Source organism: Novosphingobium sp. G106, from assembly GCF_019075875.1.
Classification (GTDB): Bacteria; Pseudomonadota; Alphaproteobacteria; order Sphingomonadales; family Sphingomonadaceae; genus Novosphingobium.
Window position 1 is genome coordinate 3132772 of the sequence record NZ_JAHOOZ010000001.1, and the last position, 115343, is coordinate 3248114.

The window sequence follows — 115343 nt, forward strand, 5'->3', positions numbered from 1 at the left end:
TTGTATCGGGCAGCGCTTCGTACGCGAGCACGGTGCTGGTGATCAGCGTTTCGCCGCCTTTGTCTGGCGCCTCCTTGCCATAGAGCATCGTGACGCTCGCGGGCACCTCTTCATACGTACCGTCCGAATGCCAATGACCGGCGCCGTCCCGCACGTTGGCGGGGGTGTCTGCGGCATTATCCTGCTTGATTAGCTCCGGGAAATCGTTGCGCCGACGCGACGCCGCAAAGAATTCGAGGGGCTGTCCCCAATGGTTTCCGAAGCGGACGTATTCGGCGTCGCTCAGGGACTGCCCAGAGATGACTAGGATTTGGTTGTCGTAGAGGGCTTCGACCAGCCGGGAGATGGTTTTGTCGTCGGCCTTGCCTATATCGGCATCGCTCGCCACGGCGCCGAACGGGCCTTGGAGCCTTCGAATTTCCATAAATCTCTCCATCCTGCAGGGCGACGCGCGCTCTCTTTGGCATTTGCTAGCCTGACGAGATGCTCCAGCCAGTCTCCAAATGGTAGGAACGAACTCTGCCGGTCAGTCGTGCTTAGGCTAGCACCTGCGCAGAAGCGCCGCGGCGCGTTAGAGCCGTCGCCGCGAGCGCGGTTAAGCCGACAACGAGCATGACGAGTCCGAAACCGAAAAACACACCGTTCAAACCGGCCATGTCCCGGATCCAGCCTGCTACGAACGGAAACAGCATCTGGCATCCGTACATGGCGCCGTTGGCGAGGCCGATTGCCTGTGTTTCTCGGTGCGGTGTGCTGAAAGCCACGGCGGATGCGTTCAGGTTGAGGGCCAGCAACGCTAGAAGTGCACCGACCGCCACGAGCGCCGCCATGAATGTGATCTCGTTCCCGGTCCATCCTGCGACAATCAATGCAATCCCCATGCCGGAGGTGCTCACTACGGTGACACCTGCGATCCCAAGTCGCTTGTGCACCGCTCCGTAGCAGGCCGAAGCGAACACTGCCGCGATCGAGCCGAGGGTCAGCGGGATGGCGACCTGACGGGTGTCCACCAGCCCCAGGGTTGCCAGGTAGATCGGACCATAGATCGGGGCGATCATCATACTCATGCCCGCAAGGGCGCCGACGGCCAGGAGCCCAGCCAGGCGGGAATTCAAAGGGCCGTCCGACTTAACCGAGCCGACCTGTCCTGCATGTTCGCGGCGCCAAATACGTGCGTATAGCGAAGGCTACAGGGACCACCAGAAATGCTGAAAGATGCCGAGCGCGAACCCAAAACTTATGATGGCCCCTACCATTTCCGTCAGCAGTTCAACATGTGATGAGGCGGCAAAGGCCTTTGCAATCTGCGGAAGCACCAGCCCCGGAGAAAACAGGCCGATTGTAGTGAACAACCCGCACGCAAGAAGGGCAGCCGTCGCGGCCGCACCCAATTTGGCCGGCGGTGCCCCATGCGGATCGGGCGCCGTGACAACTTAAGCGGCGCTGTCGGTACTATGTCCGATCATACGCCAAGCCTTGCAAATGTATCGTGGTCGATCATCGCCATCGCGAAACGCGTGGCGGCGGCGGTGTTGTTGGTTTCCGTCTGGAAATGTGAGCCGTTCAGCATCCAAATGAGCAGACCCCATACGGTGTTTCGGCGATAGGCATCGAATGCCTCGTCGAACGTGGGAGGGATGACCCCGTATGCGGCCAGTCGCGCGAGGTAGTGTTGCAGCAGCGCGGCCTCCCACCGCCTGCGATCGACGAGATCCAGCGCGGCAACGATGAAATATGCGACGTCAAGCACCCAAGGTCCACGGCGGGGCTGCCAATCCAGGAACGCAGGCGAGCCGTCGGACTCGCAGTAAAGATTGCCGAGGTGGGCATCGCCATGCAGCATCGTGTGCGGCAATTGATCGTGTAGCTCGGCGAGTGCCACATGCGCGCTGGCCACCCGTTCGGGGTCGAGCAGCACACGAGGCATCGCTGCGCAGCGCGGTGCCGCCTTGTATTCGGCGAATTGGTCCGGATCGAGCAGGATGTCGAAATAGTGCGATTCCTGCATGGCTCGCGTTTCCGCTGCCCAAGGAAATTTGGCGGGCAAATCGTCAACGCCCCACCAACGGGCATGAAACCGCGCCATACAATCCAGGAATCCCGCAGCATGCTCAAATTCCAGCGGCTCCTGCAAGGAAAGAAAGCTTACGTTCGAGAGCGTGAGATCCTCCAGAACGACGAGGCCCCTGCCGTCCTGCTGATCAGCGAAAAAACAGCGTGGCGCCGTGACGTTCAAGGTGGGGATCAGGTCGCGGTAGGCGTGCATCTCGTTCATATGCATGATTGCCATAGCTGCGCTGTGAGGTTCGTACCCCGCCTTGACCATCACCTGCTTCGGCAGCTCCGTGCGGTTGCTCTCGATCGCAATCCGCAGCTTGGTCGACGCTCCTCTGATACGCTCGACCAGGCGCACGGATGAAACTTTGGCACCTGGAAACTGGTTTTGAAAAGCCGCCTGAAACCACGCCGCGGTCAAGCCCTCGGCCTCGGTCGGCACACCTGGCCCGCGCGCCCCGACCGCAGTAGCCTCTGCTTTCAATGCCATCGCAAATCCCTCTCCGTGCATTTTTGTAAGCAGTTGCTAACCTTGAGGCGAGAGCACCTCAAGTAAAAAGCGCGATCGCCGTGCGCGATCGCCCAAAGGATTTGCAAACGGTGGCTGATCGGTATTAAGCACATGCTTGCAACGGCCGCGACTGACAGCGGGGAGAGGTGATGCGCGTACTGATTACAGGCGCCAACACAGAAGGCTTGGGCGGCGCAGTGGCTCGCGAACTCGCGGGAAGCGCACAGGCTGCGGGCCGCAATTGCACGCTTGTGCTCTGCACCAGCGGCACTGGCCCCTCCAATTTGCAGCTCGCGGACAAATTGCGCGCAATGGGAGCGAAAGTAGCCGAGCTGCACGGAGACCTCGGCGACCCTGATACTCCCGCGCGGCTGGTGAAGGAAGCCATCGCCTTTGCGGGCGGGCTCGACGGTGTCGTCGCCAATGCAGCCATCATGAAACCGGGCCGCCTGACGAATCTGTCGGTGGAGGACTGGGATCGCGTGTTCGCCGTGGATGTCCGCTCGGTCTGGTTGTTGGCCAAAGCAGTGTATGAGCCACTCAAGAAAAGCGCGGGAGCCTTCGTAGGCATCGCATCAACCTCGGCATTCGAGCCCTACAAGCTGGGGGGGCGCCTATTCTCCTGCCAAGGCGGCGGAAGTCATGCTTTGCCGCCTGCTGGCGGTGGAGTGGGCGCGCGACAACATCCGGGTCAATATCGTGTCCCCGGGTGTGATGCGCACGTCGATGAATCCCAATCTCGCCAATCCCGGATACGTCGAAAGCCGGCACCGCATGATTCCGCTAGGTCGCATGGGCCAAGCGAGCGAAGTGGCGCAGACTGTCGTCTACCTGCTGGGTCCAGGCGCGAGCTACATTACAGGTGAGAATATTACGGTCGATGGCGGCCTGCTTACGGCGAGCCTCGACCGCACCCCTATCGGGCGACCCTTCTGAACTTTGCACCTTCTGCTCATTGAGGCACACCATGGCCGAACATGTCATTCAATTCGAATTCCCTGTGGTTTACTAAGCGTGCCGCAATTCAACTGTGCGAGGCGCTACGAACCTGCGCACGACCGTCCTCACTACACGCGGCCTGTTTCGTCGGCTGCGAAATCCTCACGCCTTGCCAGGTCAACGCTTCGAAGCCTCGGCCTCGATAGAAATTTCGTCGGCCTCCGGATCCGGGTCTGGTAAAGCTCGGCGTCTCCAAGCCGATCCGAGCGGCGTGTTGCAATGAAACGGACTGTGGCACGCGAGAGACGGTTTACACATCGGGGCGACCCGGCAGTACTTGGGTGCCGCCTCATTCGACAAGTCAACTCTGGCATTGGGTCCGCAAAACCCCGGCGCCCCCGAGAAATGGACCCATACCGCCGTTCGACGCGCAAGTTATCGGCGCACCGCCAAATCGACCAAACTTTCACGAGGATGTCCAAACGATGGAAATTGAACTGCTACCCGCGGATTGCGCCCTCCCCCCTTTTCCTGCGGCGCACATCGTATGGCTGACCGATCAGCCCTCTCCCTTTGGCGAAATCGCGACCAATCCCTATGCTGCCATGCTTTTGCACAAAGGCCCTTCCCCGTGCCAGATGCGCGGGTCGCATCGCTATCGGGTCGAACTCGTGTCCGGAAAGGCAGGGCCGCCGGGACCGCTGCAGCTTCTCGCACTGCTCCAGCGCCGCGAAGGGATGGAGTTGTCCGAGGCCTTTCGCCATTGGGACGAGCACATTCCCCTTGCGATCGCGATTCATTACAAAGTCCGGCGCTACCGGCAGTTTCGCTTCGTCGACAAATTGGGCGTGACGGGCCCCGACTATCTCGGACTGGCTGTGCTCGACTTCGCCGGACCCGAGGAAATGCGGACCGGTCTCTTCCACAATGACGACGAGGCCGCGATAATCGCAGCAGACGTCGAGGAATTCGTTCGGCACAGCGATGTCATGTATGGTCGCGAGCTCGGCTAGCCTCGGCACGTTTTGGACCGAGCGCATTATTTTTGAAATCTGGACCAATTTTCGACTGGACACTTCGGTCGGCGTTCGCCAGTTGTATAGTGGGCGATTAACAAGGTCGTGCCTGAACACGATTTCTGCGCGCTCAGATTTCGTTCGGCTATCGGAGATGGGTGCCCTGCGGGTAAGATCCAACCACCGGCTTGAACCGCTACTGCAGTCGCTGTCAGTGCGCGCACTGACTGTCGCCAATCGCTTTGTCATGTCGCCCATGACGCGCGAGAAATCGCCGGGCCGTGTGCCAGGCCCCGATGTCGCTCAATACTATCGTCGCCGGGCGGAGGGGAAAGTCGGCCTTATTGTGACGGAGGGCGTGGCGATCGACGATCCCGCTGCAGTCGACTACCACAATGTTCCCGCCATGCACGGCGAGGACGCACTGGCCGGCTGGCGTCATGTCGTGGAACAGGTGCATGCCGCCGGAGGGAAGATTTTCCCGCAGCTCTGGCACCAGGGCGCGATGCGCGACGCCGCGATCAGCCCCTGGCCCGAAATAGGCCCGCGCCGGCCGTCCGGTGTCGTCGGCCCGTTCGGCAAAGCAAGTCTGGCCGCGGAAGTGGTTGCGCGGATCTCGCCCGATACGGCACCGATGACGGACAGCGAGATCGGCGACATCATCGCCGCGTACGGACGCAGTGCTAAATATGCGGCAACGGCCGGGTTCGATGGCATCGCGATCCATGGCGGGCATGGCTATCTCCCCGACAATTTTCTCTGGCACGGGACCAACCACCGTGTTGATCGCTGGGGCGGCGACCATCGCGGCCGGGCGACCTTTGTTGCGGAGCTCGTGAAGGAAATTCGGTCGCGCGTGGGCAAGGAGATGCCTATCCTCTTTCGGTTTTCGCAGTGGCGCATGCAGGACTACGCCTCTCGCCTGGCCGAAACACCGACCGAATTGGAACAACTGCTTACCCCCATCGCCGATGCTGGCGTCGACATCTTCGACGGCAGCCAGCGGTATTTCGACACGCCGATGTTCGAAGGATCGCCGCTAAATCTCGCTGGGTGGGCCAAGAAGTTGACCGGCAAGCTGGGCATGACGGTGGGCGCTGTGGGCTTGGCCGAGACGCGACGCGATCATGCGCCCGGTGCCTCAGACGCAACCGACAATCTCGATAGGCTCGTCGAGCGATTCGAACGCGGCGAGTTCGATCTGGTGGCGGTCGGCCGCGCGTTGCTCAACGATCCCGATTGGCTGGGAAAGGCGATACGCGGTGAACCATTCCTCCCGTTCGACGCCGCCAATCTCGCGCGATTGAACTGAGCCGATGAACTTCAGGAACAGGAGTGGATTTATGGCATTGGATATAGTTCCCGACTTCGGGCGGAAATCGCATAGGTGAGCGCGGGTAACGACCATCCGCGCTCGGCTCTCGCTGCGGAACAGCAGCGGCTGACCGAGGAGCGAGCGCTTGCCGCCTTCAACTCAACCGAGGTGCAGGCAGCCATAACGCGCGTTATCGCCCATTTCCGGGCCGACCGGAATGCAGCCTACGAAGACCAGGATGAGCTGATACAGCAAAGTGCGCGCGAACATCTGTTTCACGCCTGCCTGATGGCGGCCAGCGAGACGCCTCTGCGCCCGCGCTTCGTGTGGACCTTGTGCCACGATCATGAGTGGATGGGCATGAAAGTGCCTGGTAGCCGGTTTGGACAGGACAACTCGGACAATGGCTACCGCCTGGCCTACATCGACGGCAATCGGCGCTATAACATCACCGGCCGCTTCCTGGATGCAGCACCGGTCGATTGGTCGATCTGCGTCATTCCCGCCCAGGTCGGGGAGAACCTCTTCGCGGACACCCTCGGTTTTATCGGCCGGGAAAGCGTCGACGTCGCCCCTGACGGCAGCTTTCAAATCCTCTGCGATGCGACGCCCACCGAGGGGCGGCGCAATCATCTTTGTGTCAAGGACGGCAAGATCCTGAACGTCCGCGACACCCTTGGCGATTGGGCCTGCGAACGTCCGTGTCTTCTCGATATCGAGCCGATTGACGATGCACCGCAGGACAGCTTCGACGCGGACCGGGCGAAAACCCGCGCAGCGGAACTCGGCGAAACGATCGCAAGGTTTTTCCTCGAGCATCTTCAGCACGGTTATTTCGAAAGCGGGCCGATCAATTCGATGAACACGCCCTGGTCTGCCGGAAGTGCGGGCGGTCTCCTTACCCAAGCGTCGTCGCTGGGACACTATGGCCTGGCCCAGGACGAGGCGATGATCATCACCGCTGACCCGATGGGTGCGCCCTATGTTGGCATGCAGATCACCGATATCTGGATGCTTTCTTATGAGTACCGTACCCATACCAGCAGCTTGAATCATGCACAGGCCAAGCAATCCGGGGACGGCCTCTTCCGCTGGGTGATTTCCGGCCGCGACCCCGGCGTCTACAACTGGCTTGATGGTAGCGGGCAGCGGCGTGGAACGATCCTGCTTCGCTGGCAACACCTACCCGGCAACGTCATTCCGGGTCTCGACAAATTGCAGACCGAGGTCGTGAAGATTTCGGAGCTAAAGGATAAGCTGCCTGCCGATACGGTATGGGTCGATAGCCATGCACGGCGGGCGCAGCAAGCACAGCGGAAGCGTGATTACGATAAGCGTGTTGAATAATTCGAATGGGCGAGCGAGGAAGTTCTCCTCGCTCGCCCATTCGATTGGGAATCATGGCCGGCTCTTGCCAATTACGGTCAGAGAACGAGTTTCGCGGCACGCCAGCTTGCTGCCATGATCGGACCGTTGGTATTTGCCGACACCATGGTCAGGAACATCGAGCCATCGACCACGCGAAGGCGTTCAACACCGCGAACGCGCGCGCCTGCGTCTAACGGCGCGTCGTCGCGCCCCATCGCGACAGTGCCGAAAGCATACCCTCACGGGGTCATGAAAAGTTCGACATCGCGCCGAAGAGGCCGGATTCACGGTTGAGCGAGCGGATCCAGGCATGGCCGTCCAGGATCGTCGCCTGCGCGACGCAGGCCTTCACGCGCAGGTTGTAAGTGGCGACATGCGTCACGATCCCCGCCGAAACTCGTGCCCCTGATCCCGATCCGCATCGGATCGACGCCGGCCGCGTTTCAAGCCAGTCGAGTGCGGATTTGAAATCTTCGGTTTCCTGAAGCGGCCACGGAAGTCCCCGGGGTTCACCGCCGCTTATGCCGAAATGGCGGTAGACTATGGCCAGAACGACATAGCCGGCCTCGACGAAAATTCAGATTCCTCAACCAGGCTGGAGCGCGAGCCCGCAAAGCCATGGCCGAGGACGAGAGCGGGATAGGAGCCATTGGGCTGGAAACCGGACGGCAGCACGAGTTCACCCTCGCACTCAACACCCTCCGACTTGAACGTTACGACAGTTCTGTTGACCATGTTCGTCCGTCAGTTTGGCTCGGCTTGCATCAATCGAACCGCACATGAAGCTGTTGCGGTCCGCGCAGGCCGAAACCGGTCACTTCGGGTGATGGATAGCGATCGTCACGGCGCAGTTTGGGCAGGCGGTCGAGCAGCGCATTGAGTGCATTGCTCATCTCTAACCGGGCGAGATGCTGGCCGATGCAGATATGAGGACCATAACCAAAGGCTGCATGCGAACGGCTTGCCCGGCTTATGTCAAATTCGTCGGGACGATCGAAGGCATTTTCATCGCGGTTAGCGGCTGCCAACATAACCGACATGTGATCGCCGGGACGAATGACGATGCCGGAAAGCTCGATCTCGTGGTGCGGGGTCCGGGCGATCATGGGTACGGGGCAATTCCACCGAAGGCCTTCCTCGATCGCAGCGCCAATCAGGTTCCGGTTATACTTGACCTCCTCGAACTGGTCCGGGTGGTTCAGCAACGCGCATAGCACCGTCGAGAAGCCATTGTAGCTAGTGTCGCCGCCGGCATTCATGAGCTGGCGGAAGAAGCTGATAACGACATCGTCGGGTAGGCGCTCTCCGCCAGTCTCGGCAGTGGCAATGATCGACACGAAATCGCCGTCACTGGGATTCCTTCGCCGTTCGCCTATAACCGCCGTAAGGTACTCCTTGAGCTTGTTCACGGCGTCCATGCCATGTTCGTGATCGAAGGATATCGCGATTTGCCCGAAAGCCAGGCGGTGAAAGACCTCCCTGTCTTCCATTGGCAAACCCATCAACTCGTGGATGAAGTGGAATGGGAAATGAAGGGTGAACTGGCTGACCAATTCAGCGTGGCCGGAATCTTCGAACCCGTCGATCAGATCGTTGATCTGGCGGGGAATAATTTCCTCCCCCCACTTGCTCGCCTTGCTGGGCGAAAACGCGGTCTGAAATAGCCGGCGGAAACGGCCATGCTCCGGATTGTCCATAGTGGTGACGGAGCGGCCGAAAGCTACCCCCAGGTTATGGTTATAGATGGTATTGGAAAAGTTGGCCGTTTCCTGAAGCGCGCGTGACACCTCCTTATGACCAAGGATTCCCACTTTGCGGACGTGCGGCATCGTCAGGTCGCCAGGCAAACCGAAGTGCGCACGTATGTCCCCATCGAAGACGGGGTTTTGCAGGCGAAGGGCTTTCAGTTCCGGATAGAAATTCCCGATCCGCCCCTCGCCCCCCCAGGTCCTTCATCGCGGTGAAAGGGTTGTAGCTCACATCGTCATAGTCACGAATTTTGAGACTAGCGTTCATGAACTCCGAACTCCCACACCCAATCCCGCCAAGCGAGGCAGCGGCTATTGCCGGCTTGAGATAGGAGTACGCCCTCCGAAAATTCTCGGCAACACAAATGTTAGCACCCACTTAATATAACTTCGTCACAGCCACCCGAATCGTTCTTCGCGAGCCGGCGATGCACCAGCGTGAGGAGTCGAATCCGAGCAAGATGATAAGGCTTTCGAGGCATGCCGCGAGGGGGGGCGCAGGCCGGCGCAACCTCCCAGATGCGCCGAATTTCCGCTGCTGGCAAAAGGCCGTCAGCCGGCCAGAGTCGTGACCGCCGCGGCGATCCAGCTGGCATCCGAGGGATAGACACCGCTGCCATCGGCTTCGAGAGGCAACGGCGGGTCAGGTGGGGCCAAGCCTGTTACAGGCTTATCGAGATGACAGAACTCTTCGTGGCGGATCGGCACGGCAATCGCCACGCCGCTTCAAGAAAACCGGATGGCAACATAGGCCGCCTCGGAACGAATGATTTTCTCCGGTTATGCAATCCTACCGTGTCGGCCAGACCAGCGGGAGGGTGACCAGTCCCGCGACGCTGCCACTCTGATAACGGACAGGTTTTTCGGCATTCAAGCTGAAATCTGGAATGCGCTTCAGCCATTCTTCAAGCATGATGCGAATCTCGGCACGCGCCAAATTGGCGCCGGGACAGCGGTGCGTGCCTTTGCCAAAGGCCATGTGATCCCGTGGCTGCCTCTCGAAGTCGATTTCCATGGCGTTCTCCCAGCGCCGTTCGTCGAGGCCGTGAACCATCGTCGGCAGCATGATCCGATCGCCCTGCTTCATCGTGACGCCATGAAAATCGACATCCCGCGAAAGCGTCCGCGCCACGGTCGGAATGGAATAGCGCCGGAGCAATTCCTCGATGATCCCGGGATTCTTGCCTAGGTTTTCTGCGATATATTTCCGGTCGTCCGGATGCTCGGCGAGGTGCTTGATGATGAGGGCCATGGTTCCGCCGACAGTATCAAGACCGCCGAACATGATCTGCACGACATACCCAACCCGTTCACTATGCGTCAGTGGCCGGCCATCAGCGGTCATCGTGACGATTGTGCTTATGAGGTCCGATCCAGGGGTTTCAGCCCGCTTGCGTACCCAGCCATCGACATAGTCGAACATTTCACGCGTCGATGCGAATCGGCGGTCGACATCCGGGTTCTTGATCGCATCGTAAGTAAGGCCGAGCAGATAGGGCCGGTCCGTGGACGGCAGATCGACGATCTTGAGGAACACTTCCATCGGCATTATCAACGAGAAATCATCGACGAAATCGCAGTTCCCCTGCGGTGCGATCCCATCGATCAGATCGATTGCGAGTTGCCGCGCCGTCGCGGCTAGCTGGCTGACCGCCTTGGGCGACAAGGCGATGTTTAGCGGGTGGCGAACCATTCGATGAAACGGATCGTCTGATTCTATCGGCAGCTGTGGCGGGAATTCCTTGGGAGTCGGCGGAATTCCGATGCCCTTCCCCGACTCGAATATTTCGGCGTCTGGCCAGGCTTGCTCAAGAAGCGCAGCGCGATTCAGGACCCAGTAGCCGCCAAAGACTGGCGTGTAGAAGATTGCCGGTTCGTTTTCGCCGACTTTGCGCCATGCGCGATGCACATTCTCGCTCGAACCCTCGAAGTCAAAAATATTGAAATCCCGCACCAAGTCAGCGGGAACATGCGAAGGAATTACTGCATTTTCCATTCCTGTTCTCCAGATTGCCCGCGGGCGCCTTAAATTACGCCTTGCCGGCGGGCGGCGTCGGCCACAGCACTGAATTCTTCGTAAACCGTCTGCGGCTTGTGATAGATCGAGAGGTCAGCAATCTGAGCGATATGGGCTGCGACATCTTCCGGCGTCGCCGGCGTGGTTCCTGCCGGCGTCACCCAGCCGTCGGCAGCACAAATGTGCACCTGTGCGTAGCGTCCGCTGTTGGCACTGAAGATCGCGTGCGTGAGATCACATTGCTCGCTGGCAAGATAAAGCACTAACGGCGTATTGAAATTGACCGTCTGGCGGCCTCCGGATGCCGACCAGTCTGCGTTGTCGAGCGATTTGGCAAATTCTGGGATCTCCCTGAACCCTTCAGTCATTTCGTCGCCAAGGCGGGAAATGGCCGTAGGCATCAGTAGGTTCGACTTGATCCCGTACGCAGAGCCCTCGATCGCCACGATGTGGCTGAGTCCCATCAGCCCGCCCTTCGCAGCCGCATAGTTGGCCTGCCATGCATGACCGTACATCGCGGAAGCCGACCCAGTAAAAATGAAACGTCCGTATCCATTTTTCCGCATCTCGCGGTACGCGGGCTGCGCAACGTAAAATGCGCCTTTCAGGTGCACATCCAGAACGGCATCGAGCTCGTCGTCCGCGATGTCCTCGAAGCGATTATTTCGTAGAATACCAGCATTGGCGATGCATATGTCGACCTTGCCGAATGCATCGAGAGCGGCCTGGACGATTGCCGCGCCGCCGGCCCGTGTGGAGACGCTATCGAAGTTTGCGACTGCCTCGCCTCCTTCGTCGCGAATTTGCCGAACCACCTCCTCCGCAGGCAGGGTCGACGCTCCTACCCCACCGCCCGAACCGCCCAGATCGTTCACCAAGACTTTGGCGCCTCGGCGGGCCATCTCGAGAGCATAGTCTTTGCCGAGACCGCCTCCCGCGCCGGTTATTATAGCGACGCGATTATCGAAACGGACAGCTTCCGCCATGATTCATCCTCTCATATCGTCGTTGAACGCGACACCGTTGGCACCAGTAGATCACTCTGCACAACTCAGTAAAGCACTTGCTTAACAAAAAGGGCCGGATCCATCACTTGAAATTTGCGTTGCGACCGCCTCCCACTCTTACCTCGCGGGCGTGAACCTGCACCGGGTCCAAACCACTTTTCCCAAACGTGGCCCTCCCTGCGCGTCGCGAAACCACCGAATGCCCAGAAGATAGAACGCCTCATGAGCCCGTCCTGAAGGCAATCGACGCAGCCCGGTAACTCGCAGTCATGGGAACTGCAGATCAGACGATCTCGCCGATTTCCGTGCCGACGTCATAAGTCTCGCCGGCCGGTGCCTTATGCACCAACGTGCCGGCGGTGGGCGCTTCGATATCGCGCGCCGTCTTGTTGGTTTCGAGCACGTAGATCACGTCGCCTTCCTTCACGGCGGCGCCGTCTTCCACTTTCCACTCGGCAAGCGTGCCCTCGCTCATCGACATTTCGAGCTTGGGAATGGTCAGAGTCGTCGACATCAATTCACCCTCTGTTGATCAGGATCGCCCCGCTTCAGGATTTAGCGCTTCGTCATGCGGCCGTTTCGAGTTCCACCCCGAAGTGATCTATGTATTCGGCAAAGGCCTCGTGTACTTCGGCCTGGCTCAACCCGTAATCGCTCAATTGATAGCGGTGTTTTCCATGCTTCCCCTTTCGGTTTTGCGACACATACTCGTTAACCTGCCTCTCCGCCTCACGAGTGAATGAAATACCGGCATGGTCATATACGCGGCGAACACTGACTACGGGATCGCGCTCAAGGTCCCTGAAATGCATGTCCAGGAACTTGGTATTCAAGACTTCGTTTTTGCGCGCCTTTGCAGCGTGAGTAATGCCCGTTGCATACATCTGCATGAACATACGGGCCTCTTGCTGTCCGATATTTTCTACATTGCCACAATAATTGCGGCGCCCTTCGGTGAGTATGCTGAATACGGATGCCATCACCTTGGATGGATCGCGGTGGTGCTGGACCAGTAGCGCATCGGGATATTCGGCCACCAAGGTATCGACATGAAGGCTGTGTTCCGGCGCCTTGAGCATCCAGCGACGCCCTTCGGCGCCGATCTGAAGGGCTTGCAGGAATTTCCGGTGCCATTTGTAGGCCTGTGAAAAATCACCTCCGGCCGCAATCTGCTCGATATAAGTCGGCACGAACAGGAAGCCCATGAAACCCGTCGAGACAAAACTATACTCGAACGCCAGGAAATCCTCTTCCGGCAGATCCGCAGCATGAAAATGTGCTGCGGCGATCTCCGGCCGCGTCCAACCTTGGAACTCCAAGTTCTCTTGCATTCTGCGGGTGGACTCCGAATGATCGATGGTGGGATCATTTGGCGGTGGGGAGGGCAGATTTAGCTGCCAGTAAGCCGGTGAGACATTGCGAGGATCGAGACTGAGCATTGTATGAAGAAAAGTTGTTCCCGCGCGCGGAAAACCGAACAGGAACACGGGCTTCTCGATGTTCTGCGCTGCGATCTCCGGTCGGCGCTTGCGATCCTCGACCATCTTGAGGCGCTGTTCGAGACGCAACATCAGCCATGAGCGAAGCCGCTGGCGGCCGATTTCGGTCAGATCGGCTTCACGTTCGGCAGACTCGACCAGGACAGTAAATGGGTGCCGAAATTCGTCACCTCCCCAGTCTGAAAGGCCAGTGCTTAGCTCCGCATCATTGATCATCGCATCGGCGGACATTGTTTCGTGAACCAGAGCGCTCATCTTATATTCCTCTCTCAATAGATGCGCTTGCGAGGCAGTCATGCTAATTCCGCGAGACAGGCCGGATCGTACGGTTTCAGCGATTCTAGATCGCCGGTCTTCACCTTGTTCGCCCAATCTGCATTGGCAATGATTGCGCGACCGACACCGACGATGTCGAAATCGCCTCGGTCGAACATCGTCATGAGCTGCTCAAGATTCTCCCGGGATACTGCAGCAACATCCTTCACTCGGTCGCCACGCGACTGGAGCGGCAGGTCAAGCGACACGGAACCCACCGTCATCGAAGGTTTCCCCGTCAACTTCTTTGCCCAGCCTGCTAGATTCTGAGGGCTGCCCTCGAATTCTTCCTGCCAGAAGCGGCGAGTGGAGGCGTCGAAGACGTCGACGCCGGCGTCCACGAGGGGCTGCAGATAGGCGGCGAGTTCGGCTGGCGTGCTGGCCAGTCGCGCTTCGTAATCTGGCCCCTTCCACTGCGAGAACCGGAACATGATGACGAAGCCAGGACTGACGCGCCGCCGCATTTCCGCAACAATTTCCGCGCCGAACCGGACGCGATTGGCTATTCCTCCACCGTATGTATCAGTGCGCAGGTTGGTGCGCTCCCAGAAGAATTGGTCGATCAGGTAGCCATGCGCGCCGTGAATGTTGACCCCATCAAATCCGGCCCGCTCGGCCATCTCGGCGGCGAGCCCGAACGACTCGATGACATCGTCGAAATCCTGAGGCTCCATCGCCCTGCCCGGAAGCTCTTGGGCAGGAAGAAAACCAGATGGTCCGATCGACGGTTCCAACGGATTATCGGTACCGGAGGCCTTCCGCCCAAGTCCGGTATGCCAGAGTTGCATGAAGATAGCCGCGCCGGCGCCATGCACCGCGGCTGCGACATCGCGCCAAGCAAATTCGGCATCTTCGCCGCGAAATATAGGGCTTTCCCGTACCTGCTGCGCGACAACGTGCGGAGGCGCCACGCCTTCGGTAATTATCAGGCCCGCCCCCCTTCTGCGCGGCGCCGATAATAGTCGGCTACGCCTTTGACCGGGAGCCCGGCCTGCGTGAAATTCCGAGTCATCGGCGACATTGCGATGCGATTTCGCAGGTGCAGCCGGTTCACTTCAAGAGTCGAGAAGAGCGACGAAAGATCCAGGACCGCCTTATCTGGCATCATCACATCCTCACTAAATGCTCGTGATGGGACCCGACGCTTGGCGCTACGTCGCGCACCCGCAAAGAGCCCCATCGCGATGGTGTCGCGCGAGTCGATCTTCACCAGATATTGCATCGAGCATCCGCGCGCATCATTTTTCGAACGCTGTTCCGTTTTTATTTGAACGGCAACTCCATTTACGGCATATGGAGTCGTACGAAATTACCCGGGAGAATTGAAATGGCCTCGTCCGCACTCAAAAAAGGTGACCTTACGTCGGTAACCACTTACGATGGCCCGATTTTCGACGGCGACACGCACATTCATGAAATCAACTTCGACTTCATGGAAAAGCACATGCCCGAGGAGTACAAAAAGGACTGGCTCCTTGCATTGCGCAACGGCCCGGACGGCTATGCGATGTATATCGGCGACCATGTTGTGCCGACCTCCGTCGGAGAGACTCGCGAAGACGGGCTGATGCCTCCTCCGGGCAAGCTAAAGGAATGGCTCGGTGCGATTTCGACGGGCGACGAGATCGACAGCCGGATTCGGCCCACACCCGACATGTACCAGCGCGATGCTCGCCTGGCTAAGCTCGATGAATTCGGCGTCGAATCCTCGATGCTTTTCATTGGCCATATCGTCACTGCTCTGGGCAAGCTGGGCATGATGATCGACGATGAGGGTATGGATCCCAGGGGGGCGTCTGCCGTGCTCCAGGCCTACAATCGCTACCTTCATGAAGAGTGGACCTTCAATCACCAAGACCGCATCTACACGACCCCGATGCTGGCACTCTGGGATCCCGAATGGGCTTTGCAGGAAGCTAAATGGCTGGTCGCCAACGGCGTTCGTGTCGTCGTCATGCCCATGGGCCCCGCCCACGGCAAGGCTGCTGCCGATCCCGTCTATGATCCCATCTGGCAAGTCCTGAACGACAACCATGTCGTCGTGACCTTCCACGTTTCCGAAGCAAACTTCATGCACCCGCTCGTCCGGGCGCACGGAGAGGAGCCCATGCAACCCCGCCGCATGGGCCTTACCGCCTGGCAGTGGATGTTCACTTACTCGGAAATTCCCGTGATGATGACGATGGCTTCATTCGTCTATCTGAACTTCTTCGAACGCTTCCCCAACATCAAGATGGCGAGCGTAGAAAACGGCGCCGAGTGGCTTCCGCGGTTCCTCTACAAGATGGACAAGATGCGCGGCATGGCCCGCTCAGGCTATTGGCCGCAAGGCCAGTTGAAGGAGCGTCCCAGCGCCATCTTCAAGCGTCACTGCTTCGTGGTCGCCTATCCCGAAGACGACGTGAAGCGGATCGTTGAGGAAATCGGGACCGCCGATTGCCTGCTGATGGGTTCCGACTATCCCCACGCCGAAGGCATCCCGACTCCTCGCGAGTTCGCGGCCGAGGCTCTCGGAGGGCTGAGCGAGGAGGATGTTCGCAAAATCATGCACGACAACGGGCGGCGACTTCTTCCTAAATCGCTAAGCTGATTTACTGGACCGGCGCCGAAATACCGGCGCCGGTCGAACTCTTTTTGCAGCCTCGGCGCAAGCTACAACCTGATTTTGCCCGATCGGGAGTGGCCCGGGGCAAACCCGGGCGCAACGGCCATGTCATCGCGATTTCAGGCATTTTTCTAATCGGCGCGATCTTACATCGATCGAGCAAAGAGCCCGGGTTTGACCGGGGGTTTACAGAGTTCGGCCTCCCGTCGGCACCGGCGAGAGGGTTGGACCTCGGGAAAGAACGCCTAAACGGAGGACAGATGGATGCCCGACGATGTCGTCAAGGTAATATATCTGGCCCGCCGTAATCCGGCGATGAGCGCGGGCGAATTTCCCGACCGATGGCGCCAGCACGCGATATTGGGTGGAACACTTCCGTCCCTACGCGGCAGCTTTGTTCAGGTCGCCCAGTGCTTGAATATTTATGATCGCAAGATCGTCGGGCGGGCGTCCTTGGACTATGATGGCGTTAATCTCCTGACCGTGATCGACCGCAGTGCAGCACTACGGCTGAATCAAGACCCAGCAGTGTTCGACATCATGCTTCCGGACGAACTCCAGACCTTCTCGACTTACGTCCGGCACTTTTCGCTGCAATGCCGTGAACAGGTTCTGCGCGCTGGCCCGATGCTCGGCCATTGCCTCATCACGTTCCTGAGGCGAGCCCGGAACGTCGCGCCCGATGTGTTCGAGCGGCAGTTGACCACGCACCTCGGTGCAATGGTTTCGACCGCAAACCGCACCGTTTTCAATCGCGTCGAAGACCGAATGCCCGGATACGATTTCGACGCGATCACGGAAAGCTGGTTCGCGAGCGCAGAGGAGGCCGCATCCGCTACCAAATCGCCGGAATACAAGGACCATCTGCGCAGCCGTGAGATAGTCTGCGACGAGGGCTTCAGCATCGTGATGATGACCCGATTAAATCATAGCTGGCCCGCTTTGGCCGAATCAACCTGACCCAGCGAGTAGCCGGCAAAGGGACCGGCAGGAACGTACGCCGCGGGTCGGACGACACCGCAGCATATCCCGCTACGCGAATCTCCGTCCTCGATTTCCAGAATAAGTGGAAGAATATCATGAAGCGCTTCGAAAATATGGTGGCGATTGTCGTCGGTGCGGCCGACAACATGGGACGCTCAGCTGCCCGCATCCTTGCCGAAGGCGGGGCGAAGGTGGCGGTCACCTATTACAGCAACGCCGCCGGCGTTGAGGATACCGTCAAGGCAGTTGAGCAGGCGGGGGGGCGAGGTCCTCGCCATCAAGCTCGACCATTCCGAAGAAGATCAGGTCGTCAAGATGGTCGACCAGGTCATCCAGCGGTTCGGCAAGATCAACATTGTCCTGAACTTCGCGGCCATGATCGCGGGCGAATTTATCGCAAAAGACGGCGACATCGTAAACATGGACGCCGACTATTGGGACCAGAACCTCAAGTTCAATCTGAAGGGCCCCATGCTGGTGTGCAAGCACACGATACCGCACATGATCAAGGCGGGCCAAGGTGCAATCGTGAACACGGGATCCGGTGTCGTGTTTCGCGGCGACAGCGTCCGCAATGCCTACTCGGCCGCCAAGATCGGCCTGCACAGCGTAACGATGGATATCGCTGCGAGCTACGGGAAGCACAACATCCGCTGCAATCTGGTCTCGCCGGGCCTGGTCCTAACCAAGGCAGTTCGCGAAGGTTGCTCGGAAGAACTGATCGAAAAGCTTGGAAAGGAGAACCTGGTGCCTTTTATAGGCGAACCGGATGATCTCGCGAACGTGGCCTGCTTCCTGGCGTCCAACGAAGCGCGCTATATCACGGGCCAGATCCTTGCGGTGGATGGTGGTCTCCACGTCCACCAGTGCGTCATGGGTCAGCAATAAGGTGAGCGGACGGCGCGGCACTTGCGCCGCCCTTCTCGGTCCGGTTCGTTTCGGGCAATCCTCCGGGCGCTATTCGGGGCCGCTCGGCGATGACAGATTCGCCCTGCAGCCAGCTCCCGGCGAACCCATCGCGGATGCGAACCCGTTCCGGAAGCGGATCGCTTTCCACCGTCAGAAGGCGCCTTGCGAGGCCCGCGAATGTTGCCGAGAGTGGCATGCAGCAGTTGCTAACTTATGCATGACCGCTGAGCCAACTCGATCTCGATGAGATCGGACAACGAAGTTGGAGCGAACCGATGAAACTGGCTTTGGGACTGGGATATTCAGGTGCGCGCATGGCTCTGCCGGTGGACCTGGTGATCCGTGCGGAGCGGCTGGGATTCGACTCGGTCTGGGCATCGGAGACGTATGGCAGCGATGCGATCACGCCGCTGGCCTACCTTGCGGCCAAGACACATCGGATCCGGCTTGGCACCGGGATTGCCCAGCTTGCCGCGCGTACGCCGGCCAACCTCGCGATGTGCGCGCAAACGATCGACGCGCTGGCAGGTGCCGGCCGGATGATCATCGGCCTCGGCATGTCCGGGCCGCAGATCGTGGAGGGCTGGTACGGCATGCCGTGGGGCAAGCCGAATTATCGGATGCGCGATTACGTGGCGATAATGCGGGCGATTTGGGGACGAGAGGGACCGGTTTCGCACCAAGGCAAGGAAATCAGCCTGCCTTATATGGGGCCTGGCAGTTCGGGACTTGGCAAGCCGCTCAAGAGCATCCTCCATGGCAACCCGAACATCCCGGTTTATCTCGGCACTCAGACCCCGCTGAACATCCGAATGACCGCCGAAGTCGCCGATGGCTGGCTGCCGATGGGATTCGTCCCAAGCGATATGCCGCGCTATCGTCCGCTTCTGGAAGAAGGCCTCGCCCGCCGCAAGGATGGCAAGGCGATGGCCGACTTCGACATTCACGGATCGGTCGGCGTGCGGATCACCGACGACGTCGCTGCCGCGCTGAAGGAGCTGAAACCGGGCGTAGCGCTCTACGTCGGCGGTATGGGCGCGCAGGAGAAGAATTTCCATCGCGAGGCGATGATCGAGCGGGGCTATCCCGAGGCCGCAATGCGGATTCAGGAACTCTTCCTGTCGGGCCGCAAAGAAGAAGCTGCCGACGCCGTGCCTGACGAATATGTCGACATGTCGGCGCTGGTGGGCCCGCCCGATCGCATTCGCGAACGGTGGAAGGCGTGGGCCGACAGCGGCCTGACGGCCCTCACGCTGAACCGGGCAAACGAGGACGTCGTCGAACTGATCGCCAAAATCGCGTTGTGAGCGGTTGTGTGAATGATTGATTGAGAGGATCGCATGGAAGAAACGGATATCCTTGTCGACCGTCAAGGCCATGTGGCGATCGTGACGTTGAACCGCCCACAGGCTATGAACGCCGTCACAATTCCGATGTGCGACCGGCTGACGGAAGCTTGCAACGAACTCAACGACGACCACGACGTGCGAGCGATCGTGCTCACCGGTGCGGGCGAACGCGCGTTCAGCTCGGGCCTCGATCTGAAGGCCAATAACCTGTCCGACCCGAAGCGGCGCACGCCCTATCGGATGCTCCATTTTGATGACCATGCGGTGGCGCGGCTGCGCCGCCTGGCCAAGCCGGTGATCGTCGCAGTCAACGGGGTCGCGGTGGGTGCGGGGCTCGGATTCGCTATCGCCGGCGACATCCGCATCGCCTCTGAGACCGCGCGGTTCTCGGCGATCTTCTCCAAGGTAGGGATGCCTCCGCAAGACGCGGTCGCTGCATTCCTTCCGCAGATCGTCGGCCTGCCAAGAGCGCTCGAGATGATCTTAACGGCGCGAATGGTTGGTGCGGCGGAAGCCCTCGAGATCGGCCTTGTCACCGAGCTTGTTCCCGCTGACCGGTTGATGGAGCGGGCCCTTGAGATTGCAGCGACGATTGCCAAGGGGCCACCGCTCGCGATCGCCATGGCCAAGCAGGTGGTCTACCGCAGCCTGCACAAATCGGTCGACGACCAGCTGGCGCTACAGAATCTCGGCACGTTCATCAACTCGGCCTACGCGAAGCACGACATCGACGAAGCCGTGGCTGCCTTCTCGGAAAAACGCGATGCGGAGTTCACCGGGCCATGAGCCGTTCAGCACCGATATCGGCAGCGCAAGTGCGGCTCCCTTTTCGCCCGCGGCAACCGCAGATGGCAAGGACTGACGACGGTTCCCTTCTGGTTTGGGATGACATTCCACTCGCACCTATCGAGCAATCGTTGGCGCATATTTTCGCGTCTCGCGCCGCTGAAGTGCCTGAACGTATCCTGGTGGCTAAGCGAGGCGAAGACGGCGGCGACTGGGTTACCATCTCCTATGGCGAGATGTTCACCCGCGCGCGCAGGATCGCCGGCGGGCTGGAGCAGCGCGGCTTCGTCTCGGGCGACCGCCTCCTCTGCCTGTCGGGAGAGACGATCGATCACCTGGCCTTTTTGCTCGGTGCGATGCTGGCAGGCCTGGTCACCGTGCCGATTTCCGTCCGCTATTCCACCGCGTCAGACTGGAGCCGTCTCAACCATGTGATCGAACTCATTCGGCCTCAGCTGGTCTTTGCCGATGACTCGCCGGCGTTTCGTGCGGCATTGGACCATTGTGCGCTGGCGGGGTACGAGGTTCTGGATAGCGGTCCGCAGGGTCTGGCAGCGCTGGAAGCGACCGCCAGGCCAATCGACATCGACAAGGCGCTGGCTGCGATCGGCCCGGAAACCGTCTTTCGCATCTTGCTCACGTCTGGCTCCACCGCCATGCCCAAGGGTGCGCTCCAGACGCATGGCATGAGCTGCGCCAGCCTCGCGTTCGAAGCCTCTTTGTCGACCGGAGCGGCTGGCCTTCGAGCGCCCGAGAACGAGCTGTCATGGCTTCCCTGGTCGCACGTCGGGGGCAGTATTACGGTGTTCAACAACGTTCTCTACGCCGGACGCTCGCTTTATCTCGACGATGGAAAGCCCCTGCAGGGCCACTTCGCCGAAACGGTACGCAACCTCAAAGAACTGATGCCGCATGAATTCAGCTCGCCGCCTGCCGGACTTGTTATGCTCGTGCCGGAACTGGAGGCGGATGCCGAATTCTGTAACCGGTTTCTGAGCGGTCTTCACTATACCAAGTCCGGGGCGGCGGCGTTGCCAGACGCCGTCAGCCGTCGGTTCCAGGCATTGGCCATCGATGCCACCGGCCATGAGATTCCGGTGCTCTCGGGTTACGGCACCACCGAGACACATGGCGTCATTTCCCTCACTTGGCCATGTAATGAGGCCAACGCTCTTGGCTTGCCGAAGCCAGGCGTTCTTCTCAAGCTTGTGCCGGAAGACGATCGCTACGAAATCCGCATCCGGTGCGATTCCGTTACCCCGGGATATTTTGACGCACCGGAAGCAACTTCCGAGGCCTTCGACGAGGAGGGTTTCTTTCTCACGGGCGATATGGCCCGGTTCGACCCGGAAAAACCTGAGAACGGTCTCTATTTTGCCGGCCGCAGTGGCGAGAACTTCAAGATGGCTACGGGAACCTGGGTCTTGGCCGGCCAGCTGCGTATGGCACTCCTCGATACGCTTGAGGGACTGATCAACGAATGCCTTGTCGTTGGCGAAGGGCAGGAGGAACTGGGCCTCATTATCTGGGGGGACCAAGCCCGAAAGGATGAAGTCGAGCAGCGGATGAGAGCTTTCAACCAGGCCTCGGCCGGCGCGTCGCAGCGTATCGCGCGTCTCGTTTTTTCAGAATTGCCGATCGACGACGACCGGTTCGAGCGTACCGAGAAGGGCAGCTTGAACCGTAATCGCATCCTGGCAACGCGCGAAGAGGAACTTCGGCACCTCTTCCGAACAGCGGCCTCGACAGATGATCGGGTACTTTTGCTCCGATGAAAGACCAACTCGACCAAGCTGCGTGTGGGCCGGCAGCCAACGAGCGACAAAGTCGTGCGAGCAAAATGAGTCTGCGATCGCCTTTCGACGCAAAGGAGCATCGAATGCAAGAATGCAGAGGCAAGGTCGCTGTCGTGACGGGCGGAGCCTGCGGAATTGGCCTCGGTATGAGCCGGGCACTCTTGGACGCCGGGATGAAAGTCATCGTCGCCGACGTGAGGTCGGAACATCTCGACGAAGGAAGGGCAGCGCTGGCCAATCTCGGCGATGTCAGGTTCCTGCAGCTCGACGTCGCTGATCGTCAGGCAGTCATCGCTGCGGCTGACGAAGCCGAGCGAATGTTCGGCAAGGTGCACCTGCTTGCCAACAACGCGGGCGTTGGCGCCCAAAGCGACGTTGCGGACGACGATTTCGCGCTCTGGGACTGGCTGATGGCCATCAACGTCGGAGGAGTCGTAAATGGCGTAAAAGCCTTCCTGCCGAAGCTTCGAGCGCATGGCGAAGGCGGGCACATTGTCAACACGGCATCGTTTGCCGCTTTTCTTCCCATTCCCGGCGAGACCAGCGCCTACAGCATTTCCAAAGCCTCCGTTTGGGCGCTCACGGACGCGCTGCGCCTAAGCCTCGAAGGTGAACACATCGGTGTTTCGTTGCTGGTGCCATACGTTGTCCAGACGCGGGCGATGGCCAATCTCCGAGTTAGAGCCGAGGACGGTCAGGCGCGGCAAGCCTTCGATCTTTCGGAAGGCATGGACCCCATGGAAATGGGCCGTATCGCCGTTGCCGGAATCATCGCCGGCAAGGATTACATTTTTGCAAGTGCCGAACCGGAAGCTTTGATGCGTGCGCGCTTCGACGCCGTACTGCAGGATTTGCAGTGGGCCGCCCAGCGAGAAAAGGCATGAGCGAAGATCTTGCCGGCAGCATAGTACTGCTTACGAGCCAAACGATCGGCCCGCATGGCGGGACGACAATGCCGTGATGCGCTCGTCCAATCGACCCGGGAAATGTCGAATCAATTTCTCGACCTTTCTACGCCAATATTTAACCTTTCCTTTCATACCAGATGAGGCCCCTCAATGAGTGATACGCAAGACGAGATCCTGACCGACTGCCCTGCTCCGGGTGTCCTGCGCATAACCCTGAACCGTCCGGACGCCGGCAATGCCTTCACGTTTGCGATGTACGAACGCCTTGCGGAGATATTCACCGAGACGGCGTACCTCCCTGATGTGCAAGCCGTAATTCTGACCGCGACCGGCCGCATGTTCAGCGTTGGGCACGATCTGCAAAACGGTGGCAGCTCTGCCCAAGTGCCAAGCGGCATCGGCGCTGCACATGCCTCGCGCCTGTCCGCACGCGCTATCAACCAGTTGCCTGCACTCATGCGCGCCCTGCCCCAGCCAATCATCGCCGCGGTCAATGGCACCGCTGCCGGCGCCGGATACGGCCTGGCCCTGAACGCCGACCTTACTATCGCAGCGCGTTCGGCCAAGTTCGTCAACGCCTTCCATAATGCGGGCACGGGCCACGAATTCGGCCTGTCGTATCTCCTTCCACGCGCGGTTGGGACGCAGCGCGCCATGGAACTGCTCCTCACGGGGCGGCACCTCCCCGCCGAGGAAGCCCGCGAGATCGGACTCATCCTGCGCGTCGTCGATGACGCGGCGCTGATGGACGAGGCATTGGCGCTGGCCGATGCGATCATGCTCAACGCACCGTTAGGCACGCAGATCACCAAGCAGAGCGTGTGGCTCAACCTAGGGGCGACCAGCCTCGAAGCCGCGATGGAGATGGAGACGCGAGGCCAGGCCGTTACGGCCGGAACCGCCGACCGGGTCGAAAAGCGCGCCGCCTTTTTCGAAAAGCGACGCCCGGAGTTCAAGAACCAATAGAAGGCGCGGCGCTGCCGGCAAAGGAAGGCAGCGCCGCCTGCGAGCACTCCCCTTCAGCAGCGCCGCTGGCGAAATCCTTTGGATCCTGCCCGTTCCCCGGCATTGGTGAAAGGCGGATAGTCGCGTGGCTAAAAGCCCAAGTCGAGAACCTCGCGATCAATTCCTCCGGACACGTTCATGGCTGCATGCGCCAGCTTGTCGCTGGGCACGCCCGCGATATAGCCATCGATCAGCCGTTGATAATTGCTGATCAGACCCTCGCTCTCTTTCGACAGGCGCATGAATTCGAAGCCGCCGGTGTGAAGGCCCCGCTGTTGGCGCGGCAGGTTCGCATAATCCTGTAGCGGGATTTCCGGCCACTGGGGATCGTCATGCGGCTTCGGCGTCGGCGCGACCGGGACGGGGCGCTTCTCATCCTTAGGATACCGCTTTAGCGACCAGAGTTCGAACAGGCATTCTTCAGGGCCCAGCGGACGTATCCGATAGGACGATGCGACGCCGTGGACAGGCAAGAGGAAGAAATGCGGGAAACAGAAATTGACGCCCGACGCCATGCCTGCCGCATCGATCTCATCCAGATTGCCGATCTCCATGCCGCGCTCTCGGTAATCGTCGGTCAGGGCCTGGTTGTACAGTTTCCGCCACGTCGTCATCGCGAGGTGCGGATTACGCGGCAGATCCACGTCGCGTAACCGCTCGGCAACGGCGATCTCTTCCTGCGAAACCATGCCAGCCATGCCCACATGAAGTTCGGTCATCTTCTCGATGTAGGTATCGATGAAATCGCTCGGTTCGATCTCGTCCGGCATGGCAGGGGACATGGTCAACCAGCGCGATCCTAAGCGTGCCTCCTCGGGAAGCTTGAGCCAAAGAGCCTCGCCTGGCCGGCTGGTCGCACCGGGCGGCAGGAGTTGCGGGTGCGTGCTGGCGACGTGATAGCCTTCCATGAAAGCCTCCATCGCGAGCTTCCAGTTCACTGGAAGATGGGCCGAATACCACCACTCCACCTTCAGTTCGTCGACTTTGTAAAGATCCATCTGGGGACCGAACTCGCCCAGCGATTCGAGTAGCGGCGGCGCATATTCATCCAGATTGATCCATGCACACCCACCCCAGGTGTCCGCCTTCACATGCCGGAGTGCAAGGTCGTCCTTGCACATGTTCTGCTCCGAAAACGCGTCGGGCTGAAAGACAAAGGTATTGTTCCCTTCCTTGTCCCAGCGCCAGCCATGAAACGGGCAAATGAAACCGCCCGCGGCCCGACCTGACTTGTTCACGAGTTCGACACCCCGGTGTCGGCAGTGGTTATGATAGGCTTTGATCGTGTCAGGCGCGGTTCGAACCACGATGATCGATTGGTCAAGATTGCGATAGACCGTGTAATCACCCACTTCAGGGATTTCTTCCAGTCGGCACGCCATCTGCCATACCCGAGGCCACAGGTTCCCGACTTCAAGATCGTAGAATTCTCGGTCGTAATACCGCTTGGCGGGGATGCGATCCACTTCGGTCACCGCGTGGGGGACCCTACCGAGGTCGACGTTATTCAATTCGGTTCCCACTCACCTCTCCCATATCTTCAATCAGCGTGACGGGTTGCCATGTGCCGGCGATAAAAGCCGGCTTGAGCATGGCAACAGTCGCAACAGTTAAGTGACCACTGTCTTAACGCACCTTGACCGGATCGCCAACAATTCTGTCGACAACGGGACCCGCCACGGGCGGCTAATTTTATTCAGGGGTCGGCGGCGAACGAGCCGGGAGCTATCGGTGGCGGCATAATTCTGGCACCGATCCATAACAGACCCGCGGCGGCCATTCCGCTGCCGACGTAGGTGACGGTCAATGCGACCGACAGGCCGTGATCTCCTGCAAAGTGCTGAGAAGTTGCCCCCACGATAAGCGGGCCGGTGCCGGCTCCAATCAAGTTGAACACCATCGTGAAAAGGGCGGCAACCCGCCCCCGGAACGGGGGCGGTGTGACGAGTGTCAGAGCGGTGCCCGCCGCCGCCGCGCAAACGGTGAAAAAGGAAGTCGAAACATAAAGCAGGACGAAAGTTGTCCCGCTGCCAGTCCAGGGCGCGATTCCCCCCAGTAGTGCGACAACAATGGCGCCAACGGCAAAATAGGAAAGCGGAGCGGCATGGTTACCTTGCTGGAGCTGGCGTTGAATCCAGTGCCCGGCTAACAGACTACCCGCCAATCCGCATACGACAACCCCCGCGCCCACCGCAGCACCGATACGGGCCGTGCTCCAACCAAAAGTCTGCTGGAGATAGACTGGCGCCCAGCCGCTGCCCCCGGCGCTGGCGGTATAGATCGCAGCATAGCCCAAAAAATGGACCGCGAGGAATCCCTTGTGTGACCCGACAAACGAAACGAAGCCGGCAGCTTCCTGACTATCCGGTCTGCGAACATCGCCGTCCGCGAAGCTTCGCGGTTCTGGCAATAACAGCGAAAGCAAGGTCAGCGGTATTCCCACTGCGCCAACGAGAACGAAGGTCGTCTGCCAAGGCTCGAAAGATACGCCGAAAAGCTCCACCGGGCCAAAAGCGGTCAACAGTTGAACCAGCACTCCGCCAAGAATGATCGAGAGGCCCGAACCTACCATGGCGCCAGTGGTAAACACCGCCATGGCCAACGCGAGCTGGGAACGCGGGGCAATATCTCCCAGCAGCGAATAGGCTGCCGGGATCAAAGCCGCCTCGCCAACTCCGACAGCGAAGCGGGCCAGCAGTAATTCGGGAAAGGTGCGAGCCAATCCGCAGGAGACGGTCGCCAGCGACCATAACAGCACGCCGCCGAAAATAACGAATTTGCGGGGAGCGCGGTCTGCGAGAAGCCCGAGTGGGACGCCGCAGACGACATAGAATACGGCAAAGGCATATCCCTGAAGGAGCCCGATCTGGGTTTCGCTGAGACCGAGATCGGCCCTCATCGGCGCGACCATCAAGGAAATCAGGTTCCTGTCCAGCAACGAAAGTGCATAGAGCGCCAGAAGAATGGCGACGGTACGCGTGAGGTCGGGCAGCCATCTCATTATCGACGGGGTTCACAAAGCAACGATTTGGGCCCCACGCGATCAGTAGCGATACGTTAGTCGTGCACCGTAGGTCGCGGGCCTCGCGAAATTGACATTGTCGGCCAGACCCGAAACCAGTAACGATGTGAAGTACTTGGAATCTGTCAGGTTTGTGCCGAACACTTCCAGTTCGAGCTGATCGCCCGGCAGTACAAAAGCCGCGCTTGCATTGATTACATCGTACGGCTTTTGGCGCGTTCGGTTCGAAACGTCGTAATATACCGTTCCGGAGAAGAAAGCGTTCCCCGAAAAACGGAGTTTGCTGTCGCCTATCGGCACTTCCAGCGTTGCACCAACGTTGCCGGACCATTCGGGCGTGCGAATCACCCGGTTGCCTGACGCATCGATCTTGAGACTGTCGTTTCCCCCGCCCGCGCGTGGAATGAAGGCCTGTGCACCGACGAATTTGCTGTACTTCGCATCGACATACGACAACCCGCCACTGATGCTGAAGCCCGAGAACGGCGTAATCGAAGCATTCAATTCGGCGCCGTTGATCCTGGCTGTCGCCGCATTCTGCAATACGGATTGGAGGCTGGTTGCGCCGAAGGCTTGGAACTGAAGATCCTTGTAGTCGTAGCGATAGGCGGCCGCACTGTATGAGAGGATTCCGGCGTCGCCCTTGATACCCATTTCGTAAGCATCGATTTTCTCGGGATTGACCGGCGGAATCGTGGGCGAAGGGGTGGACGTTCCGAATACCCCGGCCTTGTATCCTTTCGAATAGGTGAAGTAGACATTGGTACGCGGTGCGAGTTCATAGCGGATAGAGGCTCGCGGGGTGAGACTCCGGAATGTCTTTGCGGGGGGAGATACCGGCACCGCGCCATTGTTAGCGCCTACGTAGTCGATCCTGTCGATGCTATAGCGCAGCCCCCCGATAAGGGTGAGCCGATCAGTGACCGCGTAGTTAATCTCTCCGAACAGCGCGGCGGACTCGGTGTGGGTTTTGACGTCGTTGAGCAGTACCCGCGTCGAAGCGGCACCGGTGAAGGACTGGAGAATGAGCTTTTGCTTGTCGTCGAACAGGAATAACCCGCCGATCCAACTTAAAGGCCCGTCTCCAGCCGAGGCCAGATTGAATTCCTGGCTCCAGGTATCGGTCTTGTAATCAAGCCGGGAAAGAGAAAGTGGAATGTTGCTGACGTCCGAATCGGGCTGTTGCAGAGAAGTATAGTGGCGATAGGCGGTGAGCGAACTGACGGTAACACCCGATTTTGCCCATTCAAGCCGCATCGAACCGCCGCCGCCCTCGACGTTCAATACCGGCACGAGGTTGAGCGCCGCCGTGTTCGGCCGCGTCGCAAGAACCACGCCCGGTGACGAGGCGGTCGCAGTGTTCCCGGCAAGCGGTTGGCCGGCGAAAGTCGTATTGTCCTTGCTATCCGTGTAATCGGCCGAAAACAGGGCGGAAAAGTCGTCCGATATCTGGAAGAGCGCCTTGCCTCTGGTCGAGAAGATCTGCGTCTTTGCCAGCTTCGCATTGGTAATCAGGTCACGCCTAAATCCATCGTCGGTTCGGTAATTCGCGGCGAGGCTGACTGCCACCTTGTCGGACAACCCTCCGGACACGAATGCCTGCGCATTGACCTCATTGTAGCGGGCGTAGCTCAACTTGACCGTGGCAGTCGTATTGAAGCTCGGCTTGCGCGTCGCCACAGTAATGGCCCCGCCCGTCGCGTTGCGCCCGAACAAGGTTCCCTGGGGGCCCTTCAGCACCTCGATTGACTGGATATCGACTAGCTCGAGGAAATTGGAGAACTGCACCGGCTGATAGACACCGTCGACATAAATGGCGACGTTGGCAGCGTCGCCGGGGTTGGAGCCCGTCGACGTGACGCCGCGTATTGCCGGCTGAATGGTCGAGCCGTTGCCCTGAAAATTCAGGCCGGGTGTGATCTGGCCGAGACTGAGGCCATTCGATACGCCCGACTGTTCAATGGCTTTCCCGCTCAGTGCGGTTACGGAAATTGGCACGTCACGGAGCTTTTCCTCCCGGCGTTGCGCTGTGACCACGATCTCACCGCCCTGTGCATCGACCTCGGCATTTGCGCCCTGCGCGAGCGAGACCCCGGGCGATGAGATTGCAACAACTGCAAATCCAGCCGCGAATGCATATTTTGTCATCGTGAGACTCCCCCTCAATGCGCGCCCGTTCAGACGGAGCTGCAGATATGCAGGCGGGAATATAGATAGATTTGAAGCTCTGCAATTTGTATTTTGATTATATAATCAAAAATATCTGAATCGCGAGTCAGCTGCGGCGCGCACGGGTCCGCCGTGGGGGCCAATGATAAATCCATTACATTGAAGGACATTGCTCGACACAAGGACTGATCTCTGAATCTAGCGCTGGTGAGTAAGGCGGTCGACCGCTGCAGAGTCCTGCCGTTCCCAGAAAGTCTTCCACGTCGCGTAGGCATGCGAGCCAAGAAAATGTTTCGGATTTAGGTCCCGGTCTGGCCAATGCGCAAATGGTGGGCATGGCCGCTCATCGATATTGGTCGCATAGAAGAACGATGGGAGATGCTTGCGAAAATACCAGCGTCCGTCAACTCGCTCGTACTCATCGAAGTAGGTCATGATCATCACTACCCAGTTGTCGCCATCTTCGTGCTCCGCTCGGCAGTAAGTCGTGCCGGTCGCCAGATCTTCGTCGACAAAGTCGAAAACATGACCACAGATCTGGTGCTGGCTCCTGTAGAACCCCACAAGGACGGATTCATAGAAGGCGCGCAGACCCGCGCGACCCCGCCCCCATTTCCCGGCATCGACCCCCGGCACGAAGAGGTTGACCAATGTGTCGATGTCACGCGAATCGACGGCCAAGGCGTAACGCGAAGGCAGCATCTGGATGGCCTGAGTCGATTCGATTCGCTCCAGCCGGCGAACGATCGCTTCATCCATGGCCTCTCCTCTCTGGTCAGTGGCGTGAGCGTCACGGATCTCGCCGGCCGCATCTGCCACGGATTTTTGTTGGTATCCGCTTAACAAAACTTCGTAAAGGCTCGGCCTGGCGGCCACATGGTCCCGACGAGGGAAACGTGCAAAAACTCAGGGCCTCATGGACTTGCTGGTTAAATTTTGGGATGGACCCACGTTGGGGACGGTGCATCGTTTCCCCCAGCACGAGGATGTGGAATTGACCGTTAGCGACGGCGGAAAAAACTCGGGAAAGCGCAAAAGGCAAAAGGCCGTTGTCGGCCGGGCCTTGATCATCGCGGCGGCGCGGGAATTGTTCGCAGAGCGTGGCTATGCCCGCACCACGACCCGAGACATCGCTTCAAAGGCAAATTCGAGCGAAGTGCTGCTATTCCGCTATTTCCAAAGCAAGGCGAACCTTTTTCGCGAGGCCGTGGTCGACCCCTTTGACGATTTCCTCAAGACTTTCCTGGAAGCGCAGTCGGCCGCAACAGGCGACGAGCCGTTCGCTGGTTCGCAGGATTTCGTCGATCGACTTTTCAGCGCCTTCAGCGAACATCGCGAAGTCCTGTTCGCGCTGATAAGCACCCGCCTGTATGAAGCGGGGGGAGCCGGAAGAACAGGTCAACGCGGTCGGCTTCAAGGAATATTTCCGTGTCGCGGTTGAACGGATCGAAGACGAATTGAAGGTGATGGGCGTTACGCCGACGATTTCGCCTGAGATCAGCAGCCGGATTTCGTTCACCGCGGTGATGGCCACTGCACTTTTCCATAAATGGATCTTTGCGGACACGAACATCAAAGCGAATGAGGTGATTACCGCGCTGACCGAATTTATCATCGCTGGCATGGCCGGCATAGGCGAGCGACGTCGCGAGGAAGCCGCTCGGGATTCAGCCGTACCCGCTACCAGGAAGTCAACTGCCGTATAAGGTTCTGCGCCGCAGGCGACCGCCCCCAGGGGAGCCTGCCAGCGGACTACTTGCTCCCCTCGACCAGAGCCTTGGCCATCTCTCGAAGCTCATTCTTCAGGATTTTGCCCTGGGGCGAAACGGGCAGACTTTCGACCGAGACGACCCGCTCCGGAATCTTCTGCTTGGCGAGCCCATATTCGACAAGGTGACGAAACACTTCCTGCAGATCGAATTGATAGCCCGGTTTAGCCACGACAAAAGCACAAACCGCTTCACCGGTCTTCTCGCTGGGCATGCCCACTACCGCGACATTGCTTATGCCGGGATGAGTGAACAATGCATCCTCGATTTCCTTCGGACTTAAATTCTCTCCGTTCCGGATGATGAGGTCCTTCTTGCGCCCGGTAATGAGGAGATACTTACCGTCCACCACCCGGCCAAGGTCGCCGGTGCGGAAGAAGCCTTCGTCATCGAACGCCTCCTCGTTGTCCTCGAGCCGCAGGTAGCCCAGCATCATATTTGCCCCGCGCAACAGAATCTCCCCTTCCTGATCCTGGGGCATGGCGGCGCCGGTCACGGCGTGCACGACTTTGACTTCGGTATGTTTGATGAGGCCGTCGGTGTTGGCCCCATATTCGATGTCGTCCCGGCTGCGGATGCCGCAGGTGGCGGTCGGTACCTCGGTACAGCCATAAACGCGATAGGCCACGACGTTGGGGAACCATTCGTGCGCTTGATAGATCAATTCCGGCGGCACGGTCGCGCCGCCGCAACCGGCCTTGGTGAGACTGGGCAACTGGGTGCCGGCAGCCTTCGCTGCCTCCAAAAGACCCTTGAGGAACGGCGTCGCCCCACCACAGCTGTTCGCCTGATATTGTTCGACCAGCGTGACCGCCTCTGCGGGGTTCCATGAATCCATCAGAACCACAGTGGCGCCGCCGATAACCGGAGTGAGGTTGGCAACCACGATCCCCGCGATATGGGAAATGGGCGTTGCGACCAAGTTCACTTCGTGATCGCTGGTAGCAAGTTCGATGACGTGCGCCTCGCCCTGGACCATGAAGCTGTTGTGGCTGTGAACGACGCATTTGGGTCGGCCGGTGGTGCCGGAGGTGTGCATGACGACGTAAATTGAATCCGGATCGACCTGCGGCAGTGGGTCGTCGGCCACGCCAGAGGCCAGGAGCTCCGAATAGCTCTGCGCCGATGGCCGGCTTCCCCGCAACACAACGATATCGACAGGCCGATCGAGAGTTTCGTTCACCTTCTCGAACATCTGCGCATAGTCGTGTCCACGGAACTGTTCCGGCACGAAAACCATTCGTGTCCCGACATCTTCCATCATGAAACGAACTTCGCGTTCGCGGTAGATCGGAACCAGCGGGTTCACGATCAGGCCTGCCAACGCTGCGGCGACATTGATGACCGAGCCCTCGTACCAGTTGGGTATCTGGTATGAAAGCACGTCACCGGGCTGCAAGCCGCGGCGGCGCAGGGCGCTCGCCAGCAACACGGCTTCGTCGTACAGGGCGGCGGCACTGTATTCCCGGCCCTGTTCCACGAGCAGCACCCGGTCGGGCTCCGCAACCGCGAGGTCGCGCATCAGGATGGCCAGGGTGGTGTCCAGCCAGGCACCCGACTTGCGCCATCGAGCCGCAAGATCGCCATCCCAGCGGACGCGAAAGCCGCCGGGCATCTCGCGCACTCCGACTGGTGTGCGGGAATGAGTCGTTCCATCTGGTTGTGCCATGTCGGTTCCGGGTCTTATGATTGCTGGGTGAAGAAGGCTTACGCTCAGTAGGGAAATACCTGTTCGGGCCGGTCGACAACGAGCGGTCGATCATAGGAACTGTCTTCCCCGCTCCGCGCGGATAATCCGGAAGACGCGAGCGCCGCCAGATAGGCGGGATCGGAAGGAACATCATTGAGCGTTCCCATCCATTCGATCAGGCATTTGCGTGCCGCGATGGCCCAGCGACCATCCCGCTTCTCGAAGCGGTCGAGGTAACGCCCGCCGGACAAGGTCACTTCGGGACCCTCGCGATTGACGCCTGCAAATAGGTAGTATGTTTCGCAATGCGCCACATCGCCATCGAATTCGCAGCTATGGTTAAGGATGTAATGGTGATGGCGCGTCTGGTATTTCGCGTGAAAGTCATAAGCCCAGTCTGCGAACTTTTCCGCCGGGCCGCAGAAGACAGCGTGGTCATCCCAGGCATCTTCATGATAGACAGATCGCAGTATTTCGCGATCCCTCCGGTCGATACCGCGCGAATAGCGCTGGAGGCAATCGCTGATGGCCTGACGGTCGATCAGCGTCTGGACCTCGGCTGGCAGGCTTTCACTGTTCATGACGTCGTCTCCTCGTTTATTTGGCCGGACCTTCCTGTGCGCAGTTCAGGCTGCGTTCGAGCGTGTCGCATGGAGTGCCGCGACATATCCAAATACGAAGCTCGCAGCGATGCTCGCGCCGGCAGCCGGATAACAACGTCCCATAACCGACGCCGTGCTGTTGCCCGTCGCATAAAGGCCCTGGATCACCGACCCATCCTCCCGGACAACCCGCGCGTTCTCATCGGTCAGGATACCGCCGAACGTCCCGACATCGCCGGGAACAAGTTCGACGGAATAAAACGGCGCCTTTTCGATCGTGCCCAGGGTTGGGCTGGGCTTGTGCGTGAAGTCAGCCCAGACAGTATCGTAGACGCGGTCCCCGCGACGAAAATCTGCGTCGCGGCCCGAGCGCGCGAAGCCGTTGAATCGCTCGACCGTCGATGAGAGGCCAACCGGATCGATTCCCCGCTGCCCTGCGAGTTCCGCAAGGCTGCCCGCCTTTTTCATGTAACCGGTCTCGATCCATTGAGCGGGAGTTTTTCCCGGTGGAGTCGTTCCCCAAGGGTAACTGTTACGATGCTGGCTATCGAGGATGATGTAGGCGGGAACAGCTTCGGCTGCGTACATAGCCTGACCGAATTCCATGTAGGAACATGCCTCGTCGGCGAACCGCTTGCCATTTTTGTCAACGACAATCAGGTGGGGCTTTGCCAGCTCGGGCACGCTCATGCTCGGCACGGCGCTGCCCGGTGGGAGGGAACTTGGTATCCAGATAGTCTGGTCGAGCAAGTCTGTCGCAGCGCCATGCGCCATCGCTATGCGAATGAGATCCCCGGTGTCGCCCGGATTGGCATTGGTCCATTCCGTGGTGGAGGGGTGTGGCTGGTACCGGTCGCGCATCTCGGCATTGTGCGAGAACCCGCCCGCAGCGATCACGACGCCATCGCGCGCTTGGATACGCTGCTCAGTGCCTGCGATCGTCGCGATCACCCCTGCCACCCGTTCGCCCTCGAACGCAAGATCGATAACCGGAGCACAGGTCCGGAGCTCCACGCCCTGCTCCAAGGCCGCTTTCAGGACCCGGCCGCCGAGGGATCCCCCGGACGTGACCCACTGCTTTCCCGTGACCCGCATGACACCTAGTCGCCAGGCCAGCTTGATAACCGTCAGCAGGCCTTTTAGCGACTTCTTAGCCAGCGTCAGAAGTACCCCTTCCATTGCCGTAACCGGCAGGGTGATGGGACCACGGCGCAGCTTCGCGTTAAACTCGCCCAACTCTCGGGCATCGAACATCGGACAGATCAGTGAACGGCTTCGCGGGCATCCGCCCGGCCGTTCATCGTAGTAGTCGGCCCAGCCCTCGGCGCGCTCGAAAGCGATGCCCTGCTGCATCATCATCGACACCATGTCCGGTCCTGCCCGCAGGAAGGCCTCCTTGCGTGCCGGCGATGTCGACGGTCCAGCTTCCCCAACGGTCGCATCCATGTAAGCGCGTCCTGCCTCGTGACTGTCCTCAACTCCATCTACCGCTTGCAGCGGATGGTTGGGGATCCACAGGACACCGCCCGACATCGAGGTCGACCCGCCCACGAGCTCGGTTTTTTCCAGCAGCAGGACCGATTTTCCCTGGCTTCTTGCTGCCAAGCCGGCGGCCAATGCGCCGCCGCCGCTACCCACGACGACCAGATCCCAGCTCTCGTTCCAAGTCATCCCGACATCCCGATCCTGAGCCGCGCGACGCAAGCCGCGACCATGTGCGCTCACCGCATTTGTTTAGCACTCACTAAACCAAGAATTGGCCGGGTCAATGTCTCGTTCAACCGTTTTCCTTGATCAACATCGGCTCCCTGACGTCGCCAGAGGCGCGACGGGCGACTTCGCCCACGATCGTCATGAGTTCTTGCTTGCGTGCGACGAGACGCGACAAAGGCAACGCGACACTCAAGGCCGCGATAACATCTCCGTTCGGGCCAAATACCGGCGCGGCGATTGCCCCCCCGTCACCATAGATCTCGCCGAGACTGACCCACAGGCGGGTGTCGCGCACTTCGTCGAGCTGCTGCCTGAAGATATCCTTGTCCACGGTTGTCGCCGGGGTGAACGGTCGCATGTCGAGCGCTTCGAGGTAATCTTCCTGGTATTCGCGAGGCTGGAAGGCCAACAAGACCCGCCCCGAGGCGGTTGCATACAGCGGCCCGCCAGAACCCAGGCTGTAAACATAACGGATGCGCTGAGATCCTTCGATTGCGTCGACGTGCATGAACCGGTGTTCGGTTCGGTCGATTACGCTGAGCATCGCAGTCTCCTGCGAACGGTCGGCCAGTTCCCGTAAATAGCTGCGCATCGAGCGAAGCAACGACCAGCCGCTCGAAATGTGGGTAGCCAGCCGGAAGGCCTTGGGCCCTAACTGGTAGGAGAGCCCGTCGAGCGTAAGGAAACCATCGGCTTCGAGAGCGCGAAGGGTGTTGTGAACTGTGCTCTTAGCCTCGTTCAGCTGTTGGCCTATCTCACTCAGGGTAAGCCCGTCCGGCTCGCCGGACAGTACCTCGAAGAGACGGAGCACCCTCGCAATCGCTCGCGGGCCGGCACTTACATCAGGCTTACCTTGCTCATTCATAACCGTTCACCCTGCACAATCGGGCGGAATGTCCGCGATCTGCGAAAAGTTTGACACGCCATCAACCACCCATATAAGAAATCCGAACGCTGTTCCATTTTTTAAGGGTGCCCGTGCAAACCACGCTCGATCCATCTGGACAGTCTCCCAATCGGTCGCAAGTTCAATCCGATCCCGAGCGACGGACTGGCCCCCGCTCTGCATCGGAATACCAGCTGGCACCGTATGGCGGAGCGAGGCCGCCTGCCCCGGAATGGGCACGAAAGGCATGGAACAACAAACCCGATCGATCCATGGTTCAGATCGAAGGGGCGAACATCGAGGTTCTCGCCTGGGGAGAACGACACCTTCCGGGAATCCTTCTGCTCCATGGCAGCAGAGCAGGTGCAGACTGGTGGAGCACCATCGCGCCGCGATTGATGGACGACTACCGAGTGATTGCGCTCTCCAGTTCCGGAATGGGCGGTTCCGATTGGCGTCCGAGTTACAGCATCACCCAGTTCGCTCGCGAGCTTATCGCCGTTGCGCAGTTGCAAGGCCTTTACGAGCGGGGCGGAAAGCCCATCGTGGTCGCTCATTCTTTCGGGGGTTACGTGGCGCTGCGCGCCTGTACGCTAGACCCGGAGCGAATTGGCGGAGTCGTGCTAATCGATTGCCTGCTGCATGACCTGAAAGCGGCGGAGCAGCCATGGCGAGCGCAGCAACCCGAGCCGCGCCGAACCTACGCGACCATCGCCGATGCGCTGGCCCGTTTCCGGTTGATCCCTTCTCGCCTGACCGATTGTCATTGGGCGCTTGACGATATCGCCCGCCGGTCACTGCGACATGACCCACTGACCGGAGAGTGGAGCTGGCATTTCGATAACGCCTTGTTCGCCAAAATTGCAGCGGAGGATATGTCGGACTTCGACAGCATTCGCCAACCTGTGGCGATCGTTCGCGGTGAGTTCTCAGAGCTTTATGACGGCGCGGTGCGCGCCCGTGTCGAGCAGTTGTTCGGCACGTCGATACCCGACATCGTAGTACCCGAGGCGGGCCATCACATCATGATCGACCAGCCGCTAGCACTGGTGGCGACCTTGAGAACCCTGGTCGGCACATGGTCCGCCTGTTCCCGTCCGGATCGCCGGTCGCGATTGGGTTGCGGCTAGCCGTCCTCACGAATGAGACCGGTATTACTACAAGAAAAGGATGCCCTGCAGATGAGTGAAACAGACACCCCCCTGTTCGCGCACGGCCTCCGGGCCATCGATTGCATGATCGATGCCAAGTGGCGGGGCGGCCTTCATACGTCGGCGATCCCCGCGGCCTATAGGGACAAGGACAGTAGTAACTATGTCCATCCCGCCGAGTACCTGTTCCAGGGTTCGCCCGAGCGTATCAAAGAAGGCGAAACGCCAGATTCGCTGGCGGAGACTTTGGAGCGGCACGGTATCGACAAGGCAATGCTGTCGATCGACCCTAAAGACCCGGCCAAAGTTCTTGATTGCCTCGAACGCTATCCGACACGTTTCTGGGCGAAGTTGCCGATCGATCCGCGTGAAGGCATGGAAGCGCTCCGCAAGATGGAATACTACGCTCGGACCTATCCATTGGTGCGTGCGATCGCGCTGACGCCGATGTTTTATCAGCTCCCTCCGAATGACAAAGTCTACTACCCCGTATACGCAAAGGCGATAGAACTGGGCCTGCCCGTTACCGTGAATGTTGGAATTCCAGGCCCACGCGTTCCCGGTGAATGTCAGAACCCGTTATACCTCGATGAAGTAATGTACTTCTTTCCCGAACTGACGGTGGTCATGGCGCATGGCGGGGAGCCGTGGGAAGACACCTGCGTCAAGCTTATGCTGAAATGGCCAAATCTTTACTACTACACCTCGGCCTTCGCGCCGAAGCACTACCCCAAAGCGGTAATCGACTACGCTAACACCCGCGGCGCGGACAAGGTGTTCTATGCCGGTTACTACCCGGCCATCTCACTGGATCGATTGCAGAATGAAATGGCCAACGTGCCGCTGCGTCCCCATGTGTGGCCTAAATTCCTACGCGAGAATGCCATCAAGGTGTTCAAACTCGGCGAAATTTGAAAGACGAGCCGGCTAATGGGCTCTAGGCCGATGAGGTAAGATTACCCCTCCGGCTATGCGACTGCGTTCGGGAGGCGTGGCTGTGCAGAACCGGGCATGCCCTACCCGGGTCTCGGTCAGATCTGCGTGGCCGGAATTTCTACGGAGGTCCCGTCCAACTCCGGCGTAACCATTACCTGACAGCTCAACCTGCTGCTCGGGCGGATATCCAGCGCGCATTCAAGCATGTCACGTTCATCGTCGCTGGGCGGCGCGACGGCTGCAAAAGCGCTCTCGCTCAAGTAGCAGTGACACGTCGCGCAGGTGCACATGCCGCCGCAGTCAGCCATGATCCCGGGCACGCCATGGTCGAGCGCGGCGCGCATGAGAGACTGGCCCACCTCGACGTCGACCTCATGCTTTGTTCCATCATTTTCGACAAAAGTTATTTTCACTGTCAATCTTCCCTGGTCAGTTCACTGATTTCATCTGACCGCCATCCACCCGAATGTTCGCGCCAGTGATGAAGTTCGAGTGCATGCTCGCAAGCATGCAGATCGCGAAGCCGAGATCTTCCGGTTTGCCCATTGGAACCGTGCCAGCCGCGCCATCGGCCTGATATGACGTCCACGAGGCGTTTGATCCCCGGCCTGCGAAGGCCCGCTCAACGGCCGGAGTCAATATGCGCCCCGGTGTTACAGTGTTGGCCGTGACACCAGTGCCGGCCAAGGACCTTGCAAGGCTGACGCTCATATTGGTTATGGCTGCCTTGGCGGCGGCATAATCCGGCAACACAGCTATGGGCTGGGTCGCGCTGGCGCTGCCGACCTGTATCAGCCTTCCCCACGCACGTTCCCGCATCCCGGGCAGATACCGGCGTATCAATCGAGCGGCGGCGACCACGTTCTTCTGGTAGGTGCCGAGCCAGGTCGTCTCGTCGACATCCTCCCAGGCCACGGGCGGCCCCGCCCCGCCCCCAACATTGTTGACGAGTATGTCGACGCCGTCCCACAGCGCTGCGACACCTTCGATGACGGAATTGGCTCCAACGTCGCTGGCAAGGTCCCCGATCACGACATGGGCGAGGCCTCCGGCCCGCTCTATATCCTCGGCAACACTCGCTGCTTTCTGCGCGTCCCGACCGTGAACGACGACCTCACAGCCTTCCGCTGCAAGCATTCGTGCTGATGCCGCGCCGATGCCGGAACTGCTGCCCGTGACCAAGGCTCGCTTACCCGCCAATCCCAGATCCATAGCACCACTCCCGATTGCACGATTTGCGTCAGCCGTCCCCCGCATTGGGCCGCCGGGTACGGAGGCTGTTGGCAGTGCCGAGCATAGGAACCGGCCCGGAACTTGAGTAGTCCGCAGACCCGCGCTGCTGAACCATCGGCCGCGGGCCGGGTAGCCGCAGATCAATCCTGAGCACCGACGAATGGCGCGAGTGGCATAAGCCGGATCGCCGACGCCGAGGCGGGCGGCACCCTGATTTGGGCCCACTCCGCGCACTGGCTGATTGACGCTCACGCCTTGCGCCCGGCTGGTCAGGCCGGCTGCTTCTGGCTCTTCCAGAACCCTGCGCCGGCCGCGCCTTCAAGCGGCAGCTCGACGACCTCAGAAATCCGCAGCAACATCATGTAGTTGCCGATCACGAAAATCGTTTCGACGATCTGCCGTGGATCGTAGAAAGCCGCCACGGCCTTGAAGATCAAGTCGTCGACCCGCACCGATCTGACGACCTGCCGGGTGAAGGCAAGCAAGGCCTGCTCCCGGTCGGTGAACATCTGGTCGCTGTAACGCTCGTTCGCAATGGCATCGACCATCGCCTTGGGAATGCCCATGAATTCGGCGACCTCGCGGTGCTGGACGATTTCCCATTCTCCCCGCTCGAGATGAAGCACCGCCAACGCGACGACTTCCCGCTCGCGCGGAGGAAGGGTGATTGAAGTCGCCATGGCCATATTCATGGCCTTGAGGTGGGGAGCCATGGTCTCGGCGAGCGCCATTAGCCTGGCCATGTTGGTCTGGGTGTGAGGACTGGCAAAGTATTCTGCGGCCTGCTCGGGGAGCATGTCTTTGGGTTCGCGAAGGGGTATCCTGGCAGTCGCGTTTATCGATTTGTCTTCCAACATGCTCACTCTACCTTGTGTTGGCACTCATTGCATTTCAGGACAGGTGCCGTTTGAGGCAGGCTTGTCAGGAACCTGGGATGCGTCTCAGTGCGGCGGCCGCACGACTGTCGCCAGGTCATCGTCATGCGCAATGATCACCGGCGATCCTGGCTTGTAATAGTCAACGATCTGTTCACCCGACAGCTTCTCTCCCATGTGGTTGCGCACATAGGTGTCAGGCTCAATCCGCAGCGGGGTGACGCCGGAGCCATCGCGAACTTCGACCCGGTCCGGCGCGATCGACTCGACTTCGCCGACGATCGGGCACTTGTCACGCTTTGCCATTACGCGATGATCGAGTGACAGGCGGAAGCGGTCGGAGACGTTGGACAACCCGGTATGGGGGGTCCACAAGTTCATCAACAGCACGTCTCCTGCCTGGTAGGTCGTGCGGCGCCAGCAATCCGCAGGAAACTTCTCGACCGGAATCATCGAGTTCGAGCCGTCGTCATCTTGCGGATGGAAATTGTTCTTGTCCGCAGCAAGACCCTCGGCACACATCAGTCCGCCGATATCCTCGTCGATCTCGGCCAGCGGAATCCAGCAAATGCGAAAGGGAATGCCCGGACTGTAGGGACCGTCCTGATGAATTCCGTCGAGGCGGCTTCGGGCCGGATCCTGTGACGGCGGGGTGGCACGGTATTCCACGGCCGGGACCCAGAACGGCTCATCCCCGAAAAGCCGCGTGAAGAAGTCGTTGATCGGCTTCTCGGCGACAAAGGCACGCCACGGTTGCCGGACGACCAGCGGTTCCATGCGGAAGGGGTAGTTGGCGAGGCTCGCGCCGTTGTAGCGTACGCTGCGGTCCGTAGGCGCGGTGCCGACTGGATCGATCACGCCCTGGAGCTCGAGCTCTTCGACGAAGGTGGCGCGGAGCCGACCGACGGCATCCTTGTCGAGGACGTCGCGGAAGAACCAATAGCCATCTTGCTCCCACGCCTCGTCCAAGGCAGCAAGATTGCCGATCAGGTGATTGTGGGTTTTCAGCTCCCGGGCCGAAGGTGCAGCCTTGGGGCTGACAATCCGTTCTACGTCCGCCACTTCAGCCATATCAACCTCTCACAGTGATTCTTTTGAATTCCACGCTGAATTCAACACTTGCCGGCCGATGGAGCAAGGGGCATTCTTCTCGCCACCAGTGGGTGAATTTCACGAGGCTCATGTCGACAATTGCCATAGTAGCGTCTCCGGGCACGTATCTTGCGAGCCTTGGTGCCATGCTTGACGCGCATGCCAGGATGGGTGAGGCCTTTGTGGCGAACCCCGCACTTGGCAACTACGCCAGCATGCACACCAGTTTGCGCCTGACGTGCCCGCTCCCCGGTCCCCTCACCCTGTCGGGAGGCCGCCGAATGGGTCCAGACTGCCCGCTGTCCCAACTCGACGATGTTCGGCTGATTTACTTGCCATCCTTCCAGATCGTAGATCCGGACATGATCATCGACAATTTGCGCGGCATGGAAGCGTTCCATGCCTGGCTCAGGGCGCGAGGCGAAGACGGAGTGCTCATCGGCGCCTGCGGAGCCAGCGTATTTCATCTTGCGGTTGCCGGGCTCCTCGCGGACCGCCATGTCACGCTCCATCCCCGGCTGGTTACGACTTTCCGGAAACTTTTCCCGGCCGTGCCGGTCGATCATATCGATACGATGAGTGTTTCGGGCAGGATCATGACTTGTGGGCCGGATTCGGACAACCCGGCGCTGGTCTTGCGCCTGCTTGGCGAGGCCTTCTCGATCGCGGTCGCCCAGAGCCTGGCGCTTCGCGAGCCTTCTGGGAGACCAGGCCAACAGTCCGAATATGCGCTCGATCCGGTGGTGCTGCGCGCCCAGTTATGGATCCGCGAACGGTTTACCCGTACCTTCCGGATTGCCGATCTGGCAATGGAGCTCGGCGTCAGTCATCAAGCGTTGATACGCCGCTTCCGTGCCGCCGGCGCGGATACCCCGCGCGCCTTTGCCCAGCAGGTGCGGGTCGATTCCGCCGCCAGCATGCTGCTTGAGACGAACCGCTCGATTACGGAGATCGCCCAGTTGGTAGGCTATGCCGATGTGGCATCGTTTCGCCAGGTATTTATGGCTAAATTCGGCATGAACCCTTCAGCTTACCGCGCCAGCCGCCGAACCGGAGCCGCCCTCGGCACCGCGCGCTCCCGTACGGATCAAAGCTTTCCCATCGTGCCGTGATCAACCATCGCCCAGGCAAAACGGGTGGATATTATTCCGTTGAAATCCTCGGGCTGAAAAGTAGTCGAATTGGTTAGCCAGGCGACGAAGCCGTAGGCAAGGCAGATCAGGTAATCCTCCCATGCTTCGTCCCAACTGGGGGCTGGCCCTCCGGCCTTGGCCAGCTCGTCGAGATAGCCTCGCAGCAGATCGCGCTCGCTGTTCCGGCGCGTCTCCGTCGATAGCGCCGAAACCATGTAGTAGGTTACGTCGTAGGCCCAGCCACTACGCCGGACACATTGCCAATCAAGCAATCCCGGTTGACCGCCCGCGGTGACGTAGCTGTTCCCAACGTGCGCATCTCCATGGATCATGCACAGCTGGCGCGGCTTCCTCGCCCAGTCGCTGACCTTCTGGATCGCGGCATGAAGTGCGGAAGGATTGAACATCTCGGGCGGATATTCTTTGGCGCGCGGCAAGGCGAGGTATTGTTCCAGGGTTGCCGGGGCTGCCATGTAGGTCAGGTAGCTGTCCGGCTCGCCGAAGTCCGCAAAGTTCGGCTGGATCCAGGGACGCGCCTCCAACCAGCCCGGCGCGGCCGTCGCCGCATGGGTCTTCGCGAGCATCGACAACATCGCGCTGACTTCATCGACCGAGACGTCCGACCTCGGGGTATTGAGCGTGGCGGTCGGCCCAAGGTCCTCGATCAGGACGACCCCTGACCCCGCGCGTTCATCGAAGATAGCCCCGTGATAGCGCGGGGCCGTGACCGGTAAAATTGGTAGCAATTCTTGATAGACCCTCGGCTCGAGCGCATAGATGCCGTCGCTCGCAAGCATTGAACTGTGCGGCTCGTAACCGGCTTTCATCCACACCACCGGCGGAGCTCCACCCGCTTGTTTGTAAGTGAGGACGAGCCGGGCCTTGGTCGCGGTGCCGTGGATCTCGCCTTCGATGGCTATGTCGGTAAGTTCGGCATCTGGATGAACTTGACGGAGGAGACCGCCGATGAACGCGGCGTCGATCTCGTCGAGACTGCTCGGTATCTGAATTGAAGTCATGTTCGCCCCTCGGGTATCTGTTTGCGATCTGACACTCGGGTCATCCGCGCATCAATTGCAGCACCATCTTGCTTCCACCGCCCCCGGCGTCGCCGCACGCCGTGACTGCGATCCGCAGTTCGCCCGGGCCATGAACCGGCACGTTACGATCTATCTTTGCTAACACTTCTGGCCCGCCGTAGGCGGTAGTCGCAACAGCTTTCATCTTCATGCTCAGGGTTCGAGTTCGACAAACTATCCAATCGTCCGCACCGGCTCGCTGCCATCCCAGCCCTGGCTGGCAGCATATGCCAGATCGTGGACTCCGCGGGCGGCGGGCAACAGGGCCTCCGCCAGCTCCAACAAGGGTGCGTCTGGTCGTCCTGTCTCGAAATAACAAAACCGTGCAATACCGCTCGCCGATTCCTGCACCATCGCCATGCCAAGTGCCAGCGCCCGCGCGCGGGCCGCGTCGTATGCTGCCAGATCGTCAAACCACGGGGACACATGCTGCATTCCCTCGCGGCCCGAGGAAAGAAATTCACGGTAAGAACTTGGGGCATCGTTATGCTGCTGGATCAACTCGATTTGCAGGTCGCCTGAAAAGGCAAAACAGAGCGTGACGACCGGAGGCAGGGATAGCCGCCCGCGATAGCGAAAATCGAGGAATTCGTACTCCCGCAAAACAAAAAAGGGGCCGACACCCATCACCCCGGTCCAGTAATTCATGGCGGCGTCGGCATCCCGCACGACATGTCCGACCTGCCGGATGGGTCCAAAGTTGATGCTCATTCGCTTCGCCCGCTCATCCGACCAAATAGCCGCCGTCGACCGCCATGGTGTGCCCCGTCATGTAGCTTGACGCAGGTGAAACCAGGAACAGAATCGCGCTGGCCAGCTGGATCGGCTGGGCGGTTCCCAGCAGCAACCGCCCCGGCATCATGATAGGCCCCTTCGGAACAAAGCCGGTGTCGTCGTTCTGCATTCCGCGCGCCCCCTCCGTATCGACCCCGCCGGGCATAACGGCGTTGACGCGAATGCCATCGGCGGCAAATTCCGCTGCCGTGCTCTGGGTCAGCCCGATCACGGCGCACTTCGATGCGTCGTAGTGCACGTTCCAATAGATCGTGGGATGGGCGGCCCCGACAGTCGAAATGTTCACGATGGCGCCGCCACGGGCCTTCCCCTGACGCTGCATGACCTTTATCGCCTCGCGCGTGCAAAGAAACGAGCCGCGTGCATTGACGGCATGCATGATGTCCCAGTCGGCGACACTCATCGACATGAAATCGGCCTTCTTGCGATAGGCTGCGTTGTTCACGAGGATGTCGATGCCGCCAAAGTTCTCGACTGCCTGTGCTGTCATGGCCTGGACCTGGCCCTCGTCGGCAACATCGGCCTCGGCCGAGACAGCGTACCCACCTGCCGAAACGATGCTGGCGGCCACGATTTCTGCAGCGGCGAGGTTAATGTCGGACACGACGACCTTCGCGCCCGCGCTCGCCAGTAACTGGCATGTCGCCTTGCCGATTCCAGAGCCGCCGCCAGTCACGATCGCGACTTTATCGGGAACGGCGAACAGGCTGCGAAGTGTCGAATCCGATATAGGCATAACCGTCTTCTCCGCTAATGCGCGTCAGGCGACCTGGAAGCCGCCGTCCACGGCGAGCAGTTGCCCGCTGATGAAACTTCCACCCGGCCCTGCAAGCAGAAGCGCGGCTGCGATCAGGTCTTCCGACTTGCCATAGCCGCCGATGTGCCGTTCCGGATCCGCGCCAGGCCCAGTCCGCTTTTCGCTGGTGTCGATGATTTCGGTGATGATCGCCCCGGAAAGGATGGCGTTGGCATTGATTTTGTCGGCAGCCAGATCGAGTGCACAGTTGCGCGTGAACGCGTTGAGGCCTGCTCGAGAAGAAGAATATGCTCCGTTGCCATTCAGCACGGGGTGCATGCTGCCAATAGTCGTCACATTGATAATGCGCCCCCCCGCCAGCGAGGCGCATCAGCGGCACGGCTGCTTTGGTGGTGAGAAACGCGCTCTTGAGGTTGGTTGCCTGGACCCGATCCCATTCGTCCGGCTCGATCTCCAGCAGGTCACGGTTGTGATTGTCGACTACAGCATTGACCAGGACATCCAGCTTGCCGTGCTCTCGTGCCACTCGCTCAAACAATGCTTCCACGGCGGAAGCATCGCGCACATCGGCGACTACGCTTGCACTATTCCCTGCGGTGGTGGCGGCGTTGTTGAGCCGCTCGGCATGAACTTCATCATCGACAAACAAGACAGTCGCGCCGGCCGCCTGCAGTCCGGTCCCTATCGCACGGCCATGCCCGACCGCCGCGCCCGTGACCAAGGCCACCTTGCCGTCGAGAGCAAACAGCTCATGAAGGAATCGACCGGGTTCCACTGATCTAGGCATAAACTCTCCCCATTGCGCCGGTACGCTTCCGGTCATTTTCACGGCACGTTGTCGCAACTCCGCTGCGTCTGATCAGTCAGACAGTCGTATTCGGAACAATTCCAAAATCGGAGCGAGTATCGCTGGAAAGAAGGCGAAGGCGCCGATCCACGTCACGGCCGGTCCTGCCAGCGAGTGGCGGGCGCCAGATAGACGATCATATGTGCGATCTTGCCGTCCGCGTTCACCATCATCCGATCGATCGCGCTGAGTGTGTAATTGCCGTCTGCGGAATTGGACCACCGCCCTTTGTCATCCTGATGCATACGGGTCTCAAGCTCCATCACACAGACGCGGTGGGTGCGGTCTTCAGTAAAGCGGGCGGCGCGGACAGTTGGCGTGCTGGCGCCGAGAAAGGCAGAATAAAAGGCCTTGATCGGTGCTCTTCCCCGCAAAATACGGCCCTGTGGATTGTAGAACACGGCGTCGCCGGCGAACAGATTTCCCACTTCCTGGTACTTGCCCTGCTGGATTATCTGCACATATTGCGCAGCCACCTCACAGGCGGGACCAGCGTCCGCCGCGAAAGCAGATGAAGCCGGACTCAGCGCCAGGATCAGAGCCACAATCAACCATTTCATGACACTTCCTTGCTCACCGTTCGGCACAAAATTTGCAGTCAGAGTATCGTCGGCATAGACTGCGTTAACCTGTCAACGCGAAGGCGCGACGCTACTTAAAAACGACCTCCAAGCGGACTAACTTGTGTACACGGTCGCCTTGCAGATATGCTCGCCCTCCTTGAGAGGCGCGCTCGAGCCGGCAACCCTGCCTTAAAACACCCCCGACTCCAAAAGCGCAAATTTTTGATCCATCATTCAAATATGCTTTGGAGACCGGCGTCAACGAAAATAGAGAGCGCGGCGTCGATTCACCTCTCCGGACGACGAGCGGATTAATGGCACGCGAGAATTAGGACGCGGAAGTCGGGCCCGAACGACCGAAATTAAACGCGCGAGGCCGTGGGAAGCGCTCGACAGGCCCGTAGAGCAGGTTCATCCTTCGGGTGATGTGATCGAAGCCTGCCATCTGGCCTTCGCGGCGATGACACCGTCCATCTCAGCGATCCCGCTTAAGGGAACGTCGTATTCCGCCAAATCGTCAATCGTCGCGAGATGTCCCGCGATGTCCTCGGGGGATGGCGGTGTCGAACCTGGATGGTACCACCCCCCTGCTAGCCCCAACGAACAGGCGGCTGTATCGCCCTCCAAGTGCTGAATACATATGCTGCGAAAACGTGCAGGCAGAACTCGCGAGATAGGCGACGAGAGCCGCAACGAATGAAGGGTCGTTGCCCTCGGCAAACTGGCGTGAACGCTCCGTTGCTGCGGCGATAAACTCGCCATCGGACCGGACGTCTCCGGGCTGACCGCCTAGGCGCCCTCCGGAAGCGTTGGGAAACAAACAGTTCACCACAATTCCGGGAGGGGCCTCCTGGGCGATCACGTTCATCAGTCCGATCATTGCCGTCTTGGCGGCACCGTAATTGGCGCGCAGCGGATTTCCGAACATACCGGATTGCGAGCTGACCAGGACGATGCGGCCATAGCCCTGGCGCACCATCTGTCGATACGCGGGCTGCGCCAAATAGAACGCGCCCTTCAGGTGAACGGCGAGCACCGCCTCGATGTCTTCGGCGGTCAGTTCGCCAAAACGGCCGTTTCGCTGGTTCCCTGCGTTATTGATGAGTGCATCGACGCGGCCGAACGCGTTCATCGCGGCGCCAACGATCGCTTCACCGCCGGCCTCGGTCCCTACAGTATCATAATTCGGAATTGCCCGTCCGCCGGCGGCCCGGATTTCCTTCACGACATCATCGGCGAGGCTGGGCGAGGCGCCCTCGCCCGTCGTGCTCCCGCCCAGATCATTCACCACGACTTCGGCACCCCGGGAGGCAAGCAGTTTGCAATAGGCACGGCCAAGACCGCCACCCGCGCCGGTAACGATCACAACTTGTCCCGAGTAATCGATCGATTTGGCCATGGCCTTTACCTTTCTAGAGGGGGGCAGCCGTTTTATCCGATGACCGGCATGCCTCTGCAGGACAGCCGGACCCGATGCGGAAGCGAACTCTCAATCTATTCTAACGAGCCGACAATCAAATCCCCATTCAAATTCTTTACAAGGTTGCGAAGCGGCACCATCACCGTATGGGTCAGTCAGAATTCGTCCGCTCCGGCTTTTCACAGGGTTGTCCATGCCTGCATCTGCCAACGTCAAAAAATCCAAGAAGCCCTTGAGCGACGCCACGAAATCCGAACTCACGCGTCAACGCATACTTGATTCCGCAGCGCGGGTTTTCGCCCAGCGCGGCTATGCGCATACACGTCTCATCGACGTGGCTCGCGAAGCCCAGTCCCATGCTGGAGGTATCTATTACTATTTTGCCTCCCGCGAAGCGCTCGTCGAGGAATTGCTGAGCATTTCGACCCAAAGGTCGGTTTCTCTGGTCCGCGAAGCACTCCAGGCTCTCAGAAGCGATGCCACAACTTTTGAGAAGCTGCGCACTGCGATCACGGCGCAACTCACCAGCCTCCTCGCTGGAGACAGCTACAATATAGCCTTCAACAAGATCTATCCTCAGGTTCCCGAGACCATTCTCGATCGCCATCGAACGATCTTGCGTGAGTATTTCGAAATCTGGCGCGACATCATCCGGCAAGGACAGGCGCAAGGGGAAATTCGCGCCGATGTCGATGCGGCCGTGATGCGGCTTACGATCGTCGGATCGATTCAATGGGCGGTGGAGTGGGCGCGGCCGCAGAACTCCTCCGCCGAAATTCTCGGCGAGCAGATGGCCAACGTGTTTTTCTCAGGCATCAAGGCGGAGAAATAGCAAGATGTCGTTGGGATCGCCACCAGCCTGCAACGGGATCGACCAGCGTGGTGCCCCGAGCCCCATGCCATTCTAGGCTTCACCGAACATGCGATATGCTGAGCCCGCGAGAGGGGTAGGCACGAAACCATCTCCATGCGCCCAATCCAGAAAGCCCAGCGACGCGCTTGTGCCGCCGTCGACATGGACGGTGGTTCCGGTAATGGAGCGCGAAAGTCCGGATGTCAGGAATAGCACTGCATCGGCGAGATCATCGGTGGTGGGAGCCCGCTTGGTCGGAATGTACATCTCGAGCCCTTGGGTCATGACGCCGTCGGGGAGGTCCATCATCTTGGCAATCGTGTCCGGATCGAGTGCTTCGACATTGCCGCGCGAGGCGGTGGTGTCGGGAGCGATGCAGTTAACGCGTATGTTCTCGGCACCGAGCTCGACCGCCATGGCCCGGGAAAAGTTTGTGGTCGCAGCTTTCGCCCCGGCGTAGACCGAAAAAGTCGCAGCGCCGCGGTGGGCTTCGATTGTTGTGAAATTTACGATGCTTGCGCCTTCGCCACTACGGCGCAGAAGTGGCAAGGCCGCGCGCACGGACTGGATAACGTATCCGAAGTTGAGTTGGATGTCTTTCACGTCCTGGGCCGCGTCGCCGTCTTCGAACCGCCGCCGCCGCGTTCCACCCGCCACGTTGACCACGATATCTAGGCGTTCCGCCTGTTCGCCGACCATTGCGAAAAACCGTTCGACGGCGCCTTGCTCGGTGACGTCGCACAGCGCGGCCTCGGCCCTCACGCCGAGCGCTTCCGCGGCTCCCCGCGTAGCCTCGAGCGAGTCTTCATCAGCATCGCCGATGAAGACAGCGACTCCCTCGCCAGCCAACGCCAGTGTGATGGCGGTCCCGATCCCGTAGCCGCCGCCGAGCACCGCCGCGACCTTGCCCGAAAGAGCGGCACGGTCCACCAGCCTGCTCATCGACGTCTCTCCACCTTTTCCCATTTTCTGGTCGTTTCCGAGAGCACCGCGGCTTCGACTGCCGCATGCGCATGCGCGGCATCGCTGAAGGAAGGCGAACCATCGCCGGAGCCGGTGCGAATAACCCGCACCATGTCGGCGAAGAGATTGCCGATCGGTGCCATGAACGGTGGTGAATTGATCTTCGAAAGGTTCGTGCCCGGCACTTCGTAGAAACGCTCGGGAATATCGACCTCTACCCCCGACGGTTCGACGGTTGGCTGACCATAGTGCAAGGTGGTTGTCGTATCGCAGAACCCGGGATCGCGGGCGACGAGCCGGCCCGCGGACCCGCAAACGTCCAGATAGAACCCGGGGGCATCGGCCATCGCCCAGCTGACGTTGATGTTTGCCAGACCGCCTGAACGGAAGCGCAGCATGGCCAGCCCGAAATCGGGCGTTTGCGGTCGCAGGACCGAGCCATCCTCGAAGTTGAGTTCCTTCACGAAGATGTCCGAAGCTCCGATGATTTCCTCGACCTCACCAAACAGATACAGCAGGCAGAGAATGGTGTGGCTGCCGAAGTTGCGCCATGCGGATGCACCGCTCGCCTTCTCCGCCAGCCAGGGGTAAGGCGTGCCGCCCCCGCCCATATGGCAAAGGGTATAGGTAAACCCATCGTGGACGTAGAGCGGCAGCTGCAGATGGATAGTGGCCGTGAAGAACTTCCCGATCGCGCCCTCGTCGATCATTTCCTTCATCTTCCGAATTGCGGGCGTCCAACGCCATTGGGCATCCACGACGCCAACCAGGTTCTTGCTGAGCGCAAGATCCCGCATCGCCTCGGCCCGCTCGGTCGAAGTCGCAAACGGCAGGCAGTTGTAGACATGCTTGCCTGCGCTCAATGCAGCCATCACCATGTCGTACCGCTGTGACGGCTTGGTCCCGACATCGATGATATCGAGGTCAGGATCCGCGACCATATCCTCGACGTTCCAGTAGGCGCGTTCGATGCCTGCTCGTTCGGCTGCTGCGCGAGCGGTCGCCTCGCGCGAAGTGCAAACCGCGGCGACTTCCACTCCGGGCAGCATTCGCCAAGCCGGAGCATGGAAATTGAGCGTCCAATTGGCGCCGATGACGCCGACCTTGAGTGTGCGTGACATGATCTTCCTCAAATTGTTCGAGGTGGGCTGGGAGCAAAATCGTATTGGCTGCCGACAAACACATCGGCTGGACCAAGGAACCTGGCAACGTCATCCTGGACGGGCTTCACATCACCCGGTCACGCTAAAGGCCGGGCTCGACTGCGTCCCTGGAGGGGAAGTGGAGATCGACCAGACGGCAGCCGCGCCGGACGTGACGGTCGCTCGTTCACAGACCGCAGCCATACCTTTCTCCCTCTGGCTCGCCTGGGTCGGCTCTCCGATCACTTCATATTCCTTCATCCCGTGATGTCCACATTTTTACGGGGAATTCAAATCCAGTTTCTTGCTTTGTCGCGCTGACGGCTCTCCTTCCGCAGATATCAGCCATCCGTAGCCATTCAGATCGATATTGCTTCGGAACTGAGGTCTTACGCCCCGAATCGTTGCCCTTTCTCCGTTTGCGATCATGCCCCACCGAACGAGCAAGTGTGCCATTTTTTGGCTTGGCCACTTTTTTTAATTTAAATTCAGAAATGGTATTGAAGGCGGAGCGACCTTGGTCTAGCCGTAGGTGAAGTAATCAATAAACGAATCGGGAGGGGAAGCGTCGTGAGCAAGTCCAAAATCCGTCTTGGCAGTACAGTGGCAGCTGTTGCGGTAATGGCCAGTACAGCCTTTGTAGGGCAGGCCCTTGCACAGGCTGTGCCTTCGCAAGGCGCAAGCGCGGAAGCCAATCAGACTGCACCGCAGGAATCGTCGGGTATTGCTGACATAGTGGTGACTGCGACTCGACAGTCGCAATCGATGCAGAAAGTTCCCATCGCCATCACCGCGATTCAGGGGGATGACCTTGCGCGCTCTAACATCGTGAACCTTTCGGACGTCTCCCGGCTTTCCCCGGGCGTCCAGATCTATCCGCAGTTCAAGCCTGGCGACGCAGTTTTCCAGGTTCGTGGCCAGATTCAGTCCGACACCGCTCCCACGATCGATCCGTCGGTCGGCGTCTATTTTGATGACGTTTATGTCGCCCGCTCCGCTGGGTCGCTCGTCAATCTCGTCGACGTCGAGCGGGTCGAAGTGCTTAAGGGTCCGCAAGGCACCCTGTTCGGCAAGAACACCACCGGCGGCGCTGTCCGAATCATCTCGAACAAGCCAACCCACGATTTCGGCGGCTATGCTAAGGGATCATACGAGCAGTACGATCGCTACACGCTGGAGGGCGTTCTCAACGTACCGCTGGGCGAAACCCTGGCCGCGCGTTTTGCAGGCCAGTACACGCGTAAGACCGGCGGATATGCCACGAATTCCGTCACCGGCAAGCCGATCGATACGGACAAGACCTATTCGATGCGCGGCGCGCTGAAGTGGGATCCTACCGATCGGGTGTCCGTGCTGCTACAGGGCGATTACACCAAAATCGACGCCGGCGGCCTGCCCAACTTCATGCGGTATTTTGTTCCTCAGGCAGGGCTGTTTACCGCACTTGAAGTCGGCCTGGAATCTGGCCTCGGTTTCAACCCTGTCGGTGGTGCCGCCGTCCTTGCCCGGACAGTGTCGCCGCACGGTTCGCGAGTGGTCGGATCGGACCTTCGTGACGTCGATGCCTCGACTTACACGTTCAATCCTGCGACAGGCAAATTTGCCTACGTAGGCGGTACTACGATGCCGACAAGCCACGTGACGACCTGGGGCGTCATGGGAAACATCGACGTTGACCTCGATTTCGCCACCCTGAAATCGATTACTGCCTATCGCCGGGTCAAGGCAAATTATCTCTACGATGTCGATGGCACCCAGTTCACCATCCTGGACGGCCGTCAGTTGAGTCGCAACGAGCAGTTCTCCCAGGAGCTTATCCTGAACGGCAAGGCCTTGGGAGACCGGCTCGACTGGACCGTAGGCGGGATTTACTTCAGGGAAACGCCTTTTTCACAGGACCAGACGATTCCTCTTGCCGCACTTAGTTACCCCGGGCGCGGAACTGATGTCCGCGCAGATGCAGTAAACCTTTCCTATGGCGCATTCGCCCAAGGCACGTACAAGTTCACCGACCAACTTTCGTTCACCGCCGGTGTCCGATACTCGGTAGACAAGCGCGACTTCACTGCCAGTTCTTTTGACCGTTTTGCCAACGGCACGCCCAGCACCTGCACCTATACTGCCGCCAACGGTCTTACCAACCCGAATCTTGGATTCGTCGGCCCCTGCAGCATTGTCCAGAAGGGCAAGTCTGTTGGCGAATGGAGCTACACCGGAGCGATTAATTACGAGTTCCAGCCCAACAAGTCGATTTACGTCCGGACCTCGCGCGGCTTTCGTGCCGGCGGTTACAATCCGCGTATTAACGCGCCCGAGGTGGTCGGGGCCTTCAAACCGGAAATCGTGACTGACTACGAACTGGGTGTGAAGGCCGACTGGCTTGACCGGACTCTGCGGACCAATCTGGCGGTGTTCTACTCGAAGGCAAGCAACGCCCAGCAGACGGTCAATGGCGTTTCGCCGACGAACGGAGCGGTGACTACCATCACCTCCAACGTCGGCACTCGCACGGTCAAAGGTTTTGAACTGGAAATGATCGCAAAGCCGGCGGGATGGCTGTCGTTCGATGCCGGCCTGTCCTATCTAGACGCCAAGAGCAAAAATCCCACAGTGCCCGATCTCACGTATGTACAGAATGTATCGCCGTGGACCTGGCGCGTCGGCATGAATCTTGACACGCCGTTTTCCGAAAGCCTCAGCGGACAACTGCGGGTCGATCTCAGTTTCACGGACAAGCAGCATGACGGGCAACCGGTTCGCGACGGTACCGGGAACATCATCTATTTGGGTTACTCACGCGATGTGACCCTGCTGGGCGCGAGGTATACGCTGACCGAAAAGAATAGTGGCATCTCGCTTTCTGTCTACGGTCGGAACCTGACCAACCAGATTTATGAGTCACGCACGTTCAATGTCGCCTCGCTTGGCATCGGCCTCGGAAACGTTGCCGAGCCACGAGTGATTGGTGTCGAACTCAAGGTGCCCTTCGGAGCCATGGCGGGCCATTGATTGGTACCTAGAACGTAAGATCCGTAGCTAGCCTTCGCGTCAGGTTCCGATTGAAAATGCCTGGCGGCCCATCGCGGTTTCGCGTTGCGCCGCCTTGGGCAGTACTGTCACCTGCATGGACTGAAGGGAAATCATATGGAGATGTCAGGCCAGCAGTTCATTGCTGCGGCCCGGGACGCCGTGTGGATTGCCCTGAATGATCCCGCAGTGCTGCGGCATTGCATACCTGGCTGTCAATTGTTTGAACGAATTGCGGATGACCGGATGAATGCCGTCGCTGGAAGCAGGTTTAGGCCGATCGCCGCCCGCTTTAACGGCGAGGGTCGGCGTTCGGAGGTTGCGAGGGGAGATATGGCATGAATGCGTCCCCGACCGGCGTCCAGGCTGCGCGTTTCACGGGTCAACGTATCGCTCGAAAGGAAGATCGGCGCCTACTGACCGGACGGGGTACTTACGTTGCGGACATCACCTTGGCTGGCATGCTAGATGTCGCCTTCGTTCGCAGCGAGGTTGCCAAAGCGCGGATTCGCGGCATTGATCTCTCAGCCGCCCGGACCATCCCCGGTGTGCACTCGATCTTCACCATAGACGATCTCGAAAAAGTGCCATGTCGCGTCCACAGCCTGTTCGCGACCCCCGAAACGGTTATGCCAGACACTCCGTTGCTCGCAAAAGGCCGCGTCGCCTTTGTCGGCGATCCCATAGTCATGATCATCGCCGAAAATCGCTACATCGCTGAAGATGCGGCATCACTCGTAATGATCGATTACGAGATCGAGGATCCCGTGATCACTATCGCGGATGCCGCCTCCGGGCCGTTGGTCCATCCCGAACTGGGCTCGAATGTCGGCGAGCATTTTGCTCTGCCTCGCGATCCCGAGATCGAGGCGGTATTCGCCGCTGCGGCCCATGTCGTCGTGGGTACGGTGCGCCACCAGCGCCAGGCGATATCCCCAATGGAAACACGAGGAGTGGTTGCGTCCCGCCAAGGGGTGGCGGACATGATCATCCACCTGTCCTGCCAGAGCCCGCAGATGGCGGCACGCTACTTCACCATGGCTTTCAATCTGCCCGAGACGCAGTTCCGAGTAATCTCGAAAGATGTTGGCGGCGCCTTCGGCCTCAAGGTCCAGCCGGGGCGAGAGGAATGCGCTGTCGTCGCGGCAAGCTATATCCTGTCCCGCCCGGTCCGCTGGATTGAGGACCGCCTAGAGAACCTTACCTCGGCGTGCCAAGCGCGTGAGCAGGAAATGACGGTGAAGCTGGCATTCGACAAGGACGCGAGGCTGCTGGCGGCCGATGTTTCCTTCGACGGAAATGCCGGAGCGTGGCCCACCATGATCGACGCCGGCGTGGCGGCGGGGATGTATTTTTCGGGCCCTTACCGACTCCCCAAATATGCCTTCGAAGGGCGCGGTTGGTATTCGAACACGCCTGGCCTGGGCGCTTATCGCGGGCCGTGGTTAATGGAGACGATTGGCCGCGAGACGGTGATGGACAAGGCCGCGCGGCAGATCGGTATCGCCCCTGAAGAATTGCGTCGTCGCAACGTCATCCATCGCCACGAACTTCCGCTGATACTTCCGACCGGGATTTCGCTGCGAGACGTTACGCCGGCAGAGACGCTGGAGCAGGCGCTGGAAGCGACCGGGCTTGCCGCATTCCGCACGGAACAAGCCGCCGCGCGAGCCGAGGGGCGCTATCTTGGCCTTGGCATGGCGGTCTACATCGAGCCGACGACAATGCCGCTCGGCGTCATGACATCTGACACCGCGCAAATCCGAATCGAACCGACCGGCAAGGTCACTGCGGTGATCAGCACCCACAGTCAGGGTCACGGAACCGAGACGACGATGGCTCAGCTCATCGCCGATACGCTAGGCGTGCCGATGAATGACGTGACGATTCACGAAGACGATTCGAGCCAGGGTGGGTTCGGCGTCGGCGCAGGCGGCAGCCGTCAGGCTGTGGCCGGCGGGGGTGCGTCACTGCGCGCCGCGGATATTCTGAAGACCAAGGTCAAGCGGATAGCGGCTCACATGTTGAACGCCAACCCCGATGACATCTACCTCGAGCAGGGAATGGCTCGGGTGCACGGCGTGCCCGAGACCGAGATGTCGCTCGTCCGAATCGCCAACGTTGCTTATTTCGACCCGGACCGTCTGCCCGCCGACATGGATGTTGGCCTGGAAGTACAATATCGCTACCGCCCGCCTGGCCCGGCCATCTTCTCTAACGCGTCTCATGTCTGCATCTGCGAGGTGGATATCGAGACGGGGCAGGTCTCGGTGCTGCGCTGGATCACCAGCGAGGATTGTGGGAACATCATCAACCCGGCAATCGTCGAGGGACAGATCGCAGGGGGCATCGCTCAGGGTATCGGCGGTGTGCTGCTGGAGGAAATCTGCTTCGACAGCGCCGGTAACCCGACCACTGTCACCTTCAAGGACTACTTGCTCCCCACACTGTACGACGTGCCGGAAATCGAATTCCACCATATCGTAACCCCTTCCGCAAGCGAAGGCGGTTTTAAGGGTGTCGGCGAAGGTGGTGCGATCATCGCGCCGGCTGCCGTGATCAATGCGGTCGCCGACGCGTTGTCGCCGTTCGGCATCGAATGCCTCGAATTGCCGCTGTCGCCGCCCCGGCTGGTCAGGCTGATCGACGAAGCCCTCAGAAGACCGGCCGCATAGCACCGAACGGGCGCCTTACCGGCGGGTTCACCTTAACCGGTGACCGCGCCGAGCATGTCAGACAACCGCATCCTCCCGAAGGATTTCAGCGGCACGCCAGCCCAGGGCCATGGCCGGTGCGTTGGTATTTCCCGAAGGAATTTGCGGGAAGACCGAGCAATCGGCGATTCTCAAACCCTCAATCCCACGTACCCGCAAGCGGTCATCGACTACGTCCTGCTCACTCGGTCCCATCGCCGCAGTACCAACGGCGTGATAGCCCGAGTGACCGTACCGATCGTAAAGCTGAAGAATCTCATCGTCGCTTTGCGCCCAAGCTGTCCTGGCTGTCTCGCCAACCACCAGGCCAGCTAGTTGGGGCTGCTCGAGGATTCGACGGATGAAGCGTGTCGCCGCGACCGAGGTTGTCCGGTCGCGCTCGGTCGCCAGGTAATTCGGATCAACCCGCGGCTTGGCCGAAGGATCGGCCGACACGATCTCCACGTAGCCCTGGCTTTCGGGGCGCAGGATGTACGAGTAGCACTGCATCCCCGGCTCGTCCTCGAATGAGATTCCGTCTTTCGCTTCGCCCAGCGAAAAGGGATTGAACATCAATTGCGTGTCGGGCCGGTTCGAACCCGGCAAGGCACGGACAAAGGCAATCGCTTCGGCCGCCCCGCGGGCCATCGGGCCCCTGCCACGAAGTGCGTAATGCAGAACATTTCGCAGCAGCCGCGTCCGGGAATACTGCCGGTTATCGCTGTCTTGCCAGTGGCGCAGCCGGAAGCTCAATGGCAAGCCGAGATGTTCGTGCATACGCTTGCCGACCAGCGGGCTGTGCTGGACCACCTGCAGCCCGTGCCTTGCCAGCAATGCGGAATCGCCGATGCCGGACAACTGCAGCAATTTGGGCGTAATGATCGCGCCGGTACACAGTATCACCGCCCTGTTTGCCCGGAACTCGACTGGCTGGCCGTTTTGTGTCGCCGCGATCCCGACCGCGCGGCGTTCTTCGAACAGCACCCGCCTGACTTGGATCCCATGTCGCAACGACAGATTGGCCCGTCCCCGGGCCGGCTCGAGAAACGCACGCGCGGCACTGACCCGGCGGCCATGCAGATCGATATTCCACTGCGCATAGCCGATGCCCTCCTGCACCGGTCCGTTCTGGTCGTCCTTGATCGCGAGCCCTGCTTCGGAACCGGCCGCGATGAAAGCATCGGCCAAGCGCGTTCGGTCGGGATTTGTATGGATTGGGAGGGGCCCATCAGCGCCCCGGTCCTCGCTCGCCCCGAGGTGATGGTTTTCCAGAGCCTTGAGGCAGCGCCGCATCACATTCCAGTCCCACCCCGCGTTGCCGGCGGCCGCAAGACTATCATAGTCCTCCTGGGCACCGCGTATCCAGACCATGCCGTTAATTGCGCTGGATCCGCCAGCCATCCGGCCCCGAACCCAGGTCTCGCTAGGGCCACGCGCCTCAAGGGGTCGGCTCGTGGGGTAGAAGTGTGCGAAGAGCGGGTCGCTCAGCAGCTTGCCGTAGCCCTTCGGCATGCGGCTCAGCCAGTTTGCTGGGCCTCCCTCTTCGACGAGAAGCACGCGGGAGAGCCCGTCGGATGAAAGCCGCTCCGCAAGAACCGAACCTGATGAACCCGCCCCGACGACAATATAATCGTATGGTATTTCCACGCCGTCACACTCCCGTCCCCGCACCCAATGATGAGATCGTCCGCCGGTCCTACTGCGCGGAAATGGCTGCCAGCTCGCGCTCGATCAGCGCGTGGGAGGAAAGCGGCCCGATCTCTGTGACGCCGCCATCTACGGGCAGAAGCAGCCCGGTAAGGAATCGTGCCTCGTCACTGACAAGAAATAGCGCTGCATGGGCGACGTCCCAGGCATCGCCTTCGATCCCCAGCGGGGCTGCCGCACGGCGTGCAGCGCGTGCCTCCTCGCCAAGCACGTTCATTGCATGTGGCGTGAAGATGTGACCCGGAGCAACAGTATTGACGCGTATGCCGTCGCGCCCATGCATAACGGCGATTTCGCGGGCAAGCTGGACTAGAGCTGCCTTGGATGGGCCATAAGCCAGGCTCCCGCCGTGGGCGCGTATGCCTGCAACGGAACCGATGTTGACGATCGCTCCCCCACCACGGGCGATCATGTGCGGCAGCACGTCGCGGCACAACATCACCGCGCTTTTAAGATTCACGTCGATCACATTGGACCACACAGCCATGTCGAGGCCTGAAATTGGTCCCCCGCCGCTGCTGATCCCGACATTGTTCACCAGGATATCGATCCCGTCATAGCGCGCGGCGGTCTCATCGACGATCCGCTTGCACTCGGATTCGACCACAACATCGGCGATGACCGGGAACGCTTCGCCACCAGCGGCCACGATTTCATCTACCGTTTCCTGGGCCAGTTCGGCGTCTCGGTCGACTGCGCAAACCCGCGCGCCCTCGGCCGCAAACAGAAGTGCCATCGCCTTGCCATTGCCGATCCCGCCACGAGCGCCTGCTCCCGTGACGATCGCCACCTTTCCCGTCAGACGATCCCAATGCTTTTGTGGACGCGGCATATTCAACTCCTCAGAAGGCTCAATTTGGGGGCAATCGAGTGGAACCGGCAGGAAGGCAAACCGGCTGCTCTTCCAATTTCTCGTGGACGGATGCTGGATTATCGGGACGTGCACCGCGCATGGTCGGTACGATTAATCTCGCAGCCCCCGCCACCATACACGCCCAGGCAGATGTCCGCTGCCAAAGAACTTCTCGGGTGGATGCGAAATTGTGCATGTGCGCCATTGTCGGTACGACCATCAAGCTGATGTCGGGGCTATTGGGATATGCGGCCGGCTCTCTGTGAGGATCCGGGCTAGTATCGCGGGCACCGACGCCGACGAATACCGGGACCGTGATCGCAGCGGCTTCTGCCTCCACCGCGCCGGGAAGCATCATCTGCACTGCGCAATGGGGCATGGAGAGGCTGCCGAAAGACGGGCTGGTCCGGCGCTGAGGGTAACCGCCTTCGGTATCCATCGCGACGATCTCTGCAGGAACGTCTTCCCAGTGAAAGGGCCAGATATAATCAATGTTGAGGCGACCCGGAGCAAAGGGGTCGCTATATTTGCCCGGCGCCAAGTCATCGAACCGTCGGATTCCGGCTTCGGTGGCCCCGGTCGTCGGCTGAGGTATGACCGTGTGGAAAGCACTGTAGCCGAAAACGCCGATCGCGTCGAACGGAGCCAGGCGCCCCTGCGTCAAAATGGTAACGGCGCCGCCCATCGATTGCCCGATACCAACCGCAAACAGATCGGATAGTGCGGGTAGCCCGTCAACGAGCGACCCGTCGCGCAGTCCGGCGCTAAGTGAATTCACGGCGTACGCGTAACTTGTCGCGAGGGTCTCGTAGTCGATCTTCGTGGGGTCGGGCTGACTGCTTTCGCCCACGCCGAGATGATCGAGGGCTATGAAGATCATGCCGCGTTCGGCGTGATAAGCAGCTTCCGAATATCCTTCGTGCCCCGCGAGATCGAGATCGAAATACCTCCGCCCATACCCGCCTCCCGGCACTCCGAAAATGACGATTGGGCGGCCGCTCTCATCGATAGTGTCAGGCACCACGATCGTGGCGGCCAGTTCCATTGGCGCTGGAAACGGCAACACCGAGGAGACGTCGACACGGATTTCGAACCGTTTCATAAGATCTTCAGCATCCAGCCATAAGGCGCTGCGCCACCGATGGTCGTCGGTGGGGTCGCACCCCGAATTTCGTCAGCCTTCGGAGGCCTTGCGAAGCATCGCCACGCGATCACCTTCTCGCACCAGGACAAGGCGCATTCCCGGCTTGGTCACTTCCGAAAATTTGTTGAACGGCTCACGCACACCTGGATGAACGACACGGACGAAAGTGTCCTCATCGACCTTAAAGGTCCGTTCGCCCAATTCGTCGGCATCAACCGTAATCGAATCAGGCGTCACCGATTTGACGGTCACTGCCATCGCGCTGGGGTTTCTCGCCGACTGCACGCGGGTGTCGAAACTCACACGCAACCGGTTCGATACGTTGGGCCTTGCTCCGTGCGGCGTATAGGGATGCACGATCAACACGTCACCAGGCTGGTAGTCGGTCGTTGCCCAGCTATCAGCGGGAATAACACCCTCCGGTACCGGGTAAGGCGCCGGCTTGGCAATATTGTTGAAAAACCCACGTTTATTCTGGCCAACTGCGACCATCAGGCCGCCCATAGTACGATCGCAGGGGGCTAGGGCGATCCAGACAGGCTTGTAGTCCTTGATGCCCGGACTCTGGAATCCGTCCTGATGCACTGCGGTCCCAGGTCCGTGCGGGTAGATCCGGTACTGAACGATCGGAACGACGGAGAGGCGCTCGCCCAGGATTTTTTCCAGAACCGCGCGATTCTCAGGGTGCTCGATCAGCCGGTGTGATATCCCGCTGAACTCCGGGCTTTCTTCCATGCCCGGCAGGAAGGGCTTGCCCGTCCACACGCCGGTGCTGTCGCCTGGTTCGGTAAGGCCAACCTGCGCCGCCACTGCCAACATGGCGTCGCGGGCCTCCGCGACAGACTCAGGGTTGAGAATCTGTCGCAACAAGAGGTAGCCATTCTCTTCGTAGGATCGCATCAGGGCGGCATGATCCTCGAGCAAGTGGTTTGAAGGTTCCATCTCGCGCAGAGGGTGGACATCAAGGACGTTCAAATCCTCGGCATCCGGTAGATTAAGTGCTCGCGCCGCCATAACGATACTCCTCGTCGGCTATCCAAAACTTATGCTGGCTCGCCGGGAATAACCGGCGACGGGCGACGAGACCGCAAAAGCCTCGCCGACCGACCGCCGGCGCCTCGTCAGCGCCCTACCGATGGGCCAAAGGGAACCTTTAGCTCGGCGCCGAACACGCGCGGTTCGCCATAAGTGGAGACCGCGTTACCCAAACCGCCAATTCCGAGCGATCGGGCTTCATAAAACTGGTTAGACAGATTGGTGCCAAACACCGACAACTCGATGCCGGTTGGCGAATGCGTCAGGGTCAGGCGCGCATTAAGCAGAGTCCGATCGCGATAGGACGGGATGTAGAGGATCGGTCCCAATGTACCTGCAGGCGATCCGGCCGGAGCCGGGCCGCGCAAGACGTTCGCCGAGTACATCTTGTCGCGATAGGATGCGTCCAGCCGCAAGTTTGCTTCAAGCGTCTCGCCAATTGGTGCTTTCAATGTCGCTCCGACACCGACAGTCCATTTAGGAGTATCGTTCAAATACTTGACGTCAGGCACCGAAGGATTGGCGAGGCTTCCCTCCGTGTAGGCGACACTTGAGTCGAATGACAGGAAGTCGGAAGGAACTGCCGTCATTTCAAATTCGAAGCCGTGGACCTTGCGAACACCAATATTGCTCGTTTTGGTGAATGTACCGGTGAGGGGCGGAGTCCTCTGGCCATTCAATGTCTGTTGGGTGTCACTCGACTTTGACGTGAAGACGGCAATATTGGTGCGCAAGCGGCGATCGAGCCAATCGGCTTTGAGACCGATTTCATAGTCCGTGACAACTTCCGGTTTGAACGCGCCCAGCTCGTCGGGACCGCCGACGCGCGCATTGAAGCCGCCCGACCGGTAACCACGACCGGTGCGGATGTAGATGAGCTGCGACTGACCAAACTGATAGTTCGCAGAAGCGGTATAGCTCCATTGATTGAACGATGTCTTCTGGCTAAGGGTGCAGGGAGCCGTGAAGATAGGAAGCGTAGCGAGGCCATTTGCTGCCGTGTAGCTACACACTTCTGTCCCATTCAAACGGTTGGTGACGGCGTTCGCCACGAACCCACGATTGTCGTGACTGCGTCGAACGCCGCCCGTCACTGAAAATGCATCCGTCAGCTTGAACGTACCTTGGGCGAAAAATCCATAAGATTCATTGTGGCTGTCGGCAACAGTGGTGGCGCCAGCGACCCCGGCCGGCGCCTGAAGGTAAATCAGCGACGAAGAGAAGTCCCTCTGCGTAGTTTTTTCGTCAAAATAGATACCTCCGATGGTCCAATTCAGCCGGTCATCGATCGCCTGTCCGTTTAGGATAACTTCCTGACTAAACTGATTACTATGAACTCGGCCCCGTGACTTGTTAATGAAATTGATCCCGACGCCATCAGTATTGTAGGTACTATCATATCGAACGCGGCGAAGCGAAGTGATTGACCGGAGCGTTCCGAAACCCAGATCATAACTCGCGTTGATTGCGCCGCCATAGGCCTTGTAGCGGTTGTAGGGATTAATCTCGCCCCCGACGTAGGTGAGTGTCGGAGGTGCACCGGCAACGCCCGGCGTGTAAATTATAGAAGTCGCGGTGACCGCGCGAACGTCCGCGTAGAGGGTGCGGGGATTAGCTCGTATTGCCGCGGCTTCCGCAAGCAGTGCTGCTGTGCCAGCAGCGATGTTGCCGGGCTGGCCAATTCGAGCGGCGTTGTTGAGCGCCGTCGAAGCCGAGTTTCCGAGGATGAAGTCCTTCAGATAGTTCCCAAACCCGCCAGCGTTGACATGGGTATAATCGCCTTGAACAAGCACTTCGAATCGATCGGTCGGGTTCAGAAGCAGCGAGCCGCGACCAAAGAAGGTCTTGTCCGTATCGAGCGGCTTGCCATTGACGCCGTTGGTGAACGCGCCGCCGGTCTTGTGAACATACTGGGCCGCACCGCGGAACGCCACGCCCTCGGCGAGCGGAATATTGATAACCCCCTCCAGCGTCCCCTTATCGTAGCTCTGATAGCCAACCTTGCCGTACCCTTCGAAATCGCCGGTCGGCCGATTGGAAACGATCCGGATAGCACCTCCGGTAGTGTTCTTTCCGAACAGCGTTCCCTGAGGACCCTTAAGTACTTCGACCCGCGCGATGTCGAGGAAGTTCGTCAGCGATCCGGCCGAACGGGCAATATAGACGTCGTCGAAATAGACGCCGACCGATGGATCGATAGTCGGCGACGTATCGGTCTGAACTTGGCCGCGGATCTGGAAGATCGCATTACCGGGCACGAAAGCCGGCATGATCTGCAAGCCTGGCGAAAGCTGAGCAATGTCCCTCAGCGACACGATGCTCGATCGTTCCAACATATCGCCGCTGAGTGCTGTCACCGCGATCGGCACGCTTTGGAGAGATTCTTCACGGCGGTTCGCAGTGACGACAATATCGGAAACGCCTGCGGTGTCCTCAGCAGCCTGCGTCGCTTCAGCGGCCGACGCTGTGCCCTGGGCATTGGCCACGGCCGGCGACGCTACCACAACGAGCGCGGTTCCCGCCATCAACATGTTAAAATTCTTCATTAACTCCCCTCCCCTGGCAAACACAATTCAGTCGAACTCTTCAAGTATCGCCCGTTCGAAATACTGAGCTTGCAGACCAGCGCTCGCCCGTGGGGCATGACGCGAGTCTGATGCTGGATGGCTGGTGACTCGCGGAACTTTCCTGACGGCTGCACAGCGTTCAGTGCGCTATGCCTGCCACCAAAACGGCCTTTCCGAGTTCGAGAACTAGCCTCTCCTTGTTTTTTGAACCAATTACTGATTTTATGACGCTGCGCAATGCCTAATTGCCTTTAAATCCTCGGGGGCGGGATTTTCGAACCCGACTGTGCCCCAAAATCCACTCCGATCCGGAAGCCGACCGCATGAACCGGATCCTTGCGACCGTTCCCCACTATCTAAGCAAATCCGAGCCTTACCAGCTCGGCGTCGTGGTGCGGGATCTTGCGCAGAGCATGGCGGCGTACGGAGAGATTTTCGGTATTTCCCAGTGGCGAGAAACGGCCATTAATTATCGTGCAAGGTTCCGCGACGAGATTGGGCAAGTTGTTAAACGCAACGCGTTCGCCCGCCTTGGCGATCTGTCACTCGAGATGGTCGAACCCAAGGTTGGCTGAGCACGGCGAGCGACTGGCTGACACGCCGCGGCGAAGGCATTTTCCATGTATGCTTCATTGTGGACGGTGCTCCGGTCGCGCCCGCGGATACGCCGGTCCTGTTCGAGACGATCGATTCCCGTGTCGACGGGAGACCCGCGATCATCCACCTCGATACTGAAGCGAGCCTCGGATATGTCGTAGAACTGGCGGAACGCAGGGTTTGCGAAAACCTGCTGCGATGGATGGATGCGACCCCCGGCATAAACTGACGATGGCCAACCCGATAGCGCGACCGGGTTTGCCGCCATGGCTCGAAGCTGGCCGCGCCTTTCGCGTTAGCTCAATTTGTCAGTTAATCGCGATTCCGCCGCACGCTCCCGTGCGGCAAACGACCGGCAGTCACCATATGGTACCTGTTTTGGCGCCGTAATCAAATATACGAGGCGATAAAACGGGAGAGCCTGACTGATGATCATACGGACCGACTTCGTCAGTTGCACGGGCATTGCGAGTTCCCGGCGCGAGCAGCTTCACAATTGGCTGGCACGGGATGAATGGCGCGCCCGCCTCATGTTCACCACTCCGCTCCGCGCGGGCAAGTGCGTCGCATGACCGGCGTCAGGACCGACCGCGCCGCCCTTCGGCCCCCGGTTCCCCTGGGCAACGAATCCGCTGCTCCCACCGCTGCGGAAGTGATAGAGGAGTGGCGCAGGCAATGGCGGCCCGGACTTGCCGCCTTTGTGGCTGGTGCCGTAGGTGTGTCGCTTTGGCCCAGCGTTTCCAGCCTATTCGTCACGCCGCTGCAGCATGAGTTCGGCTGGTCGCGAAGCGAGGTTGCCTTCGCGTTCAACGCTAGCATGATCATTGCGTTCGCCAGTCCCCAACTAGGGCGAATGGTCGATCGGTTCGGGCCGCGCATCATGCTGCTTGGCAGCCTATCGTCGATGTTGGTCGGCTATGTCGCACTTGCGTCGCTGTGGGCGTCGCTCACGGCGTTCTACTTGCTGTACCTCTTCACGATGCTGGTCGGCACCTGTAACGGTGGCATGAGCTTCAACAGGGTCATCAGCACAAGCTTCGCGCGATCGCGCGGCCTTGCACTGGCGATCTCGCGCTCGGGCATGGCAGCTGCTTCCGCAATCATGCCACCCGTCCTGTATCTCATTATCTCCGAAGCGGGCTGGCGCGCGGGCTTCCTCGCACTAGGCAGTCTGATCCTGTTCGTCGCGTTACCGATGGTGTACTTTCTCGTGCCCGGGCGTTCCAGCGAACAGCGTAGCGAAGCTCAATCCGCCGCCGCCGGACGAACGAGCACGTGGCGACTGCTTGCCCACCGCAAGGTACTTCTGCTCTGCGCCGCCGCCGGATTGGGCTATGCGCCCTGCATCGCGCTCCTCCAGCAATTTCAGCCGATATTGGTCGACAAGGGCGTACTTCCTCTCACCGCTGCCTCGTTCATTGGCGTTCTCGGCGGCGCCGCTTTCTTTGGCGGTCTCTTGAGCGGGGCGCTGGTCGATCGTTTTTGGGCTCCGCTGGTCACTTGCGGCGCAATGGTCATCGGAGTTGCCGGCTGCCTGTTCCTGCTGCCGCAATCTATCGAAACAGGAGCAGCTCTGGCTGGAGCGATTGCGATCGGAGCCGCGCAGGGCGCCCAGATGCCTGTTATCGCGTTCCTGATAGCCCGCTACATGGGGTTTTCTTCGTATTCCGCAATTTTCGGACTCTGTGTATTCGTCATTGGAATGCTCATCCCGGTTTACATCAGCGCGATGACGCATCTCTACGAATGGCTTGGTGGGCATCAAGCGGGCCTCGGTCTGTGTATCTCGTCATTTGTGGCAGCTGTCGCCGCAATTCTTGCGATGGGCAGGTACCCGGAGATCCCCGAGATTACCTAAAAGGGGTTTCATGCCCCCAGCGGTGATGGGCTCCTTGGCTAGCGCGACTGAGCGCCAAGCTGCGACTTTAGATCCAGGAACGTGGTCGGTGCGGAACGGGCGGATCCTTCACGGAACGCCATAAAGCCCCGCGGGCGATCCACGGTGATGAATGCGTTTCGACCTTCAGCCGCATGGTATTCGAAGTTCGCGCCCTCTTTTCTCCGGCCGTGCTTGGGCGAGCGCACGGATCGATCGAGAGGGTAATTCGTTGGCCTATTGCGAATACGCACAACCCTATTCCCATATTGCAAAGGGCGCGGGCAATCTACTGTGCTAGCCTGTAGTTCACTGGAGGAATTCGGAAAGGGGCCAGCCATGTTGTGCAGGGCCTCAGCAAAGTTCCTTCGCGCCGGACAACAGGTGAGAACAAATGGCTCAGACCCTCAATCTCTCAAAAAGCGATATTCGCGAGGATTTCGTTCCCAAGGACGGTTTCATTTCGCCCGAATTCGCAAGGTTGGAGCGCGACAGGCTCTGGCCGCGAGTATGGCAAATTGCCTGCCGCGAGGAAGAGCTACCGGAGGTGGGTAGCTTCGTCACCTACGAAATCGCCGGGGAGTCGATCGTCATCGTGCGAACGGCGCCCGATGAGATAAAATCTTTCTACAATGTCTGCCAGCATCGCGGCCGTATCCTTATGGAACAACAGTCCGGGCGGACAAAGTTCATGTTCTGCCGCTATCATGGCTGGCGGTGGAGCTTAGACGGCACGCTTCAGAAAATAACGGACGAACACAATTGGGAAGGTTGCGCGAGTTTCGACAAGGCCGATCTGGCCCTTAAGGAGACGCTGATCGGCACATGGGGCGGATTCGTCTTCATCAACATGGATGCCGACGCTGAGCCCCTGCAGGATTTCCTCCATCCTGTGCCGGCTTTTCTCGACCCATTCGAGTTCCATACCTGGCGCTACCGCTGGTACAAGAGCGTCGTTCTTCCATGCAACTGGAAGACTGCGTTGGAAGGCTTCAACGAGGCTTACCACGTGGCGGCCACGCATCCCCAGCTTCTCGATGAAGGTGGCGACGACATGACGGCTGCCCGGACTTACGGTCGTCACGGGATGTATTACTACCTGCCGGAAGCCCGCCCACTGGGAGCTCCGTCGCGCCGGACCGGTCGCGAGGTGCCAGCCGATACACGCGAGGGACTTGTCAATTTCTATCGGGTGATGGATCAAACGCTCAACGCACTGTTCACCCAGCGCGCGGTGGATTCAGTGGAACGCATTCTGACCGAGGTTCCCGCTGGCAGTGACCCGGTCGACGTCATGATGGCGGCACAGCGCTTTCATCGCGAAGCAGCAGAATCGGATGGCTCGGGCTGGCCGCCGTTGACCGTCGAGCAGCAGATTGCGGCAGGCACGAACTGGCATATCTTCCCCAACCATGTCTTTTTGCAGATGGCAGACGGTTCGATTGCCTATCGGGCGCGACCGCATGGCGATAACCCGAACGAATGTATCTTCGACGTGTGGTCATTGGCGCGCTTTGCCCCCGGCGAGGAGCCGCCACTCAACCGCGAATTTTACCCAGACTGGACCGACGAAACTGAACAGCATTTCGGCAAGATCCTGATGCAGGACTTCGGCAACTTCCGGTATGTCCAGAAGGGAATGCACTCACGCGGTTTTTCCGGCTCGCGCACGAACCCGGTGCAAGAAGCGGAAATTCCCAACATGCATCGAGCGCTCTACGAATACCTGTTCGACGAATGACAAGAAGTGGCATCAGCCTTCGACTCTGGAGATAATTCTTGCAGAGGAGAGATTTGATGGATTTGGGACATTGCTGCGCACACCCTATTTCAGTTGGTAAGTATGTAGCGACCGCGCATTCGCAATCGTTCTTCGGTACTAGCGGGCGGAGAGGGCTGAAATAGCGGCGCCTTTGTCCTCGTCAGCTATCGCACCTGAGTGACACCGCATCATCTTGCAGTGGTGGCGCGTCGCTGCCCGATTTCGGGCTTTCGACGTCGACGGGGAGCATCGGCCGGACTAGTCTGCGAGCGGATACGCATCCGCGCCATAGTCGCACGTGCCGGCACATGCGACTATGGTGCGGGCAAAGGATTGAGGATGATCTTGTGAAAGACGCACTGCGCAGCTTTCATGTCTTCAGCGTGGCAGCTTCGTCGGAAAACTTCAGTAAAGCTGCGCGGCGGCTCGACATGACTCCTGCGTCGGTCAGCCGAACAATCGCACAGCTCGAGGCCAGCGTCGGGGCACGCCTGTTCAACCGCAATACGGTCTCGGTGAAGCTTACGGCCGAAGGCGTCGCCCTCAGAAGTGCCATTGGAGACCGCCTAGATGAGCTGCTAGCCGACGTTGCCGACATGCTCAGCGGCCTCGGCCACAACACCGGCGGCCCCCTGAAGGTATCGTTGACCAACGCTTACGGTAAGTCCCACGTTCTACCCAAGCTACCGCTATTCCTGGCGAAATATCCTGATATCACTCTGGAAATCGCCTTTAACGATCACCGCGGCGATTTACTGATCGAGGGCCATGACATCGGGACTTGCTATGGCCCACCGGACGAAAATGCCTATATTTCAAGGGTTGTATGCAGACCGAAGCTCGTTCTGGTCGCATCGCCCGGCTATTTGTCGAAAATGGGCGTCCCACGCTCGCTCGACGAATTAACCGAGCACGATTGTATCGAAGCGAAACCCGACGGCGTCCGTTCGGTCGCCTGGCTGTTGAAGCCTCCGGGCAATGGCACCGCCATATCCGTTGCGCCTCGTGCACGCCTCAAGATCTCGGACCAGATCGATGGCGTCCTCCTCGCCGCCGTCGCCGGACTCGGCATTACGCTCGTTCATCGGCAGGCGGCCGAACCCTTCCTTCGGCGCGGGGAGCTGCGAGCGCTATTGGTCGATCATGCGATCGAATCCGAGAGCGGGTCCGAGGTTTACGCCTATTTTCCCCACCGCAGCGGCATGGCTTCACGTGCGCGAGCTTTCGTCGAATTCCTTGCCAATGAAGTAGGCGACGAAGAGGTTGATATTATCCCCTTCGCCGCGTGAAAGGGGTCTTTGCTCAAGCGGATACCCCGGTAACCTCGGCCAGTTTGTTGTCGCCAATTGCATGCATCGCCGCAACATACCCGAATACCATGGATGGCCCGATGGTGGCACCTGCGGCCGGATAGCAACGGCCGAACGGTGATGCCGCGGAATTGCCGATGGCGTAGAGGCCGGCGATTGCCTGACCGTCGTCGCCAATCACCCGCGCGAACGCATCGGTTACCACGCCGCCCGCCGTGCCGACGTCGGCAGGATACATAGGAACCGCGTAGAACGGGCCTTGCTCGATCGAACCCATATTGGGGTTAGGCTTTACCGTGGGATCGCCGTGAGCACGGTCGAAGGCTCTTCCTCCCCGGTTGAAATCCGGATCTCGTCCATCGCGGCAGTACTGGTTGAAGCGGGCTACTTCGGTACTGAGGCCCGCCGCATCGATGCCGCAAAGATCGGCCAACTCTGGAAGCGTTTCAGCCTTCTTCATATAGCCGCTATCGATCCAGGATTGGGGGGTCTTGCCCGGCGGCATAGTTCCCCAAGGGTACCAGTCGCGATGCCGCTTGTCGAAAATCATCCACGCCGGGATGCCCCGTCCGGTCGCCTGTTGGCGTTGGATCATCCGTTCGCCGATTTCCATATAGGCTCCGGCCTCGTCGCAAAAGCGCTGCCCGTCCTGATCAACCATGATCGAGTGGGGTAACGAGAGGTCTAGATGATGCATGAAGCTGAAAACCTGGCCGTCCGGCATGGTCGCCCCTTCGGGCCATGACCCATCGGTATTCTGCGAAGTGATAACCCACCACGCCGCATCGAGATTTTCCGTTGCCGCGCCCATCGCCATCATTTCCTGCAGAGGTCCGCCCAGGTCGCCTGGATTGGCGCGCGAGCGAATGGCCGTCTCCCGGCCGCGGCCATGCTTTTCGCGGAACTCGATCGCATGGCCATAACCGCCCGCATTGATGACGACGCCGCGGCGGGCCCGAACCGATACCGTCCGGCCCTTATGGCGCACCTTGACGCCGACCACCTTTCCCTCTTCCAGCCACAGCTCCTCGCTCGGCGTGTCCAGAAAAAGCGGCACTTTCTCGCGGAGGATTATTTGCAGCAACCGACCCTGGATTGCCGCTCCATTGGCTATCGTCTGCCGGCCCAGGAGCTTGTCCCGTGCCATCAAGGTGGCATATTTGAGCGCCTTCAACTTTCCCGCGAAAGTCTTGCGCATGGTAAACAGTGTCGTGAACTCTTCGGCGGAGAGCGGCATGTGCGCGAGCGGCGCATAGATTGACAGCCGGTCGCGCCACTCGCCCAGCTGGCTGATATCGAACACTTCCGCCAACAACGATCGCCCCTCGGGAGATCCACCCGGTGCGTCGTCATAATAGTCCGGCCAGTCATGAAACGGTCGGCGGAATTTCATGCCTTTGGAGCGCAGGAATTCGACCATCGCCGGACCTGCGTTAAGGAACGACGTTGTCCTTTCGGCGCTTACTGATGGGCCGACATAGTCGACCACGCTTTTCAGGTACAATTCGGCGCGATCGAAGCTGTCCTCGATGCCCGCTTCCTTCATCAATGGGTTGTCGGGAATCCACAGCACTCCGCCCGAAAAACTGGTGGTCCCGCCGAATACGGAGAGCTTCTCGAAGATTGCGGCTGTTTTTCCTTCGGAACGGACCTTGAGGGCGCAGGGCACGGAACCGGCCCCCGAGCCGACGATGACCACGTCATATTCACTTTCGATCTGATCCATCAATTACGACCCTTCATTTGGTCACTACAGCCCATCTTTAGGCACCCGCTTCGGCCTGCGCCGTCGACGGACTCTCCGATTGAATCTTAGCTTCGGGCCGCTACCGGAACGGCTGGCCTGAGCCGCTGCGCGCCCTTGTGCAGAACCCCGCCCTTCATGATGACCAGCAAATTGTCGGCGTTCGCGACGAGGTCGGGATCGCCGGTCGGATCGCCCGCGACCACAAGAAGGTCGGCCGGCCCCCCCCGGGAGGATTGTGCCCCCCGGCGCCTGCGGCAAGCCCTCCGTGATAGGTAGCCGCGCGTAGCGCCTCCTGCGGCGTGAACCCGAGATAACGCACCAGATGCCCGACGTCCGCCGCATTGGTCCCACACGGCATGAAGGAAATGCCGTAGTCGGAGCCGAGCAGCATACGCACGCCACGGCGGTGCAATTCTTTGTGCGTCGCCACATTGGCCTCGAACGCCTCGCGCACCATCATTTGCTCCAGCAGTTCCTCCGGCCAGTGACTGAGATGCAGCAGGCCGTGATAGAAACTGGTCGTCGGTGTGACGAAGACACGATCTTTCGCGGCCTCCAATACATCGAGTGCTTCCTCGTCGCAGAAATCGGCGTGGTGGATAATCGTCACGCCGTGACGCACCCCTCGTTTGACTGATTCGGCGGAACGCGCATGGGCAGCGACAATAAGCCCCAGCTCACCTGCGGCTTCGCAGGCCGCCGCAACTTCGTCATCGGCCATCGTGGTCACCCGGCCTCTCGGCCGCGGAAAGAAGTCGTCGCCCGAAATATTGAGTTTCACGACATTTACGCCTTCGCGATAGCAAAGCCGCACGGCGCGCCGCATCGCGATGGGACCATCTACAATTATCGCCGAGACATCGCGCTGCTGGTGAAGCTGGCCGGTATCATTCAGGCCGCCGGTAGCTGTAAGCGTGGGAGTTGAGGCCAACAACCGCGGTCCTGGCACGCGGCCAGCATCGATCTCGTTGCGAACGACAATTTCTGAGCGCAGCTTTGGCGATCCCGCGCCGATCACGCTGGTAAAGCCCGCGTCGATCATCCGGCGGGCATTGTGCATGGTGACGAATACTGTCTCCTCGGGTGGCGTGTCCTCCACCGCGGTGGGGCTGGAGCTTTCCGGGAAACTCAGATGGGCGTGGCCATCGACTAAGCCTGGGATCAACGTTGCGTCAGGCTCTTCGATCACCCGGGCGTCGCGCGCCACACCCGCGGCAGATGGCCCGACCACCTCAATGCGCCCAGCTGAGACAAGGACGTCGGTGCGGATGCGGCCGTCGTCCCGACCGTTCCAGACCCATAGGCCGCGGAACAGAAATCGGTCATCGTCGCTCACGACGCCTCTCCTTCCATCGCCGGCGTATCGTTCGGTAGAATTTCCCCGTCGGTGGGATCGGCCGTGACGATTTCTTGGAGTTCGATGACGTTGCCAAAGGGGTCACGTCCATAGACCGTGCGCACTCCCATTTTCTCTACCGGCGCGCTGTGAAAGGACATTCCCGCTTCGGCGAGACGAGCGTGCAGCCCGAGCACGTCGGTCACGTCCAGGCAGATATGCGTGAATCCATGGAGATGCACAGGTCGATCGGCGGACCCGCGCCCCTGCGCCGGAGCGGAAAACTCGAACATCTCGATCTTGGCATCACCAAGACGCAGATAGACGGCCCGCGCCGCAGAGTCTTTCAGCCCCATGATCCGGTCGATCTCCGGATCCCGTTCGAATTCCCCGGCACCGAGTTCCTCGAACCCTAGGACATCGACATAAAAGCTTCGCGCTTCGTCGAGAGAGGGAACGGACATGCCGATGTGGTGAAGCATGTTGATGCCTTTCATATGCCACTCCGTTTATAATGGCGATATATATTTCCGCCCTGGATTTCGAATTCATGGTCGAGCCAAACATAAATTGGCAGAGTTGACGCGAATCGTGTCGACGGGCGACTTAGCCGAATGCCGCCTCGCGGAAGCAAATTCCCTGCTCACTGCTGAGTTTTGAAGAGGGTCGAACTTCATTGTCTTAGCCAAGCCGATCGCAAAGCACTGTTTTATCAATCTTCGAACCGCCGACTATTACCGATCTGCGATATGGCCATTACCGCTTTGCAACACTGAGTAATTGGCCTGCGTCCACTAACGCGGGGATTCGCCCTGCCACTTCTCCGAATTCAGGTCGCAAGCCGCCCTTCCGCAAGAGGCGACTGCCCATGCAGCCGAGCCAAGGCTGGCATTACAGAATTCATCACGCCCGTCCCGCCATCCACCGGAATGACAACTCCGTTGATATAGGCGGAATCCTCGGAAGCCAGGAACAGTATCGTCGCAACCTGATCCTTGGGCTGGCCGATGTCAGGGGTCAGCAGCCAGTCGCGATAAACCTGCTGTTCGGCCGGATCGAAATGGCCGATTACGCTGGGGCTGAGAGTAAGGCCGGGCGCAATGCCATTGCAGCGAATGCCCTGCTGGCCCCATTTTACCGCGATTGACCGAACCAGGGCGTTCACTCCCGCTTTGGTCACGTCGTAGGCCGGATGGATGCCACTGCCGCCAAATGACGCCATCGATGAAACCATGACAATCGAGCCGCCGCCATTTCGCAGCATGTGCGGAATGACGTGGCGCGACGCAGGCATCACGCCGGTCAAGTTGACGCGAATGCTTTCGTCCCAAACGCCCAAATCGATATCAACAATGTTACTATCGCGACTTTGGGCGACGAGGTGAACGGCGGCAGCATTATTAACCAGGATATCAAGGCGTCCATCCGCCGAGACAACCGAGGCGATCAATTCGGCTATCTGACCTTCATCCCCCATATCTACGGCTTGAGCACTTGCGGACCCACCAGCTTGTTTGATCGCATCGGCGACTTTGGTGGCCCCGTCGGCGTTTAGGTCGGCAACGACCACTCGCGCGCCTTCCTTGGCCAAGGCCATCGCTGTCGCCTCGCCAATGCCGCTGGCGCCGCCCGTAACCAGCGCAATTTTACCTTCTACCCGGCCTGCCATCCTGCATCCCTTCTCTCGACACGGAGTTGGCTCCGCCTTGTGATCGAAATCCTTCAACTGCTCCAAACGCGCGCATGATCGAATGGCACCGGTAATTATGCTCAACGATCGCGCGCGCCGCGGACTGAGCGGGGTCGCGGCGGTCGTCTGAGCAATTCCCGGGTCTGCCGCAACGATGAGCGCGGCAGAGGCACCACCATGATTTCTCCCAGCGCTCGCACGGTTTTGCTCTCGTCCGCCGCCATGACGATCGAACGCGGACCGCCAGGTACCTTCCTCGTACCTTTTTCAGCGCCGCATTCAAATAGTTTAGAGGATTGGGGTCAACAAAAACTCGTGAGCAAATTGTGCACGGGATTTCGTGCGAAGGTTGCTGCGACCCTTGGCGGTGAGGCCGTCAGAAGGACCCACCCACATTGAGCATGGCTTACGCCGTCGATGGCGCGAAGTAGGCGAGCAACCCTTCAACCGTTGCCGCCCTTCGCTTCCGTTCTGACAGGTCGATCATACCGAACAGCCGTTCAACGCGGTGCAACTGGAGCGGGTTGATAATTGGAGCGTCCGAGATGGCCAGGATCGCGCACGGCAGCTTCCCCCTAACTGGGCGATTGTTGGCAAACCCGCCCGAGCAGTAAGAATCTCTGGAGATCCATGATTGTCCGCGAACGTATGTGGGGCTGAGTGTGGGGCTCAAAAAGATGAGTTGATTTAATTATTTGTTTTCAATTATTTATAACATAAATTCGCTTCCCTCCGTTTGGATTCGAACCCACGAACGGCTTATCATTTGTCGTGAAACCGCGCCGCCATCCGCGCACTCGCTCCGCTCTTGGCCGCGAGCTTGGCGCCGTAGCGCAGAACCGTCTTGGGGTCGCGCCAGCGATAGGCCTGCATGATCGCCGGCAGGCTCTCGCCCGCGGCAAAGTTGTCCTGCGCCACGCCCACCCTGATTGAATGCGACGACACGGCCTTGATCCAGCGCACGACCTCGGTCTCGCTGATGTCGCCGAGCATTCGCTTATCAAACGCCTGCCGGATCAGCCGCTTGTAGATCAGCGTGATCGAGCCGGGGTGCAACGGCCCCTCACCTACTGACCGGATCGAACCGTCGAACCAGGTTTCCACGCGCCTGAACAGCGGCCCCCGGGTGATGGCTGCCTTCGATCGCCATTCCGCGATCGCGCGCATGGTCACCGGCGACAGATAGGCCTGAGTCCCCTGCCCGTCCTGGTCGGTCTTGCTGCGCCGGATTTCGACAACGCCGGCCCCGTCAGTATCGGGCCCGTCGATATCGGTGATCTGTAACCCTGCGAGTTCCGAGCAGCGGCAGGCGGTATCGTAAGCGGTCAGGAGCAAGGCCCTGTCGCGAAGCCCGAGCAGATCGCGGCGTGTCGCCTTGAGCAGCACGCCAAGCGACACGCCGCTCGCCGGCGCATCGAGGTCGCTCCCCTCCCCTTTGAACCGGATTGCCCGCGCCTGGCGCTGCCGGGTGCCCAGCACCTTGCGCGCGGCCTTGAGCTCGAGCCGCACCAGCGGCGCCGCGGTCGGATCGTCGCGCCCGGCCATGCGGTAGGCCCACCCGATCGAGACGAGGTAGCGCGCGATCGTCGCGGCAGCCCGCGTTTCCGTAGCGCGTGCAGCCGCGCTGTCATGATCCTGCCCCGACAACGCCCGCACATAGCCAGCAACAGTCTGCGCCGTCGCCTCCCCGGCAGTGACGCGCGAAAGCCGGCACCAGCTATCCCAGAGCCGAATGTCGGAGAGAAACGCGCGAATGGTGTTGGGCGACCAGGCACGCGCCGCGGCCTCGACCAGGCTCGGATCGACGATCACGCGCTCGGGTGCGAGCGCGGTGACCTCGCCGACGACGTCCGACAGCCGCTCGGGCGGCGCGGGTTCCATACGGGTCAGCGCGGTTTTAGCCATCGCCGCGAGCGATACCGGCAAAATGGCTTAAATGATAGGGTCACGATAATCTTCCATTATCACGAATGGCTATTACGTATCACTTTCAGAGTATAAATTCGATTCATATCGGGTTATATTCAACATGAATTTGTGCATATGCCCTGATCTACGACGATCGACGCTCTGATAGAACGCTCAATATTCGCAATCTCGGATTAGCCGGTAGTTTCGTACTGCCTGGATCCAGACACATCACTCTTGTCGCCGACTCCGTCCCGCGCGAACGCCGCAATGGTGGCAGGATCGGGACTGTCTGTTTGCGGTGTCCCGCGGTAAGCCAAGTGATCGACTGGCATTGGGAGGTAGTCGTTCACCAGCCCTACCAATGTAGAGTGTGCGATAGTCGCCTCGGAAACCGAGCCCACGGTTCCAACCCGCGCAATTTGGCAAGAACGCGTGGCCCAAGGCCACGGGAGCATTGCCCCGGAGCCACGCCGAGCACCACGGTCTTTCGAAGACGCTCATTCGGCCACGCATCGCCGGTCATCGCGTGCGACACCGGAGAGATCATATTTTCCGCCGCTTGCCCTCAAACCCGTCCTTGACCTCCGCGATCCAGGCTACGATCTCGCGCTCACTCCAGCGCGAGGCGTAGGGTGAAATCTTGTAAGGGCCCGGAAAGCGTTGCTGCTTGATAAGATCGTAAATCATCGACTTGCCGAGGCCTACCCGGCGGCTAACCTCGGGAAGCCTGAGGAAACGCTCGGGCATTTCTGGAAAATCAGACATCGCCTCAATTCCTAAGGAACCTCAAAAAGCTCGGCGTGGTCCGCCGAGCGTCCCATTCACGCGCCAGTGCCGGGAAGGTGATCGGGAGATAGCGCCCGGCGACCTCCGGCCAGGGCCTCGCCGACGCGCCTGACGAAGGTCGCAAAGCGGTCCTTGCCCACCGCGCGGGCCGCCGCATCGGCTTCGGGTAGCGGCGCCTGCACCATCAGCTGATAGCGGACGAAGAGCCCGAGCGTCTCCTGCGTGACCTGGCCGTCGCGCTCGACCCGGCCCAGCGCGAGCGTCAGCCGATCGAGCCTGCGGCCAAAGCGCTGCTCGAGATCCGATTGCGCCTGCCCGTCGATCCACGCAGCCACCGCATCGGCGAGAATGCGTGACTTCGAGACACCCGGCTTCGCGGCGAGTTCCTCGAACCGGTAAGCCAGGCCCTTGGGCAGGAAGAGCTGATAGCGGACGCTTTCTTCCTTCATCGCTGGCGCTCCTCAGAAATTAGGGGCATCGGGGTCGCGGGGCGATACCTGGTTGATCCCATGCGCACGGACCACGGCGCTGCCGTTCGCTTGATCCATCACGCGCTTGTCGGTGGCCGGATCGGCGTCGTCGGGGTCGAGACCGAGGCTGTCGACCTCCTGCTCGGGCTCTTGCTTACGCGGCTGCTCTTCCGACACGTCGCGCTGCCGCTGCGGCTCGTGCCCGCTGGGCTTCGCCTCCGCGGCCTTGTGTTCTGGTAGCAAACGGGCGTCGGCAGACTTGACCATCCCTTCCCAGTCATTAGGCCGCTTCGGCGGGATATCCGGATATCGGCCTTCCGTGAGTTGCGGCGGCGGCAGGATGCGCGACTGAAGAATGCGGTCCTTGAAATACCGAATCTTCTTAGCACGGATCGGCGCGATGCCCGAGACCATGACGAGCTCGTCCTGCGGCGGTAGCTGCATGACCTCGCCCTGGGTCAGGAGCGGGCGCGCAGTCTCCTGGCGGCTGACCATGACATGAGCGAGCCAGGGCGCGAGGCGGTGGCCGGCATAGTTGCGCATGGCGCGCTGCTCGGTCGCGACGCCGAGCGCTTCGGAAATCCGCCGAGCCGTCCGCTCGTCGTTGGTCGCGAAGGCGACGCGAACATGGCAGTTGTCGAGGATCGAATTGTGCTCGCCGTAAGCCTTGTCGATCTGGTTGAGGCTCTGCGCGATGAGGTAGGCGCGCACGCCGTAGCCGGCCATGAAGGCAAGGCTGGTCTCGAAGAAGTCGAGCCGGCCGAGCGCCGGGAACTCGTCGAGCATCATCAGGACTTCGCGCCGGCGACCCACCGTCCCCTGATCCCCATGCTTCTCGGTGAGGCGCCGACCGATCTGATTGAGCACAAGGCGAACGAGAGGCTTTGTTCGGCTGATGTCGGATGGCGGGACGACGAGGTAGAGCGACAGGGGAGCTTGGCCGTCTACCAGGTCGGCGATGCGCCAGTCGCTCGCGCTGGTGACTTCGGCCACGATAGGATCGCGATAGAGACCGAGGAAGCTCATTGCCGTCGAGAGGACGCCCGAACGCTCGTTCTCGCTCTTGTTGAGCACTTCGCGCGCTGCCGAGGCAATCACCGGATGGACCCGCGGCGCTACTTCGCTGCCGAGATGATTGGTCGACATCATCTTCGTCAGTGTGACGGCGAAGGTGTGCTCGGGATCGGAGAGAAAAGTCGCGACCCGCGCGAGCGTCTTTTCTTCCTCGGCGTAGAGCACGTGGAGGATCGCACCGACAAGCAGGCTATGGCTGGTTTTTTCCCAGTGGCTGCGCCGCTCGAGCGCACCTTCGGGATCGACAAGAATGTCGGCGATGTTCTGGACATCGCGGACCTCGTTGGCGCCGCGCCGGACTTCAAGCAGCGGATTGTACTTGGCCGAGAACCGGTCGGTCGGGTTGAACAGCAGAGCGTGGCTGAACTTCTTGCGCCAGCCGGCGGTCAGTTCCCAGTTCTCGCCCTTGATGTCGTGTATCACGACCGAGCCTGGCCAGCCGAGCAGGGTCGGGACAACGAGGCCGACGCCCTTGCCCGAGCGGGTCGGTGCGAAGGCCATGACGTGCTCGGGGCCGTCGTGACGCAGATAGCGTCCTCGGAAGGATCCGAGGAACACGCCCGCGCTACCGAACAGGCCCGCGCGGGTCATCTCGCGCAAAGTCGCCCAGCGCGCCGAGCCATAGGTAGTCACATGCCGCGCCTGCCGCGAGCGCCAGAGCGAGCCGATCACAGCAGCCGCGCAGCCGACGAAGCCACTGATGCCGGCGACGATGCCTGCCTTGTCGAAGACCTTGGGCGCATAGGCATCGTAGTGATACCACCAGGGGAAGAGCTGGTAAGGACGGTAGATCGGGATTCCGAAGATCTCGAACCAGTGAGGCCCAAGCTCGGCCTGGTAGCCGAGCATCGACGCGCACCACTGGGTGGCAGCCCAGACGCCGCCGATGACGATGCAGAATACGACGATGATCTGGCCGATGAGGATCTTTGTCGGGGTCATGAGCGCCGCTCCGTGAGCCCAGGGGTTGGGCGAGCGTCATTTTCCCATCGATCCGAATGCCCCGTAATTAGACCACTGGTGCCTGGAGAGGACTGCTTAGGACTCTTCGGGTGCGAAATGCCTGGAGCTGAGACCGCCGGGAGCTCTTCAACGATGCCGCTTAGCACGCGAGTCGTACGAAGCTTGTTCGGGTTCATCGTAGGTCTCCGGAGGCTGGAAGATTTCCTGGTCCAGAGATTTTCGCACCAGATACGAGTCAGCGTTAGGGCCTGTCTGGGGTCTGCAGGCACGTTTCTGGCATCTCACGGCAGCCATTTTGCGAACTATGTTGGATTCGGCGCCGCGGCCATATCCGACCAACATCGCGAGTCGCTCGGGGCAAAAACGTTCGCTTCAGGAGATTGTCGGCCCACTGCGCTGACGGCCGATCGTCCAACTCGGCCCGGTCTCGCGCATGATGCCCGATACTTGCTTGCCGATCTGGCGCTCGAGCACCGACCGCCAAGGTACGAGCGTGAAATCGCGACTGCGCTCGATGAGCGCGAAGCGCCCGCTCGTCAGATCGACGCGCCGCACAAAGCGGCCTTCGATCCTTTCGCCAGGCGAGGCCTCGGCAAACGGTAGCCCAAGCTCGGTTGAAAGACTGCCGGCACGGGCCAGCACCTCGCGGCGGCGTAGTTCGGCGAGAAGGTTCGAGCGATAGACCACCTGCCCGTTCTCTTCCTGAGCCAGTTGCTCGGCGATCAGCCATTGGCGCCGGGCGGCCTGCGCGGCACCGACCTCCTTGCCAAACCCGGCATCGCGAAGCGGTGTCGGCATGCCGCTCACAATCTCGCGGTCGAGCCAGGTCGCCCCGTCGGCGCTCGGCAGGCGTTCGATCGGTATCGCCGAAAGCACTTCGACCGTGACCGGCCGATCGCGAAGCTGCAGCGCCTCGTAGGCCGCCGCCTTGTCGAGATGGTCGGAAGAGATCGTCCAGGCCCCAGCCTCGTCGCGCTCGGGCTCGCGCATCAATCGGCGCATCGCCTCGAGGCGCCTCACGTGCGTTGCGATGAACTCGTCCGATGCGCGCGGGTCATGAAGCTGATGCGCGGACGGCGAGTACTTTCCGTAGCTAGCGGCAGCGACCACCGCGATCGTGCGATCGACCTCGCGGACCTGCGCCACGCGCGCTTCCACCCGCACGACGCTTGCCGGCGGTATCGGCTCATGGCCGTCGCCGCGGCCGATCGCGACGTAATGCGTGCGACCGTCGACACCGTCGATCATCAGGTAATGCGTGTCGCGGTATTCGTCGGCAAGGCCGCGCATGACTACGCGGCCAATGACCGGCGCTGCAGCCGGCGCCGAGCCGTCGAAGATAACGCGGTCGGCTGCCGCCCGTTCGAGCGATCGCGCCGAAAGCTCGCGCTGCATCGTGCGGATAATGTCGCCGCGCTCGCCGATCTCGCGCAGCGTCGCTTCGAGATTATCGGCGAGCTGCCAGCTGCCGGCACCGATTGGCTCCGCCAGACCCATACGCGCGAGCTTCTGCAATCGCCCGGCTTTGAGCGTTTGCTGGAAGGAATCTGGGTCGCCAGCCTCGACCCTGCGATCGGTGTCCATGCCCGCGATCAATGCACGGTCGATCGCAGTAAGGCGCTCGGCGCCGATATCGCCGCGCTGCTGCTCCTGGATTTCGAGATCGGTCCGGGGGCCGAGGTCGAGCGTCGCGATCCGCGAGGCACGCTCGCGCAGGCCATGGCTGATGTATTCGGGCGCGATGACAAGATCCCCGCCACGCTCGTCCCGTCCGCGCAGCATGACGTGGCTGTGCGGATGGCCGGTGTTGTAGTGGTCGGTCGCGACCCATTCGAGCCGGGTGCCAAGGTCCTGTTCCATCTGCGCCATGAGCCGGCGCACGTAGGGCTTGAGATCCGCGTACTGGTCGCCGTCCTCGGGCGAGACGATGAACCGGAACTGGTGGCGATCCTGCGACGAGCGCGCGAGGAAGTCCTTGCCGTCAGCGACGTCCCGATCCGCTGAATAGAGTTCGCCCGGCTCGCCCTCACGCGTCACGCCGTCGCGCTGGATATAGCGCAAGTGCGCCGTCGCCCCGCCGATGCCCTTGCCGGCAAGCTTCACGAGCCGCGTCTTGACGATGACGCGGCGCGCCCGGAACGCGGCGTGCGGATCGCCCGATGCGATGGCGCGCGCGATGCTCGCGCCGCGGCCGATCCGGCTTCCGTTGAAGCGCCGGCCGCTCGCCGCGGTCTTCCTTCCTGCAAGAGACGCAGCCCGCATGACCTGGTTCAGGTAGCGCGGCGCCCTGCCGCCCTTGCCGATCCGGCCCAGCCTTGGCTCGAAATCGTCGCCGTCCACGCGGCACCTCCCCGTCCGGAAATGCGGAACATGGCGCAAAACGTGGGCGCGCGGCGGGCGTCTTCAAGGAGTCTCGTAAAAAGTCTGCGGGAGCCCCCGATTCCTGCGGCTCTCGGGGCTCATGTCTCGCGGCGGAATGAGCCGTCTCGTAGAAGAGCCCAGAAAAGGATGTGCAGACAGTGAGTTACAATATCGCGAGATATTGCTTCTATCTTGCTCTCGTAATTGGGCAATCATCCCAGGTCGTCGTCATGATGCTTCTCCTTTTCATCGGGCGGATCGTGGCCGGACGCGGTCCGGCCCGGGCGGACCCGCATCGCAGCAATAAAGGGCTGGTGCGCAGTGCACTCGTCCGCATTCAGCGAAGGCATGAGAGGCCGCATGCGCGCGGCGCGAAGGCCTCCGCGATGCATGTCGACATCGCAGTATCGGGGCAACATCACAGGCATTTCGGCGTGGTGCGACGGCCCGAAGACCGGCGGCCACAGGCAAGATATCGTGCTTCCCGATCGGTAAATCTGCACCAGTCCTCATCCGCTGCGCGCGGATCTCCTCAGTTCGTGGTGGGCGGTTGAAGGGCGGATTGGGGCGTCATGCGGCGGCGTCCATCCGCTGCGCTTCGTGGAAATAGAGCTTGCCGCCAGCGCGCGGCGAGACGTCCACGGGCGCGCCATGATAGGCGGTGCCATCCTTCCACATGGCGTGCATGATCACCGCCAGCTTGCGCGCGACGGCGACGCTGGCCTTGGCCCGGCACTTGGTTTTCATGAGCCGATCACCCCATTCCTTGAGCCGATCGGGGCGCTTGTAGCGGGTCAGCATGACATGCGCGGCGCTGTAGAGCGCCCGCCGGACGTCAGGATCGCCGGCCTTGCTGATGCGGCCTTTGACGTCGATCGAGGTGCCCGACTGCCAGCGCCGGGAGGTCAGGCCGAAGTAGGCGGCAACGTCGCGCGAACGCCGGAAGCGGTGCGGATCGTCGATCGCCGTGGCAAAGGTCAGCGCGGTGACCGGGCCGACACCGGGTATCACCAGAAAGCGCCGGCAGAGCTCGTCCCGCGCGACGATCTGGAGCACCAGCTTGTGCAGCTTCACGTATTCGGTCCACAGCGCCGCGCGGGCACAGAGCATGCAATCCATGAGCCTGGCCGAGAGCGCATCGCTTTCGACCGCCTTGCGGACCGCGGCATCGAACTTGCCGCGCCCGATCGCCCCGAGCTTGATGCCAAAGGCCTTGAGCGAGTGCCGGATCGTGTTCTCGAGATCGAGGAACTTGCGCTTGAGATTGCGCCGCTGGACGAGCAGCAACCGCATCCGATAACAGGCTTCGGTCTTGATATGCGCGGCGCGGAACCAGCCCGTGCGCATGATATGGGCGATGCCCAGGGCGTCCGCGGCGTCGGTCTTGTTGCGCTGCGCGGCCAGCGCGGAGCGCACGTGGCGGGTTTCCAGGCACACCGCCGCGATCCCCAGCTGGATCAGGCCCGGATGCAGCCACGGCGACAGCGCGCCGGCCTCATGGCCAACCCGTTTGAGCTGCTTGCCATAGGGCGCGAGCGCCGCCGCGATCGCCTGCGGATCGCTCGGCACCGACGCCGTCATCATGACCTTTCCCGCCTCATCGACCACACAGATCGCGGTCTCGTCGATCGACACATCCAGTCCGGCAAAACAGTCCATGCGCGTTCTCCCGCCCCGCCCTGTTGCCCGCGCCCGTGATGCGCTTCGGCGGGCCGGCGGGCACGCGGTTTTGTCCGATCGCGGCACCAAAAGTGCGATCAACTCGTCATGCCCAATTACCTCGGCAATTCCGCCCCCTACCCCTTCCCGCCCCTGTCGCCCGCCCTCCTTCCCGAGACCGGCACTCCCAGCCAGCACGCAAAAAGGGCTCCCGAGCGACGCAAAGGTTGCGCCGCCCGGAAGCCTCGGGTGCTGTTCAGGCTGCGTCTTGTTGCGCTGCCAATCGCGCCTTAGCCAGTGCCAATTCTGCTTCGATTTGCGCGCGTTCGGCAGCATCATCGCAGGCTGAAAGTTCGCGGCGAAGCTCTTCAATCTCTTGTTCGATGGCCATGATCATCTCCTGATTGTCGTGACGACAGGAGGCGAACCCGGCGCTGCGCGGGTCGGGTCAAGGATCGCGTCAGCGACCGCGAAGCGGCGACAGGGGTAACGATTTTTGCCGGGCGAGCTGCGCTGCAGAAGGCGCGCAAGACCTGCGACGCCCGGCAAAAATGGTGGGACCCTGTCGTCCTTGAGGCGGGCCGTGCAGCGCCGGATACTGGGCGGACCGGAGCAGAAACCCTTCCAAATATTAGGTCCCGCGTCGCATCGATGCCAGAATTCGACAGACTCAAGACCGGATCCGGAAAGGCAAAAGCCCCGCGCGAACGATCGGCACGGGGCTTCCAGGATCGAGCGACTTTACTCGCCAGGGTTCCAGATGATGGCGAGGGTGTCGTCATCGTCCTGTCCCGCGGCGCGGCCGAGATTGGCGTAGAGCGTGCGGGCGCCCAGTTCCGGCGCCGACATCGCGAGGCGGATATATTCGCGACCCGAGACCTCGCCGGTGCGGATCCAGCCGCCGCCGAGTTCGACGCCGCCGGAGAGGATGCGGTAGTCGGGCTGCTCGCCCATCTTGCCGCGGTTGGGGATGATTGCGATCTCGGCACTTACCGAAAGCGTGCGGATCGAACCCTTGAAGCTGCCGTCACTGAGGCGCTGCACATAACCGATTGCGGGCATTGGATCTCTCCTGTCTCAAGATCGCCCGAACCAGTTCCGGGCGATGGCCGACCGCAAGGGACGGCGAGAGACGAACCGGCGAACCGCAGGCCACAGCGTGAGCGGAGGACCGGAGCGGCGAGCTGATTTGAAGCGAAGCGGCCGCGAGGAGCCGGGCGCAGCCCGGTGGGGAAATCAGTCCGCGCGCGATGGTTTCGCCGGGCGGCTGCCGTTCCAGGTCAGGGCCCGCGCCGGAATGGATCGGAATTGCCGATAGGGGAGATACTGGCCCGCACGTCGATGCCAGGCAGGGCCAGAAAACGCCGGTCAAGTCACGATGAAGCGCTGCCGGGATGCGCCAGGAACCCGCGCCAAGCGCGGCCGCGATCAAACAGCCGGCAGCTGCTCGACTTTGACTTTCTCGTAGCCTTCCTTGCGGAAAAGCTCGGCGATATGCGCAGCCGTCATCTGGTCTGCAGCCTCGACGACCCAGAGCTGTTCGTCATGTTTGCGGTCGAGCCCGCTGATCCGGTATGCCATGTCACCCCCACGCCTCGCGGCCAGCGCGATGTCCTGCCTGGCCGGCTTTTGTCAACCGGCCGAGCCCAACTTCGCGGCCGCGTTCCGACAAGTCGGCAAGCGACGAAAGCCCCCTGGCTAGCCGATCATTGGGTTTGGCGCCGCCGGAGACCCGTCTCGACGCCGTCCATCCGGGTATCGACGACAATCGCCAGCGTGTCCGCCGTGGTCGCGTCGGGCGCCATCTTGGTCTGTGTGCGCAATGCGATCTCGGCATCGCGGCACCGTTCGAGGGCCGCCGAGAGCGCCAGGTCGTTGCCCTCGTCTTGGGGCCGCGCAGCTATCGTATCGGCGATGCAGTCGCGGTAGCTCGCCTGCGCGTCGGCGATACGGTCAGCAACTTGAGCCGGCGTGGCTTCAGGCAGAGCAAGAGCCGATGTCAGAAGCAGCACGGCGAACACGAACAAATACCTTCGCAGTTGCCCCCCACGAATTCGTTCTACCAGAAACACGCTTCCATGGCGAGCCGCAGCGCCGGCCGACCCTCAGGATTTCTCCCTTCAGGTCTGGCCTCAGGACTCGGGTGCGGTCTCCGAAGCCACCGCCTTCGAAGCCCGCGGCGCCTTGGGCTTGGCAGCCGGCTTCGCCGCTGCTGGCTTCGCTGCAGACTTGGCGGCTGACGGCTTTACCTTGGCTCCGGGCTTGCGGCCGAGGCCGATCTTCTTGGCGAGGCCGCGGCGCATTTCAGCATAGCTTGCCGCAACCATCGGATAATCGGGCTTCAGACCATAGCGCTCGCGATATTCGGCGGGGGTCAGGCCATGACCCGACAGGTGGCGCTTAAGCGTCTTGTAGGGCTTGCCGTCGATCAGCGAGATGATGTGGTCTGGTGAAGCAAGCGAACGGCGGGCTGTGACTGCCGGGGTATATTCGGCCGCCGGAGCAGCTTCGGGCGAGGCCTGCGGCGCCGCCAGGTTCGTGACCGCACTGTGCATGGACTGCAGGAAAGTGGGAACCTCTTCGGCTGCCACCCGGGTATTGGGATTGGACAGCCACGCCATTGTCAGTTCGGTGGCGAGCTCGAGAAGATCGGTTCCAGTCGTTTCCTCGGCCATAACTTGATATCTCCATTTTGGATATATCGGCCTCTACTTACAAATCCTCTGGCGTCAATCGCTCTGAGTAATTTGTAACCACACGACACAAATCTACCGATCTCGAAATGGAAAAGCCACGCCGCGAGGCCCTTGGGCCGAGCGGCGCGGCTCGACTTTTGAAGACAGAGGCAGGCGACTGCGAGGCTGCCGCCTGCCTCTGCCCAGTCATGCCGCGAGCGGATGGGTCTCGTCCGGCTCCGTTACTTGCGGTACTTGAGCGGTCAGCGTTCCGTCATCGTCAGGGCGCGTGTCCGGTTCAAGCGATGCACGTGCCGCCATGACCAAAGCGTGAGCACCGACGCTGCCGACGCCGCCGCGCTGGGTATAGGCGGTGGGCGGGAATGCCATCCATCTGGGTACCCAGCCCTCGACCTTCGTCCGCCCACCGACGCCTTCGAGATGATCGCGAACGATTTGCTTCAAGGTCTTGCCCTTCTCCGGGGCGTTGGCCTCGGCGACAAGCGGACCCGCGACTTCGCCGACCAGCGCGCCGAGCACTTCGCGGTCGCGCAAGAGGTCGAAGAACGCATCGTCGGCCTGCCAATAGTCTGCCATGTCGAGCCCGATTTCGCTGCCGACCGCATCCACGGCAGCGCTGCCTGCCATCAGGGTCTCGCCCATTGCGACGGCAGCGATGTCGAAGACTTCGGTGTCCGTCAGAGGCACCAGCCGCAGGAATATGCCGACAAGGCCAAAGGGGTCGCCGTTACCGCCCGCGGCGGTGGGTTCTTCTTCCGATTGTCGGAGCAGGCGCAGGACTTTGAGCCGGGCATGGTCGAACAGGGCTTCGCCTGCAGAGAGCTCGACGCTTTCGCGCACCGCATCGGTCTTGGCACTTTGCGGTTCGATCCGCACGGTCCAGAGCGGCGAGCCGGCGATGGCGTGCGCGACCATGAGCCGTAGCGCGAGGCCGGGGTGGCCGAGCAGCGCGGCACGGCACGCGGCGTGCCGGTGGAGATCGATGTAGGTGCCGAGCGTGCTTGTCACTTCGCCGCGCGAAGGCTTGGCCCCGCTTTCTAGGCCCAAGCCCTTGTCGATCCGCCGCGCTTCGAGCCGCGTGACGTAACCCTCGTGGACGATCACCTCACCGTTCGCGCGCACGTCGAGATAGACACGCCCGCCCTTGCGCTTGCCCGCCTTCTCGTGCTCCCACGAGTGGAAATGATCGCTCGGCGGGACGACGACGACATCGGACCAGCCCGCTTCGATGTAGCCCGCGCGCTTCGTTTCGATGGCGGCATTCTGCAAGGCCCAGAAGGCATCGGCATCGGCAAAATAGGCGTCTTCGCCGAAGAGGTCGGCAACAATGCCGCCCATACCAGCCGTCTCGAACAGGGCATGGCGAACCGGGACCGTCTGACCGCCCAGCAGCCAGGACTTGAGCTGGTGCCCGGTCGGACAATAGGCCTGCGGGTCGTTGTGGAGCTCCAGCCATGCCTGCTGCTGCTTTTTGCTCGCCATGGTCAGATGACGAACGGTAGCGCGATCGATCTCGCCGTCGCGGTAAAGGCTGCGCACGCGGGGCAGAAGATTGCCGAGCGCGAGCACGCGTTTGACCGCGAGATCAGGAAGCCCGAAGGTCGCCGCGATGTCGGCGGGATCGCGCCCTTCCCTGACGAGCCGGGTGAAGCATTCCCACTGCGTCACCTCGTCGGGATCGAGCCGGGCAATGTTCTCGATCAGCGAGACTTCGATGGCAGCGGCATCGTCGCCGGGCGCGATGATCGCGCAGGGCAAGGGTTCGATCTCCCGCCCGCCCTCGCCTTCTGCGCCCCGCCGCTCCTCGGCGACGATCAGCGCGGCATGAAAGCGCCGCGCGCCCGCGACTATTTCGAAGGCGCCCGCTTCGCCGCTGGGCCTGACGATCAAGGGCATGATCACGCCGCGTGCGCGCACGGTCGGCAGGATGTCGGAAACGTCGGGTGCCTTTTTGGCATAGCGCATGTTGGCTTTGCTGACCGACAGCTTGCCAAGGTCGATGAATTGGAGTTCCATGGTCGTTGCCTGTGCGTTGGGTTTGAAAAGAAAGGAGAAATTCTGATCATTAAATGCTGCGAATGACCTTGCGAGGGGGGAGGACCTCGCGCCCAACGCGACGCAGCGCGGGGGGAAAAGCAGACGGGTGAGGTGAACCGGGTGCTTCCGGCGAGCCGTAAATGAGCAGAACCCGTCAAAGCCGGGGACAGGAGAACTTCCGCGATCTGAAGCGACCCGGCGAGCGAACTTGCCAAGGGAAGAGGAATCGAACCGATGGTTGACGCCTCGTTGGAACATGAATGTCGCCGATGCGGATGTGGGCGGCATGGCCTTCGGGCCAGTGATGCGCCGGGCTGGCTGTAGGTGAAGCGGCCCAGGGGAGCGCGGTCATCCGCGCGCCAGCTTGCGACTAAGACTGTGGTGGTCGCAGGCCAGTTGTCACACGGGGTAAAGTCGGTCCCTAAAGCAAGTGAAAGGTCAGTTGCGGAACCCAAGAACCACGTTGCCGCATCTCTCACGGAGATGATCGAAGCGACCGATGATCGCGGTGACGTGGGACGGAGCCCTCGTAGTAGTCCGAGAACGGGAAAGCCGTTCACATGGCGAAGGGGGGCAGCGGATACAGCGAGCCGGCAGGAGGTGGGCGTCAGCCCGGCCCGGTGAATACCGAGTTCATCCTCGACATGCAGTGCAAGCTGTATCGGTGGAGTCAGGCAGCCCCGGACAAGACGTTTGGGGACTTGTTCAATCTGGTGAGTGACCGCCGCACGCTCGGCTACGCTTGGCGCAAGATGGCCCGTAACAGGGGCAGCAGGACGCCCGGCACAGACGGCATGGGGCGGATACAGGTCGAACAGCGTACCGGCGGCGTGGAGCGCTTTCTCGACGAGATCGAGGCGGAGCTTCGCGCAGGAACTTACAGGCCTCAGCCTGTGCGGCAGCGGCTTATCCCCAAAGCGGGAAAGCCGGGTCAGGTCCGACCGCTGGGCATTCCTACGCTGAAAGACCGCTTGGTACAGATGGCTTTGAAGCTTGTTCTGGAGCCGATCTTCGAGGCGGACTTCTATCCGACCTCGTTCGGCTTCCGACGTCGTCGCAGCACCCACGACGCCATCGCGATGATCCAGCGGCAGGTTAACCCGAACCGCTGGTGTAACTCGCGGATCACCTACGTGATCGAAGGCGATATCAAAGGATGCTTCGACAACATCGACCACCACCGGCTGATGGAGCGGGTGCGACGCCGCATAAGGGATCGCAAGATCCTGCGGCTCGTGCTCGCCTTCCTGAGGGCAGGGATCATGGTCGAGACCACCGTTCGCCACCCAGTCGCGGGAACTCCGCAGGGCGGCATCATATCGCCGCTGCTGTCGAACATCGTCCTGACAGCGATCGACGAGCGATACAGGCGGTGGACGCCGGGTCCATACGAGACGGTGACCAGCGCGACCCAGCGTCGCGGTCGCGATTACAATAGCGGCAAGGCCACCTTCTACATCGTGCGATATGCGGACGACTTCGTCGTTCTCGTGTCGGGACCAAGAGCGGCGGCAGAAGCCGAGAAGGAAGCGCTGGCAAGGTTCCTCCGCGAGGAATTGCGCCTTGAATTGTCGCCTGAGAAAACCTTGATCACCGATATCCGAAAGGGCTTCGACTTTCTCGGCTATCGGATCGTGAAGAAGCGATCCCCCCGATCCGGGCGGTTCGTCTGCAAACTGCTCATTCCACTGAGCAGGCTGCAGCGTCTGCGCGATACGATCAAGGCGCGGACCAAGAGGCCGAGCCTTCTGCTCGCGCTGTCCGCCATCATCGACAACCTCAACCCGCTCATACTGGGGTGGCGAACCTACTATCGTCACGCCATGCGAGCATGCCGTGAGTTCAGCAAACTGGACCACTGGCTTTGGGAGCGCATCTATCGATGGCTGCGCAAGAAACACCCGAAAACCCGGCGAACGATCTTCCGGCGCTTCTACCGAAGAGCGCCCGGGGGGCCGCTGCGTTGGACAGAGGGAACGGCGCGGCTGCGCCGGTTCAGTGAGGGGGGGCACCTCCCCCTACCCGTTCCGGGGCACCAAGATCACCAACGGTTGGGACATCATCGACGAGGCATGGACGGGAGACCGCCGTGACTTCTGGCCGATGATGCGGCAGCTTGCCGTAGCCTGACAGACACCCGTGGCCTCGGTCACGCGTGGAGAGCCGGATGCAGTGAAAATTGCACGTCCGGTTCGGCGAGAGGGATGGCGAAACCAGCCTCTGCGAAGGGGTATGGCGCTCCATCCCTACTCTCCTTCGAATGGCACCGGTCCGCCTTGTTCCAAACCGGGGCGGACCGGCTTTTGATGGACGGCGAACGGCCGCCCGCGTCATTCGCGCAGATTCTTGCGCGAAAGCTGGGTCGCCGCGTCGCGGCGGAATTCGAATTCTGCGAGGAAGATTGATCCGTTGCGGCGCGCCGCTTCGGTCCAGACCGAGAGCCGTTTGTCGCTCTTGAACAGCGCGTCACGCTCGATGCCGAGTCCGAAGGGCAAGCGAACGCTACCGATCTCCGACAGGCTGAACGAGCCAAGTTCCGGGCACCCGAAACCGAGGTCGGCAAGCCCGAACAGGGTATCGCCATCAGGCCCAAGTTCCGTCACGATCCATGTCGCCGCGCCGATAGGATTGAACAGCTTGATAACCGGGACCGGATCGGGCTCAGCGCGATCCTCGCGCAGCGCCTGAAAGCGGGCGAAGTGGTTGAAGCGCAGCGCAGTGCGCAGCTTGGGAGGGAGCATGATCATGCCGCGCTCCCCGTATCTTGCACCGCCTCGTGCCGCGCGAGCAGCCAATCGGCGGCCTTGCTCGCTTGGCTGGCCGCCCGGAAGATCGCGCGGTTGTCCTCGCTAAGCACCTCGAACCAAGCGCCGATATAGTCGGCATGCCGGACCGTGGGCACGATCCCGAGCGCGGCGCAAAGGAAGGCCGAGCCCATTTCGGCGACGAGTTCCTCGCGCGCATAGCCCGGCGAGCCGAACGGGTCGGAGAGGCACCGTGCGAGCCGCGAGCCGTGTCCCGTCGCGTGAGTTAGTTCGTGGAGCGCCGTGCGGTAATAGTTGATCGGCACATGGAACAGCGGCTGTGGCGGCACCTTCACGAAGTCGCCGGGCGGCGAATAGAACGCCTTGTCCCCGCCGATGCGGAAATCGATGCCCGAGGCGGCGATCAGCGCCTCACCGACCGGCACGATCTCGCGTTCGGGCAGCGGCGACGGCGCAGCGATGAGGCGATCGGGAAGGGCATCGCATTGGGCGACGTTGAACAGGGTGAAGCGCTTGAGGAAGGGCACGGCCTTCGCATCTCCGCCCGTCTCGAGCGCGCGCGCCTTCTCGGCCTCAGGCGTGAAGCGGTCGGCATAGACGACGCAGGTACCGCTCTCGCCCTTGCGGACGCAGCCGCCCGCTTCGCGGGCCTGCCGGAAGGTCAGCCAGTCCTGCGAAGGATAGCCGCGCTCGATGACCGCACTCCACAGGATCAGGACATTGATCCCGGAATAGCGGCGCTGGCTCAGCGCGTTGCGCGGCAGGCCAACATGGGTTGCTCCGCTCAGGCCCCACGGCTGCACCCATGGCAAGCGGCCTTCGGCAAGCTGCGCGAGGATGCGGCCCGTCACCTCGTCGTAGAGGCTGGCCCGCGAAGCGCCCTCCTCGGAGCAAGGCCTGCGGCTGGAACGATGGCTTGAAGTCTGGCGCAAGGTGTCCTCCTGACGCCGCCCCAATGCCCATCGGCCTCCCCCGGAAAGCGGAGGGTGGGCGGCGACTGCGACCGCCGGCCGCGCCCAGGAAGGCGGCCCGCATCCGAAGGATCGAAACGTGAGTGAAGGAGCCGGCGAATAGCCGGCTTGCGGGACGCCGGGGCGCGGCCAGAAGGGAGCGCCGCGCACCCGCCGCGCGCCGGCGCCCGGCCCCAACAACGCCGCCGGCGGCGCAGCCGGCGGCGTCCGTCTGCCGGAGCCTTGGGCTCCGGCCAGCGCCATGGGATCGTGACCGCAGGCCGGAACGCGTGAGCGGTCCGGCGTAGCTTGGCGAGCATGCGAGCCTAGCGCAGTAGAGCCCGATCGCGCCAAGGGCGCGAGGCGCCGAGCCTCCGTCTAATCTTCAACAGCAGCGGATTCTCCGGCGGCCCTTATTGCAACCGTGACTGTCACCTCTATATCACCCGCAGTGGCGTGCTTTCCGACCAGCGCACCAAATCACCGACATGGAAATTGCTCCCGGGCACGCCGTGGAAGCGAAAAACTCGACTCCAGATTCGACCCAATACCGGCAAAAGCCGGGCACGCCCCGATTGATTTTTTGCGCGGGGCCGACGAGAATAAAGCATGAACTCCGCCGTCCCCGCCATCAGGCCTTCAACGGGCACGAACTGCACCGGAGCCGCCTGGCGTGCATGACGATCTGTCGCATCTGCCGGAAAAGCAGCGGAGCGAGCTCGACCGCGCCGTGCGTATCCTCATGGAGGAATTCGAGAAAGCGACCGTTCTTGGCAACCAGGGTTGGAAGCGCGGCGGCAAGATCTACAAGATCATCCTGTTCGGCTCCTATGCACGGCATGACTGGGTCGACGACCCCAAGAGCGGCTACCAGTCGGATTTCGACCTGCTGGTCGTGGTAAGCCACGAGAAGCTGACCGACATCGCCGAGTACTGGTACGTCGCCGAGGACCGCATCCTCAGAGACGAGACCATCGACCGCCAGGTCAATATCATCGTCCACGACCTCGACGAAGTGAACAAGGCTCTCAAGCGCGGCGAATACTTCTGGGCCGACATCGTCCGCGATGGGATCGTACTGTACGAGTTGCCGAACCATCCATTGGTGACGCCCGTCCCCTTGTCCAAATATGACGCGGTGCAGATGGCCGAGCGGTATTTCGAAAAGTATCAGGCCTCATCAGCGGACTGGCTCGAATGGTCCCTTGATGCAATCAGAAAGGGCGAGGTCAGCACGTGGCCGAACAAGGCCGCCTTCAGCCTTCATCAAGCGACAGAAACGATCTATGCCTGCTACCTACTCACAACGACGTTCTATTTTCCGAAGTCTCACAACCTAAAATTTTTAAGATCACTTTCCGAGGGGAAGGATCATCAACTAGCAGAGGCTTGGCCTCAAGGGTCGAAGATCGACCGACGCAGATTTGAATCGCTTAAGAGAGCGTATGTTGAGGCTAGGTACTCACCTAACTACAAGATCAGCATCGAGGATCTGGACGCACTTTTCGCGTCCGTGAAGCGGCTCAGCGACATCGTCGCCGAGCTTTGCCGGAAAAGGATCAAGGAGCTTTCGCGCGCTTAGCGCGACCGATTTGTTGACATTAAAGACTGTCCGGACTTGGGCCTGAGATGACGGTAAGCCGCCCTTCGCTCATCTGGATGAACAATTGGCGGCTGCTCTTCAATTCCCGTAATAGGGTTCGCATGCGACGCCGTCGTTATCGCCATCCATTTCCGGCCTGTAACCCGGCTCGTTCGCATAGATTGGAGCGGTTCCAGCTGACCTTGCCGCATTACAGCCGGGCCAATAATCGCCCGATTGAGGCGATCGCGCACGTACAATACCAGCTGTAACCGCAATCCCTCGCAGCCGGGCTGGTCCATCGTTTTTCAAAGCTATCCAAGCACCGCCAATAACCGCGCCCGCGAACACCCCGACTAAGACAGTTTTACCCACTCCCCACTCGCGTTCCGCAGGCGTGTAGCGGTATTTTGTCGGAGATGTGGCGTAATCAAGGGGCTCCGTATCCAAGTTAGATTTCGGCCGGTGCGCACGCTGTTGATTGCCACCGAGAAGTGACCCGGGAGAGGGCGTAATTTCCACTGAGATTTGACCCATGTTCTGATCGTTCCCCTGGCTGGCAGTCGGGGGGATCATGGAGTGATCGACATGGCGTTATTGAGTGTGATCCGCCGCTGGCATTTCCGTGAAGGGATGCCGATCCGGGAGATAGAGCGGCGCACGGGATTGTCGCGCAACACGATCCGCAAGTACCTGCGGGCCGGCACTGTGGAGCCGCAGTTCAAGGTCCCGGAACGGCCGAGCAAGCTGGACCCGTTTGCCGAGAAGCTGTCAGGATGGCTGCGGATCGAGGCCGGCCGGTCACGCAAGCAGCGGCGCACGGTCAAGCAGATGCACGCCGATCTGGTAACGCTCGGCTATGACGGTTCCTACAACCGCGTCGCTGCCTTCGCCCGGGAGTGGAAGGTCGACCGTCAGCGCGATGCCCAGACCAGTGGCCGGGGCACTTTCGTGCCGCTCGTGTTCATGCCGGGAGAGGCCTTCCAGTTCGACTGGAGCGAGGACTGGGCGATCATCGCCGGAGAGCGGACCAAGCTGCAAGTCGCGCACAGCAAGCTGTCGCACAGCCGGGCCTTCATCGTCAGAGCCTACCTGCTCCAGACCCACGAGATGCTGTTCGACGCCCTGACCCAGGCGTTCCGGGTTCTGGGCGGTGTGCCTCGGCGCGGGATCTTCGACAATATGAAGACCGCGGTCGATCGGATCGGCGCGGGCAAGGTGCGCCAGGTCAATGCCCGATTCTCGGCGATGGCCAGCCATTATCTGTTCGAGCCAGAGTTCTGTAACCCCGCCGCCGGATGGGAGAAGGGGCAGGTCGAGAAGAACGTTCAGGATGCCCGGCGCAGGCTTTGGCAGCCGCTGCCGTGCTTCCCTGATCTGGTGGCCCTCAACGCCTGGCTCGAGCAGCGCTGTATCGAGCAGTGGGCTCAGATCCAGCATGGGGCCATGCCCGGCACGATCGCCGATACCTGGGCCGACGAGGTGGCCAGCCTGATGCCGCTGGGCCGGATCTTCGACGGCTTCGTCGAGCATGCCAAGCGGGTCTCGCCGACCTGCCTCGTGCACTTCGAGCGCAATCGGTACAGCGTACCGGCCTCCTTCGCCAACCGCCCGGTCAGCCTGCGCGTCTACCCGGACCGGATCGTCGTGGCGGCCGAGGGGCGGATCCTGTGTGAACATGAGCGGATCATCGAGAGGTCCCATCACCTGCCGGGACGTACGGTCTACGACTGGCGGCACTATCTGGCGGTGATCCAGCGCAAGCCAGGAGCCCTGCGCAATGGCGCCCCGTTCCTGGAGATGCCCGATGCCTTCCGGCAGTTGCAGAGCCATCTGCTCAAGCGGCGCGGTGGTGACCGGGAGATGGTCGAGATCCTCGCCCTTGTCCTCCAGCATGACGAACAAGCCGTCCTCTGCGCGGTTGAGCTCGCGCTCGAAGCCGGCGTGCCGACCAAGACCCATATCCTCAATATCCTGCACCGGTTGACCGACGGCAAGGCAGGCACACCACCGAAGATCGACGCCCCGCAGGCGCTGACCCTGCGGCGTGAGCCCAAGGCCAACGTCGAGCGCTACGATGCGCTGCGCAGCAGGGAGGCTGTCCGTGCGTCATGATCCCGCCAGCGCCGCCGTCGTGGTCATGCTGCGCGGCCTCAAGATGTACGGCATGGCACAGGCCGTGACCGACCTGATCGAACAGGGCGCACCGGCCTTCGATGGCGCCGTGCCGATCCTGTCCCAGTTGCTCAAGGCCGAGGTCGCCGAGCGCGAGGTGCGTTCGATCACTTACCAGACCAAGGCGGCTCGCTTCCCAGCCTACAAGGACCTTACCGGCTTCGACTTTGCCTCCAGCGAGGTCAACGAGGCGATGGTCCGCCAGCTCCACCGCGGCGACTTCATCGACGGGGCCAACAACGTGGTGCTGATCGGCGGGCCCGGCACGGGCAAGACCCACATCGCCACGGCCCTCGGCATTCAGGCCGTCGAGCATCATCGCAAGAAGGTGCGCTTCTTCGCCACAGTAGATCTGGTCAATGCGCTCGAGCAGGAGAAGGTTCTGAACCGGGCCGGGCAGCTAGCCGACCGTCTGCTCCGCCTCGACCTCGTGATCCTCGACGAGCTGGGCTACCTGCCGTTCAGCCCATCAGGCGGTGCCCTGCTGTTCCACCTGCTCAGCAAGCTCTACGAGCGCACCAGCGTCATCATCACCACCAACCTGAGCTTCTCCGAGTGGGCTGGCGTGTTCGGCGATGCCAAGATGACCACTGCGCTGCTCGACCGCCTTACCCACCACTGCCACATCCTGGAGACCGGAAACGACAGCTTCCGCTTCAGGGCCAGCAGTGCCGCTGCACCCAAAACACGAAAGGCAAAATCACCCGCTTGACCCCACCCCCGCACCGGGGGACACATATCCACCCGGGTCAATTCTCGATGGAAATCCCGGGTCACTTCTCAGTGGCAATCAACAGCCCGGATGCAGAGACGCGAACAACCTGCTTGTAGAATAACACCTGTTAGCCTATGCATTAATGCAATTGCAGCGTTGCATAAGCAATTCGGGCGATTCGCTCGCCAGAAACGGGACATTCGAGGAAGGCTCGGGGCCCGCTGCAAAGGGAAATGGGCCGCGACGCCCACGGGAGGGGAGCAAGAATTATGTCGACAAAGATCCTACACGCCCTGTTTGCGACGACCGCGATGACGGTCGCTGCGCCGACGCTCGCGGCCGCACAGGATACTTCAGCCAGCGGCGGCGCCACCGACAGTGGAGAGATCATCGTCACCGCGCGGCGTGAGACGGAAAGCCTTCAGGACGTTCCAGTTAGTGTCCAGGTGGTGACCGGCGATGCTCTTCAGAAGCAGGCAATCACCTCGGTCGAGGAAGTGTCGAAGCTCGCGCCCGGCCTCACGCTGGTCAACGCCGGATCCAATACCTCGGTGACCCTGCGCGGCGTCACCTGGCAGCCGGGTTCCGGTACCCCGGCAACGCCGATCTATTTCAACGAAGTTCCATTCGACCCCGCCCAGACCATCGTGTCGCTCTACGATGTCGGTCAGATCGAAGTGCTTCGGGGTCCCCAGGGCACGACGCGCGGCGCACCATCGATTTCCGGCGCTGTGACGATTTCCACCCGCAAGCCCGACCTCGAACAGTTCGGCGGCTACGTCCAGGGCCAATACGGCACGGCCGATCACTGGGATGTGCAGGGCGCGGTCAACGTGCCCATAATCAAGGATATGCTGGCAATCCGGCTGGCTGGAAACGTCGAGGATAGCGACGGAACGCGTATCTACAGCGTCAACAGCAAGATTCAGCCCAAGTACCGCGATCGCAGTTATCGAGCCACGGTCCTATTCAAACCAACGGAAACCCTGTCGCTCGAGGCGATGTACCAGCGGCGAAGGACGCTAAAGCAGTATTATACTCAGGTCGCGGGGACCGGCAGCCCGGGCCTCGCGGCATTGGGCATTCCGGCCAATTTCAACGGCCCCGCGCTCACCACTGCGGATCGCGCGTCGGTCTCGGACCAGCCCGGCTATGACGATCAGCATATCGATTTGCTCACCGTCAATGCCAGCTGGGAAGTGTTCGGCCATACGCTCAGCTACAACTACGGCCGGCAGTTCAACCGCAGCCCCGCCGTGCTCAATACGAACGATCCGCTGAACATTCTTCCCGGGTTCGAGCCATTCACCTCGCCGAGCAATATCGGTCTGCCCAAGTTCACGACCCATGAAATCCGCCTTTCCTCGCTGCCCGACGAGAACCGCCCGTTCGAATACGATATCGGCTGGTTCTCCAAGCATTCGGGCGGCGCCGGGATCAACTTCTTCGCTCCGGTCTATCTGCCTGGCGCATTCGGCGCGCCGTTCCAGAGCCGTCCGGGACAGGTAACGACACCCAATTCGCGCTACGTCCTCAACAGTTCGACCAACATCAAGATCGGTCAGGTCTTCGATTCCTTCTATGGTAACGTTCGGGCCCACCTTGGCGAACACACCGAACTGACCGCCGGCCTGGCGATAGTGCGCGATCGTGTCCCCGTGCGCCTCGACATCACGACGACGGCGGCTCAGGTTGCATTCGCGCGTTTCCTTCCGGCGGCAGCAGGCGGTTGCCCTTCTCCGTTGCTGCCCAACAGTCCGGTCTACGGAGCTGCCTATTGCGAAGTAACGCAGCCGGCGAGCGTGTTCCCGTCCGAAATCCACAACGACAAGTACACCGACGCGCTCTACAATTTCTCGCTGTCGCACAAGTTCTCCGACTCCATACTGGTCTATGCGACGACCGGCAGTTCCTTCCGCACAGGCCTGCCGGCAATCAACAACACCGGTCTGCCGGCCAATCTGCTGGTGCCCAAGCCCGAAACGGCCAAGTCCTACGAGCTCGGGGTGAAAACCACCTTCGGACGGGGGCTGCGGATCAATGCTGCGGTGTTCCAGCTCGACTATAAGAACCAGCTGACAACCTTCGAAGGCGTGAGCTATTTCAACGCGGTGACGTCGCGCGTCGCCCAGACCAGCCTCGCCTTCTACCGAAACATCGATGCCCGCGTTCGCGGCTTCGAGCTGGAAGTGGCCGCCAAACCGATCGAGAACCTCTCGCTCAGCGCCAATGTCAGTTATTCGCAGATCAAGTCAAAGGGCGGCCTGGTCCCCTGCAACGATCCCACGAAGCCGATCACCGCGGCCAACCCGATCAACTTCTGCGCATCGCCGAAGGGTCAGGTGCTCAATACGCAAGCGCCGTTCCAGGCAACCGTCAACGGCGGCTATGAGATTCCGTTCACGGACACTTTCGGCGGCTATGTCCGGTTTAACGTGAACTATCAGGGCAAGAATCCCAATTTCGGGAACTTCCGCAAGACCGATGGCACGTTCACCAAGACTGACGCCTATGCGGTCGTCGATCTTTTTGCTGGCATCACCGGAAACGAGGGTGCCTGGGATCTCGGCTTCTACGCCAAGAACGTGTTCGACAAGCAGGTTGAGCTCGCCCGGGTGCTGACGACAAACTCCATCTATCCGCTTTTCGCCGCTCCCGCCGGCTACGACGTGGTACGCTCGTCGCGCCCGAGAGAGATCGGCGTCACGCTGCGCTACGCGTTCGGTTCGCGCTGAGGACTAGGCCCGAGGCGCGGGCAGGCCGCTGGCAGAAATCCTCCCTCTGTCAGCGGCCAATCCGCGCAATTGGAACCGGGTCCCTATCGGACCGATCGAAATGTCGTTGGAAGCTCAAGGACCGGGAAACCGTCGATGCGCCGCCTAATCAAACGCGTGATGTGGACGATGCTGGGGCTAGCCGGCCTTGGGATCGCCTGGGCGGCGGTCACCATCGGTCCCATGACCTATGCGGCGTTCGTCGGCTTCAAGAACTACGAAACGGCTGCGCCGAAATTGCCAGATAGTCTGGGCGCCAAAGCGATCCTGATTTTCTCGAAGACCAACGGCTTTCGCGATGATGACCAGATCAATGCCGCCAATGCGGCGCTTGTCGCGATCGCCCGGCGCCAAGGCTGGTCATCCTATACCACCGAGAACGCCGCGGTGTTCAATCCAGCGCAACTTGCTCGCTTCCAGGCCGTCGTATGGAACAGCGTCAGCGGCGATGTCCTGACAAACGAGCAGCGTAGCGCCTTCAAATCCTGGCTCGAGCATGGCGGCGGTTTCGTCGGCCTTCACGGCGCCGGCGGCGATCCCAGCTACGCTTGGAAATGGTATGTCGATGACCTGATTGGCGCGCAATTCATCGGCCACACGCTTAGCCCGCATATCCAGCAGGCCAGGCTGGTAGTCGAGGACCAGCGGCATCCCGCGACGAGAGGACTAGATCCCGTCTGGACCCGCTCGGACGAATGGTACTCGTTCAGCGCCAGTCCCCGCAGCAAGGGCTATCACATCCTCGTGACCATCGATGAGGCGAGCTACAAGCCAGTCGAGGGCCTCCTGCCGTTCCTTAAGCCCAAGGATATCAGTATGGGCAAGGACCATCCGCTGGTCTGGTGGCACTGCATCGGGCGCGGCCGGGCGCTCTACTCGGCGCTGGGCCATACGGCATTGTCCTACTCTGAACCGAAGCACCGACAGCTGATAGAAGGCGCGATTTCCTGGGCCGCCGGTTTCGAGGGCATCGGTTGCAAGGCGCCGATCGAACAAGCGCGGGAGGCAGGCCAATGACCGCCGGCGCTGGCAAGATCCTGGGCGTTGCCGGCTATGTCCTCCTGGCATTCCTTGCCGCCGCGGCGCTCGGCGTTCTCGTCGCGGCGATACCAATCCTGGGGGAACTGGGCCCGGTTCTGATGAGCTATGCCGGGCCCTGGATCACTCTCGTCTCATTGATTGGGGCAGCCATGATTTTCCGCCGCTGGCGCGCAAAAGGTCAGCCCTTCCTGCTGGCGATGACGATCCTCGCCGCATTCGCCGGGGTGGCGACCGCTTTTGCCCAGGCGCGGCAGATCGCTGTCGCGCGGAAGAACGGCGCAAAGATCGACCTGGTCCAAGCGCTGCTCGCGCACTCGCAAACCGATACGACGCTCGTTCCGCTGACCGCTATTTATGCGCGCCATAATGGCGAGCCCCTGCCCCTCGACATCTACCGTCCGGAGGCGGCGGCGGCCGGCGCCGATGCGCCGGTCTTGGTCTACATTCACGGCGGCGGTTGGAACGCGCAGACACTGAAGCAGCGGCAAGCGGACTACCGCTGGTTCGCCGAGCGCGGCTACCTTGTGATTTCGCTCGAATATACCTTGGCCTCGGAAAAGCGGCATACTTGGGATGTCGTTCAGCCGCAGCTCGGGTGTGCTCTGGCCTGGGTCGGGGCCAATGCCGGAAGATATGGCGGCGATGCATCCCGCCTCGCCCTTTGGGGAGAGTCTGCCGGCGGGAACCTCGTGCTCAATCTTTCCTACATGGCCAACCAGGGCAGCCTGAAGCTCTCCTGCCCCGGCGAAGTGCCTAAGGTCGACGCAACCATTGCGCTCTATCCCGTCGTCGATCCAGCGCGGATGTTCCGAAATCCGGATGTCCTGATCGGCGGGTTCGGCCGATTGATGACAGTGAACTACACGGGCGGCTCCCCCGATCAATTCCCCGATCGCTATGCCGTGATTGCATCATCGATGCACATCAGCGCCGCGGCGCCGCCGACGCTTTTGATCGTGCCCGAGGCCGACCATCTCGTCGTTCCCGCAGCTGCCGCTGAATTCGCAGGGCGAGCGCGTGCAGCCGGCATCGATATGCAAATGATCCGCATGCCTTATGCCGAGCAAGCTTTCGACCTCAGGAGCGGCAGCATCGGCAACCAGATGGTCCGCGAGGTGATGCTGCGGTTTCTGAATCAAAAGGGCTTGCGGGCCGACAACCGCGCGATCGTGCAGAACCAATGACGGGGATGGGAATGCTTCCTAAGAATTCGAAACGGGCCGCCGCCATCGCTGCAATAGCGGCATTTCTCGTCGAGCCCAACGCTATGCCAGCCTGGGCCCAGACCGCCCCCCCGACTGTCGTGCTTACCGTCCAGGCCGACAAGCCCGGTGCGGTGATCAACCGGGACATTTTCGGTCAGTTCGCCGAGCATCTGGGTCAAGGAATTTACGGCGGCGTCTGGGTCGGCAAGAATTCGAAGATCCCCAACGTCCGCGGCATCCGCAGCGATGTCACCGCCGCATTGCGCGCGCTCAAGGTCCCCGTCGTCCGCTGGCCCGGCGGCTGCTTTGCCGACGAATATCATTGGCGGAGCGGCGTCGGTCCCGCGAACAAGCGCGCGACGACGGTAAATACCAATTGGGCGAACTCCATCGAGCCCAATACTTTCGGCACCGACGAGTTCATGGATTTTGCCGGCCAGATCGGTGCGGAAGCCTATATTTCGGTCAACGTCGGATCTGGCACCGTCGAGGAAGCCGCCGACTGGCTAGAGTACATGACCGCTGATGCGCCGGCGACCGGCGCCAAGGAGCGTGCCGCCAACGGTCACAAAGCGCCATACAGGGTAAAGTACCTTGGGCTCGGCAATGAGAGCTGGGGCTGCGGCGGTCCCTTCACGGCCGACGAATACGTCACGCGGATGAAACCGTTCGCCCATTTCGTCCATAACCAGAATCCCGAGCAGGCGCCCCCGAAGATAGACTTTGCCGCGATCGCCAAGGACCTGATGTCCGGCAAGCCGATGGACTCTTTGCCGCGCAATCCCAAAGGGATGATGCGCGTTGCCGTCGGGCCGAACAGTCTTGATGCCTCTTATACCGACGCCGTCATGAAAGCCTGGAAGGAGCGCTCACCGATCTATTGGGATATCGAAGGTCTGTCCTTTCATCATTACACTTACGGGACATCGCCGTTCAACGAACTCGCCACCGGCTTCGGCGAGCAACAGTATGCGACCGTGCTCAAACAGACGCTGGGCATGGAAGACCTGATCGCCAAACATTCGGCGATCATGGACAAGTACGACCCTCGCAAATCGGTGGCGCTCGTGATCGACGAATGGGGACTTTGGCTCAAACCGATGGACGGCACCGAGCCGCTACACCTGCGGCAGCAGACTTCGTTGCGCGACGGGATCGCGGCAGCCTTGAACATCAATATTTTTGCCCGTCATGCCGACCGGGTGCGCATGACGAACATCGCGCAGATGGTGAACGTCCTGCAGGCCATGATCATGACCGAGGGCGACAAGATGGTTCTGACGCCGACCTATCAGGTCTACAGGATGTACGTGCCGTTCCAGGACGCACAGTTTCTGCCGATCTCGCTGGGCGCCGGCGAATACAGGTTCGGCGCCATCAGCCTGCCGAGCATCGATGCGATAGCCGCGCGCGGCAGAGACGGCAAGGTCTGGCTCGCTCTGACAAACCTCGATCCGAACAAGGCTGCGGACGTCACGGCCAACGCGCCCGGCGTCTCGGCCAGGGCAGCCATCGGCGAGGTGCTCACGGCTGACGCGGTCGATACAGTCAACACCTTCGGCGCGCCCAATGCTGTCAGCCCGAGGCCATTCAACGCCAGCGCGAGTGGCGGAGCGCTGGTGCTCCATCTGCCGCCCCATTCCCTCACCGTTGTACATCTCGAGCCTTGATGAGGCTGCGCGCGATGGAGGAAGTAATTCGATGACTTCAAGAGAGCCTGGCAGCCTGAAGGCCGAGAATGCCCATATGGAATTGGCAGACGACGCAGGGCCGGACTTCGGGGCAACTCGGCGCTCCTTCCTGCGCAACGCCCTGCTCGCGATCGGTGTGTCCGGCGCCGCATTCCCCGCCTGGGACTGCCTGCTTGCCGCCGCCGCGAGCGGAACTCCGTTTATAGGCGCGGCGCGATTTCAGGTGTTGGATGCCGTCGCGGAAACGATCATGCCTCGAACCGACACGCCTGGCGCCCGGGATGCGCTCGTCCCTGCGCGTTTCGACGGTCTGATGAAGACCTGGGCTTCGGCGGAAACCCATGCGGATTTTGCCCGGGTCCTTGACGAAATCGACCTCGCGGCGCGCATGCGTGATCCCAGAGGAATTGTCGGGCTGTCCGCCCCGCAGCAGCTCGAGGTCGTCGCAGCATACGACCAAGCGAAACTGAAGGACCGCGCTTACCTCAAGTTCAAGGGCGTGATCCTTGCTCTCTATTACTTGTCGGAACCCGGCGCGACACAGGAGCTGCGCTATGAGCATGTACCCGGCGTCTGGGAGCCCTCGATACCGGTGACGCCGGATACGCGCGCCTACGCCGTCGATATCAGCATTTGAAGGACGTCTGTGATGTTTGATGCAATTGTCGTCGGGTCAGGCATCAGTGGCGGCTGGGTCGCCAAGGAGCTCACCGAGAAAGGCCTGAAAGTGCTGCTGCTCGAGCGCGGCCCCAACATCGAGCATATCACCGACTACAAGGACGGTCTCATGCCGTGGGAGCAGGAGAACGAAGGCCGCGTTGCCGAGGACGAAGCCGCGCGCGACTATGCCATCCAGAGCACGGTCTATCCGTTCAGCAGCGCCAACAAGACCTTCTGGGTCAACGACCGCGAGCATCCCTATTCTACGCCAGACGGCAAGCCATTCACCTGGATCAGGGGCTTCCATCTGGGCGGCCGCTCTTTGATGTGGGGACGCATGTCGCTGCGGCTCAGCGACCTCGATTTTGGCGCGAACAAGAAGGACGGCCACGGGTCTGATTGGCCGATCCGCTATGCCGATCTCAAGCCTTGGTACGACCATGTCGAGGCCTTCGCCGGCGTTTCGGGATCGACCGAAGGATTGGCGCAGCTTCCCGATGGCGACTTCCTGAAGCCCATGGCGCTCAACGACGTCGAAGCGGACTTCAAGAAGAAGATCGAGGCCCGATTCCCAGGGCGCACGGTAATCCCGCCGCGCGTCGCGAACCTTTCGGAGGTCCGAGAGCAGCACACCGATCTGGGCAGGAGCCCCTGCCAGTACCGATCGCAGTGCCACAACGGCTGCAGCTACGGCGCCTATTTCTCCAGCCTGAGCGCGACGCTTCCCGCAGCGCAGAAAACGGGTAATTTGACTGTTGTCACGGACGCCATCGTCGACAGCGTCATCCACGACGCCAAGACCAACCGCGTGACCGGCGTGCGCGTGCTGGACGCCAAGACCAAGCAGGGCCGAACCTACAATGCCAAAATGGTCTTCCTCAACGCCTCGACCATTCCGACTGCGCAAATCCTGCTCGGTTCCAAGAGCGCCGCTTTCCCAAATGGCCTCGCCAACAGCTCGGACATGGTCGGACGCAACCTGATGGACCACCTGGGCGGAGCTTTTGCCATGGGTGTCTATCCGGGCTTCGAAGACCGCTATTATCGGGGCCGCCGGCCGCAGGCCAACGTCATCCCGAGATTTCGCAATGTCGACACGCAGGAAGAATACCTGCGCGGGTTCGGCATGGTCGCCATGGCCTTCCGGTCAAACTGGAAGCTCGCTTCGATGGCACCGATTGGCGTCGGTGCCGCAGCCAAGGAACGGATGCGCAAACCCGGCCCGTGGATGCTGTTCGCTGGCGGCGGTGCGGAAATGCTGCCCAATCGCGACAACCGCGTGACCTTGCATCCCACCCGCAAGGACCAATGGGGCATGGCCATTCCGCACATCGAATGCACGCCCGGTGACAACGACCGCAAGCTGGTTGCTGCGGCGCAGGCCGATGCCGAGGCTATGCTCTCCGCAGCCGGCGTCCACATAATCGCGAAGGGCCAGGGGCCGAGCACACCCGGCGTGACGATTCATGAGATGGGCACGGCCCATATGGGAACCGATCCAAGAACATCGGTCCTCAACAAGTTCAATCAGGCGCACGATGTGCCGAATCTGTTCATCACCGACGGCGCCGCGATGGCTTCGAGCGCGACCCAGAACCCGTCGCTGACCTACATGGCGCTATCGGCAAGGGCCGCGCACCACGCGGTGGAATTCCTCAAGAACGGTGCGATCTAGCCGGGTTGGTCAGCGTTGCTCGATCTCTTCCGCGGACAGCGGTATCCAGGCGACGAGCAGCGCGGCCACGATCACCATCGGCGCGACGATCGCTAGGTAGCCAGAATAGGTTTGGCTCGCATCGAATAGAGCTCCTGCGACGACCGGACCGATGCTCGCGCAGACGGAAATGATCGCCATGAAGGTCGCATAGATCGCGCCGAATACTTCCTGCCCGAAACGCCGCGCCGCGATGTAGGTGACGATGTCCAACTCCGCGCCGGAAGCGAAGCCCAGGAACGTGACCGCACCAATTGCCGCGGGCAACGATCCGGGAAAGGCGAGCAGCAGACCCACTGCGCCCAGCGGCAGGAGAAAAGCGATAACGCCGACGAGACGCGTGGGCAGGCGATCGAGAAGAAAACCGGTTGTGAGCCGGCCCATGACAGAAAACACGCCGATCAGACCGGCGACACCTGCTGCCGCTCTCAGATCCATGCCGGACACCTTCAACACCGGTACGAAGTGGACAGACAGGCCATAGTAGGCTGCAGAAAAGAGACCAGCGGCCGAAACGAGGCCGATGAAGCTGCGGCTCCGCAGGGCGTGACTGATCGACTGTCCCGCTGCACCTCTGCCTCGATCGTCGACGACGACCGGCGGGCCATGAAGAAAGAGAAAAGCCAGAGGCAGGGCCACAACAACGTATAGCGTAGCCATCAACGGGAAAGCCGCGCGCCAACCGAATGCATCGATGCAAAAGGCTGCGAGCAGTGGCCAAATAAAGCTGCCGAACCCGAGGCCCGCCAAGGTCACTGCAATGGCGAGACCCCGCGATCTCTTGAAGCGGGCAACGATCGCCTTGACCCAGACGATCTGGGAAATCCCCCCCTGAAAAAGGGCAAGCAAAAGGCATATCCCATACCATTGCCACAATTTGCCGGTGACGAGACCGAACAGCGATATGGTCAGCGCAAACGGAACGATGGCGAACAGCGCAACTTTGCGTGGGCCAACTCGGTCGATCAGCGAACCGACCGCTGGGCCGATAAATAGCCCGGAGACCATCATCAGCATGAAAGCGGACGAATACTGTGCCCGGCTCCACCCGAACTCGCTGGTCACGCTTTCCATGTACACGCCGCCAACGAAGGCGAACATGGCGCTGCCGGAAACGCCCAAAGTACAGGCCAGCGCCAGCGGCCACATCGAGGCCCACTCCTGTCGAGCGGTCAAGGGTGTCATCGGGCGGCTCCTTTGCTGTGGGACGCCGGCTTTCACGGCAGCGCCGGAACATTCATTTCGGTCTGGCGCGGCGGTGCGATCACGTCGCTGACGGGAAAAGAGAATCGACCGCATCGAAGACGAACTCCTTCACGGCCTGGGCGGAATTGCCCGCACGATCGGGCGCGAGGTGCGCCAACGCAATTCGGCCATGCGCGAGTGAGATCAGCAGCAATGTCGTCGACACCGTGTCAGCGAGAGGCAGGCGCCCGCCTTCGCTCGCGAATGCCTCGATCAGATGCAGAACCGGGCGGTAAGCAGGACGCATGTGCCCCTGCATCTCGTACTGTTCCTCAGTATTGATCGGATGGAGAGCGAACAGGAGCTGGTACCGCGAAGGCCGGCCCATGGCATATTCCACAAAGGCTCCAAACTGATCCTTGAGCCGGCCGATCCTATCGGGGGCCAGTGACGAAGCGGCAGCCGCTTCCATCTCTTCACCCACCTGACGCCAGCATTCGCGCACGATCTCGGTCATCAAGGTACGCGCGTCGGCGAAATGCGGATAGACCGACGGCGCAGCCACGCCCGCCTCCCGCGCAACCAGGCGCAGTCCGAGTTGCGTTCCGGGCGCGGAGTCGAGAATACGCATCGCCGCCTGGACCAATTCCTCGCGAAGGCGGGATCCTTCGCCCCTCTGGTTCCGTTTTCGCCTGGGTTCCGGTTTGACCGCGCGCTCTTTCATCATGCCCACTTCCCGATCATTCCGGAACGCCATAGCCAATCTCGCGCGGCCGCGGCAGTCGGTGCGATCGCCCGCAGTTAATAGCGAACCGCCCTCCTCCAAGAGTCTCGCTCACTTATTCAGCCGCCTCTTGCCTTGCATCTTCGTCAACGTGCGTCCCGAGGCCGGAAAGTTCATATCCATCCGGATAGATCTGGCGAACCATCTTCTCGAACTTGTTTGGCGCACCGTCGGGAACCGGATCGCGTCTCCCGATGCGTTTCATGGCCTGATGCGCGATACGCCGGGTAAGCGATGAAGGAACCGGCACTTCGCAAGCCTCCGCAATCCGCCGATCGAGATGAGAAAGCAGGAATGGCGCTGTCAGCGGGCGCAAAGGAGCGGGAAGCAATTTGCGAAACCACAGCATGAACGCATCCGACATTCGCCGGTTCTGCGGCTCGAAGCCCAGCTCGGTGTCCAGATAATGATCAAAGAACTCGCGCATTTCCGCCACTGAGCCGGGCAACGGCCTAGGCGAACCGAACGCGAGAGCCTGGTAGTTATAAAATATGCGAACGGCCTCTCTTTCGATATCCGTCACCGCGCGCCAGCCGAACTTTTCGGCGAGGTCGAGCGAGCCAATTGCTTCCTCGATGCCGACTGCAACGAAGTCGTCTGCCTGGATGTCGTAGCGACTGTGCATGGAATTGACGCGCCGGGCCGCCTCGCGGCCGACGGGGGTGCCGAAGCCATGCTTCATTACGGCGCTGCCAAGCAAGGTCGTGTCGAGAATGCGCTTGGCGATGCGATTGTCGATTTCGCCAGTCGAGCCCAGGACACGCGAGATACGCGGCGCGGCAAATGTGAACATGAACCCGTTGAAGGACTTCAGCAGCATCACCGACTGGAAATCTGCGTAGAAGAGGTTGGTGATCTCGAGATAATCCTTGGCGGGATCGAGCTTCTCGATGTGCCTCAAGCGTGCGTACGGATCGGGTTGTCCTAACCAGAGCGGTTTCTGCTTCATTGCTGGCTATTTCTGCTCGAGCGAAGGCGACAGGCGCATATGGGTGCGCTTGAGCTGGCGGCTGGTGAACAGCCAGGTACCGTCCCGCTTCTCGTAGGTCTCGTGATAGAAGCCGAAGCCGTGGATCAGAAGCTCCTTGGTCTCGGCGTCGAAGATCATGTCCTCCATGCCCCAGATGCCCTTGGCCTGGGTCGGAGTTTCGAACGTGATCTCGGGGGTGTGCGAGTGATGCACGGTGATGCGGTGATCGCCCATGAGCTTGCTGACGTTGTCGATCATTTCCTGCGCGCTGCCCCAGCGCGGCAATCCCTCGTTATGCGAAACGTGGTCGGGCGCATGCAGCGAGAGATAGAGTTCCCAATCCTTGGTGTCCGCGGCACGGTCGCGGCGCGCCTTGAGAAGCTTTATGTCCTCGAGCGCGAGCAGCCGCTCCAGTTCGGTCATGCCTTCCATGTCGTCATCCTCGTCTTGGGTTAGCTGGCAGCGTCGTCGATCGGGGGCGGGAAAATCGCGTCCGGCGATTTCCAAGTGTGGTAATATTTGAGGCGACGGCTAGTGAAGAGCCAGCGCCCGCTCCGCTTCTCATAGGTTTCGTGATAGTGGCCGAAGGCCTGAAACCAGTGCTCCTCGCCATGCTGCTGCCAAAGCGACAGGCCTTCCATCGCCCAGATGCCGCTCGCTCGCTCCGGCGACTGGAATGTGATCTCGGGTGTGTGCGAGTGGTGGAGCGTTGTGAGGTTCTCCATCGACTTGCGCACTACGACCATCATCTCGGCCGCGGTCGCCGTGCCGCCATAGTCATCATTGTACGAACGGTGATCGGGAGCGTGCAAGGCCTCGTAGAGCGCCCAGTCCTTGGTGTCGGCCGCGCGGTCGCGGCGTGACTTCAGCAGACCGATTTCCTCCAAGGCGGCAAGCCGTTCAAGACCGGAAATCTGATCATCCATAGCGCCCTCACAACCCGACTCCACAACCGCCTTGACCCATTACCTTACGTGCGTTAGCTGACAAGCAAATAATGCATATCACCTGATGCATTTCGAGCGAGGAGACGGGCTTTGACCGGCAGACTGCAATGCAAGGTCGCCATCATCACGGGCGCCAGCACCGGCTGTGGCCCGGTCATGGCCAAGCTCTTCGTCGAACACGGCGCGAAGGTCCTGCTTTCGGCCCGCCGCGAAGAACTGGTCCTGGAAGCGGCGAAAGAAGCGGGCGCCGGCGCAATCGGCATGCGGTGCGATGTAACCAATGAGGCCGATGTCCATGCCATGGTCGACCGGGCCATGCAGGAGTTCGGGCAGGTCGACATCTTGCTCAACAATGCTGCGGCGCCGGGCCAGGACAAATGGGTGTGGGAACAAACCGTCGAGAATTTCGACGCGACGCTGGCCATAGACCTGACCGCCGCGATGATCTGTGCGCGCGAAGTGCTCAACCGCTCGATGCTCGAGCGGAAGACCGGGTCGATCATAAACTTCTCGTCTACCGCAGGCTGGACCGGGATGGTTCGCAAGACCCACTATACAGCAGCCAAGGCTGCGCTTCGCGCGATGACCAAGACGATTGCGCTGGAGGTCGGCAAGTATGGCATCCGCTGCAATTGCCTGGTGCCAGGCAGCATCGAGACCGACCTCTGGGTGAACTGGGGCAAACGGATGGCGGCCGAGCAAGGCAAGACCTACGAGGAATGGAAGGCAAAGACGCTCGAGGGCGTGCCGCTGCGCACAATCTCGCAGCCGATCGACGTCGCCAATCTGGCGCTGTTCCTCGCCAGCGAAGAGAGCCGCACGATCACCGGACAGTCGATTAATTGCGACGCCGGCGGCTACATGGTCGGTTGAAGGAGACAGGACGATGACATCGGCGACTCGCTCGGTCGAAGATCGGCTTCTTGCGCTGGAGGATCGCCAGGCGATCTACCAGGTGGTCTGCGGCTACGGCTATTCGGTCGATGGCTGCAACGCGGATTCAGTCGGCAATTTCTATGTCGAGGACGGGGTCTATGAAGTGGGCGACATGCCCGCCTGGGTGGGCCGCGAGGCGATCGCCGGCATCACCCGCGAGGCGGGGCATCTGAAACTGGTCCAGGCCGGCTGCGCGCACATGTCGACCCTGCCTTTCGTGGTGATTGATGGCGATCACGCAGTGGCCACCTGCCACACCATGGTTCCGATGCGCGGCGAGAAAGGGTTCTTCATTGGCCGGCTCAGCGCCTCGCGCATCGAGCTTGCCCGACAGGCGGATGGCCGCTGGAAGATCGTCTATCGCCAGAACTTCATGCTCGACGGCAAGCCCGAAGGCCCCGCCCTATTGTCGCGGCTGAGAGACGGCCCGAACGCGGAACGTGGGAGTTGGCAATGACTGAACTGACGGCAGACGTACCCCACCGGATAACCAATCCTGAGCTCATCCCGACCAAACGCTACTATGACGAGGCGTTCTTCCAGTTCGAAAAGGAAAAGCTCTGGCCGCACATGTGGCAGATGGCCTGCCGGCTGGAAGAGATCCCCGACGTCGGCGACTACACCGTCTACACTATCCTCGAGCACTCGGTGCTGATGCTGCGCACGGCGAGCGGGGTGAAGGCATTTAAAAACGCCTGCCGACACCGCGGCGTGCGGCTGGCCCACGGTCCCGGCCATTGCGGGAGCGAAGGCCTCGTTTGCCCATTTCACGGCTGGCGCTGGAACGCGGAGGGCGAGAACACGTTCGTCTTCGGCAAGCAGATCTTCTCCGAGGAACTGCTGGACCGCGCCGAGATCGACCTCGCCCCCGTCCGCGTCGAATTCTGGGCAGGCTGCGCCTTCGTCAACTTCGACGACGACGCCCCCTCGCTGCGCGAGTTCCTGGGCCCTGTCGCCGATCGCATGGACGCTCGTCACGCCGACAAGCTCAAGATGGACTGGTGGTGCGGAACGATCCTTCCGACCAACTGGAAGCTCGCCATGGAAGCCTTCCAAGAGGGCTACCATACGATGCAGACGCATCCGCAGCTCTTCCGCGTCTCGCCCAACGCCACGAAATCGTTCGGGACCCGCGCGGACGGTGAGCCGGTCAACGAAGACCTCGATGCCCGCCAGACGATCGAGACGAGCGTCGATTTCATGACCAAGCTCAGCGAGGGCATGGACGGCATGGTCCACAGGACCGAGGTCGCCGTGCTGGAGAAGATGCGGGGCATGGAGGTGCCCGACGACCCCATCGTCGCCGGCCAGATGTTCTATGGCCGTGCCTACGAAGAGGTCACCGTGGATGCCCGCCAGCGCGGTGCTCCGATATTCGACTTGCTGCAAGTGGCGCAGGCCCAGGAGTTCCACGCGGTGGAATTCATGTTCCCGCACTATTTCCTGCTACCGATGCTCGGCGCGATGTCCTCCTATCGCATTCGCCCGCTAACCGCCGAGACCTGCCTGTTCGAGATCTGGTCGCTCGTGATCCGCCCCGAGGACGAGGTCTACGAGACGCCGACCGAACCGACCATGCTGGCCTACAATTCGTCCGAATTCCCCGAGATCCCACGCCAAGATTATTACAATCTGCCGCTCCAGCAGCTCGGCCTGCACGACATCGAGCACATGCGCCTGTCTAAGACCAACGAGGGTATGCTGAGCAACTATCAGCGACTGATCGACGGATATCTCGCCGGGCTCGACCGAGACCTGCTCACCAGGGCCGGTCAGATCGTCAACAGCGGCTTTGAAGCGCCGATCCTGGATATTGGCTTCTGATGAAATTCACCGTAGCCATTCCGCTCGGCGACATCACGCCCGGCGAATTCCAGACGCCGGACGCCGTCCGCACCATGTCCGTCGCGCTCGAGACTGCAGGTATCGACGCTTGCTATGTCACCGACCATCCTGCGCCCGACGCGAAATGGCTCCATGCTAACGGTCACGACGCGCTCGACCCATTCTCGGCCTTTGCCTTCGTCGCTGCCGCGACCACCCGGCTACGGATGCACACCAACATCGTCGTGATGGCCTACCGCAATCCTTTCTTGACCGCCAAGTCCGCCGCGACCGTGCAGTTGCTCTCGGGCGGCAGGCTTATCCTCGGGGTCGGCGCTGGCTATCAGAAGGCCGAGTTCGAGGCGCTCGGCGTCGACTTCCACAAGCGCGGCAAGCTGTTCGACGAAGCACTCAAGGTCATTCGCCAGGCCTGGGCCGGCGGACCCGTCGAATATCAAGGCACCAATTTCCACGCGGCCGGCAACGAACCGCGCCCCGCCCCCAATCCGTCGCCGCCGATCTGGATTGGGGGCGGGAGTGACAAGGCGGTCGAGCGCGCTGCACGCTGGGGTGACGGCTGGAGCCCTTTCTACGCAGCACCGACCATGTCGCAGCTCAATCGCGACACCGGCATCCATACAGTCGACCAATTGGGCGAGAAGATCGCCATGCTCCAGGGGTTGCGCCAGCAAATAGGCAAGACCGGGCGGTTCGACGTCGCCATCGGCCCCAAGGCGCGGCTGAACTACGGACATCCGGGCGGGGCCGACAGGTTTCTTGAGGAATTGCGCGGACTGGCCGACGTCGGCGTGACCTGGGCGATGGTCGAGCCGCCGCATCCGAGCCGCCAGGCCTATATCGAAAACGTCCAGTGGTTCGGCGAGGAAGTCGTCGCCAGGCTGCGCTAGGACAGCGCGGGGAGATCATTAGTGACCGATCCATACGGGTACCGCGGCAAGCACGTCGTCGTGACGGGCTGCGCCTCGGGCATCGGCCATGCCACAGCGCGCCTACTGCTCGAGGCTGGCGCAGAAGTGCACGGCATCGATTTTCGGGAGTCCGACCTTTCGCTGTCTCGCTTTTCGCGGATGGATCTACGGGAACGATCGGTGATCGACGAGGCCGCGCGCGAAATGGGCCGGCCCGTCGACGCGCTGTTCAATTGCGCGGGCCTTCCGCCGATGAGCCCGTGGGCCGATGTCATGAAGGTAAACTTCATCGGCGTGCGTCACCTGAGTGAGGCTATCGCTGAGGCAATGCTTCCCGGAAGCGCCATCGTTACGGTCGGCTCGAATGGCGGCGCCGGATGGCGCCAACGCTTGCCGGAGCTGCGCGATTTCATCGCCACCACATCGTTCGAGGACGCGGCTTACTGGTGCGAAGAGCATGAGGCGCCGCAGAAGGTGGCCTACAACTTTGCCAAGGAAGCAATCGTTGTCTGGACCCTAACGTGGTCCGCGCAAACGATCGCACGTGGTATCAGGCTCAACTGCACGAGCCCGGGATCCGTTCAGACTCCGATGCTGGCGGCAATAGAGGAAGTCGTGCCAACCGATCTGATCGACGCCGTCGCGCAGCCGATTGGGCGGCGCTCAACACCAGAGGAGCAAGCTTGGCCACTCCTAATGCTGAATGGCCATCAGGCATCCTACATCAACGGTGTGGACCTCCCGGTCGATGGCGGATTTATCGCTGCTCGAATGATTTCCGGTTAATCCTCTTCCTAGCAGATTGTCGCGTGAAATGTATTGGGATTTGAATCGTTTCGGCGAGCATTGACGCCTTCTTCTTAAACCTGAACAAATGTCCGTTAACAGGGAGCTCATAAGGGCGATAGAACTTCCGCTTTGTCGGCGAAGCTTTCCTTTAGTCGGCCTTATTCCCGTACCGCGAAAAGATCTCCTGCGAACTTTCTCCATGATATCGAGCGACGCTGGCCTTCAGGCCGATGGTCCCAAGATTCTCGCGGATCGTTCGAACGTCGGGATCGGCATGGAGGATAGCGTCGCTCTCAGCGATAGCGGAGATCGCAACGTCAAAGCCCGCCGCCTGCATCGCGCGATTGATTGAGCGCTTTTTTATCGCGAGCACGCCGGGGGTACCATCGCCATGCGCGCCGCCAAGGCTTCAGCGCATTCCACCAGTTGTTCGGCAGGAACGGCAGCGTTGGCCCAACCCCAATCAACTGCGGTCCTCGCATCGATCCAATTGCCCGGCAAGAACGCGAACTCCTTGGACCGCCGCGCTCCAACCTGATTGACCCATGTCGGCGCGATGAAGCCGCCACCGATGGGGATCGATGGTTCACTGATCTTAGCGTCGTCTGCCAAGATCAGAATATCCGCAAATGATGCCAGCTGTGCGGCAACGCCGATGCAGTAGCCGTGGACTGCAACGATTACGGGCTTGGTATGCGTCAATATCCCCTTCCATCGTTCGACGTAGGACGACAAACGGCGCACGTCATCGGCCGTCGAACCCTTTGCGTTATACTCGCCCAGGTCCATGCCGGCGCTGAAACCTTTGGCGGCACTGCGGATCCCCAGAACAGGCGCCCCTTCCGAGGCACACTCTTCGAGCGCTGCAGAAAAGCGAGCTAGCATGGCCGCATTGAAGGCGTTGGCCGCTTCAGAGCGATCGAGAACGATCCAGTCGATGTTGGCGCCGCGCTCCAGTCGAATTCCATCAACCGCTGTTTCGGTCATTGCTCATCCCTTCGTTCAATCGGCTCCGCCACGCCGAGGCGTAGCGGCAGGCACATGGCCGTGACGATCTGTTCCATCGTATCGGCGAGCGCGTGTTCAAATGGCTCGGGCGTAGGCTGCCCCCCGCCCCGCCCGTGCCGCACCAACAGATTCAAAAACATCAGGCTGACATTCACCAGCCGGCGCTGCGCGACGACCTCAGGCAGGTAGTCCACGCGCTCCCTCAACAGCTGGAGAGCCTTCCGCAGGTTTGGCGGGGCTTCGTGGCCGAATATGCCGAATTCGACCCACTCCTGCCGCAGGAGGTATTGCGACAGGAAGTTCCCATAAAAGTGGCTCGTTCCGCCATCGATCTGGAGCTGCGGCAGCAGGATGATCTCAAGGATGGACCAGGCATCCTTCGTGCGCCCGCTCACCTCGAGATCGGCCAGCATGGCGCCGCGGAGCGGCTCCATCTGATCCATCCGGTAGTCGAAAATCGCTTGCACGAGCCCGTCCCGCGACCCGAAATGGTACTGGACGGCAAAATGGTTGCCTTGCTTCGCCTTGGCGGAAATCTCGCGCATTGACACACCGTTGATACCGCCCTCGGCAAAG

General features: G+C 60.8%; 104 protein-coding genes and 4 pseudogenes (2 of these 108 only partly in view). 43 read left to right on the plus strand and 65 right to left on the minus strand.

The features are described 5' to 3' along the window. The 3 genes from KRR38_RS14855 to KRR38_RS14865 form a co-directional block, all read right to left on the minus strand. Positions 1–424, minus strand: partial view of a TauD/TfdA family dioxygenase gene (locus KRR38_RS14855; RefSeq protein ID WP_217402771.1) — the beginning only. Its footprint begins 431 nt before the window's first position; 424 of the gene's 855 nt are visible here — the first part of the coding sequence; it begins with the start codon at positions 422–424; its stop codon lies beyond the left edge, outside the window. Positions 425–536: 112 nt separating this feature from the next. Then, complete coding sequence (locus KRR38_RS14860) at positions 537–1115, minus strand: MFS transporter (protein ID WP_256449461.1); 579 nt, start codon at positions 1113–1115, stop codon at positions 537–539. A 347-nt stretch (positions 1116–1462) separates the two neighbouring features. After that, positions 1463–2545 carry a phosphotransferase gene (locus KRR38_RS14865; protein ID WP_217402774.1) on the minus strand — a complete coding sequence of 361 codons (1083 nt, stop codon included), beginning with the start codon at positions 2543–2545 and terminating at the stop codon, positions 1463–1465. Positions 2546–2715: 170 nt separating this feature from the next. Between KRR38_RS14865 and KRR38_RS37760 the strand changes: the two are divergent. From KRR38_RS37760 to KRR38_RS14885, 5 genes and pseudogenes are all read left to right on the plus strand, one after another. Then, positions 2716–3147 (plus strand): annotated as a pseudogene (locus tag KRR38_RS37760) (SDR family NAD(P)-dependent oxidoreductase); the annotation flags it as partial. Between the two features lie 25 nt (positions 3148–3172). Continuing rightward, positions 3173–3502, plus strand: a pseudogene (locus tag KRR38_RS36155) (SDR family oxidoreductase); the annotation flags it as partial. Positions 3503–3990: 488 nt separating this feature from the next. Beyond that, complete coding sequence (locus KRR38_RS14875; protein ID WP_217402778.1) at positions 3991–4518, plus strand: EthD domain-containing protein; 528 nt, start codon at positions 3991–3993, stop codon at positions 4516–4518. Continuing rightward, entirely contained in the window at positions 4499–5833 is a 1335-nt protein-coding gene (locus KRR38_RS14880) for an NADH:flavin oxidoreductase (RefSeq protein ID WP_254514814.1), read from the plus strand. Before KRR38_RS14875 ends, KRR38_RS14880 begins: the two co-directional genes overlap by 20 nt. Before the next feature lie 75 nt (positions 5834–5908). Then, the gene (locus tag KRR38_RS14885; protein ID WP_217402779.1) at positions 5909–7183 is read left to right on the plus strand and encodes a hypothetical protein; all 1275 of its coding nucleotides are present in this window, start codon (positions 5909–5911) and stop codon (positions 7181–7183) included. A 77-nt stretch (positions 7184–7260) separates the two neighbouring features. On the opposite strand, the pseudogene KRR38_RS14890 reads toward KRR38_RS14885, so the two are convergent. The 10 genes and pseudogenes from KRR38_RS14890 to KRR38_RS14930 form a co-directional block, all read right to left on the minus strand. After that, positions 7261–7422 (minus strand): annotated as a pseudogene (locus tag KRR38_RS14890) (GMC oxidoreductase); the annotation flags it as partial. A gap of 29 nt (positions 7423–7451) precedes the next feature. Further along, entirely contained in the window at positions 7452–7781 is a 330-nt protein-coding gene (locus KRR38_RS37765; protein ID WP_375293462.1) for a CocE/NonD family hydrolase, read from the minus strand. 187 nt (positions 7782–7968) lie between these two features. After that, on the minus strand, positions 7969–9033 hold the full coding sequence (locus tag KRR38_RS14895) for a cytochrome P450 (RefSeq protein WP_217402784.1): 1065 nt from the start codon (positions 9031–9033) through the stop codon (positions 7969–7971). A gap of 471 nt (positions 9034–9504) precedes the next feature. Continuing rightward, on the minus strand, positions 9505–9660 hold the full coding sequence (locus tag KRR38_RS14900; protein ID WP_217402785.1) for a hypothetical protein: 156 nt from the start codon (positions 9658–9660) through the stop codon (positions 9505–9507). Between the two features lie 82 nt (positions 9661–9742). Continuing rightward, positions 9743–10948 (minus strand): cytochrome P450, encoded by a 1206-nt coding sequence (locus tag KRR38_RS14905; RefSeq protein WP_217402787.1) that lies wholly within the window; start codon positions 10946–10948, stop codon positions 9743–9745. A 29-nt stretch (positions 10949–10977) separates the two neighbouring features. After that, entirely contained in the window at positions 10978–11955 is a 978-nt protein-coding gene (locus KRR38_RS14910) for an SDR family NAD(P)-dependent oxidoreductase (RefSeq protein WP_217402788.1), read from the minus strand. 304 nt (positions 11956–12259) lie between these two features. Continuing rightward, complete coding sequence (locus KRR38_RS14915; RefSeq protein WP_217402789.1) at positions 12260–12490, minus strand: lipoyl domain-containing protein; 231 nt, start codon at positions 12488–12490, stop codon at positions 12260–12262. 52 nt (positions 12491–12542) lie between these two features. Then, positions 12543–13730: a sulfotransferase gene (locus KRR38_RS14920; RefSeq protein ID WP_217402792.1), complete on the minus strand. Its 1188-nt coding sequence runs from the start codon at positions 13728–13730 to the stop codon at positions 12543–12545. A gap of 38 nt (positions 13731–13768) precedes the next feature. Next, complete coding sequence (locus tag KRR38_RS14925; RefSeq protein WP_217402794.1) at positions 13769–14701, minus strand: 12-oxophytodienoate reductase; 933 nt, start codon at positions 14699–14701, stop codon at positions 13769–13771. Between the two features lie 14 nt (positions 14702–14715). Beyond that, complete coding sequence (locus tag KRR38_RS14930; protein WP_217402797.1) at positions 14716–15012, minus strand: hypothetical protein; 297 nt, start codon at positions 15010–15012, stop codon at positions 14716–14718. Between KRR38_RS14930 and KRR38_RS14935 the strand changes: the two genes are divergently transcribed. The 8 genes from KRR38_RS14935 to KRR38_RS14970 all read left to right on the plus strand — a co-directional run bounded on the left by KRR38_RS14935 (position 15007) and on the right by KRR38_RS14970 (position 24093). Then, on the plus strand, positions 15007–16380 hold the full coding sequence (locus KRR38_RS14935; protein ID WP_217402804.1) for an amidohydrolase family protein: 1374 nt from the start codon (positions 15007–15009) through the stop codon (positions 16378–16380). The genes KRR38_RS14930 and KRR38_RS14935 overlap by 6 nt on opposite strands. Before the next feature lie 279 nt (positions 16381–16659). After that, positions 16660–17355: an EthD domain-containing protein gene (locus tag KRR38_RS14940; protein ID WP_217402806.1), complete on the plus strand. Its 696-nt coding sequence runs from the start codon at positions 16660–16662 to the stop codon at positions 17353–17355. Between the two features lie 270 nt (positions 17356–17625). Beyond that, on the plus strand, positions 17626–18267 hold the full coding sequence (locus KRR38_RS14945) for an SDR family NAD(P)-dependent oxidoreductase (protein ID WP_217402807.1): 642 nt from the start codon (positions 17626–17628) through the stop codon (positions 18265–18267). A gap of 296 nt (positions 18268–18563) precedes the next feature. Then, positions 18564–19595 carry an LLM class F420-dependent oxidoreductase gene (locus tag KRR38_RS14950; protein ID WP_217402809.1) on the plus strand — a complete coding sequence of 344 codons (1032 nt, stop codon included), beginning with the start codon at positions 18564–18566 and terminating at the stop codon, positions 19593–19595. Between the two features lie 33 nt (positions 19596–19628). Then, positions 19629–20423: an enoyl-CoA hydratase/isomerase family protein gene (locus KRR38_RS14955; protein WP_217402811.1), complete on the plus strand. Its 795-nt coding sequence runs from the start codon at positions 19629–19631 to the stop codon at positions 20421–20423. 62 nt (positions 20424–20485) lie between these two features. Next, positions 20486–22198 (plus strand): AMP-binding protein, encoded by a 1713-nt coding sequence (locus KRR38_RS14960; protein WP_217402812.1) that lies wholly within the window; start codon positions 20486–20488, stop codon positions 22196–22198. 104 nt (positions 22199–22302) lie between these two features. Beyond that, the gene (locus KRR38_RS14965; protein WP_217402816.1) at positions 22303–23103 is read left to right on the plus strand and encodes an SDR family NAD(P)-dependent oxidoreductase; all 801 of its coding nucleotides are present in this window, start codon (positions 22303–22305) and stop codon (positions 23101–23103) included. Positions 23104–23277: 174 nt separating this feature from the next. Then, a complete protein-coding gene (locus KRR38_RS14970; protein WP_217402818.1) occupies positions 23278–24093 on the plus strand; it encodes an enoyl-CoA hydratase/isomerase family protein in 816 nt (271 codons plus the stop codon). Between the two features lie 128 nt (positions 24094–24221). On the opposite strand, the gene KRR38_RS14975 is transcribed toward KRR38_RS14970, so the two are convergent. The 4 genes from KRR38_RS14975 to KRR38_RS14990 form a co-directional block, all read right to left on the minus strand. Further along, entirely contained in the window at positions 24222–25655 is a 1434-nt protein-coding gene (locus tag KRR38_RS14975; protein WP_217402821.1) for an SRPBCC family protein, read from the minus strand. A gap of 173 nt (positions 25656–25828) precedes the next feature. Beyond that, positions 25829–27133 carry an MFS transporter gene (locus KRR38_RS14980; protein WP_217402823.1) on the minus strand — a complete coding sequence of 435 codons (1305 nt, stop codon included), beginning with the start codon at positions 27131–27133 and terminating at the stop codon, positions 25829–25831. Between the two features lie 42 nt (positions 27134–27175). Continuing rightward, on the minus strand, positions 27176–29302 hold the full coding sequence (locus KRR38_RS14985) for a TonB-dependent receptor (protein ID WP_217402824.1): 2127 nt from the start codon (positions 29300–29302) through the stop codon (positions 27176–27178). A gap of 219 nt (positions 29303–29521) precedes the next feature. Next, positions 29522–30082, minus strand: a complete 561-nt coding sequence (locus tag KRR38_RS14990; protein WP_217402827.1) for a nuclear transport factor 2 family protein — start codon at positions 30080–30082, stop codon at positions 29522–29524. A gap of 235 nt (positions 30083–30317) precedes the next feature. Between KRR38_RS14990 and KRR38_RS14995 the strand changes: the two genes are divergently transcribed. Then, on the plus strand, positions 30318–30764 hold the full coding sequence (locus KRR38_RS14995) for a TetR/AcrR family transcriptional regulator (RefSeq protein ID WP_217402829.1): 447 nt from the start codon (positions 30318–30320) through the stop codon (positions 30762–30764). Continuing rightward, on the plus strand, positions 30694–31029 hold the full coding sequence (locus KRR38_RS15000; RefSeq protein WP_217402830.1) for a hypothetical protein: 336 nt from the start codon (positions 30694–30696) through the stop codon (positions 31027–31029). The genes KRR38_RS14995 and KRR38_RS15000 overlap by 71 nt, the downstream gene beginning before the upstream one ends. Before the next feature lie 46 nt (positions 31030–31075). Here the strand turns inward: KRR38_RS15000 and KRR38_RS15005 are convergent, their stop codons facing one another. From KRR38_RS15005 to KRR38_RS15020, 4 genes are all read right to left on the minus strand, one after another. Further along, positions 31076–32707 (minus strand): AMP-binding protein, encoded by a 1632-nt coding sequence (locus KRR38_RS15005; protein ID WP_217402833.1) that lies wholly within the window; start codon positions 32705–32707, stop codon positions 31076–31078. A gap of 98 nt (positions 32708–32805) precedes the next feature. Further along, complete coding sequence (locus KRR38_RS15010) at positions 32806–33363, minus strand: nuclear transport factor 2 family protein (RefSeq protein ID WP_217402834.1); 558 nt, start codon at positions 33361–33363, stop codon at positions 32806–32808. Between the two features lie 45 nt (positions 33364–33408). After that, a complete protein-coding gene (locus tag KRR38_RS15015; RefSeq protein WP_217402839.1) occupies positions 33409–35055 on the minus strand; it encodes an FAD-dependent oxidoreductase in 1647 nt (548 codons plus the stop codon). A 106-nt stretch (positions 35056–35161) separates the two neighbouring features. Next, the gene (locus KRR38_RS15020; protein ID WP_217402841.1) at positions 35162–35908 is read right to left on the minus strand and encodes an IclR family transcriptional regulator; all 747 of its coding nucleotides are present in this window, start codon (positions 35906–35908) and stop codon (positions 35162–35164) included. Between the two features lie 347 nt (positions 35909–36255). Between KRR38_RS15020 and KRR38_RS15025 the strand changes: the two genes are divergently transcribed. After that, positions 36256–37113, plus strand: coding sequence for an alpha/beta fold hydrolase (locus KRR38_RS15025; RefSeq protein WP_217402843.1), 858 nt, complete (start codon positions 36256–36258; stop codon positions 37111–37113). Between the two features lie 51 nt (positions 37114–37164). After that, entirely contained in the window at positions 37165–38049 is an 885-nt protein-coding gene (locus KRR38_RS15030) for an amidohydrolase family protein (protein WP_254514816.1), read from the plus strand. A 116-nt stretch (positions 38050–38165) separates the two neighbouring features. On the opposite strand, the gene KRR38_RS15035 is transcribed toward KRR38_RS15030, so the two are convergent. The 4 genes from KRR38_RS15035 to KRR38_RS15050 form a co-directional block, all read right to left on the minus strand. After that, positions 38166–38483, minus strand: a complete 318-nt coding sequence (locus KRR38_RS15035; protein WP_309141057.1) for a 2Fe-2S iron-sulfur cluster-binding protein — start codon at positions 38481–38483, stop codon at positions 38166–38168. A 16-nt stretch (positions 38484–38499) separates the two neighbouring features. Further along, positions 38500–39282, minus strand: a complete 783-nt coding sequence (locus tag KRR38_RS15040) for an SDR family NAD(P)-dependent oxidoreductase (protein ID WP_217402848.1) — start codon at positions 39280–39282, stop codon at positions 38500–38502. Positions 39283–39572: 290 nt separating this feature from the next. Next, positions 39573–40034: a carboxymuconolactone decarboxylase family protein gene (locus KRR38_RS15045; RefSeq protein ID WP_217402850.1), complete on the minus strand. Its 462-nt coding sequence runs from the start codon at positions 40032–40034 to the stop codon at positions 39573–39575. A 210-nt stretch (positions 40035–40244) separates the two neighbouring features. Then, positions 40245–41249, minus strand: a complete 1005-nt coding sequence (locus tag KRR38_RS15050) for a phytanoyl-CoA dioxygenase family protein (RefSeq protein WP_217402852.1) — start codon at positions 41247–41249, stop codon at positions 40245–40247. Between the two features lie 167 nt (positions 41250–41416). On the opposite strand from KRR38_RS15050, the gene KRR38_RS15055 reads away from it, so the two are divergent. Then, the gene (locus KRR38_RS15055; protein WP_217402859.1) at positions 41417–42382 is read left to right on the plus strand and encodes a GlxA family transcriptional regulator; all 966 of its coding nucleotides are present in this window, start codon (positions 41417–41419) and stop codon (positions 42380–42382) included. Here the strand turns inward: KRR38_RS15055 and KRR38_RS15060 are convergent. From KRR38_RS15060 to KRR38_RS15090, 7 genes and pseudogenes are all read right to left on the minus strand, one after another. After that, positions 42358–43422 carry a phosphotransferase gene (locus tag KRR38_RS15060; protein ID WP_217402861.1) on the minus strand — a complete coding sequence of 355 codons (1065 nt, stop codon included), beginning with the start codon at positions 43420–43422 and terminating at the stop codon, positions 42358–42360. The two genes, KRR38_RS15055 and KRR38_RS15060, sit on opposite strands and share 25 nt — an antisense overlap. A gap of 234 nt (positions 43423–43656) precedes the next feature. Next, entirely contained in the window at positions 43657–44193 is a 537-nt protein-coding gene (locus KRR38_RS15065; protein WP_217402863.1) for a VOC family protein, read from the minus strand. A 13-nt stretch (positions 44194–44206) separates the two neighbouring features. Next, complete coding sequence (locus tag KRR38_RS15070) at positions 44207–45013, minus strand: SDR family NAD(P)-dependent oxidoreductase (protein WP_217402865.1); 807 nt, start codon at positions 45011–45013, stop codon at positions 44207–44209. A 24-nt stretch (positions 45014–45037) separates the two neighbouring features. Further along, positions 45038–45343: an SDR family oxidoreductase gene (locus KRR38_RS15075; protein ID WP_309141058.1), complete on the minus strand. Its 306-nt coding sequence runs from the start codon at positions 45341–45343 to the stop codon at positions 45038–45040. Positions 45344–45443: 100 nt separating this feature from the next. Beyond that, positions 45444–45857: pseudogene (locus KRR38_RS37770) on the minus strand (SDR family NAD(P)-dependent oxidoreductase); the annotation flags it as partial. 116 nt (positions 45858–45973) lie between these two features. Beyond that, on the minus strand, positions 45974–46441 hold the full coding sequence (locus KRR38_RS15085) for a nuclear transport factor 2 family protein (RefSeq protein ID WP_217402869.1): 468 nt from the start codon (positions 46439–46441) through the stop codon (positions 45974–45976). Between the two features lie 520 nt (positions 46442–46961). Then, positions 46962–47843: an SDR family NAD(P)-dependent oxidoreductase gene (locus tag KRR38_RS15090; RefSeq protein WP_254514818.1), complete on the minus strand. Its 882-nt coding sequence runs from the start codon at positions 47841–47843 to the stop codon at positions 46962–46964. Between the two features lie 214 nt (positions 47844–48057). Between KRR38_RS15090 and KRR38_RS15095 the strand changes: the two genes are divergently transcribed. Further along, positions 48058–48696, plus strand: coding sequence for a TetR/AcrR family transcriptional regulator (locus tag KRR38_RS15095; RefSeq protein ID WP_217402873.1), 639 nt, complete (start codon positions 48058–48060; stop codon positions 48694–48696). Between the two features lie 72 nt (positions 48697–48768). On the opposite strand, the gene KRR38_RS15100 is transcribed toward KRR38_RS15095, so the two are convergent. Next, positions 48769–49659: an SDR family NAD(P)-dependent oxidoreductase gene (locus tag KRR38_RS15100; protein ID WP_217402875.1), complete on the minus strand. Its 891-nt coding sequence runs from the start codon at positions 49657–49659 to the stop codon at positions 48769–48771. After that, positions 49656–50801 carry a Gfo/Idh/MocA family protein gene (locus KRR38_RS15105; RefSeq protein WP_217402879.1) on the minus strand — a complete coding sequence of 382 codons (1146 nt, stop codon included), beginning with the start codon at positions 50799–50801 and terminating at the stop codon, positions 49656–49658. Before KRR38_RS15105 ends, KRR38_RS15100 begins: the two co-directional genes overlap by 4 nt. Here KRR38_RS15105 and KRR38_RS15110 point away from each other — a divergent pair. The 4 genes from KRR38_RS15110 (at position 50752) to KRR38_RS15125 (ending at position 56524) form a co-directional block, all read left to right on the plus strand. Beyond that, entirely contained in the window at positions 50752–51090 is a 339-nt protein-coding gene (locus KRR38_RS15110; RefSeq protein WP_217407533.1) for a hypothetical protein, read from the plus strand. The genes KRR38_RS15105 and KRR38_RS15110 overlap by 50 nt on opposite strands. 302 nt (positions 51091–51392) lie before the next feature. After that, positions 51393–53831 (plus strand): TonB-dependent receptor domain-containing protein, encoded by a 2439-nt coding sequence (locus KRR38_RS15115; RefSeq protein ID WP_217402880.1) that lies wholly within the window; start codon positions 51393–51395, stop codon positions 53829–53831. A gap of 141 nt (positions 53832–53972) precedes the next feature. Next, a complete protein-coding gene (locus KRR38_RS15120) occupies positions 53973–54191 on the plus strand; it encodes a CoxG family protein (RefSeq protein WP_254515407.1) in 219 nt (72 codons plus the stop codon). Continuing rightward, a complete protein-coding gene (locus tag KRR38_RS15125) occupies positions 54188–56524 on the plus strand; it encodes a xanthine dehydrogenase family protein molybdopterin-binding subunit (RefSeq protein WP_217402884.1) in 2337 nt (778 codons plus the stop codon). The genes KRR38_RS15120 and KRR38_RS15125 overlap by 4 nt, the downstream gene beginning before the upstream one ends. A gap of 57 nt (positions 56525–56581) precedes the next feature. Here KRR38_RS15125 and KRR38_RS37380 read toward each other — a convergent pair whose 3' ends face one another. From KRR38_RS37380 to KRR38_RS15150, 5 genes are all read right to left on the minus strand, one after another. Beyond that, entirely contained in the window at positions 56582–58189 is a 1608-nt protein-coding gene (locus tag KRR38_RS37380; RefSeq protein WP_217402885.1) for a GMC family oxidoreductase, read from the minus strand. A gap of 49 nt (positions 58190–58238) precedes the next feature. Next, entirely contained in the window at positions 58239–59081 is an 843-nt protein-coding gene (locus tag KRR38_RS15135; RefSeq protein ID WP_217402886.1) for an SDR family NAD(P)-dependent oxidoreductase, read from the minus strand. Between the two features lie 19 nt (positions 59082–59100). Further along, positions 59101–60204 (minus strand): alpha/beta hydrolase, encoded by a 1104-nt coding sequence (locus tag KRR38_RS15140; protein WP_217402890.1) that lies wholly within the window; start codon positions 60202–60204, stop codon positions 59101–59103. A gap of 72 nt (positions 60205–60276) precedes the next feature. Further along, on the minus strand, positions 60277–61260 hold the full coding sequence (locus KRR38_RS15145; protein WP_217402898.1) for a phytanoyl-CoA dioxygenase family protein: 984 nt from the start codon (positions 61258–61260) through the stop codon (positions 60277–60279). Positions 61261–61367: 107 nt separating this feature from the next. Next, complete coding sequence (locus KRR38_RS15150) at positions 61368–63827, minus strand: TonB-dependent receptor (RefSeq protein WP_217402900.1); 2460 nt, start codon at positions 63825–63827, stop codon at positions 61368–61370. A 344-nt stretch (positions 63828–64171) separates the two neighbouring features. On the opposite strand from KRR38_RS15150, the gene KRR38_RS15155 reads away from it, so the two are divergent. The 5 genes from KRR38_RS15155 to KRR38_RS15175 all read left to right on the plus strand — a co-directional run bounded on the left by KRR38_RS15155 (position 64172) and on the right by KRR38_RS15175 (position 69372). After that, positions 64172–64423, plus strand: coding sequence for a VOC family protein (locus KRR38_RS15155; RefSeq protein ID WP_217402902.1), 252 nt, complete (start codon positions 64172–64174; stop codon positions 64421–64423). Positions 64424–64873: 450 nt separating this feature from the next. Continuing rightward, positions 64874–65017 (plus strand): hypothetical protein, encoded by a 144-nt coding sequence (locus KRR38_RS15160; protein ID WP_217402903.1) that lies wholly within the window; start codon positions 64874–64876, stop codon positions 65015–65017. After that, positions 65014–66303, plus strand: coding sequence for an MFS transporter (locus tag KRR38_RS15165; RefSeq protein ID WP_217402905.1), 1290 nt, complete (start codon positions 65014–65016; stop codon positions 66301–66303). The genes KRR38_RS15160 and KRR38_RS15165 overlap by 4 nt, the downstream gene beginning before the upstream one ends. Before the next feature lie 412 nt (positions 66304–66715). Then, entirely contained in the window at positions 66716–68062 is a 1347-nt protein-coding gene (locus KRR38_RS15170; protein WP_217402907.1) for an SRPBCC family protein, read from the plus strand. Between the two features lie 368 nt (positions 68063–68430). Beyond that, positions 68431–69372, plus strand: coding sequence for a LysR family transcriptional regulator (locus tag KRR38_RS15175; RefSeq protein WP_217402910.1), 942 nt, complete (start codon positions 68431–68433; stop codon positions 69370–69372). Between the two features lie 13 nt (positions 69373–69385). Here the strand turns inward: KRR38_RS15175 and KRR38_RS15180 are convergent, their stop codons facing one another. From KRR38_RS15180 to KRR38_RS15250, 16 genes are all read right to left on the minus strand, one after another. Continuing rightward, positions 69386–71119, minus strand: coding sequence for an FAD-binding protein (locus KRR38_RS15180; RefSeq protein ID WP_217402916.1), 1734 nt, complete (start codon positions 71117–71119; stop codon positions 69386–69388). A 154-nt stretch (positions 71120–71273) separates the two neighbouring features. Further along, positions 71274–72476 carry an amidohydrolase family protein gene (locus tag KRR38_RS15185; protein ID WP_309141059.1) on the minus strand — a complete coding sequence of 401 codons (1203 nt, stop codon included), beginning with the start codon at positions 72474–72476 and terminating at the stop codon, positions 71274–71276. Further along, positions 72473–72973 carry a VOC family protein gene (locus tag KRR38_RS15190; protein WP_217402917.1) on the minus strand — a complete coding sequence of 167 codons (501 nt, stop codon included), beginning with the start codon at positions 72971–72973 and terminating at the stop codon, positions 72473–72475. The genes KRR38_RS15185 and KRR38_RS15190 overlap by 4 nt, the downstream gene beginning before the upstream one ends. Positions 72974–73305: 332 nt before the next feature. Continuing rightward, positions 73306–74145: an SDR family NAD(P)-dependent oxidoreductase gene (locus KRR38_RS15195; protein WP_217402918.1), complete on the minus strand. Its 840-nt coding sequence runs from the start codon at positions 74143–74145 to the stop codon at positions 73306–73308. Positions 74146–74928: 783 nt separating this feature from the next. Then, complete coding sequence (locus KRR38_RS15200; RefSeq protein ID WP_217402919.1) at positions 74929–76071, minus strand: tyrosine-type recombinase/integrase; 1143 nt, start codon at positions 76069–76071, stop codon at positions 74929–74931. A gap of 549 nt (positions 76072–76620) precedes the next feature. Next, positions 76621–76842 carry an AlpA family transcriptional regulator gene (locus tag KRR38_RS15205; RefSeq protein WP_217402921.1) on the minus strand — a complete coding sequence of 74 codons (222 nt, stop codon included), beginning with the start codon at positions 76840–76842 and terminating at the stop codon, positions 76621–76623. A 56-nt stretch (positions 76843–76898) separates the two neighbouring features. Continuing rightward, positions 76899–77312 (minus strand): CopG family transcriptional regulator, encoded by a 414-nt coding sequence (locus tag KRR38_RS15210; protein WP_217402922.1) that lies wholly within the window; start codon positions 77310–77312, stop codon positions 76899–76901. A gap of 12 nt (positions 77313–77324) precedes the next feature. Beyond that, entirely contained in the window at positions 77325–79349 is a 2025-nt protein-coding gene (locus KRR38_RS15215) for a conjugal transfer protein TraG (protein ID WP_217402923.1), read from the minus strand. Between the two features lie 393 nt (positions 79350–79742). Further along, positions 79743–81710 carry a relaxase/mobilization nuclease RlxS gene (gene rlxS, locus KRR38_RS15220; protein ID WP_217402925.1) on the minus strand — a complete coding sequence of 656 codons (1968 nt, stop codon included), beginning with the start codon at positions 81708–81710 and terminating at the stop codon, positions 79743–79745. A 591-nt stretch (positions 81711–82301) separates the two neighbouring features. Further along, the gene (locus KRR38_RS15225; protein WP_254514821.1) at positions 82302–83390 is read right to left on the minus strand and encodes an IS110 family transposase; all 1089 of its coding nucleotides are present in this window, start codon (positions 83388–83390) and stop codon (positions 82302–82304) included. A gap of 256 nt (positions 83391–83646) precedes the next feature. Continuing rightward, positions 83647–83781: a hypothetical protein gene (locus KRR38_RS37060; protein ID WP_256449463.1), complete on the minus strand. Its 135-nt coding sequence runs from the start codon at positions 83779–83781 to the stop codon at positions 83647–83649. Positions 83782–84131: 350 nt separating this feature from the next. Then, positions 84132–84452, minus strand: coding sequence for a DUF736 family protein (locus KRR38_RS15230; protein WP_217402929.1), 321 nt, complete (start codon positions 84450–84452; stop codon positions 84132–84134). 366 nt (positions 84453–84818) lie between these two features. Then, on the minus strand, positions 84819–84971 hold the full coding sequence (locus tag KRR38_RS15235) for a hypothetical protein (protein ID WP_217402931.1): 153 nt from the start codon (positions 84969–84971) through the stop codon (positions 84819–84821). Positions 84972–85096: 125 nt separating this feature from the next. Further along, complete coding sequence (locus tag KRR38_RS15240; protein WP_217402934.1) at positions 85097–85411, minus strand: hypothetical protein; 315 nt, start codon at positions 85409–85411, stop codon at positions 85097–85099. Positions 85412–85522: 111 nt separating this feature from the next. After that, the gene (locus KRR38_RS15245; RefSeq protein ID WP_217402936.1) at positions 85523–86065 is read right to left on the minus strand and encodes a MucR family transcriptional regulator; all 543 of its coding nucleotides are present in this window, start codon (positions 86063–86065) and stop codon (positions 85523–85525) included. A gap of 207 nt (positions 86066–86272) precedes the next feature. Further along, complete coding sequence (locus tag KRR38_RS15250) at positions 86273–88102, minus strand: ParB/RepB/Spo0J family partition protein (protein ID WP_217402938.1); 1830 nt, start codon at positions 88100–88102, stop codon at positions 86273–86275. Positions 88103–88683: 581 nt separating this feature from the next. Here KRR38_RS15250 and ltrA point away from each other — a divergent pair. Next, positions 88684–90216 carry a group II intron reverse transcriptase/maturase gene (ltrA, locus tag KRR38_RS15255; protein WP_217402940.1) on the plus strand — a complete coding sequence of 511 codons (1533 nt, stop codon included), beginning with the start codon at positions 88684–88686 and terminating at the stop codon, positions 90214–90216. 237 nt (positions 90217–90453) lie between these two features. On the opposite strand, the gene KRR38_RS15260 is transcribed toward ltrA, so the two are convergent. Further along, positions 90454–90870, minus strand: a complete 417-nt coding sequence (locus KRR38_RS15260) for a DUF2958 domain-containing protein (RefSeq protein WP_217402942.1) — start codon at positions 90868–90870, stop codon at positions 90454–90456. Further along, entirely contained in the window at positions 90867–91820 is a 954-nt protein-coding gene (locus KRR38_RS15265; protein WP_254514822.1) for an ArdC family protein, read from the minus strand. Before KRR38_RS15265 ends, KRR38_RS15260 begins: the two co-directional genes overlap by 4 nt. A gap of 691 nt (positions 91821–92511) precedes the next feature. Between KRR38_RS15265 and KRR38_RS15270 the strand changes: the two genes are divergently transcribed. Further along, complete coding sequence (locus KRR38_RS15270; protein WP_217402946.1) at positions 92512–93420, plus strand: HEPN domain-containing protein; 909 nt, start codon at positions 92512–92514, stop codon at positions 93418–93420. 99 nt (positions 93421–93519) lie between these two features. Here KRR38_RS15270 and KRR38_RS15275 read toward each other — a convergent pair whose 3' ends face one another. Next, positions 93520–93996, minus strand: a complete 477-nt coding sequence (locus KRR38_RS15275) for an excalibur calcium-binding domain-containing protein (protein WP_217402948.1) — start codon at positions 93994–93996, stop codon at positions 93520–93522. A 12-nt stretch (positions 93997–94008) separates the two neighbouring features. Between KRR38_RS15275 and istA the strand changes: the two genes are divergently transcribed. The 8 genes from istA (at position 94009) to KRR38_RS15315 (ending at position 105356) form a co-directional block, all read left to right on the plus strand. Further along, positions 94009–95535, plus strand: coding sequence for an IS21 family transposase (istA, locus tag KRR38_RS15280; RefSeq protein ID WP_217402949.1), 1527 nt, complete (start codon positions 94009–94011; stop codon positions 95533–95535). Further along, complete coding sequence (gene istB / locus KRR38_RS15285) at positions 95525–96307, plus strand: IS21-like element helper ATPase IstB (protein WP_217402951.1); 783 nt, start codon at positions 95525–95527, stop codon at positions 96305–96307. The genes istA and istB overlap by 11 nt, the downstream gene beginning before the upstream one ends. A gap of 272 nt (positions 96308–96579) precedes the next feature. Next, a complete protein-coding gene (locus KRR38_RS15290) occupies positions 96580–99045 on the plus strand; it encodes a TonB-dependent receptor (protein ID WP_217402954.1) in 2466 nt (821 codons plus the stop codon). Between the two features lie 135 nt (positions 99046–99180). Further along, positions 99181–100101, plus strand: a complete 921-nt coding sequence (locus KRR38_RS15295) for a ThuA domain-containing protein (RefSeq protein WP_217402956.1) — start codon at positions 99181–99183, stop codon at positions 100099–100101. Next, positions 100098–101309 carry an alpha/beta hydrolase gene (locus KRR38_RS15300; protein ID WP_217402957.1) on the plus strand — a complete coding sequence of 404 codons (1212 nt, stop codon included), beginning with the start codon at positions 100098–100100 and terminating at the stop codon, positions 101307–101309. Before KRR38_RS15295 ends, KRR38_RS15300 begins: the two co-directional genes overlap by 4 nt. A gap of 5 nt (positions 101310–101314) precedes the next feature. After that, a complete protein-coding gene (locus KRR38_RS15305; RefSeq protein WP_375293463.1) occupies positions 101315–103000 on the plus strand; it encodes an alpha-N-arabinofuranosidase in 1686 nt (561 codons plus the stop codon). Positions 103001–103031: 31 nt separating this feature from the next. Then, positions 103032–103658, plus strand: a complete 627-nt coding sequence (locus KRR38_RS15310) for a gluconate 2-dehydrogenase subunit 3 family protein (RefSeq protein WP_217402960.1) — start codon at positions 103032–103034, stop codon at positions 103656–103658. A gap of 12 nt (positions 103659–103670) precedes the next feature. Next, complete coding sequence (locus tag KRR38_RS15315; RefSeq protein ID WP_217402962.1) at positions 103671–105356, plus strand: GMC oxidoreductase; 1686 nt, start codon at positions 103671–103673, stop codon at positions 105354–105356. A 9-nt stretch (positions 105357–105365) separates the two neighbouring features. Here the strand turns inward: KRR38_RS15315 and KRR38_RS15320 are convergent, their stop codons facing one another. The 5 genes from KRR38_RS15320 to KRR38_RS15340 all read right to left on the minus strand — a co-directional run bounded on the left by KRR38_RS15320 (position 105366) and on the right by KRR38_RS15340 (position 109260). Beyond that, positions 105366–106580 carry an MFS transporter gene (locus KRR38_RS15320; RefSeq protein ID WP_217402963.1) on the minus strand — a complete coding sequence of 405 codons (1215 nt, stop codon included), beginning with the start codon at positions 106578–106580 and terminating at the stop codon, positions 105366–105368. Positions 106581–106659: 79 nt separating this feature from the next. After that, positions 106660–107406, minus strand: coding sequence for a TetR/AcrR family transcriptional regulator (locus tag KRR38_RS15325; RefSeq protein ID WP_217402965.1), 747 nt, complete (start codon positions 107404–107406; stop codon positions 106660–106662). Positions 107407–107419: 13 nt separating this feature from the next. Further along, on the minus strand, positions 107420–108313 hold the full coding sequence (locus KRR38_RS15330; RefSeq protein ID WP_217402973.1) for an oxygenase MpaB family protein: 894 nt from the start codon (positions 108311–108313) through the stop codon (positions 107420–107422). A gap of 6 nt (positions 108314–108319) precedes the next feature. Then, positions 108320–108766, minus strand: coding sequence for a nuclear transport factor 2 family protein (locus KRR38_RS15335; RefSeq protein WP_217402975.1), 447 nt, complete (start codon positions 108764–108766; stop codon positions 108320–108322). Between the two features lie 20 nt (positions 108767–108786). Continuing rightward, positions 108787–109260, minus strand: coding sequence for a nuclear transport factor 2 family protein (locus tag KRR38_RS15340; RefSeq protein ID WP_217402977.1), 474 nt, complete (start codon positions 109258–109260; stop codon positions 108787–108789). Between the two features lie 111 nt (positions 109261–109371). On the opposite strand from KRR38_RS15340, the gene KRR38_RS15345 reads away from it, so the two are divergent. From KRR38_RS15345 to KRR38_RS15365, 5 genes are read left to right on the plus strand one after another with little or no spacing between them, the layout of a single operon-like run. Continuing rightward, positions 109372–110154, plus strand: coding sequence for an SDR family NAD(P)-dependent oxidoreductase (locus KRR38_RS15345; protein ID WP_254514824.1), 783 nt, complete (start codon positions 109372–109374; stop codon positions 110152–110154). 13 nt (positions 110155–110167) lie between these two features. Next, positions 110168–110674, plus strand: a complete 507-nt coding sequence (locus KRR38_RS15350; protein ID WP_217402979.1) for a nuclear transport factor 2 family protein — start codon at positions 110168–110170, stop codon at positions 110672–110674. Beyond that, positions 110671–112041, plus strand: coding sequence for an SRPBCC family protein (locus KRR38_RS15355; protein ID WP_217402981.1), 1371 nt, complete (start codon positions 110671–110673; stop codon positions 112039–112041). Before KRR38_RS15350 ends, KRR38_RS15355 begins: the two co-directional genes overlap by 4 nt. Further along, the gene (locus KRR38_RS15360; RefSeq protein WP_217402982.1) at positions 112041–112949 is read left to right on the plus strand and encodes a TIGR03619 family F420-dependent LLM class oxidoreductase; all 909 of its coding nucleotides are present in this window, start codon (positions 112041–112043) and stop codon (positions 112947–112949) included. The genes KRR38_RS15355 and KRR38_RS15360 overlap by 1 nt, the downstream gene beginning before the upstream one ends. A 21-nt stretch (positions 112950–112970) precedes the next feature. Continuing rightward, positions 112971–113756, plus strand: coding sequence for a coniferyl-alcohol dehydrogenase (locus tag KRR38_RS15365; protein ID WP_217402984.1), 786 nt, complete (start codon positions 112971–112973; stop codon positions 113754–113756). A gap of 363 nt (positions 113757–114119) precedes the next feature. Here KRR38_RS15365 and KRR38_RS15370 read toward each other — a convergent pair whose 3' ends face one another. Together KRR38_RS15370 and KRR38_RS15375 are read right to left on the minus strand one after the other, a co-directional pair. Then, entirely contained in the window at positions 114120–114746 is a 627-nt protein-coding gene (locus tag KRR38_RS15370; protein WP_254514825.1) for an enoyl-CoA hydratase/isomerase family protein, read from the minus strand. Beyond that, positions 114743–115343: the 3' portion of a TetR family transcriptional regulator gene (locus KRR38_RS15375; RefSeq protein WP_217402986.1), read on the minus strand. Its footprint extends 80 nt past the window's final position; only the last 601 of its 681 coding nucleotides appear in the window; its start codon lies off the right edge, out of view; the stop codon is at positions 114743–114745. The genes KRR38_RS15370 and KRR38_RS15375 overlap by 4 nt, the downstream gene beginning before the upstream one ends.

Excerpts from the sequence above, each read along its gene's own strand:
- KRR38_RS14865 (WP_217402774.1), bottom strand. The coding sequence starts at position 2,545 with ATGGCATTGAAAGCAGAGGCTACTGCGGTCGGGGCGCGCGGGCCAGGT.
- KRR38_RS14875 (WP_217402778.1), top strand. The coding sequence starts at position 3,991 with ATGGAAATTGAACTGCTACCCGCGGATTGCGCCCTCCCCCCTTTTCCT.
- KRR38_RS14880 (WP_254514814.1), top strand. The coding sequence starts at position 4,499 with ATGGTCGCGAGCTCGGCTAGCCTCGGCACGTTTTGGACCGAGCGCATT.
- KRR38_RS14895 (WP_217402784.1), bottom strand. The coding sequence starts at position 9,033 with ATGCCGCACGTCCGCAAAGTGGGAATCCTTGGTCATAAGGAGGTGTCA.
- KRR38_RS14905 (WP_217402787.1), bottom strand. The coding sequence starts at position 10,948 with ATGGAAAATGCAGTAATTCCTTCGCATGTTCCCGCTGACTTGGTGCGG.
- KRR38_RS14910 (WP_217402788.1), bottom strand. The coding sequence starts at position 11,955 with ATGGCGGAAGCTGTCCGTTTCGATAATCGCGTCGCTATAATAACCGGC.
- KRR38_RS14915 (WP_217402789.1), bottom strand. The coding sequence starts at position 12,490 with ATGTCGACGACTCTGACCATTCCCAAGCTCGAAATGTCGATGAGCGAG.
- KRR38_RS14920 (WP_217402792.1), bottom strand. The coding sequence starts at position 13,730 with ATGAGCGCTCTGGTTCACGAAACAATGTCCGCCGATGCGATGATCAAT.
- KRR38_RS14930 (WP_217402797.1), bottom strand. The coding sequence starts at position 15,012 with ATGCAATATCTGGTGAAGATCGACTCGCGCGACACCATCGCGATGGGG.
- KRR38_RS14940 (WP_217402806.1), top strand. The coding sequence starts at position 16,660 with ATGCCCGACGATGTCGTCAAGGTAATATATCTGGCCCGCCGTAATCCG.
- KRR38_RS14950 (WP_217402809.1), top strand. The coding sequence starts at position 18,564 with ATGAAACTGGCTTTGGGACTGGGATATTCAGGTGCGCGCATGGCTCTG.
- KRR38_RS14955 (WP_217402811.1), top strand. The coding sequence starts at position 19,629 with ATGGAAGAAACGGATATCCTTGTCGACCGTCAAGGCCATGTGGCGATC.
- KRR38_RS14960 (WP_217402812.1), top strand. The coding sequence starts at position 20,486 with ATGGCAAGGACTGACGACGGTTCCCTTCTGGTTTGGGATGACATTCCA.
- KRR38_RS14965 (WP_217402816.1), top strand. The coding sequence starts at position 22,303 with ATGCAAGAATGCAGAGGCAAGGTCGCTGTCGTGACGGGCGGAGCCTGC.
- KRR38_RS14970 (WP_217402818.1), top strand. The coding sequence starts at position 23,278 with ATGAGTGATACGCAAGACGAGATCCTGACCGACTGCCCTGCTCCGGGT.
- KRR38_RS14980 (WP_217402823.1), bottom strand. The coding sequence starts at position 27,133 with ATGAGATGGCTGCCCGACCTCACGCGTACCGTCGCCATTCTTCTGGCG.
- KRR38_RS14985 (WP_217402824.1), bottom strand. The coding sequence starts at position 29,302 with ATGACAAAATATGCATTCGCGGCTGGATTTGCAGTTGTTGCAATCTCA.
- KRR38_RS14990 (WP_217402827.1), bottom strand. The coding sequence starts at position 30,082 with ATGGATGAAGCGATCGTTCGCCGGCTGGAGCGAATCGAATCGACTCAG.
- KRR38_RS15000 (WP_217402830.1), top strand. The coding sequence starts at position 30,694 with ATGAAGCGGGGGGAGCCGGAAGAACAGGTCAACGCGGTCGGCTTCAAG.
- KRR38_RS15005 (WP_217402833.1), bottom strand. The coding sequence starts at position 32,707 with ATGCCCGGCGGCTTTCGCGTCCGCTGGGATGGCGATCTTGCGGCTCGA.
- KRR38_RS15010 (WP_217402834.1), bottom strand. The coding sequence starts at position 33,363 with ATGAACAGTGAAAGCCTGCCAGCCGAGGTCCAGACGCTGATCGACCGT.
- KRR38_RS15015 (WP_217402839.1), bottom strand. The coding sequence starts at position 35,055 with ATGACTTGGAACGAGAGCTGGGATCTGGTCGTCGTGGGTAGCGGCGGC.
- KRR38_RS15025 (WP_217402843.1), top strand. The coding sequence starts at position 36,256 with ATGGTTCAGATCGAAGGGGCGAACATCGAGGTTCTCGCCTGGGGAGAA.
- KRR38_RS15030 (WP_254514816.1), top strand. The coding sequence starts at position 37,165 with ATGAGTGAAACAGACACCCCCCTGTTCGCGCACGGCCTCCGGGCCATC.
- KRR38_RS15040 (WP_217402848.1), bottom strand. The coding sequence starts at position 39,282 with ATGGATCTGGGATTGGCGGGTAAGCGAGCCTTGGTCACGGGCAGCAGT.
- KRR38_RS15045 (WP_217402850.1), bottom strand. The coding sequence starts at position 40,034 with ATGGCGCTCGCCGAGACCATGGCTCCCCACCTCAAGGCCATGAATATG.
- KRR38_RS15050 (WP_217402852.1), bottom strand. The coding sequence starts at position 41,249 with ATGGCTGAAGTGGCGGACGTAGAACGGATTGTCAGCCCCAAGGCTGCA.
- KRR38_RS15055 (WP_217402859.1), top strand. The coding sequence starts at position 41,417 with ATGCTTGACGCGCATGCCAGGATGGGTGAGGCCTTTGTGGCGAACCCC.
- KRR38_RS15060 (WP_217402861.1), bottom strand. The coding sequence starts at position 43,422 with ATGACTTCAATTCAGATACCGAGCAGTCTCGACGAGATCGACGCCGCG.
- KRR38_RS15065 (WP_217402863.1), bottom strand. The coding sequence starts at position 44,193 with ATGAGCATCAACTTTGGACCCATCCGGCAGGTCGGACATGTCGTGCGG.
- KRR38_RS15070 (WP_217402865.1), bottom strand. The coding sequence starts at position 45,013 with ATGCCTATATCGGATTCGACACTTCGCAGCCTGTTCGCCGTTCCCGAT.
- KRR38_RS15085 (WP_217402869.1), bottom strand. The coding sequence starts at position 46,441 with ATGAAATGGTTGATTGTGGCTCTGATCCTGGCGCTGAGTCCGGCTTCA.
- KRR38_RS15090 (WP_254514818.1), bottom strand. The coding sequence starts at position 47,843 with ATGGCCAAATCGATCGATTACTCGGGACAAGTTGTGATCGTTACCGGC.
- KRR38_RS15095 (WP_217402873.1), top strand. The coding sequence starts at position 48,058 with ATGCCTGCATCTGCCAACGTCAAAAAATCCAAGAAGCCCTTGAGCGAC.
- KRR38_RS15100 (WP_217402875.1), bottom strand. The coding sequence starts at position 49,659 with ATGAGCAGGCTGGTGGACCGTGCCGCTCTTTCGGGCAAGGTCGCGGCG.
- KRR38_RS15105 (WP_217402879.1), bottom strand. The coding sequence starts at position 50,801 with ATGTCACGCACACTCAAGGTCGGCGTCATCGGCGCCAATTGGACGCTC.
- KRR38_RS15120 (WP_254515407.1), top strand. The coding sequence starts at position 53,973 with ATGTCAGGCCAGCAGTTCATTGCTGCGGCCCGGGACGCCGTGTGGATT.
- KRR38_RS15125 (WP_217402884.1), top strand. The coding sequence starts at position 54,188 with ATGAATGCGTCCCCGACCGGCGTCCAGGCTGCGCGTTTCACGGGTCAA.
- KRR38_RS15135 (WP_217402886.1), bottom strand. The coding sequence starts at position 59,081 with ATGCCGCGTCCACAAAAGCATTGGGATCGTCTGACGGGAAAGGTGGCG.
- KRR38_RS15140 (WP_217402890.1), bottom strand. The coding sequence starts at position 60,204 with ATGAAACGGTTCGAAATCCGTGTCGACGTCTCCTCGGTGTTGCCGTTT.
- KRR38_RS15145 (WP_217402898.1), bottom strand. The coding sequence starts at position 61,260 with ATGGCGGCGCGAGCACTTAATCTACCGGATGCCGAGGATTTGAACGTC.
- KRR38_RS15150 (WP_217402900.1), bottom strand. The coding sequence starts at position 63,827 with ATGAAGAATTTTAACATGTTGATGGCGGGAACCGCGCTCGTTGTGGTA.
- KRR38_RS15155 (WP_217402902.1), top strand. The coding sequence starts at position 64,172 with ATGAACCGGATCCTTGCGACCGTTCCCCACTATCTAAGCAAATCCGAG.
- KRR38_RS15160 (WP_217402903.1), top strand. The coding sequence starts at position 64,874 with ATGATCATACGGACCGACTTCGTCAGTTGCACGGGCATTGCGAGTTCC.
- KRR38_RS15165 (WP_217402905.1), top strand. The coding sequence starts at position 65,014 with ATGACCGGCGTCAGGACCGACCGCGCCGCCCTTCGGCCCCCGGTTCCC.
- KRR38_RS15170 (WP_217402907.1), top strand. The coding sequence starts at position 66,716 with ATGGCTCAGACCCTCAATCTCTCAAAAAGCGATATTCGCGAGGATTTC.
- KRR38_RS15180 (WP_217402916.1), bottom strand. The coding sequence starts at position 71,119 with ATGGATCAGATCGAAAGTGAATATGACGTGGTCATCGTCGGCTCGGGG.
- KRR38_RS15190 (WP_217402917.1), bottom strand. The coding sequence starts at position 72,973 with ATGAAAGGCATCAACATGCTTCACCACATCGGCATGTCCGTTCCCTCT.
- KRR38_RS15195 (WP_217402918.1), bottom strand. The coding sequence starts at position 74,145 with ATGGCAGGCCGGGTAGAAGGTAAAATTGCGCTGGTTACGGGCGGCGCC.
- KRR38_RS15200 (WP_217402919.1), bottom strand. The coding sequence starts at position 76,071 with ATGGCTAAAACCGCGCTGACCCGTATGGAACCCGCGCCGCCCGAGCGG.
- KRR38_RS15205 (WP_217402921.1), bottom strand. The coding sequence starts at position 76,842 with ATGTCTGATTTTCCAGAAATGCCCGAGCGTTTCCTCAGGCTTCCCGAG.
- KRR38_RS15210 (WP_217402922.1), bottom strand. The coding sequence starts at position 77,312 with ATGAAGGAAGAAAGCGTCCGCTATCAGCTCTTCCTGCCCAAGGGCCTG.
- KRR38_RS15215 (WP_217402923.1), bottom strand. The coding sequence starts at position 79,349 with ATGACCCCGACAAAGATCCTCATCGGCCAGATCATCGTCGTATTCTGC.
- KRR38_RS15225 (WP_254514821.1), bottom strand. The coding sequence starts at position 83,390 with ATGGACTGTTTTGCCGGACTGGATGTGTCGATCGACGAGACCGCGATC.
- KRR38_RS37060 (WP_256449463.1), bottom strand. The coding sequence starts at position 83,781 with ATGGCCATCGAACAAGAGATTGAAGAGCTTCGCCGCGAACTTTCAGCC.
- KRR38_RS15230 (WP_217402929.1), bottom strand. The coding sequence starts at position 84,452 with ATGCCCGCAATCGGTTATGTGCAGCGCCTCAGTGACGGCAGCTTCAAG.
- KRR38_RS15235 (WP_217402931.1), bottom strand. The coding sequence starts at position 84,971 with ATGGCATACCGGATCAGCGGGCTCGACCGCAAACATGACGAACAGCTC.
- KRR38_RS15245 (WP_217402936.1), bottom strand. The coding sequence starts at position 86,065 with ATGGCCGAGGAAACGACTGGAACCGATCTTCTCGAGCTCGCCACCGAA.
- KRR38_RS15250 (WP_217402938.1), bottom strand. The coding sequence starts at position 88,102 with ATGGAACTCCAATTCATCGACCTTGGCAAGCTGTCGGTCAGCAAAGCC.
- ltrA (WP_217402940.1), top strand. The coding sequence starts at position 88,684 with ATGGCGAAGGGGGGCAGCGGATACAGCGAGCCGGCAGGAGGTGGGCGT.
- KRR38_RS15260 (WP_217402942.1), bottom strand. The coding sequence starts at position 90,870 with ATGATCATGCTCCCTCCCAAGCTGCGCACTGCGCTGCGCTTCAACCAC.
- KRR38_RS15275 (WP_217402948.1), bottom strand. The coding sequence starts at position 93,996 with ATGATCCCCCCGACTGCCAGCCAGGGGAACGATCAGAACATGGGTCAA.
- istA (WP_217402949.1), top strand. The coding sequence starts at position 94,009 with ATGGCGTTATTGAGTGTGATCCGCCGCTGGCATTTCCGTGAAGGGATG.
- KRR38_RS15290 (WP_217402954.1), top strand. The coding sequence starts at position 96,580 with ATGTCGACAAAGATCCTACACGCCCTGTTTGCGACGACCGCGATGACG.
- KRR38_RS15295 (WP_217402956.1), top strand. The coding sequence starts at position 99,181 with ATGCGCCGCCTAATCAAACGCGTGATGTGGACGATGCTGGGGCTAGCC.
- KRR38_RS15300 (WP_217402957.1), top strand. The coding sequence starts at position 100,098 with ATGACCGCCGGCGCTGGCAAGATCCTGGGCGTTGCCGGCTATGTCCTC.
- KRR38_RS15305 (WP_375293463.1), top strand. The coding sequence starts at position 101,315 with ATGGGAATGCTTCCTAAGAATTCGAAACGGGCCGCCGCCATCGCTGCA.
- KRR38_RS15310 (WP_217402960.1), top strand. The coding sequence starts at position 103,032 with ATGACTTCAAGAGAGCCTGGCAGCCTGAAGGCCGAGAATGCCCATATG.
- KRR38_RS15315 (WP_217402962.1), top strand. The coding sequence starts at position 103,671 with ATGTTTGATGCAATTGTCGTCGGGTCAGGCATCAGTGGCGGCTGGGTC.
- KRR38_RS15320 (WP_217402963.1), bottom strand. The coding sequence starts at position 106,580 with ATGACACCCTTGACCGCTCGACAGGAGTGGGCCTCGATGTGGCCGCTG.
- KRR38_RS15330 (WP_217402973.1), bottom strand. The coding sequence starts at position 108,313 with ATGAAGCAGAAACCGCTCTGGTTAGGACAACCCGATCCGTACGCACGC.
- KRR38_RS15335 (WP_217402975.1), bottom strand. The coding sequence starts at position 108,766 with ATGGAAGGCATGACCGAACTGGAGCGGCTGCTCGCGCTCGAGGACATA.
- KRR38_RS15340 (WP_217402977.1), bottom strand. The coding sequence starts at position 109,260 with ATGGATGATCAGATTTCCGGTCTTGAACGGCTTGCCGCCTTGGAGGAA.
- KRR38_RS15350 (WP_217402979.1), top strand. The coding sequence starts at position 110,168 with ATGACATCGGCGACTCGCTCGGTCGAAGATCGGCTTCTTGCGCTGGAG.
- KRR38_RS15355 (WP_217402981.1), top strand. The coding sequence starts at position 110,671 with ATGACTGAACTGACGGCAGACGTACCCCACCGGATAACCAATCCTGAG.
- KRR38_RS15360 (WP_217402982.1), top strand. The coding sequence starts at position 112,041 with ATGAAATTCACCGTAGCCATTCCGCTCGGCGACATCACGCCCGGCGAA.
- KRR38_RS15370 (WP_254514825.1), bottom strand. The coding sequence starts at position 114,746 with ATGACCGAAACAGCGGTTGATGGAATTCGACTGGAGCGCGGCGCCAAC.